The organism is Hwanghaeella sp. LZ110 (assembly GCF_048892525.1).
Lineage (GTDB): Bacteria > Pseudomonadota > Alphaproteobacteria > UBA8366 > Aestuariispiraceae > Pacificispira.
In genome coordinates, this window is sequence record NZ_JBLZHT010000005.1 from 114,464 (window position 1) to 228,506 (window position 114,043).

General features: G+C 55.0%; 112 protein-coding genes, 2 tRNA genes and 1 other RNA gene (2 of these 115 cut by a window edge). 68 read left to right on the forward strand and 47 right to left on the reverse strand.

What is annotated here, in order from left to right; translation table 11 throughout:
* Positions 1–232, reverse strand: the beginning of a protein-coding gene (locus ACOSDM_RS11715) for an aromatic ring-hydroxylating oxygenase subunit alpha (RefSeq protein ID WP_420724716.1). The gene continues 938 nt to the left of window position 1, outside the view; 232 of the gene's 1,170 nt are visible here — the first part of the coding sequence; its start codon is at positions 230–232; the stop codon falls past the left edge of the window.
* Between the two features lie 107 nt (positions 233–339).
* On the opposite strand from ACOSDM_RS11715, the gene ACOSDM_RS11720 reads away from it, so the two are divergent.
* Entirely contained in the window at positions 340–1,299 is a 960-nt protein-coding gene (locus ACOSDM_RS11720; RefSeq protein ID WP_420724717.1) for a GlxA family transcriptional regulator, read from the forward strand.
* A 350-nt stretch (positions 1,300–1,649) separates the two neighbouring features.
* Here the strand turns inward: ACOSDM_RS11720 and ACOSDM_RS11725 are convergent, their stop codons facing one another.
* Positions 1,650–3,302: an electron transfer flavoprotein-ubiquinone oxidoreductase gene (locus ACOSDM_RS11725; RefSeq protein WP_420724718.1), complete on the reverse strand. Its 1,653-nt coding sequence runs from the start codon at positions 3,300–3,302 to the stop codon at positions 1,650–1,652.
* 33 nt (positions 3,303–3,335) lie between these two features.
* Here ACOSDM_RS11725 and ACOSDM_RS11730 point away from each other — a divergent pair, with 33 nt between their 5' ends.
* Positions 3,336–4,256: a uracil-DNA glycosylase gene (locus ACOSDM_RS11730; RefSeq protein ID WP_420724719.1), complete on the forward strand. Its 921-nt coding sequence runs from the start codon at positions 3,336–3,338 to the stop codon at positions 4,254–4,256.
* A gap of 62 nt (positions 4,257–4,318) precedes the next feature.
* Here the strand turns inward: ACOSDM_RS11730 and ACOSDM_RS11735 are convergent, their stop codons facing one another.
* The gene (locus ACOSDM_RS11735; protein WP_420724720.1) at positions 4,319–5,959 is read right to left on the reverse strand and encodes a BCCT family transporter; all 1,641 of its coding nucleotides are present in this window, start codon (positions 5,957–5,959) and stop codon (positions 4,319–4,321) included.
* 563 nt (positions 5,960–6,522) lie between these two features.
* A complete protein-coding gene (locus ACOSDM_RS11740; RefSeq protein WP_420724721.1) occupies positions 6,523–8,193 on the reverse strand; it encodes an ArnT family glycosyltransferase in 1,671 nt (556 codons plus the stop codon).
* 231 nt (positions 8,194–8,424) lie between these two features.
* Here ACOSDM_RS11740 and ACOSDM_RS11745 point away from each other — a divergent pair, with 231 nt between their 5' ends.
* The 7 genes from ACOSDM_RS11745 (at position 8,425) to ACOSDM_RS11775 (ending at position 16,886) form a co-directional block, all read left to right on the forward strand.
* Complete coding sequence (locus tag ACOSDM_RS11745) at positions 8,425–9,351, forward strand: phosphatase PAP2 family protein (protein ID WP_420724722.1); 927 nt, start codon at positions 8,425–8,427, stop codon at positions 9,349–9,351.
* A gap of 106 nt (positions 9,352–9,457) precedes the next feature.
* Positions 9,458–10,891 (forward strand): dihydrolipoyl dehydrogenase family protein, encoded by a 1,434-nt coding sequence (locus tag ACOSDM_RS11750; protein WP_420724723.1) that lies wholly within the window; start codon positions 9,458–9,460, stop codon positions 10,889–10,891.
* 139 nt (positions 10,892–11,030) lie between these two features.
* A complete protein-coding gene (locus ACOSDM_RS11755; protein WP_420724724.1) occupies positions 11,031–11,393 on the forward strand; it encodes a helix-turn-helix domain-containing protein in 363 nt (120 codons plus the stop codon).
* Positions 11,390–12,700, forward strand: a complete 1,311-nt coding sequence (locus ACOSDM_RS11760; protein WP_420724725.1) for a type II toxin-antitoxin system HipA family toxin — start codon at positions 11,390–11,392, stop codon at positions 12,698–12,700. The genes ACOSDM_RS11755 and ACOSDM_RS11760 overlap by 4 nt, the downstream gene beginning before the upstream one ends.
* A 10-nt stretch (positions 12,701–12,710) precedes the next feature.
* On the forward strand, positions 12,711–13,016 hold the full coding sequence (locus ACOSDM_RS11765; protein WP_420724988.1) for a hypothetical protein: 306 nt from the start codon (positions 12,711–12,713) through the stop codon (positions 13,014–13,016).
* A 78-nt stretch (positions 13,017–13,094) separates the two neighbouring features.
* On the forward strand, positions 13,095–14,240 hold the full coding sequence (locus tag ACOSDM_RS11770) for a YecA family protein (protein ID WP_420724726.1): 1,146 nt from the start codon (positions 13,095–13,097) through the stop codon (positions 14,238–14,240).
* Between the two features lie 216 nt (positions 14,241–14,456).
* Complete coding sequence (locus ACOSDM_RS11775) at positions 14,457–16,886, forward strand: GcvT family protein (protein ID WP_420724727.1); 2,430 nt, start codon at positions 14,457–14,459, stop codon at positions 16,884–16,886.
* A 15-nt stretch (positions 16,887–16,901) separates the two neighbouring features.
* On the opposite strand, the gene ACOSDM_RS11780 is transcribed toward ACOSDM_RS11775, so the two are convergent.
* On the reverse strand, positions 16,902–17,840 hold the full coding sequence (locus ACOSDM_RS11780; RefSeq protein WP_420724728.1) for a DMT family transporter: 939 nt from the start codon (positions 17,838–17,840) through the stop codon (positions 16,902–16,904).
* Between the two features lie 81 nt (positions 17,841–17,921).
* Here ACOSDM_RS11780 and ACOSDM_RS11785 point away from each other — a divergent pair, with 81 nt between their 5' ends.
* Positions 17,922–18,713: a pyridoxine 5'-phosphate synthase gene (locus ACOSDM_RS11785; protein WP_420724729.1), complete on the forward strand. Its 792-nt coding sequence runs from the start codon at positions 17,922–17,924 to the stop codon at positions 18,711–18,713.
* Positions 18,714–18,933: 220 nt separating this feature from the next.
* Here the strand turns inward: ACOSDM_RS11785 and ACOSDM_RS11790 are convergent, their stop codons facing one another.
* From ACOSDM_RS11790 to ACOSDM_RS11800, 3 genes are all read right to left on the reverse strand, one after another.
* The gene (locus ACOSDM_RS11790; RefSeq protein ID WP_420724730.1) at positions 18,934–19,191 is read right to left on the reverse strand and encodes a hypothetical protein; all 258 of its coding nucleotides are present in this window, start codon (positions 19,189–19,191) and stop codon (positions 18,934–18,936) included.
* Between the two features lie 170 nt (positions 19,192–19,361).
* On the reverse strand, positions 19,362–20,528 hold the full coding sequence (locus ACOSDM_RS11795; protein WP_420724731.1) for an MFS transporter: 1,167 nt from the start codon (positions 20,526–20,528) through the stop codon (positions 19,362–19,364).
* Between the two features lie 95 nt (positions 20,529–20,623).
* Positions 20,624–21,172 carry a DUF924 family protein gene (locus tag ACOSDM_RS11800; protein WP_420724732.1) on the reverse strand — a complete coding sequence of 183 codons (549 nt, stop codon included), beginning with the start codon at positions 21,170–21,172 and terminating at the stop codon, positions 20,624–20,626.
* 166 nt (positions 21,173–21,338) lie between these two features.
* Here ACOSDM_RS11800 and ACOSDM_RS11805 point away from each other — a divergent pair.
* Positions 21,339–21,415: transfer RNA gene (locus ACOSDM_RS11805), tRNA-Pro, on the forward strand.
* Between the two features lie 152 nt (positions 21,416–21,567).
* Here the strand turns inward: ACOSDM_RS11805 and ACOSDM_RS11810 are convergent.
* Both ACOSDM_RS11810 and ACOSDM_RS11815 read right to left on the reverse strand, forming a co-directional pair.
* The gene (locus tag ACOSDM_RS11810; RefSeq protein WP_420724733.1) at positions 21,568–22,479 is read right to left on the reverse strand and encodes an Abi family protein; all 912 of its coding nucleotides are present in this window, start codon (positions 22,477–22,479) and stop codon (positions 21,568–21,570) included.
* A gap of 146 nt (positions 22,480–22,625) precedes the next feature.
* A complete protein-coding gene (locus ACOSDM_RS11815) occupies positions 22,626–23,555 on the reverse strand; it encodes a LysR family transcriptional regulator (protein ID WP_420724734.1) in 930 nt (309 codons plus the stop codon).
* A gap of 70 nt (positions 23,556–23,625) precedes the next feature.
* Here ACOSDM_RS11815 and ACOSDM_RS11820 point away from each other — a divergent pair, with 70 nt between their 5' ends.
* Positions 23,626–24,429: a phytanoyl-CoA dioxygenase family protein gene (locus tag ACOSDM_RS11820; RefSeq protein WP_420724735.1), complete on the forward strand. Its 804-nt coding sequence runs from the start codon at positions 23,626–23,628 to the stop codon at positions 24,427–24,429.
* 43 nt (positions 24,430–24,472) lie between these two features.
* Here the strand turns inward: ACOSDM_RS11820 and ACOSDM_RS11825 are convergent, their stop codons facing one another.
* The 3 genes from ACOSDM_RS11825 to pdxY all read right to left on the reverse strand — a co-directional run bounded on the left by ACOSDM_RS11825 (position 24,473) and on the right by pdxY (position 27,806).
* Positions 24,473–25,675, reverse strand: a complete 1,203-nt coding sequence (locus ACOSDM_RS11825; protein WP_420724736.1) for a permease — start codon at positions 25,673–25,675, stop codon at positions 24,473–24,475.
* A gap of 122 nt (positions 25,676–25,797) precedes the next feature.
* Entirely contained in the window at positions 25,798–26,826 is a 1,029-nt protein-coding gene (locus tag ACOSDM_RS11830; protein WP_420724737.1) for a hypothetical protein, read from the reverse strand.
* A gap of 122 nt (positions 26,827–26,948) precedes the next feature.
* Positions 26,949–27,806 carry a pyridoxal kinase PdxY gene (gene pdxY, locus ACOSDM_RS11835; RefSeq protein ID WP_420724738.1) on the reverse strand — a complete coding sequence of 286 codons (858 nt, stop codon included), beginning with the start codon at positions 27,804–27,806 and terminating at the stop codon, positions 26,949–26,951.
* Positions 27,807–27,946: 140 nt separating this feature from the next.
* Between pdxY and ACOSDM_RS11840 the strand changes: the two genes are divergently transcribed.
* The 5 genes from ACOSDM_RS11840 to ACOSDM_RS11860 all read left to right on the forward strand — a co-directional run bounded on the left by ACOSDM_RS11840 (position 27,947) and on the right by ACOSDM_RS11860 (position 33,023).
* Positions 27,947–28,879, forward strand: a complete 933-nt coding sequence (locus ACOSDM_RS11840) for a DMT family transporter (RefSeq protein ID WP_420724739.1) — start codon at positions 27,947–27,949, stop codon at positions 28,877–28,879.
* An 88-nt stretch (positions 28,880–28,967) separates the two neighbouring features.
* Positions 28,968–29,852, forward strand: a complete 885-nt coding sequence (locus tag ACOSDM_RS11845) for an HpcH/HpaI aldolase/citrate lyase family protein (RefSeq protein ID WP_420724740.1) — start codon at positions 28,968–28,970, stop codon at positions 29,850–29,852.
* Positions 29,853–29,972: 120 nt separating this feature from the next.
* Positions 29,973–31,043 carry a MaoC family dehydratase gene (locus ACOSDM_RS11850; RefSeq protein WP_420724741.1) on the forward strand — a complete coding sequence of 357 codons (1,071 nt, stop codon included), beginning with the start codon at positions 29,973–29,975 and terminating at the stop codon, positions 31,041–31,043.
* Positions 31,044–31,059: 16 nt separating this feature from the next.
* A complete protein-coding gene (locus tag ACOSDM_RS11855; RefSeq protein ID WP_420724742.1) occupies positions 31,060–31,575 on the forward strand; it encodes a molybdopterin-dependent oxidoreductase in 516 nt (171 codons plus the stop codon).
* Complete coding sequence (locus tag ACOSDM_RS11860; protein WP_420724743.1) at positions 31,572–33,023, forward strand: sensor histidine kinase; 1,452 nt, start codon at positions 31,572–31,574, stop codon at positions 33,021–33,023. The genes ACOSDM_RS11855 and ACOSDM_RS11860 overlap by 4 nt, the downstream gene beginning before the upstream one ends.
* Positions 33,024–33,026: 3 nt before the next feature.
* Here ACOSDM_RS11860 and ACOSDM_RS11865 read toward each other — a convergent pair whose 3' ends face one another.
* Positions 33,027–33,953: an alpha/beta fold hydrolase gene (locus ACOSDM_RS11865; protein WP_420724744.1), complete on the reverse strand. Its 927-nt coding sequence runs from the start codon at positions 33,951–33,953 to the stop codon at positions 33,027–33,029.
* Positions 33,954–34,244: 291 nt separating this feature from the next.
* Between ACOSDM_RS11865 and ACOSDM_RS11870 the strand changes: the two genes are divergently transcribed.
* A complete protein-coding gene (locus tag ACOSDM_RS11870) occupies positions 34,245–34,913 on the forward strand; it encodes a putative 2OG-Fe(II) oxygenase (RefSeq protein WP_420724745.1) in 669 nt (222 codons plus the stop codon).
* Here the strand turns inward: ACOSDM_RS11870 and parA are convergent.
* Entirely contained in the window at positions 34,910–35,545 is a 636-nt protein-coding gene (parA, locus tag ACOSDM_RS11875; RefSeq protein WP_420724746.1) for a ParA family partition ATPase, read from the reverse strand. The genes ACOSDM_RS11870 and parA overlap by 4 nt on opposite strands.
* Before the next feature lie 181 nt (positions 35,546–35,726).
* Here parA and ACOSDM_RS11880 point away from each other — a divergent pair, with 181 nt between their 5' ends.
* From ACOSDM_RS11880 to ACOSDM_RS11895, 4 genes are all read left to right on the forward strand, one after another.
* On the forward strand, positions 35,727–36,254 hold the full coding sequence (locus ACOSDM_RS11880; RefSeq protein WP_420724747.1) for an EF-hand domain-containing protein: 528 nt from the start codon (positions 35,727–35,729) through the stop codon (positions 36,252–36,254).
* Positions 36,255–36,379: 125 nt separating this feature from the next.
* Positions 36,380–36,991 (forward strand): sigma-70 family RNA polymerase sigma factor, encoded by a 612-nt coding sequence (locus ACOSDM_RS11885; RefSeq protein ID WP_420724748.1) that lies wholly within the window; start codon positions 36,380–36,382, stop codon positions 36,989–36,991.
* 23 nt (positions 36,992–37,014) lie between these two features.
* Entirely contained in the window at positions 37,015–37,476 is a 462-nt protein-coding gene (locus ACOSDM_RS11890; RefSeq protein WP_420724749.1) for a hypothetical protein, read from the forward strand.
* Positions 37,473–37,964 carry a periplasmic heavy metal sensor gene (locus ACOSDM_RS11895; protein WP_420724750.1) on the forward strand — a complete coding sequence of 164 codons (492 nt, stop codon included), beginning with the start codon at positions 37,473–37,475 and terminating at the stop codon, positions 37,962–37,964. Before ACOSDM_RS11890 ends, ACOSDM_RS11895 begins: the two co-directional genes overlap by 4 nt.
* Before the next feature lie 17 nt (positions 37,965–37,981).
* Here the strand turns inward: ACOSDM_RS11895 and ACOSDM_RS11900 are convergent, their stop codons facing one another.
* Positions 37,982–38,434, reverse strand: coding sequence for a GatB/YqeY domain-containing protein (locus ACOSDM_RS11900; RefSeq protein WP_420724751.1), 453 nt, complete (start codon positions 38,432–38,434; stop codon positions 37,982–37,984).
* Between the two features lie 266 nt (positions 38,435–38,700).
* Between ACOSDM_RS11900 and carA the strand changes: the two genes are divergently transcribed.
* Positions 38,701–39,909, forward strand: coding sequence for a glutamine-hydrolyzing carbamoyl-phosphate synthase small subunit (gene carA / locus ACOSDM_RS11905; RefSeq protein ID WP_420724752.1), 1,209 nt, complete (start codon positions 38,701–38,703; stop codon positions 39,907–39,909).
* Here the strand turns inward: carA and ltaE are convergent.
* Together ltaE and ACOSDM_RS11915 are read right to left on the reverse strand one after the other, a co-directional pair.
* Positions 39,904–40,968, reverse strand: coding sequence for a low-specificity L-threonine aldolase (ltaE, locus tag ACOSDM_RS11910; protein ID WP_420724753.1), 1,065 nt, complete (start codon positions 40,966–40,968; stop codon positions 39,904–39,906). The two genes, carA and ltaE, sit on opposite strands and share 6 nt — an antisense overlap.
* Positions 40,969–40,991: 23 nt before the next feature.
* Entirely contained in the window at positions 40,992–42,107 is a 1,116-nt protein-coding gene (locus tag ACOSDM_RS11915; protein ID WP_420724754.1) for an alpha/beta fold hydrolase, read from the reverse strand.
* A gap of 136 nt (positions 42,108–42,243) precedes the next feature.
* On the opposite strand from ACOSDM_RS11915, the gene ACOSDM_RS11920 reads away from it, so the two are divergent.
* The gene (locus ACOSDM_RS11920) at positions 42,244–43,518 is read left to right on the forward strand and encodes an O-antigen ligase family protein (protein ID WP_420724755.1); all 1,275 of its coding nucleotides are present in this window, start codon (positions 42,244–42,246) and stop codon (positions 43,516–43,518) included.
* 25 nt (positions 43,519–43,543) lie between these two features.
* On the opposite strand, the gene ACOSDM_RS11925 is transcribed toward ACOSDM_RS11920, so the two are convergent.
* A complete protein-coding gene (locus tag ACOSDM_RS11925; RefSeq protein WP_420724756.1) occupies positions 43,544–44,191 on the reverse strand; it encodes a TlpA family protein disulfide reductase in 648 nt (215 codons plus the stop codon).
* Positions 44,192–44,242: 51 nt separating this feature from the next.
* On the opposite strand from ACOSDM_RS11925, the gene argH reads away from it, so the two are divergent.
* From argH to ACOSDM_RS11945, 4 genes are read left to right on the forward strand one after another with little or no spacing between them, the layout of a single operon-like run.
* Positions 44,243–45,625, forward strand: coding sequence for an argininosuccinate lyase (argH, locus tag ACOSDM_RS11930; RefSeq protein ID WP_420724757.1), 1,383 nt, complete (start codon positions 44,243–44,245; stop codon positions 45,623–45,625).
* A gap of 24 nt (positions 45,626–45,649) precedes the next feature.
* A complete protein-coding gene (locus ACOSDM_RS11935; protein ID WP_420724758.1) occupies positions 45,650–45,823 on the forward strand; it encodes a hypothetical protein in 174 nt (57 codons plus the stop codon).
* Between the two features lie 45 nt (positions 45,824–45,868).
* Positions 45,869–47,161, forward strand: a complete 1,293-nt coding sequence (gene lysA / locus ACOSDM_RS11940) for a diaminopimelate decarboxylase (RefSeq protein WP_420724759.1) — start codon at positions 45,869–45,871, stop codon at positions 47,159–47,161.
* A 17-nt stretch (positions 47,162–47,178) separates the two neighbouring features.
* Entirely contained in the window at positions 47,179–49,797 is a 2,619-nt protein-coding gene (locus ACOSDM_RS11945; RefSeq protein ID WP_420724760.1) for a TIGR02302 family protein, read from the forward strand.
* Between the two features lie 6 nt (positions 49,798–49,803).
* On the opposite strand, the gene ACOSDM_RS11950 is transcribed toward ACOSDM_RS11945, so the two are convergent.
* Entirely contained in the window at positions 49,804–50,868 is a 1,065-nt protein-coding gene (locus ACOSDM_RS11950; protein ID WP_420724761.1) for a GlxA family transcriptional regulator, read from the reverse strand.
* A gap of 108 nt (positions 50,869–50,976) precedes the next feature.
* Between ACOSDM_RS11950 and rnpB the strand changes: the two genes are divergently transcribed.
* Both rnpB and ACOSDM_RS11960 read left to right on the forward strand, forming a co-directional pair.
* Positions 50,977–51,415: RNase P RNA component class A (gene rnpB, locus ACOSDM_RS11955), an RNA gene on the forward strand.
* A gap of 87 nt (positions 51,416–51,502) precedes the next feature.
* A complete protein-coding gene (locus ACOSDM_RS11960) occupies positions 51,503–52,327 on the forward strand; it encodes an alpha/beta hydrolase family protein (RefSeq protein ID WP_420724762.1) in 825 nt (274 codons plus the stop codon).
* Here the strand turns inward: ACOSDM_RS11960 and ACOSDM_RS11965 are convergent, their stop codons facing one another.
* Positions 52,328–53,566 (reverse strand): MFS transporter, encoded by a 1,239-nt coding sequence (locus ACOSDM_RS11965; protein WP_420724763.1) that lies wholly within the window; start codon positions 53,564–53,566, stop codon positions 52,328–52,330.
* A gap of 219 nt (positions 53,567–53,785) precedes the next feature.
* Between ACOSDM_RS11965 and ACOSDM_RS11970 the strand changes: the two genes are divergently transcribed.
* Positions 53,786–54,544: a phytanoyl-CoA dioxygenase family protein gene (locus ACOSDM_RS11970; RefSeq protein WP_420724764.1), complete on the forward strand. Its 759-nt coding sequence runs from the start codon at positions 53,786–53,788 to the stop codon at positions 54,542–54,544.
* Between the two features lie 10 nt (positions 54,545–54,554).
* Here ACOSDM_RS11970 and metZ read toward each other — a convergent pair whose 3' ends face one another.
* The 9 genes from metZ to ACOSDM_RS12015 all read right to left on the reverse strand — a co-directional run bounded on the left by metZ (position 54,555) and on the right by ACOSDM_RS12015 (position 63,677).
* The gene (gene metZ / locus ACOSDM_RS11975) at positions 54,555–55,757 is read right to left on the reverse strand and encodes an O-succinylhomoserine sulfhydrylase (RefSeq protein WP_420724765.1); all 1,203 of its coding nucleotides are present in this window, start codon (positions 55,755–55,757) and stop codon (positions 54,555–54,557) included.
* 22 nt (positions 55,758–55,779) lie between these two features.
* Positions 55,780–56,214 (reverse strand): rhodanese-like domain-containing protein, encoded by a 435-nt coding sequence (locus ACOSDM_RS11980; protein ID WP_420724766.1) that lies wholly within the window; start codon positions 56,212–56,214, stop codon positions 55,780–55,782.
* Positions 56,215–56,297: 83 nt separating this feature from the next.
* Complete coding sequence (gene pncA / locus ACOSDM_RS11985) at positions 56,298–56,924, reverse strand: bifunctional nicotinamidase/pyrazinamidase (RefSeq protein ID WP_420724767.1); 627 nt, start codon at positions 56,922–56,924, stop codon at positions 56,298–56,300.
* A 415-nt stretch (positions 56,925–57,339) separates the two neighbouring features.
* Positions 57,340–58,035, reverse strand: coding sequence for an ABC transporter ATP-binding protein (locus ACOSDM_RS11990; RefSeq protein WP_420724768.1), 696 nt, complete (start codon positions 58,033–58,035; stop codon positions 57,340–57,342).
* A gap of 3 nt (positions 58,036–58,038) precedes the next feature.
* Positions 58,039–58,776: an ABC transporter ATP-binding protein gene (locus ACOSDM_RS11995; protein WP_420724769.1), complete on the reverse strand. Its 738-nt coding sequence runs from the start codon at positions 58,774–58,776 to the stop codon at positions 58,039–58,041.
* The gene (locus ACOSDM_RS12000; RefSeq protein ID WP_420724770.1) at positions 58,773–59,720 is read right to left on the reverse strand and encodes a branched-chain amino acid ABC transporter permease; all 948 of its coding nucleotides are present in this window, start codon (positions 59,718–59,720) and stop codon (positions 58,773–58,775) included. The genes ACOSDM_RS11995 and ACOSDM_RS12000 overlap by 4 nt, the downstream gene beginning before the upstream one ends.
* Positions 59,717–60,598 (reverse strand): branched-chain amino acid ABC transporter permease, encoded by an 882-nt coding sequence (locus tag ACOSDM_RS12005; RefSeq protein WP_420724771.1) that lies wholly within the window; start codon positions 60,596–60,598, stop codon positions 59,717–59,719. Before ACOSDM_RS12005 ends, ACOSDM_RS12000 begins: the two co-directional genes overlap by 4 nt.
* 195 nt (positions 60,599–60,793) lie before the next feature.
* Entirely contained in the window at positions 60,794–62,110 is a 1,317-nt protein-coding gene (locus ACOSDM_RS12010) for an ABC transporter substrate-binding protein (protein WP_420724772.1), read from the reverse strand.
* A gap of 133 nt (positions 62,111–62,243) precedes the next feature.
* Positions 62,244–63,677: a hypothetical protein gene (locus ACOSDM_RS12015; protein WP_420724773.1), complete on the reverse strand. Its 1,434-nt coding sequence runs from the start codon at positions 63,675–63,677 to the stop codon at positions 62,244–62,246.
* 180 nt (positions 63,678–63,857) lie between these two features.
* Between ACOSDM_RS12015 and ACOSDM_RS12020 the strand changes: the two genes are divergently transcribed.
* The 5 genes from ACOSDM_RS12020 to ACOSDM_RS12040 all read left to right on the forward strand — a co-directional run bounded on the left by ACOSDM_RS12020 (position 63,858) and on the right by ACOSDM_RS12040 (position 67,089).
* Positions 63,858–65,168 carry a nucleoside recognition domain-containing protein gene (locus ACOSDM_RS12020; RefSeq protein WP_420724774.1) on the forward strand — a complete coding sequence of 437 codons (1,311 nt, stop codon included), beginning with the start codon at positions 63,858–63,860 and terminating at the stop codon, positions 65,166–65,168.
* Between the two features lie 88 nt (positions 65,169–65,256).
* Positions 65,257–65,703 carry a VOC family protein gene (locus tag ACOSDM_RS12025; RefSeq protein WP_420724775.1) on the forward strand — a complete coding sequence of 149 codons (447 nt, stop codon included), beginning with the start codon at positions 65,257–65,259 and terminating at the stop codon, positions 65,701–65,703.
* A 65-nt stretch (positions 65,704–65,768) separates the two neighbouring features.
* Positions 65,769–65,845 (forward strand) — tRNA-Arg (locus ACOSDM_RS12030).
* A gap of 192 nt (positions 65,846–66,037) precedes the next feature.
* A complete protein-coding gene (locus ACOSDM_RS12035) occupies positions 66,038–66,502 on the forward strand; it encodes a mobile mystery protein A (RefSeq protein WP_420724776.1) in 465 nt (154 codons plus the stop codon).
* Entirely contained in the window at positions 66,499–67,089 is a 591-nt protein-coding gene (locus ACOSDM_RS12040) for a mobile mystery protein B (protein ID WP_420724777.1), read from the forward strand. Before ACOSDM_RS12035 ends, ACOSDM_RS12040 begins: the two co-directional genes overlap by 4 nt.
* 32 nt (positions 67,090–67,121) lie before the next feature.
* Here the strand turns inward: ACOSDM_RS12040 and ACOSDM_RS12045 are convergent, their stop codons facing one another.
* The 5 genes from ACOSDM_RS12045 to ACOSDM_RS12065 form a co-directional block, all read right to left on the reverse strand.
* Positions 67,122–67,937 carry a carbohydrate ABC transporter permease gene (locus ACOSDM_RS12045; protein WP_420724778.1) on the reverse strand — a complete coding sequence of 272 codons (816 nt, stop codon included), beginning with the start codon at positions 67,935–67,937 and terminating at the stop codon, positions 67,122–67,124.
* Positions 67,934–68,809, reverse strand: coding sequence for a carbohydrate ABC transporter permease (locus tag ACOSDM_RS12050; RefSeq protein WP_420724779.1), 876 nt, complete (start codon positions 68,807–68,809; stop codon positions 67,934–67,936). The genes ACOSDM_RS12045 and ACOSDM_RS12050 overlap by 4 nt, the downstream gene beginning before the upstream one ends.
* Positions 68,810–68,871: 62 nt before the next feature.
* Positions 68,872–70,158, reverse strand: coding sequence for an ABC transporter substrate-binding protein (locus ACOSDM_RS12055; RefSeq protein WP_420724780.1), 1,287 nt, complete (start codon positions 70,156–70,158; stop codon positions 68,872–68,874).
* A gap of 73 nt (positions 70,159–70,231) precedes the next feature.
* Positions 70,232–71,356, reverse strand: coding sequence for an ABC transporter ATP-binding protein (locus ACOSDM_RS12060; RefSeq protein WP_420724781.1), 1,125 nt, complete (start codon positions 71,354–71,356; stop codon positions 70,232–70,234).
* Positions 71,353–72,132 carry a DeoR/GlpR family DNA-binding transcription regulator gene (locus ACOSDM_RS12065; RefSeq protein WP_420724782.1) on the reverse strand — a complete coding sequence of 260 codons (780 nt, stop codon included), beginning with the start codon at positions 72,130–72,132 and terminating at the stop codon, positions 71,353–71,355. Before ACOSDM_RS12065 ends, ACOSDM_RS12060 begins: the two co-directional genes overlap by 4 nt.
* 442 nt (positions 72,133–72,574) lie before the next feature.
* Here ACOSDM_RS12065 and ACOSDM_RS12070 point away from each other — a divergent pair, with 442 nt between their 5' ends.
* Genes ACOSDM_RS12070 through ACOSDM_RS12090 form a run of 5 tightly spaced genes read left to right on the forward strand, consistent with a single transcriptional unit; the run spans position 72,575 to position 77,798 of the window.
* Entirely contained in the window at positions 72,575–73,936 is a 1,362-nt protein-coding gene (locus ACOSDM_RS12070; protein ID WP_420724783.1) for a glycosyltransferase family 39 protein, read from the forward strand.
* Positions 73,937–73,945: 9 nt separating this feature from the next.
* A complete protein-coding gene (locus ACOSDM_RS12075; protein WP_420724784.1) occupies positions 73,946–74,968 on the forward strand; it encodes a glycosyltransferase family 2 protein in 1,023 nt (340 codons plus the stop codon).
* Positions 74,958–75,998 carry a lysylphosphatidylglycerol synthase transmembrane domain-containing protein gene (locus ACOSDM_RS12080; RefSeq protein ID WP_420724785.1) on the forward strand — a complete coding sequence of 347 codons (1,041 nt, stop codon included), beginning with the start codon at positions 74,958–74,960 and terminating at the stop codon, positions 75,996–75,998. Before ACOSDM_RS12075 ends, ACOSDM_RS12080 begins: the two co-directional genes overlap by 11 nt.
* Positions 75,999–76,002: 4 nt before the next feature.
* Complete coding sequence (locus ACOSDM_RS12085; protein ID WP_420724786.1) at positions 76,003–76,782, forward strand: class I SAM-dependent methyltransferase; 780 nt, start codon at positions 76,003–76,005, stop codon at positions 76,780–76,782.
* On the forward strand, positions 76,779–77,798 hold the full coding sequence (locus tag ACOSDM_RS12090; RefSeq protein WP_420724787.1) for a FemAB family XrtA/PEP-CTERM system-associated protein: 1,020 nt from the start codon (positions 76,779–76,781) through the stop codon (positions 77,796–77,798). Before ACOSDM_RS12085 ends, ACOSDM_RS12090 begins: the two co-directional genes overlap by 4 nt.
* On the opposite strand, the gene ACOSDM_RS12095 is transcribed toward ACOSDM_RS12090, so the two are convergent.
* From ACOSDM_RS12095 to ACOSDM_RS12105, 3 genes are all read right to left on the reverse strand, one after another.
* Entirely contained in the window at positions 77,781–78,662 is an 882-nt protein-coding gene (locus tag ACOSDM_RS12095) for a polysaccharide deacetylase family protein (protein ID WP_420724788.1), read from the reverse strand. The genes ACOSDM_RS12090 and ACOSDM_RS12095 overlap by 18 nt on opposite strands.
* Before the next feature lie 2 nt (positions 78,663–78,664).
* Positions 78,665–79,825, reverse strand: a complete 1,161-nt coding sequence (locus tag ACOSDM_RS12100) for an FAD-dependent monooxygenase (protein ID WP_420724789.1) — start codon at positions 79,823–79,825, stop codon at positions 78,665–78,667.
* A gap of 105 nt (positions 79,826–79,930) precedes the next feature.
* Positions 79,931–80,863, reverse strand: a complete 933-nt coding sequence (locus ACOSDM_RS12105; protein ID WP_420724790.1) for a LysR substrate-binding domain-containing protein — start codon at positions 80,861–80,863, stop codon at positions 79,931–79,933.
* A 105-nt stretch (positions 80,864–80,968) separates the two neighbouring features.
* On the opposite strand from ACOSDM_RS12105, the gene ACOSDM_RS12110 reads away from it, so the two are divergent.
* From ACOSDM_RS12110 to ACOSDM_RS12140, 7 genes are all read left to right on the forward strand, one after another.
* Positions 80,969–81,571: an amino acid synthesis family protein gene (locus ACOSDM_RS12110; protein WP_420724791.1), complete on the forward strand. Its 603-nt coding sequence runs from the start codon at positions 80,969–80,971 to the stop codon at positions 81,569–81,571.
* Positions 81,540–82,361: an alpha/beta fold hydrolase gene (locus ACOSDM_RS12115; protein ID WP_420724792.1), complete on the forward strand. Its 822-nt coding sequence runs from the start codon at positions 81,540–81,542 to the stop codon at positions 82,359–82,361. The genes ACOSDM_RS12110 and ACOSDM_RS12115 overlap by 32 nt, the downstream gene beginning before the upstream one ends.
* Positions 82,362–82,363: 2 nt before the next feature.
* Complete coding sequence (locus tag ACOSDM_RS12120; protein WP_420724793.1) at positions 82,364–83,296, forward strand: flavin reductase family protein; 933 nt, start codon at positions 82,364–82,366, stop codon at positions 83,294–83,296.
* 2 nt (positions 83,297–83,298) lie between these two features.
* Positions 83,299–84,333, forward strand: coding sequence for an LLM class flavin-dependent oxidoreductase (locus tag ACOSDM_RS12125; protein ID WP_420724794.1), 1,035 nt, complete (start codon positions 83,299–83,301; stop codon positions 84,331–84,333).
* 10 nt (positions 84,334–84,343) lie between these two features.
* Positions 84,344–85,825 carry an aldehyde dehydrogenase gene (locus ACOSDM_RS12130; protein WP_420724795.1) on the forward strand — a complete coding sequence of 494 codons (1,482 nt, stop codon included), beginning with the start codon at positions 84,344–84,346 and terminating at the stop codon, positions 85,823–85,825.
* Between the two features lie 106 nt (positions 85,826–85,931).
* Positions 85,932–86,936 (forward strand): rhodanese-related sulfurtransferase, encoded by a 1,005-nt coding sequence (locus tag ACOSDM_RS12135; protein ID WP_420724796.1) that lies wholly within the window; start codon positions 85,932–85,934, stop codon positions 86,934–86,936.
* A complete protein-coding gene (locus tag ACOSDM_RS12140) occupies positions 86,929–87,591 on the forward strand; it encodes a glutathione S-transferase (protein ID WP_420724797.1) in 663 nt (220 codons plus the stop codon). The genes ACOSDM_RS12135 and ACOSDM_RS12140 overlap by 8 nt, the downstream gene beginning before the upstream one ends.
* Here the strand turns inward: ACOSDM_RS12140 and ACOSDM_RS12145 are convergent, their stop codons facing one another.
* A complete protein-coding gene (locus tag ACOSDM_RS12145; protein WP_420724798.1) occupies positions 87,592–88,569 on the reverse strand; it encodes a D-2-hydroxyacid dehydrogenase in 978 nt (325 codons plus the stop codon).
* 407 nt (positions 88,570–88,976) lie between these two features.
* Here ACOSDM_RS12145 and ACOSDM_RS12150 point away from each other — a divergent pair, with 407 nt between their 5' ends.
* The 6 genes from ACOSDM_RS12150 to ACOSDM_RS12175 all read left to right on the forward strand — a co-directional run bounded on the left by ACOSDM_RS12150 (position 88,977) and on the right by ACOSDM_RS12175 (position 93,032).
* On the forward strand, positions 88,977–89,480 hold the full coding sequence (locus ACOSDM_RS12150; RefSeq protein WP_420724799.1) for a YbjN domain-containing protein: 504 nt from the start codon (positions 88,977–88,979) through the stop codon (positions 89,478–89,480).
* A 152-nt stretch (positions 89,481–89,632) separates the two neighbouring features.
* Entirely contained in the window at positions 89,633–90,043 is a 411-nt protein-coding gene (locus ACOSDM_RS12155) for a hypothetical protein (protein ID WP_420724800.1), read from the forward strand.
* Between the two features lie 31 nt (positions 90,044–90,074).
* Positions 90,075–90,908, forward strand: coding sequence for a pyrroline-5-carboxylate reductase (gene proC, locus ACOSDM_RS12160; RefSeq protein ID WP_420724801.1), 834 nt, complete (start codon positions 90,075–90,077; stop codon positions 90,906–90,908).
* Positions 90,905–91,837: a DMT family transporter gene (locus tag ACOSDM_RS12165; RefSeq protein ID WP_420724802.1), complete on the forward strand. Its 933-nt coding sequence runs from the start codon at positions 90,905–90,907 to the stop codon at positions 91,835–91,837. The genes proC and ACOSDM_RS12165 overlap by 4 nt, the downstream gene beginning before the upstream one ends.
* A gap of 115 nt (positions 91,838–91,952) precedes the next feature.
* Positions 91,953–92,567 carry a hypothetical protein gene (locus ACOSDM_RS12170; RefSeq protein ID WP_420724803.1) on the forward strand — a complete coding sequence of 205 codons (615 nt, stop codon included), beginning with the start codon at positions 91,953–91,955 and terminating at the stop codon, positions 92,565–92,567.
* Positions 92,568–92,636: 69 nt separating this feature from the next.
* On the forward strand, positions 92,637–93,032 hold the full coding sequence (locus ACOSDM_RS12175; RefSeq protein WP_420724804.1) for a hypothetical protein: 396 nt from the start codon (positions 92,637–92,639) through the stop codon (positions 93,030–93,032).
* Positions 93,033–93,275: 243 nt separating this feature from the next.
* Here ACOSDM_RS12175 and ACOSDM_RS12180 read toward each other — a convergent pair whose 3' ends face one another.
* Both ACOSDM_RS12180 and ACOSDM_RS12185 read right to left on the reverse strand, forming a co-directional pair.
* On the reverse strand, positions 93,276–94,493 hold the full coding sequence (locus ACOSDM_RS12180; protein WP_420724805.1) for a winged helix-turn-helix domain-containing protein: 1,218 nt from the start codon (positions 94,491–94,493) through the stop codon (positions 93,276–93,278).
* 7 nt (positions 94,494–94,500) lie between these two features.
* The gene (locus ACOSDM_RS12185; RefSeq protein ID WP_420724806.1) at positions 94,501–94,746 is read right to left on the reverse strand and encodes a DUF1289 domain-containing protein; all 246 of its coding nucleotides are present in this window, start codon (positions 94,744–94,746) and stop codon (positions 94,501–94,503) included.
* Positions 94,747–94,887: 141 nt separating this feature from the next.
* On the opposite strand from ACOSDM_RS12185, the gene ACOSDM_RS12190 reads away from it, so the two are divergent.
* Both ACOSDM_RS12190 and ACOSDM_RS12195 read left to right on the forward strand, forming a co-directional pair.
* Entirely contained in the window at positions 94,888–95,223 is a 336-nt protein-coding gene (locus ACOSDM_RS12190) for an ArsR/SmtB family transcription factor (protein ID WP_420724807.1), read from the forward strand.
* 21 nt (positions 95,224–95,244) lie between these two features.
* Positions 95,245–96,327 (forward strand): permease, encoded by a 1,083-nt coding sequence (locus tag ACOSDM_RS12195; protein WP_420724808.1) that lies wholly within the window; start codon positions 95,245–95,247, stop codon positions 96,325–96,327.
* A 19-nt stretch (positions 96,328–96,346) separates the two neighbouring features.
* On the opposite strand, the gene ACOSDM_RS12200 is transcribed toward ACOSDM_RS12195, so the two are convergent.
* A complete protein-coding gene (locus ACOSDM_RS12200) occupies positions 96,347–98,248 on the reverse strand; it encodes a propionyl-CoA synthetase (RefSeq protein WP_420724809.1) in 1,902 nt (633 codons plus the stop codon).
* Positions 98,249–98,462: 214 nt separating this feature from the next.
* Between ACOSDM_RS12200 and ACOSDM_RS12205 the strand changes: the two genes are divergently transcribed.
* The 6 genes from ACOSDM_RS12205 (at position 98,463) to greB (ending at position 104,646) form a co-directional block, all read left to right on the forward strand.
* Entirely contained in the window at positions 98,463–99,845 is a 1,383-nt protein-coding gene (locus tag ACOSDM_RS12205) for an aspartate aminotransferase family protein (RefSeq protein ID WP_420724810.1), read from the forward strand.
* Positions 99,846–100,020: 175 nt separating this feature from the next.
* Positions 100,021–101,115, forward strand: a complete 1,095-nt coding sequence (locus ACOSDM_RS12210; protein ID WP_420724811.1) for an ABC transporter substrate-binding protein — start codon at positions 100,021–100,023, stop codon at positions 101,113–101,115.
* 87 nt (positions 101,116–101,202) lie between these two features.
* A complete protein-coding gene (locus tag ACOSDM_RS12215) occupies positions 101,203–102,123 on the forward strand; it encodes an ABC transporter permease (RefSeq protein ID WP_420724812.1) in 921 nt (306 codons plus the stop codon).
* Between the two features lie 4 nt (positions 102,124–102,127).
* Positions 102,128–102,973 (forward strand): ABC transporter permease, encoded by an 846-nt coding sequence (locus tag ACOSDM_RS12220; RefSeq protein ID WP_420724813.1) that lies wholly within the window; start codon positions 102,128–102,130, stop codon positions 102,971–102,973.
* Entirely contained in the window at positions 102,970–104,067 is a 1,098-nt protein-coding gene (locus tag ACOSDM_RS12225; protein ID WP_420724814.1) for an ABC transporter ATP-binding protein, read from the forward strand. The genes ACOSDM_RS12220 and ACOSDM_RS12225 overlap by 4 nt, the downstream gene beginning before the upstream one ends.
* A gap of 12 nt (positions 104,068–104,079) precedes the next feature.
* On the forward strand, positions 104,080–104,646 hold the full coding sequence (gene greB, locus ACOSDM_RS12230) for a transcription elongation factor GreB (RefSeq protein WP_420724815.1): 567 nt from the start codon (positions 104,080–104,082) through the stop codon (positions 104,644–104,646).
* Here the strand turns inward: greB and ACOSDM_RS12235 are convergent, their stop codons facing one another.
* The 4 genes from ACOSDM_RS12235 to ACOSDM_RS12250 all read right to left on the reverse strand — a co-directional run bounded on the left by ACOSDM_RS12235 (position 104,647) and on the right by ACOSDM_RS12250 (position 108,343).
* A complete protein-coding gene (locus ACOSDM_RS12235) occupies positions 104,647–105,078 on the reverse strand; it encodes an acyl-CoA thioesterase (protein WP_420724816.1) in 432 nt (143 codons plus the stop codon).
* Entirely contained in the window at positions 105,075–105,881 is an 807-nt protein-coding gene (locus ACOSDM_RS12240; RefSeq protein ID WP_420724817.1) for an alpha/beta fold hydrolase, read from the reverse strand. Before ACOSDM_RS12240 ends, ACOSDM_RS12235 begins: the two co-directional genes overlap by 4 nt.
* 14 nt (positions 105,882–105,895) lie before the next feature.
* The gene (locus tag ACOSDM_RS12245) at positions 105,896–107,203 is read right to left on the reverse strand and encodes an O-acetylhomoserine aminocarboxypropyltransferase (protein WP_420724818.1); all 1,308 of its coding nucleotides are present in this window, start codon (positions 107,201–107,203) and stop codon (positions 105,896–105,898) included.
* A 357-nt stretch (positions 107,204–107,560) separates the two neighbouring features.
* Positions 107,561–108,343, reverse strand: coding sequence for a 3-hydroxybutyrate dehydrogenase (locus ACOSDM_RS12250; protein WP_420724819.1), 783 nt, complete (start codon positions 108,341–108,343; stop codon positions 107,561–107,563).
* Positions 108,344–109,481: 1,138 nt separating this feature from the next.
* Between ACOSDM_RS12250 and ACOSDM_RS12255 the strand changes: the two genes are divergently transcribed.
* The 3 genes from ACOSDM_RS12255 (at position 109,482) to ACOSDM_RS12265 (ending at position 111,618) form a co-directional block, all read left to right on the forward strand.
* Positions 109,482–110,750: a hypothetical protein gene (locus tag ACOSDM_RS12255; protein ID WP_420724820.1), complete on the forward strand. Its 1,269-nt coding sequence runs from the start codon at positions 109,482–109,484 to the stop codon at positions 110,748–110,750.
* Complete coding sequence (locus ACOSDM_RS12260; RefSeq protein ID WP_420724821.1) at positions 110,743–111,027, forward strand: DUF7660 family protein; 285 nt, start codon at positions 110,743–110,745, stop codon at positions 111,025–111,027. Before ACOSDM_RS12255 ends, ACOSDM_RS12260 begins: the two co-directional genes overlap by 8 nt.
* 309 nt (positions 111,028–111,336) lie before the next feature.
* Positions 111,337–111,618: a DUF7660 family protein gene (locus ACOSDM_RS12265; RefSeq protein WP_420724822.1), complete on the forward strand. Its 282-nt coding sequence runs from the start codon at positions 111,337–111,339 to the stop codon at positions 111,616–111,618.
* 160 nt (positions 111,619–111,778) lie between these two features.
* Here the strand turns inward: ACOSDM_RS12265 and ACOSDM_RS12270 are convergent, their stop codons facing one another.
* Positions 111,779–112,795: a hypothetical protein gene (locus ACOSDM_RS12270; RefSeq protein WP_420724823.1), complete on the reverse strand. Its 1,017-nt coding sequence runs from the start codon at positions 112,793–112,795 to the stop codon at positions 111,779–111,781.
* Positions 112,796–112,953: 158 nt separating this feature from the next.
* Here ACOSDM_RS12270 and ACOSDM_RS12275 point away from each other — a divergent pair, with 158 nt between their 5' ends.
* The 3 genes from ACOSDM_RS12275 to ACOSDM_RS12285 all read left to right on the forward strand — a co-directional run.
* Positions 112,954–113,196, forward strand: a complete 243-nt coding sequence (locus tag ACOSDM_RS12275) for a hypothetical protein (protein WP_420724824.1) — start codon at positions 112,954–112,956, stop codon at positions 113,194–113,196.
* Between the two features lie 17 nt (positions 113,197–113,213).
* Complete coding sequence (locus tag ACOSDM_RS12280) at positions 113,214–113,498, forward strand: DUF7660 family protein (RefSeq protein WP_420724825.1); 285 nt, start codon at positions 113,214–113,216, stop codon at positions 113,496–113,498.
* Positions 113,499–113,843: 345 nt separating this feature from the next.
* A protein-coding gene (locus ACOSDM_RS12285; RefSeq protein WP_420724826.1) for a DUF7660 family protein crosses the window boundary here: on the forward strand, positions 113,844–114,043 show its 5' portion. Its footprint extends 85 nt past the window's final position; 200 of the gene's 285 nt are visible here — the first part of the coding sequence; its start codon is at positions 113,844–113,846; the stop codon falls past the right edge of the window.

The window sequence follows — 114,043 nt, forward strand, 5'->3', positions numbered from 1 at the left end:
CCTGACCATCATCGCCGCGCACGACAATCACGCTTTGGGTCAGCAGATCAAATTTCACATAGTCCCCTGGTTCCGGGACTTCTGTGTCGTGACAGACGCAATGCCAGGACGGGTAAAAGATCGTCTCTGCCTCTCGCTGGAAGATATCCGCATCGTAATAATAACGCGCGGGCAGGGTCAGATCGGTCTCAGGCCGATTTGTTTCCCAGAGAGTTTTCTTGTCGGCAAACATCAAGTCGCACTCCTGCTGTAGGATAAGTGTCCCCGAAGCTATCTGGATTTAGGGCACAGTACAGACAAAGATCGACAGACAAGTGTCGAATAGTGTTAAGTGATTATATGACGAAACACTGCTGCTTCATCCTGCATGACGGGTTCAGCCTGATCACCTTGGCTGCGATTACAGATGCCTTCTTTGTGGCAAATTGGCAGGCGGGAAAATCGCTTTATGCCTGGGATACAGTCTCTGCCAATGGGGGTAAGGTTCTGGCCTTTGGCAACCATGCTATCAGCACCGATCCGCTGGAAACAGTATCCGCACGCAAGATGGATATCGTTTTCGCCGTGGCCAGCTTTGACCCCCACGGGCTTGCAAATGCGCCGGGCGTAGGGGGCTTTTTAAGAGCAGCCCATCGGTTTGGCGCGCGTGTGGTAGGGTTGGAAACGGGCGGCGTGGCAATGGCGCGGGCCGGCCTGCTGACCGGACGAGAAGCCGCGATCCATTGGGCCAATCGCGATGGATTTGAAGAAGACTTCCCCGATATCCGCCTCAGCGAAGCGTCCGTCAATCGAGCAGGCCGATGCCTGACCTGTGCCGGGGGCGCCAGCGCCATTGACCTGGCCCTGCAGTTGATTGAGGAAGATGCGGGCGCAGCCCTGGCCCGAACGGTCCAGATCCATCTGTTGTATCAGCAAGGACATCCCGAAACAGCGAACAGTTTGAAGCCGGGAGAAAGCGCCCTGGTCACCCAGGCAATCGCCCTCATGACCCGCCATATCAATGACCCCATTGCCCTCCCCGATCTGGTAGAACTGCTTGGAACCAGCCAACGGACGCTGGAGCGTCATTTTCAGAAAGGGACCGGACACAGCCCCCAGGCCCATTACCTGGCCCTGCGCCTAACCCGTGCGCAGAACCTGTTGCAGCAAACCACATTGGGCATCGGCGAAATCGCGGTCGAAACCGGATTCGACAGCCTCCCCGCTTTCTCCCGCGCCTATCGCAGGCAATTCCAGGTCTCTCCCAGCCAGGACCGAAAACAAACCACCACCGCCAGCGTGCCGCGGCTTTATTCGTGAGGGCAGGCAATGATTGGACGAAGAGCTTTGAGCATAATCCTTTAAACAGATTTCAATCGTAAAATTATAATTAAGGTAGTATGATATCAATCATACAATTAATAGATAGGATAGTCAGAATGAAACTTACCCTTTTATCTTTAGTCGTCTCAGGACTGGTTTTTTTTGCCACACAGTCCATAACGCATGCGACGGCCCTGCCCACGGTCACACAGAATGAGAGTATCGCGCATGGCGGCGGATGCCGGAAAAGCTCGCCTCCCGGTCAGTGCTGCCATATGGATAATAAGGCTGGGTCTGTTCACTGTCATTAAACCGAGAAGCAGACCTCCCCAGACACTATGACACCCCTACATATTCGGGTAAGTCGGCCCCTCGCCGCCCTGCGGGACGACCCAGTTGATGTTTTGGGTGGGGTCCTTGATATCGCAGGTTTTGCAGTGGACGCAGTTCTGATGGTTGATCTGCAGGCGCGGATTGCCACCGTCTGATTCCCGTACAATCTCGTACACACCGGCCGGGCAATATCGCTGCGCGGGCTCGTCATAGAGTGCCAGATTGATATCGACCGGGACCGAAGCATCCTTCAACTGCAGGTGAACCGGCTGGTCTTCCTCATGATTGGTGCCGGAAAAGGCAACATTGGTCAGGCGATCAAAGCTGATCACGCCATCGGGTTTCGGATAATCGATTTTCCGACAGTCCTTTGCCGCTTTCAGCGATTTATGGTCCGGCCCGTGATGGTGCAGAGTCCAGGGGGCCTTGCCCCGGAACAGGAAGGTATCCAGACCGGAATAGACAAGTGCTGCCCAAAAACCCCATTTGAAGGACGGGCGGATGTTGCGCACGGCATAGAGCTCGTCCCAGACCCAGCTTTTCTTCAATGCCTCTTCATAGGCGGTAATTTCGCGTGGGGCTTCGCCGTCGCCGGTCAGCGCGGCAAAGATCGCTTCCGCAGCAGTCATGCCCGATTTCATCGCGGTATGGGTGCCCTTGATCTTGGGCACGTTCAGGAACCCGGCCTCGCAACCGACCATGACACCGCCAGGGAAGGTCAGTTTCGGGATCGACTGATACCCGCCCTCATTCAGGGCACGGGCGCCATAGGAAATGCGCTTGCCGCCTTCCAGGATTTTCTTGATTTCCGGGTGATGCTTGAAGCGCTGGAATTCCATATAGGGGAACAGATTTGGATTCTCATAATCCAAACCAACCACATAGCCGATTGCGACCTGATTGCCATTCAAATGATACAGGAACGACCCGCCATAAGTCTTCGTATCCATCGGCCAGCCGGTGGTATGGATGATCTTACCTGGCTCTGACTTCGCCGGATCAATCTCCCACAACTCCTTCATGCCCAGGCCATAGGTCTGTGGTTCTGCATCCTTGCGCAGGTCGAACTTTTCCATCAGCACTTTACCCAGGCTGCCACGACAGCCTTCGGAAAAGACGGTCTGCTTGGCCCATAATTCCATACCGGGCTGGAACATCGGCCCTTCGCTGCCATCTTTCAGGCGGCCCATATCGCCGGTCGCGACGCCTTTCACACTGCCATCTTCGTGGTACAGGATTTCAGCAGCGGCAAAGCCCGGATAAATCTCAACACCCATCGCCTCAGCCTGTTCCGCCAGCCACCGGCAGAAGTTCCCCAGCGAGATGATATAGTTGCCGTGATTGTTCATCTGCGGCGGCGTTGGCATCTTGAATGCCTTAGTCTCGGTCAAAAACAGGAAATGATCGTCCTTCGCCGGCGTATCCAACGGCGCACCCTTATCCTGCCAATCGGGGATCAACTCGTTCAAGGCGCGTGGTTCCAGAACCGCACCAGACAGGATATGCGCGCCAACCTCTGCGCCCTTTTCGATAACGCAAACGGCGATTTCCTTACCGGTTTCCTGTTCCAACTGTTTCAAGCGGATGGCGGTGGACAGACCGGAGGGGCCAGCCCCCACAATCACCACATCATATTCCATGCTTTCACGAACCACAGCGTCGGACATATTGATCGATCCTTATCTTCTTCATCAGGCGACTTGGCGGAATGGGTTTCGGCGGGCACAATAGCCCAAAAGCCCGAAATAGCAATCATGGTTGGCGACGGTAACGTGTTGGATGGCGACGTAAAAGCCCTGATATCAGCGCTGGAATGGCAAACAGCCATGGGCGCGGATGAGGCATTGGCAGATCAGCCCTGTGATCGTTATGCCGAGGCAGAGGCACGCCTGGCCGCCAGACGGGCCGCGGCTGAAAGCGCGCTTTCGCAGGCAAAGGCATCCACCGCACCACCAGCGACAAACCGCGCCAAACCAAGCGCCGACGCCCCATTGGGCGCAGCTGAAGCGGTGGAACAGGCCAAGACGGCTGCACACGCCTGCACGACCCTGGAAGAGCTGTCCGCTGCGTTGGAGCGTTTTGAAGGCTGCGAATTGCGATTTCATGCGAAGAACATGGTTTTTGGCACAGGATCGGTGGGCGCGCCCTTAATGCTGATTGGCGATGCGCCCGATACGGAAGAAGATCGAGCCGGAGCCCCCTTTGTGGCGCAAACCGGGGCGCTGCTGGATAAGATGCTACAAGCGATTGGCTTGTCGCGGGGGGATGTTTATCTCTCAAGCCCCGTCTTTTGGCGACCGGCGGGTAATCGATCCCCCACGGATGGGGAAATGGCTATCTGTCGACCGTTTCTGGAAAAACAGATCTCATTGGTCGGCCCGAAGCTGTTGCTTCTGGCAGGCGGTCAGGCGGTCAATAGTCTGATCACGTCGGTTGGTCCGAAACAGGGAATCACCCGCAGCAGGGGTACCTGGTTCGATATTCAGGTCGGGGAAACCTCCCTCCCCGCACTTGCGACCTTTCACCCGGCCTATCTGCTGAAAACACCATCTGCGAAGCGTCAGGCCTGGCAGGACCTGCTTGCCCTTCAGCGCCGCATGGCGGAAATGGGCCTTGCCTGAAACGAAGAAGGGCGCTGAAGATTTCTCCTCAGCGCCCCTTTCCAAGTCACAGTGCAATAGACTTACTTGCGTGGTTCCGCCAGCAAGCCGCGGAAAATGGCATAGCACATCACCAACAATACCACGGTGAACGGCAGACCCGTTGAAATCACCATGGATTGCAGGGAAGACAAACCCCCTACGGACAACAGCAGGACGATGGCAACCGCGCCTTCAAAGACGCACCAGAAAACACGCTGGGGCACCGGGGCATCCACTTTACCGCCCGCCGTGATCGTATCGATCACCAGCGATCCGCTATCAGACGATGTCACGAAGAACACGATCACCAGAACAATCCCGATCACCGACGTGATGGTCGACAAAGGCAAGGCATCCAGCATCTTGAACAGTTTCAGTTCAAGGGGTGCATTCTGGGCCAATGTATAGCCGTCCTGAATGACCTGCTGGATGGCAACGCCACCGAATACAGTCATCCACAACACGCAGACCAGAGACGGGATCAACAGCACACAGACCAGAAATTCACGGACCGTGCGCCCCCGGCTGACGCGCGCAATGAACATGCCCACGAAAGGCGACCAGGAAATCCACCAGGCCCAATAGAAGGATGTCCAGCCCTGGCTGAAATTCACATCCTCCCGACCGAATGGATTGGCCAGGGCAGGAAGATATTCCAGATAGCTGCCCAGATTGGAGACAAAGCCCGTCAGAATTGCGACCGTGGGGCCGACAAACAACACGAACAACAACAGCAAGGCTGCAAGTCCCATGTTGATTTCTGACAGGACCTTCACGCCGCCTTCAAGCCCGCGCAGAACCGAAATCAACGCAATGGCGGTAATGCCCGAAATCAACAACACTTCAGTCGTATCACTGACCGGCACGCCAAACAGTTCATTCAGACCGGCATTGGCCTGCGTTGCCCCAAACCCAAGGGATGTGGCCAGACCAAACAGTGTTGCAAACACAGCCAGGATATCGATGACATGACCGGTCCAACCCCAGACGCGATCCCCAAAGATCGGATAGAAGGCAGAGCGGATCGTCAGCGGCAGCCCTTTGTTATAGCTGAACAAGGCCAGCGCCAAGGCCACCACGGCATAGATTGCCCAGGGATGCAGACCCCAATGGTAAATCGTCGCCGCCATACCCAAACGCAATGATTCCGCCTCATTACCTGCGGCTGCGCCCAATGGGGCCCAATCAGTACGGACCCCGTTTTCTACGCTGGTGCCGCCCATTGAACTGGCAAAGTGGCTCATCGGTTCAGACACGCCATAGAACATCAGCCCGATGCCCATGCCCGCAGCGAACAACATCGCAAACCAGCCGATATAGCTGAAATCCGGTGTTGCTTCCTTGCCGCCAAGCCGCACTTTTCCAAGGGGGCTGACAATCAGCGCCAGACAGAAGACAACAAAGATATCGCCCGCCAGCAGGAAGAACCAGTCAAAGCCCTTCGTTACGCTGGAAAACAAGAAGCTGAAAAGCGCGCCTGACTGTTCTGGCAAAGCCAGCGCATAAAATACGAAAGCGATAATCGACAATCCGGAAATCATGAAAACCGGATTATGAATGTCGAACCCAAACCGCCATAGCTCTCCTTCGATATTGTGTTGGCCGATTTCGTAATCCGTGTCGATCCGTTCGACCGCTCCTTCAGGTTCAGGTATTCCCTGATTACCCTCTTGGTCAGACATAATGTCCCCCTCTTTTTGGTGAGTGTTTTTCATAAGTCAGCGGCCGTGACGCACCCCGCGTACTCCGTCCACTTGTCTGTCAAAATCCATTCCAGAAATGGATACGCAATAGTGTTAGCTTTTTTCTGTGGAATGCGCCCGACACAGGATCTGATGGCCTAAACGCCGACCTGAATCACGCATACCCGATGAATGCCACAACATTGGCGAATCCCCTCCTTCTAACCGCGGTGGGCTTTTTATTTTGGTACAGCACCACACATTATTTTTCATTTTGCGAATTTCATTTGATACGATTCGCTTAGTAATTGAGAAGCATATCCATATCATAAATTGTCAAAAGGTCAAAAAGCGCACATTTTCTTTATAATACGCGCCATTTATGCCATACAGAAAGCACATATCTTAATACATTTATGATGTATTTCAGGCTTTGATTTCTAATATATTGCAGGAAAATCCTTATTGTTTATTTAATCTGAGAAACACATCTAATTAACATTATGTGTTGCATTATAATAACATGAAAAGGCGCAGAAAACTGGTTATCAATGGTGATCGGCCTATCGCTGACCCGAGTATATGGTCAAGCGTACCGACCGACCCCCATTGTAGTTGAAACCTTCAATTTGGGCGACGGCATGCGGGGCAACACCCGATGCCTCGACCCGTTGCTGAAAATCTGGCGCAGACGCTTCCGGGATGGCCACAATGGCGCAGGTTGGGTCAGCCAGGTAGGATGCCGCCGCCCCTTCTATCGACGTGAAATAAGTTGCTGTTCCTGCCAGGAAGACAAGGCTGGGCTCAGAATATCCAACAATAGAAAAGGGTGCATCCGGACAGGTTTGCCGCCGCTGCGACACCACGTCCGCAACAGATTTCGAAATCCAGAAATCCTGTGCGGCAGGAAGGACTCCCTGAAAAATCGATCCAATCAGGCATACACCCGCCAGAAAGATTGGAAGGATACCCCGTTCCAAGCGCGCGCCATCGTGCAATGGACCCCACAGAAATCCCAACATCGCTATTCCCGCCAGAAGCGCCGGAATAAGCCAGAATGATAAGGGGTTACCATACAGCACCAGGACCGCGCCGACGGCCACCATCAACACCACCGTTATCAGCGCCGTCATACCAAGCCCGAACACTTTCAAAATTTGAAACAGTCGATCCCGCGGCATTTCCTGTACCAGCGCCGCCGCGCATAACATCGCCAGCGCAGGGTACAGCGGTAATACATAATGCGGCAGTTTGGTTGCGATCAGTTCAAAGATGATCCAGTTGGGGGTCAGCCATGCCAACAAAAACCGGGCGCCTAAAGATGAAAAATTGCGCGCACCCCATAACAGGCCCAGCCCGGCAAACAGTCCAAATGGCCAGAATGCCAACCACAAGCTCAACAGATAATATCCGGGCGGCGCGCCATGAGATTCCTGCCCCGATAGAATTTTGCCCGCCAGATCCTGACCAACCGCCTCCTGAAAGAACGCCCCCCCGGTCGCAATCCCGATGGCAATGAACCAAGGGGCGATGATCAGGCAGGTCAGCCCCACTCCCGATAAAGGTTTCAGGGCGGTGAACCAATCCACCCGACGGTCCACGGCGATCAGACCAACAATCGTGACCCCTGTTATCAAAAGGATGATCGGCCCCTTGATCAAAATCCCAATGCCCAGCACAAACCAAAAGCAATAGGCAGTCTTGCGCCCGATCAGCGCCTCCCGGGATCGCGCCGTATAGGCCATTGCCAGACACAATTGCGCCGCCAGGATGCAGGCTAACAGAACGGCATCGGTCTTGGCCTGTCGCGCCTCAAACCCCAACAACACGCTGCCCATCAGGAACAGGGCTGCCAGAAACGCAACGCGTCTGCCAAACAGGACCCGACCCAATCCCCATGTCAGCAGCACCGACACAATTGCCCCGACCAAGGAAGGCACACGGTAGGCCCATATCTTCGGCGCATCAGGGGTATCAAATAGAAGTGCCGATGCCGCTTGCAGCCAGTAAATGCCAATCGGTTTCTTATGACGAGGTGTCTCTTGAAAGCGAATGTCCAGAAAATCGCCGCTTTCCACCATCTGCCGGGACGCCTGGGCAAAGCGGGACTCATCGCGATCCATGGCCGGAAGACTGAAAAACCCCGGCAAAAAGACCAACAGGCTCAACAGCGCAAGCACTGGAAGAGCGACGGGACCCGGAAGGGCAAAACGGGCGAAAGCGCTGCGTATCATATCAAAAAATCAATCCGATCAACCGACATATTTTTGGTCACCCTAGCCCGTGCTTGTGACCGATCTGTGATGGTCTTTGTGATTTTCCTTAAAAAACAGTCTCCATCCCCGCCTCTGCCATAAATATGCCGCACGGCCTTCATGCAGATGACACCCATCATTCACATCAAAACTGTAGAAAGAAAAGGATGCCCGCTGGCGACTCACTGTCCCTGTGATTGGAACAATCAAATGCCGTCGAAGGATGTCACGCTCACAACCAATTCCCGTCAGTCTTTTGCCGTCGCGGGGGGAACCGTAATTGCGGCAACAGGGCTTTTGGCCCTGGCAATGCTGATTTGGATCATCGCCTTCCTGACCGGGTTCCTGTTCCTGGGCCTAACGATTCTGGCGGTAATCACAATTGCCGCGGTGCTGTTGCAACAACGATTTCACGCCACAATCGACCCAGACCATCAGGCAACCTGGATTGCAGGCCTGCAGGCGGCGACGACATCCCTTCCTCTGTTCATCATATTGCTGGATGCGCCGCTTGCCCGGGCTTTGGCCCAGATCAACCCCTCGGAAAGACTGATGTTTCATCAGTTGGGGGATTTTGGGGATTCCGCCTATTATCTCTATCCCCTTGGCATAGTGGGATTAGTCCTGACCGGGCTTGGCCTGTGGGATAAAACACGATCCATGCGGCCGCTGTGCAAACAAGTCGGGGTCTATATCGGCTTTGCCTTCAGCGCCATCGCGCTCAGCGGCATTGCGGCAATACTGTTTAAAATGCTGATCGGACGTGCCAGACCAAGGGTCTTGATGGCTGAAGACTGGTATGGCATCGACCCTATCGGTTTCACGTCCTCTTACCAATCCTTCCCGTCTGGCCACGCCACAACCGCCTTCACGGTTGCTTTTGTCATCGCCTTTCTGTGGCCGCGCCTGATCTATCCAGCCATGGTTATCGCCGCCAGTGTCGCCCTGTGCCGGGTCGTGGTGAATGCCCATTTCCTCAGCGATGTGATCGCAGGCGGCATTCTGGCAGCGGTTGTAACATCCCTGCTGCGGGCTGAATTCGCCAGGCGGGGGTGGCTGTTCAAATCAAATGCAATCACACCCCGCCGCCCGACCCAGATCGGCAATCGGACATTAGAGATTTTCCCAAAGTCGTGATATCGAGTCTCGTCACGGCAACGTGAGATGATGTGTATCGCAAAACGGGGCGCTCTATCGCCACCTTGTTTCACATCAACACGAACGCCTTTGCGGGGAACAGACTATGGCTGGCACGATCAAGACCGATATCTGCATCATCGGCGCAGGCTCTGGCGGGTTAAGCGTCGCAGCTGGTGCCGCCCAGATGGGTGCCCGCGTGGTTCTGATCGAAAAGGGGCTGATGGGCGGCGATTGCCTGAATTTTGGCTGTGTTCCATCCAAGGCATTGCTGGCCGCCGGTCATGCCGCCCATGTCCAGCGCCATTCTGACATTTTCGGGATCGAGCCCGTCCCCCCCAAGGTCGACTGGAAAAAAGTCCGCGCGCATGTCAAAGGCGTGATCGCCGCAATCGAACCCAATGATTCCGTTGAGCGCTTCGAAAGCCTGGGCGTCGCCGTGATCCAGCAACATGCCCGCTTCCTCAGCCCAGCAGAAGTCCAGGCAGGTGATACAAAAATCCAGGCGAAATACTTTGTCATAGCCACCGGCTCCACCCCCTTTGTTCCCCCAATCGACGGGCTGGACAAGACGCCTTATTGGACCAATGAAACCGTCTTCGACAATGACCAGCCCATCGACCACCTGCTGGTCATCGGCGGCGGGCCCATCGGCATGGAAATGGCCCAGGCCCATCGCCGTCTGGGCTGTAAGGTCACCGTCATCGAAATGGCAAAGGCCCTGGCCAAGGATGATCCCGAAGCCACCGCCCTGGTTTTGGACCGCCTGCGCGCCGAAGGCCTGGACATCCGCGAGGAGACTGCGCTGAAAAGCGTCGCCCTCACCGATACCGGCATTTCCGCCACGGTGGAAAAAGACGGTAAGCAGGAGGTTATTACCGGCAGTCATCTGCTGGTCGCCGTAGGACGCCGCGCCAATATCGCCGGTCTGGACCTGGACAAGGCAGGCGTTAAGACAGAGCGCGGTGCGGTCACCGTCGATGACCATCTGAAAACCAGCAACCGCCGCATCTTTGCGATTGGCGACGTGACGGGCGGCCTGCAATTTACCCATATGGCGGGCTATGACGCGGGCATCGTCATCCGCCAGATGCTGTTTAAGATGTTCTGGACCAAGGTTGACCATCGGGCCGTCCCCTGGGTCACCTATACCGACCCCGAACTCGCCCAGATCGGCCTGACCGAAGCGCAGGCGGAGAAGGAATTGGGGGCCGGAAACTATCAGGTCCTGCGCTGGCATTTCGACGAAAACGACCGCGCACAGGCCGAACGCCGCACCGACGGGCTGATGAAAGCAATCGTTGACAAAAAAGGCCGCGCCTTGGGCTGCACCCTCGTCGGCGCCCATGCCGGGGACCTGCTGCTGCCCTGGATCATGGCCGTGCAAAACCGCCAGAAAATGAGCACCCTCGCCAGCTTGATCGCCCCCTATCCCACCCTATCCGAAGTCACCAAACGCACAGCCGGCAGCTATTTCACACCCAGCCTGTTTTCGGAGCGCACGCGGAAAGTGGTACGGTTTTTGATGAAATTAATATAACACGCGAAATGTTACTTTTTATATCATATTAGCGCTATAAAACGCGATATTTTGCGTGTTATATTTTTTAGTATTGTATAACCTTATTATACGCTATAATTCGCGTGTTATCTCTTAATACGTCTATAAAGCGCGAAAAATGACGCAAAAAATTGACTTAAAAATCGCCTCAAGTGCAGAGATTGAAACCTATCTCTGCGCCCGACTGGAAGCGGTTCGGCTCAGCCAGAATATGAACCAATCCGAACTGGCGAAACGGGCCAGCATTTCCTTGCGCACGCTAACCCGCCTTGCAACAGGCGAAGGCGGGGTTTCCTTCGATACCATCATTCGCGTGATGTTGGCCCTGAATCTTCACCATCATTTAGAGAACTTCATTCCTGATCCGACAGTGCGCCCCATCGAAAGAGTCCAATTCAAAGGGAAACAGCGCCAGCGGGCGCGCCGAAAGCCAACCGAGGCTGAGCCCTGGACCTGGGCGGATGACGGGTCGACAAAATGACCGACGCACGGGTTTTACTATGGGGATCAGAGATCGGCGCTGTCTCCTGGTTGGAGGATCGTCAGATCGGCGTTTTCCAGTATTCAGGGGCTTTTGCCAAAAGTGGGATTGAGGTCGCGCCCCTGACCATGCCCTTGCGCGACGCCCCCTATGAGTTCCCCAACCTGAACCAACAAACCTTCAAAGGCCTGCCTGGATTGCTGGCGGACAGCTTGCCGGATAAATTCGGGAACGCCCTGATCGATGCCTGGCTGGCGCGCGAGAACCGAACTGCCGCCAGTTTCAATCCCGTTGATCGCTTGTGCTACACCGGGTCCAGGGGCATGGGCGCGTTAGAATTTCAGCCAAGCCGAGGCTCCGTCTCGAATACCAGCAGAACAGTCCAAATCGAAGCACTGGTTGAGTTAGCCAATCAGGCCCTAGACACGCGCCAAACCCTGAACGGCCGGTTCGACGGCATTGATGACCAATCCGCCATTGAAGACATCCTGCGTGTAGGCACGTCCGCAGGCGGAGCCCGGGCGAAAGCAATACTCGCCTGGAATGAAAAGACTGGTGAATTCCGATCCGGTCAGATCCCCAACGATTCAGAATTCGGTTACTGGATTATGAAATTCGACGGTATCGACGGCAATCGTGATAAGGAAATCGCGGATCCGCAAGGTTTTGGACGTATTGAATATGCCTATTTCCGGATGGCCCGCCAGGCAGGAATCGAAATGACGCCATGCCGCCTGCATGAGGAAGGTGGGCGGGCGCATTTCATGACCAAACGATTTGACCGAACCACATCAGGTGAAAAAATTCACATGCAGAGCCTATGCGCCCTGCAACATTTCGATTTCAATATGGCCGGTGCCTACTCTTACGAACAAGCAATCCAAACTCTAAAATTACTCAGTATTCCGATGCCCAGCATTGAAGAACAATATCGCCGCGCCCTCTTTAACGTCATCACCCGAAACCAAGACGATCACGTCAAGAACATCGCCTTCCTGATGGATCGCGCGGGGACATGGCGCCTAGCGCCCGCCTTTGACATCGCTTATTCCTATAACCCGGATGGCGCGTGGACCAGTCAACATCAGATGAGCCTGAATGGGAAACGCGATGATTTCACACCCGAAGACTTTCTGGCATTCGCAAAAATGGCCGGAATAAAAATAACAAAAGTAAAACGAATCCTGGCAGAAATTGCCGCTGCGGTAAGCGCATGGCCCCAACATGCAAAAATTGCGGGCGTCCCTTCAGGGGATGCATCCAGGCTGCAAAATACTTTCAGAACTCAATTGATCCGCTTGGGATAATCTTGCTGCTATTTTTCCTGACAGCGACCGCGCCCAAGCCGAACGCCGCACCGACGGGCTGGTCAAAGCAATCGTCGACACAAAGGGCCGGGCCCTGGGCTGCACCCTCGCCGGTGCCCATGCAGGAGATCTGCTGCTGCCCTGGATCAGGGCCGTGCAAAACCGCCAGAAAATGAGCACCCTCGCCAGCCTGATCGCCCCCTACCCCACCCTATCCGAAGTCACCAAACGCACCGCCGGCAGCTATTTCACGCCAAGTTTGTTGTCGGAAAAAGTGAGGAACCTTGTTCGTATTATGTTAAAGTGTCCTTTTTAAATTGCACATAGATAAATAAACTCTGCATAGTAGATTCTATTCAAATGTTTCACCCAAGTAAAATAAAGAGATCAGTTTATGCCTCTGTATTCTATTCCAATCGTTCATCCGAGAAAAAAAATGGGCCGTAACGAAAAATGTTGGTGTGGTTCTGGGAAAAAGTACAAACATTGTCACCTAGATAAAGAAGCTCAAAAAACAATAAACCCGTATCAATTTTGGAACGATTCCCGAAAGAGTTTTGCTAGACAATATTGTTCGCATCCAGAGGCATCACCGTCTACTTGTGACAAAATCATTAAATCCCACACCATATCTAAAAGCACATGCTTGAAATCAATTTCAGAAAAAGGCCATGTTTACAATTTCTCAGGAGATTTTAACACTTTTGAAAAAAACAATGGAATTACAGCACCAAAAAAAATTGGCCTAAACAATGCTTCAACTTTCACTGGTTTTTGTGGCCATCATGACAATAAAATATTTCGTATAGTAGATACTAACGAAATAAGTGCATCAGATGATTTTATATTTTTCCTATCCTATAGAGTAGTTTGCTTTGAGTTGTTTCAAAAAGAATCTGAATTAAACTTTAACGAACTATGTAAAAATCTGGATTCTGGAAAAAGTTTAACAGAACAAGTGGATATTCAAACTATGATAAAAGAAAGAATCCGATACAATAGAATCGCATTGAATGAAGCAAGAGCAATAAAAGAAAATTTTGATAATATGCTAATAAATAATGATTACAAAAAATTAAATTATATTTCCTTAAAAATTGATAGTGTTCTACCTGTTGTGGTGGCCGGAGGCCGATTTCCTGATTACGACTTCTCAGGAAACGAATTGTTTTCACTTGAACTGTCCTACGATGACCCTCCAGTCATCCAACTAAATATCATTAATGATGGAAAGAGTTCATTGATAACATTGACGTGGACTAGTCAATCCGAGAGAAATATTGATTTTGCAGAAGATTTTATTGATAAAATAAAGAGCAAGGGACTTGGGTTTGCTGTGCATGTAGCGCTAGCTACTTGCGAGAATGCATACTGTAAAATTTCTTGGTGGGACTCCCTTCCGCAAAAAACAAAAACGGGATTACTGAATGATATTGTAAGTGATGTGTCACCAATGGTGCCTAGATGGTATAAGGCGATACAAATGGAACGAGAGATTTTACTTGCTGGAACTATCACCGAAATCAAACGAGAATACTAGTATTTAGTTTTGATATTAAACGTATGTATCTTCATAAAATATTGGACGAATTTTTGGATAGGCCTAACTTTTTAAATTGTAGATAGAGTAAGTTTTTTATGCCGCTTCTCCGACAATAGACGACGGTTCTACTTCTTTTCATTCTCCCTAAAGCGATGCAGTGTGTGGGTCTGAACGGGTCTGTTCAAAAATTCAATTTTGCTAGGAGCGCAGTGCATGAAGTCGCATGTCCGGGTTGTCGTTATTGGTGGGGGTGTTGTTGGGTGTTCGGTGCTGTATCACTTAACCAAACTGGGCTGGACGGACCTGTTGCTGATTGAGCGGTCTGAACTGACTTCCGGGTCGACCTGGCATGCGGCGGGCGGGTTTCATACGCTGAATGCCGATACGAATATGGCCGCCCTGCAGGGATACACGATCCGCCTGTATAAGGAATTGGAAGAGATCACGGGCATGTCCTGTGGCCTGCACCATGTCGGCGGGGTCACGATTGCCACGACCCGCGACCGGCTGGATTACCTGAAGGCGGAGCGTGCCAAGCATCGCTATATGGGTCTGGACACCGAAGTCGTCGGGCCGGAGGAAATCCAGAAACTGTCGCCGATTACCAATGTCGAGGGCGTGTTGGGCGGGCTGTATGATCCGCTGGACGGACATCTGGACCCGTCGGGCACGACCCATGCCTATGCCAAGGCGGCGCGCATGGCCGGTGCAGAGATCGTGCTGCGCAACCGCGTGCTGGAAACCAATCCCCGCGCCGATGGCGGCTGGGATGTGGTCACCGAACAGGGCACGGTCACCTGCGAACACCTGATCAACGCGGCGGGCCTGTGGGCGCGCGAGGTCGGGCAGATGGCGGGCGTCTTCCTGCCGCTACACCCGATGGAACATCAATATCTGGTCACCGACGACATTCCTGAAGTTTATAACCACCCGACCGAATTGCCCCATGTCATGGACCCGGCGGGGGAGACCTATCTGCGCCAGGAAGGCCGCGGGCTGGTGATCGGGATCTATGAGCAGGACTGTGACCCCTGGGCCGTCAATGGCACGCCGTGGGATTTCGGCCATGAATTGCTGAACAACAATCTAGACCGCATTTCAGAGCCACTGGATGCAGCGTTCAAGCGCTATCCCGTGCTGGGCACGGCGGGGATCAAGACCGTGATCAATGGTCCCTTCACCTTTGCGCCAGACGGCAACCCACTGGTCGGTCCAGTGCCGGGCCTGCGCAATTACTGGTCCGCTTGTGCCGTGATGGCAGGCTTCAGCCAGGGCGGCGGCGTCGGCCTGACGCTGGCGGAATGGATGGTAGAGGGCGAGCCCAGCCGCAACGTCTATGCCATGGATGTCGCGCGCTTTGGCGATTACTGCACCCGGCCCTATACCCGCATGAAAGTGACGGAAAATTATCAGCGGCGCTTCTCCATCTCCTACCCCAATGAAGAACTGCCGGTCGGTCGCCCGCTACAAACCACACCCGCCTATGGCCTGTGGAAGGCAGAACGCGCGGTCTTCGGCTCTGGCTATGGCATGGAGCATGTGAACTATTTCGCACCCGAAGGCGAACCGCTGTTTGAAACGCCAAGCTTCCGCCGTTCCAGTGCCTTTGACGCCATCGGGGCCGAATGCCGCGCCGTGCGGGAAGCGGTGGGCATCAATGAGATCCACAATTTCGGGAAATATCTGGTCACCGGCACGGGCGCCGTGGCCTGGCTGAACCATATCATGACCAATCGCGTGCCTGCCGTCGGCAAGATCGCCCTGACCGCGATGCTGTCGCCCAAGGGCAAGATCATCGGCGACTTTACCATGGCGCGCCTGGGGGAAGAAGAGGTGCAATTGACCGCCTCCTTCTCTGCCCAGTCCTTCCATATGCGCTGGTTCCAACAGCACCTGCCGGAAGACGGTTCGGTCAGCCTGCGCAATGTCTCACTGGAGCGGATCGGCTTCCAGATCGCCGGGCCCAACGCCCGGGACTTGCTGTCCCGCGTCACCGACAGCGACACGTCCAATACTGCCATGCCCTTCCTGAGCTGCACGGCCATCGAGATCGGGCCGATCCCGGCCCTGGTCAACCGCGTCACCTATACCGGTGATCTGGGCTATGAAATCTATGTCCATCGCGATCATCAGGTTGCGCTGTATGAAGCCTTAAAGAGTGCCGGGGACGATCTGGGCCTGAAACCCTTTGGCATGCGGGCCATGATGTCGCTGCGGCTGGAAAAGAGCTTCGGCTCCTGGCTGCGGGAATTCCGTCCGGACTTCACCCCGGCAGAAACCGGCCTGGACCGCTTCTGCAATTTCAAGAAGAATGACTTCATTGGTCGGGATGTTGCCGTTGCAGAGCGCGAGAATCCGCCCGCCAACCATCTGGCGACCTTCATCGTGGATGTGCCAGACAGCCCGGAATCCGCTGATTGTGTCGCAGACGAGCCGATCTGGCAGGACGGCAAGGTCATCGGCTATGTCACATCAGGCGGCTACGCCCATTGGGCCCGCAAATCGGTCGCCATCGGCATGATCCCCAAGGAACGCATCATCGAGGGTGGCAAATTCGAGATCGAAATCTTAGGGGTGCCCCATACGGCCACCCTGATCACCGAAACCCTGTTCGACCCGAAGGCGGAGCGGATGCGGGGGTAACCCCGCCCGCCGGCCTTACGGATTGCGCGGTGCGACTTTGGCGGCCAGGATACGGCGTTTGCGTTCGCGGTAGAAGGAATAGACGCCGGTGCCAACGATGATGGCGGCACCGATCAGGGTCCATTGGCTGGGGTAATCGTTGAAGACGAAGATCCCCAGCAGGATGGCCCAGATCATGATCGTATAGCGGAACGGGGCCACAAAGGCGATTTCACCGACGCGCATGGCCTTCACACTGAAGATATAGCCGAAAATCACACAGACGGCCGCCGTGCCTAACAAGGCGAGCGCATGTCCGCTTAAGGGGCGCCATTCCATCGTCGGGGCCATGACTGCTGCCAGAACCGTGACCGCGACGGAGGTCAGCAGGGACACGAAGATTGAGGGTATCTGGGCATTCAACCGCCGGGTCGAGATATCGCGCAGCACAACAAAGAGGACCGCGACCAACGCCAGCAGGGAAAAGCTGTTGAAGCCTTCAGATCCCGGCCGCACGATCAGCAAGACACCACAGAATCCAACCGCAATCGCCGACCAGCGCCGCCAGCCCAAGGGCTCTTTCAGGAATACCGCCGCCGCCAGAGTCACGGCCAAGGGCATGGTCTGCATGATGGCTGTCAGATTGGCCAGCGGCATATGCAACAGGGCCGTCAGAAAGGCGGTGGTGGACCCGACCTCCCCCAATACACGCAGGGCCAGAATGCCCCGCTCCCGCTTTGGAACGGAGACTTTCAACTCGCGTCGCCAGGCTGCAATCACCACGATCATTGCGGTCGCGGCCAATCCCCGGAGCAACATCGCCTGATACATGGAAACGAAATCATAAGCGAGTTTCATCAATGTATCATTGACGATAAACGCCGCCATGCTGGCCGCCATCAAGGACGCGCCTTTTATATTATCGGACAAAACCATCTGCGGCTTATCAACCAATCCCTGCGAAAGGTCCAGCACGATTTCATCAAAATGGCCCTATCAAAGTGCTGTGAACATCCTATATCTAAAGCCAATTAAGCAAAGTTCGGGATTTCTGGTATGAAACGCGTTGAAACAAAACTGTCTGTGAACCTGAACAAGGTGGCCCTGCTGCGCAACCAGCGTCATGTCGGCTATCCCGATCCCATTGAGGCGGGCCGTACCGTGCTGCGGGCGGGTGCCCATGGCTTGACCGTGCATCCGCGCCCGGATGAGCGTCATATCCGAAAGAGCGATGTGATGAACATCGCCGCGATGATCCGCGATGAAGGATGGGCCGCGCGCGGGGTGGAATTTAATGTGGAAGGCAATCCCTTCGATGATTTCCTGGCCATCATCAACAAGGTCCGCCCGGATCAGGCAACGCTGGTCCCGGACTCCCCCGATGCTGCCACGTCTGACAGTGGCTGGGATGTGTTTGGGGAGGCTGACCGGCTGAAGCAGACAATCGCCACCTTAAAAGGTCTTGGCTGTCGCGTGGCGCTGTTCATGGATGCGACCGACGATCCGGCCCCGGCGATGCGGAAAGCCGCCGCCCTGGGGGCCGACCGCGTCGAACTCTATACGGGTCCCTATGCTGATGCCTTTGGTACGGCGAACGAGGCCGCGTTATTGGCCCGCTATGCCAGATCGGCCCAGGCGGCGCTGGATGCCGGCATGTTGATCAATGCCGGACATGACCTGACAACAGAGAATCTGCCGAACCTGATCCGCGCCCTGCCCCGGCTGGACGAAGTTTCCATCGGTCATGCCTTCACAGCAGATGCGTTGTGGATGGGCTTCGATGCCACCGTGAAGGCTTATTTGACGGCCTTGCAGTTTAAGGGCGACCAGAAGACGGCAGCAGCCTAGACTCTCCCGATGAAAGCACGCGGCATTGCCGTCCCTCACAGGAGGGTGGTGATATCTGCAAACAATGCCGTCACTCCCGCGCAGGCGGCAGCCCAGGGACACCCACGCCCATCGTGCCTGCCGCCCTGGACCCCGGATCAAGTCCGGGGTGACGACGACATAGGCACCCTCTCCCTGAGGAGCGTTTCGTCTTGAAGGGCGGGCCCGCTGTAAATATCGCTCAGCGCAGCAGTTTCTTTGCTTCTTCCAGTGCCTTCAAAAGACCACGATCATTATTGTCCTTCATCGCGGCATCGGCGATGGCGTATTGGCGCAGGGCGGCATCTTTTTTCATACCCGACGGGGCACGGTCCAATTCCGCCTTAAATGTCTTCAATTGCGCAACGGCCGTGGGCTTACCCGAAGGCACGCGAGGGGCGGCCGTCAGGGGAGTATTTGAAACAACCGTCTGCGTTTTCTTAGGTTTTGCTTTTGCCATGCGACTCTCCGAGTAAAGCGGGGGTAGGCCCCAAACGGGGTCCCGCGCAAATGGCGACACAGTATCGCCCATTCATGAAGGGGAGGGCCGGTGGTCCGGTCCATTCAGCGCAGTATAGCCTATATCCAACGCTTAAGCATCCGCTGATAATTGACGGCGGGTTCAGCGGCTCAAACTGCGGTTTTGGGAAACCGTCGCGCCAGATAATAGGCGAAAATGGTGGCCCCGACGAAGATCACCGCGCCAATGATAAAAGGGGAGTCCGGCCCAAAGGCGCTGAAAACTGCCGCCCCCCAGGCAGGCCCTAAGATTCGCGCGAAGGACTGGGCGCTTTGGGCATTGCCCAATGTGCCGCCACGCATTGCCTTGGGGGCAATCTGGCTCAACAGGCTTTGCATGGCGGGATTGTGCAACCCCATCCCGATCGCCAGCAGGCCCATGGGCAGCAGGATCATTATTGGGGCGTCCACGATCAGGATCGCCAGCATCGTTGCCGTTAGTGTTCCAGCCGCAAAGATGATCACCCGCGCCTCCCCGAATATGGGCACAACACGGCGCACCAATCCCCCCTGAACCAGCACAGTGATCAATCCGGAAAAGGCCAGATAATACCCGACCTCCCGCGCGCCCAGCCCAAATTCTGCGGCCGCCCAAATGGCAAATACCCCTTCCATCGCAGTGAAGACCAGATGGATTGTGAAATGCAGCACCAATAACAGGGAGATATTGTTGTTGCGCAGCACATTGGTGGCAAAGCGAACGATTTGGTCGTCACTGTGTCGCGCGGGTTCTTTAACGAACAGCACCGCGATCAACAGGCCCAGCGCCGCACAGCCTGCCGCCGCATAGGCGGGCAGCGCATAATTTGGCGCATCGCCCCCAACCGCCCAGGCACCCAGGCCTGGCCCGATGCAAAAGCCGACCCCGAAAGCAGCCCCCAGCATCCCCATACCCTTTGCCCGGTCTGCATCCGATGTCACATCCGACACATAGGCCGCCGCCGCTGTGAACCATCCCGCCGCCAGCCCCGCCATGACCCGGCTGGCATAAACTTCAGCCAGTCCCTCAACATTCGCCAGCCAAAGATAAGACAGCACCGTCGCCAAAGCAGAGGCAAGCAGCACCGGCTTGCGCCCGATCCGGTCAGACAACCAGCCCCAAACCGGTGCACTGATCACAGCAGCCATGGAGAATGCAGAAAAAATCAGCGGCGCCGCGCCCTTCTCTCCCCCTAACGCGGTCACCTGAAACGGCAGAACCGGCACGATGATGCCAAGGCCGATGATACTGAACACAGTGGCCAGAATAAGCGGCAGGATGGGGCGGAGACTGGACATCACAACTCAAAGAGAAGAAGGGGCGGGATTATCTGTTGACGTGCGAAAGTCATACTGGACCCGCCGCGTCAGGAAAAGGCATTTGGCCCCGATGCCTAGAAAGAAGAGCCTGGCTGGGTCAGAAAGTCGCGCTCTGCATCGGTGCTGATCCGACCAAGCGCCGCATTGCGATGGGGAAAGCGCCCGAACTTAACGATAATGTCGCGATGCTGCCTGGCATATTCGTCATAGGTTTCATCCCCCATACTGGCGATCAGCGCACAGGACCAGTCCTGGTCTGCCAGGGATTCACTGTGTTCAAATGGCAGATAGAAGAAGAGCTCCGACAGGGTAGGCAGACCGGGATCGGTATGAAATCCGCGCGCAATGGCATAGCGGGCAATGTCCCGGGCCAATGGATCCATCGCGAAGGCTTTTGCCGAGTCGCGATACAAATTGCGGGAAAACTGATCCAGCACGATCACCACCGCCAGCGCGCCCAGCGGCGTATCCGACACCGCCCAGGCCGCATCGCTGCTATCGCAAAATGACTGATGCAGATCAGAAAACTGCTGATGGATCGCCGCATCCAAAGCGTCGGACCGCGCAAACCAATCCTTGGGTCCATGCTGTGTGCACCAAAAATCCAGAACATCCGTAATCACTGAAGAAACACCCTCTTGCTGTCTATTTCCGCAAGCCTATCGCACTCCCGCCGGTTTTGAAAATTCCAGGACCCGATGCAATCCACATCTTGCACCGCCTGAGCCGGAGCGCTATAAGCCGTTCCGCTTTATGGTGATGGTTCGCCATCATCCGATCGCACCCTATCGGAGTGTAGCGCAGCCTGGTAGCGCACCTGCTTCGGGAGCAGGGGGTCGCAGGTTCGAATCCTGCCTCTCCGACCAATCTTTCCAATGACTTAGGGCACATGCTTGCCCTAAGTCATTGATTGAAAGTATTAATCTCCGAGCGTTAAATTGGCGTTATCCATCGGGTGTCACGTGACACCAGTCTATTAAATAAATTCCGTCAATCATAAAATCAGAGAAGTATTAGACTACATTGATTCTTCTATGTTCCACAAAGATGTCGTGCGCCACTGAGGCGGGAACCCCATAGCGGTTGGATCAATAAATGAAGATTCATCAAGTAGATTTGCCAGATCGTGCGCCCATTTTGGATGCCCTGCTACACTATCAAGTAATGATTTTATCACCACCGCTTGCGCATAAAATCGATCATATACTTTAAAGTGCTCTTCAATCGGTTTGTATTTTTTAGGCCGTACACCAAAGTTTCTGTTCCATAGGCGAGAATGGTGCGCACACAAATTTCTTAGCGATGAAAGAGTGTGCAGCCAAGATTCAAGCACTCTATGAGATACATCAAATTTCTCTGCAATTTGTTTTCTTGGTTCTGGAGCCAATCTAGAATACGTTTTAGAAACATACCCAAAGGGTAGCACTTCGAATATCATCCAACTTGGTGGTAAGTCTGGCTCACAATACTGCTCGTAGTAGCTTGCAATGAAAGAATCTCGGTGCCTGCTTCCTTCTTCTCTACTACCAATCTCATTTCGAATATCGCTAATATACTTATCGTGGTCAAACCGTCGAAAATAACGGCTTTCCAAATACCAATGAGGTCCATATTGAACACTCATTTCATTGGATATCACAGTGCGACTGGCAACTTCTATGCGTTCCATCGCGTCCATTACTAAAAGTCTCAACTTCCGATCAAATATGTAAACCTGAACAATTTCTGTAAATGTTGTACCCAATTTAAAGTTGCCCCGAACTCCGTTGGCATCCTGCTCTCTAAATGGCAAAAAATATCCTCGCATTCTAAAAAACCCAACAAACCGCAATACTTTTTGTGCGAAATCATCGTCTGGTATAATGAGTCCGCGCTGTCGAAGCATCGTTATTTGTTGGATCAAGGTAAGTGCGGGTTCATCGTATCGCATTTATGTCCCCAAAAAAGAAAAACCCGCCGGGTGCGCATCGTAGAGAGGCGTGGCGGGTGTGTTGATACTTAAATAGATTATTACCAGGTAAATTTCAAGGAAAATTACATTGTCATTTCCTCGATCTCCCCCTTACCCAAACATAGTTACACCGTAACATAATTTACAAAACTCGCAACGATTTCCGCTTGGGCGGCCTTGAGGACGGGGCGGATTTGGGTTTGGGGCATATAGGCCAGCAGGATCCGCTGTTCCGCCAGATCATCGGCGATGGGGATGGAACAGATGGGGCGGCCATCATAGGTGACGGCGGTTTTGGGATGAGTGTGGGTAACAGCAATGCCAAACCCATTGGCGACCAGTGACCGCAGCAGTTCAAAGCCACGGACCTGTGCCGTGATGATGGGATCAACCTTGCTGGCCCTCAAAAGCCCCAGGACATATTGGGCGCTTAACGGTTGATCCAACAGGACCAGTTTCTGATTATGTAATTCAGACAGAAACACACTCTTTCTGTCGGCAAATTCATGATCGACCGGACAGATCACATGGGGCTGTAAGCTATAGATCGTCTGGGTCAGCATATCGCTTTCCAGACCCAGATCATAGGTGATGGCCAGATCCGCCGCGCCCCGTTTCAGGGTGTTGGCCACCCCTTCCATATCCGCCTCCGTATAGCGGACGATGACGTCGGGCAGCTTTTCCCGAAGGCGCATTAGCAGCCGGGGCAGGATGTAAGGCGCAATCGCCTCGTAACAGCACAGGCCGATTTCACCGCTTAATCCTGCATTGGGGCCCGCCAGAGCGGCAACTGTTTGCGCCTGATCGCATAACAGGCGGGCCTCCGCCATGACCTTCACACCAAACCGTGTCAGCGAGACGCCGTGGGCCGGATGCCGCGTGAACAGCTTCAGACCATAATGCTGTTCCAAGGCCGCAATGGCGGTAGAAATCGATGGCTGTGACACATGCAGATTATGCGCCGCCGCCGTCACGCTGCCCGCATCCGCAGCCGCCAGCGCATAAACGATTTGTTTCAGAGTTATAGATTTGATTTTTTGATATTGAGTATACATTAATATTATTATCTTTGATGACTAATGTTTTGTAAAGATGCCCTCAGCCCTTTCAACGCGCGGAGTAGACATGACACAGCATCTTGATGAACAGACCGTTTCAGAGTTCCGCAACAATGGCGTGACTGTAATGCGGGGCGTGTTTAAGGACTGGGTTGAAACGCTGCGCGACGGCGTTGCCCTGAACATGCGCGAACCAGATCCGACGGCCCGTATCTATACCGGGGAGAATGGCGGTGGCCGCTTCTTCGTCGACTATTGCAATTGGCAGCGTATCCCCCAGTACAAGGACTTTATCTTTAACTCTCCCGCCGCAGAAATCGGGGCAGAGTTAATGGACAGCAAGATGGTGCAGTTGTTTCACGAACATGTACTGGTCAAAGAGGCTCAGGCTGGGGTGCCAACGCCCTGGCACCAGGATATGCCCTATTACTGTGTGGATGGCCCCAAGACGGCCAGCCTTTGGATTCCCCTGGATGAGGTTCCGCATGAACGGGGCGTCGAATTCATCGCAGGGTCTCATCTATGGGGCAAATTCTATCGCCCGCAGCGGTTTAACGGTCAGCCGTTGAACGAAAATGATATCCTGGAAGATATTCCCAATGTGAATGAGAACAGGGGCGACTATGACATTGTCTCCTGGGACGTATCCCCGGGCGATGCCATTGCCTTTGATTATCGGACCATCCATGGGGCACCGGCAAACAACAGCCCCAGCGAACAGCGCCGCGCCTTTTCCCTGCGCCTGGTCGGCGATGGGGTACGGTTCGCCCGGCGCGAGGGTATTGTCACCTCCCCGCCCTTCAACCAGGTGACATTGCAAGATGGCGACCCGCTGCAGGCGGATGAATTTCCGGTCCTTATCCCCGCTTGATAAGAGCGACGTTAAAGGACGACCTGTTGCAATACGATAACCATCAGACAAAGGCCCAAACCAGAACCCCTCCGCCTAAGACCGCTATCGCCCCTGCGGTAGCAACACGTTTGATCGGGCCATCGCCTTCCATATTATGGCCATGACCGTCATGTTTGTGTTTGGAGGCTAAGAAGAGAAGACTGGCTGTCACGGCCATAAAGGCCAGGTTCAGCCAGAATGTGTAGTCAATCTGGAACTGAACGATATCAGTGACCGTGCGCGCACTTTCCGGGGAAATTCCCAGCAGGGCAAAGCTGCCGGACAGGATCAGCGCGGTGGCGACGATACTGATATACATGATACCAGCGATATACAGGGCGACGCGATACCCATAGTATTTTGCATTCACGGCAACCAGCGGAGGCACCATCAGGTCGGAATAGATGAACCCCATCAAACCGGCAAACATCACCCCATTGGAGGCGAGCACTGTTGCCAGTGGGATGTTACCCATTGATCCGATGAAGGTGGCTGCCGCAACGAAGGGTGCTACCAGCGCATTTTCAACAGCGATCACCCAAGCTGGCAGTGTCGATGTCATATCGATCAAGAATATCTGGCCCCAGACTGCTGGTGGAACGAGGACAGAGACAAAGCCCGCAACGACAAAGCCAATCAGCACCTCTTTCCAGACCATCAGCCAATCCATCACGAAGGTATGGCCGACCATTTGCCAGCCTTCCCGGCTAACCAACCGCTGGCGCCAATCGAAATCGTCCGTGCCGGATTCGGCTTCTCCTTCCACCTTCTCGCGGGCGCGCTGCATCCAAGATTTGGGATAGGTCAGGCGGATTAAAACGCTGCTGATCGCAATAAGGATCAAGCCACCGATAATCTCGGCGGCCAAATACTGCCAGCCCAGAAAGATATAAATCAGAATTCCCAGTTCGATAACCAAATTGGTTGAGGCAAACATAAACGCGACCGCCGCAATGAAATGCGCTCCCTTGCTGAGCAGAGCCCTAGCGGCTGCCAAGGCAGCGAAGGAGCAAGAGGAAGATACGGCGCCAAAGCCTGTTGCAAAAAGGATAGATTGAGGCGAAGCCTTGCCCATAACACGGGTTAAATTCCGTTTGGGCACGAAGGTCTGAATCATTGCACTGATAAAATACCCCAGGACAAAAGCCCACCCGGCCTTCCAGAAAAAGCCAAGAGCGGTCTTTGTCGCCTCCGCATAAATATTCCAAAATTCAGAACTAAACATAGCGTGTACGGCAACCGATCATGGCGAAGAAGCAGGTTAAACAGCCCAATCCGTGCCCATTTGTTATTAAAAGACTGATTTTCACGTAGGCTAAGCAACCAGTATTTCAATCACAAAAGCCGCTACTTCAGATCAATTGCAGAGCGTTCCAGTTTCTTGATCGTATCCAGGCCAGGTAGGATTTCACCATTCAAAAACTCTAAACGAGCCTGGGGTCCACCCGGGTTTTTGTTTGGAAACCGGGTCTTCCAGGAATCCATTTTCATGGTCAGACCACACAGGACGCCGCCAACAGAGGTATGGTGGCTGGTAATATATTGCCGAACGGCCTTGAAATGCTCCGCAGAGGCATTATCCCAGAAATCATGGGTTTTGCGGTCGAATGTGTCGAAACGCAAATTGATAAGGCGGACAATTTCCTTCATATCCGCTTCGACCTGATCGATCATTCGCTCTTTGGGTCGATCATTGCGAATGGTCCAGGCCCCCTTCATTTCCTGAAGCCAGACAATGAATCGCTCTACGGTCGGCGCAATCTTATCCAGGCAGTCCCGGAAATAGGCCAGCGACAGGAAGATATCCCCATAATCTTCAACGAACCGGGGAATATCCATCACCTTCACATCAAGCTCTCGCGCTAATTTCGCAAGATTAGAGCGTGTATCCTCCTGATGCGGGTTACGCAACATCGCGATCAGATCGATGCTTTCATCCAGCCCGTCCACATCCGTGCCAAAAACCTGCGCGATCAATGGTCTGGTGAATTCCCGCATTCGATCCGCCAGGATTGCCTGACGCTCCGAAGAGAGCTTGAGGTATTCTTCATCATTCACGGCGATGCCCAGCGCGCGCAAGGAGATCCGACAGGAATAAACGTCGAAGCTGGGCATCTTGTCCAAGCCTCGGATTTTTACCATATCGTCGGGCAGACTTTCAGCGTCCGTTTCTTCAAAAAAATCCGGCAGGTCCTGCACATACAGCTGACCGCTGACCCCCGCCTTGTCCCTGAACAATTCAACGGCTGTTTCCAGCCGGCTGTTTTTGACCAGGCAGGCGCGGCGCAAAGCCGGTGTTTTTATCGGAATCATACATAATGGCAGGATATGCAGGCTATCCTGTTGCTCGGTTGTCGGCTTCAGCGCCTCATCCACTGTTCACTGTCCTTTGTCCGCGCCCATCGCCCCATCCAGCGCACGACATTATTTGCCCGAGATATTTCGCATATTAGCGCAATTTTGCAATGCCTCGTATTAAATAAGGTTAACAAAATTTATTACGAAACAATTCTCGCCTGAAACAGCTGTCTCGGGTGCAGGATATCATCCTGGGCATCCAACAACGCCAATTCCCGCGTCCCAGCCGCCTGGGTTGCGCCAAAAACTGCGTGCACGGCCGCGGCGGTTCGCGCCAAAGCCGCATCCGCCTGTCGATTTTCCAAATAAAATGCCAGGAACAGGGCCGCCGTTAAATCCCCCGCTCCATTCGGCGCAGGATTCAGATCCAGCTTGGGTGTGGAAACCAGCCACGCGGCCTGCTGTGTCACAACCAGCATTTCTATATGCCCCTGTGGGGTCTGATCCCCCTCTAAACTGGTCAGCAATATCAGCTTGGGGCCTAGCGCCAGAAGGGCCCGACACCCAGCCAGAGCGGAAGCGATATCCGTTACCGCGATACCGGTCAGCAGGGTCAATTCAAACACATTCGGGGTCGCAATATCAGCGGCGGGTATTGCACGTTCTTTCATAAAGGCTGGAATGTTATCGCGCACATAAATGCCAGGCGCAACATCCCCCATAACAGGGTCACAACAATATAGAGCCGACGGGTTAGCTTGCTTGACTGTTGCCACAGCATCCAGAACAGCCGCGCCCAAATCCGCATCTCCCAAATAGCCGCTGAGGATTGCCTTGCATCGGGGAAGCACCTGCATCTGCTCCAGCCCGGAAACAACATCCCGTATGGTTTGCGCAGAAAACACCGGTCCCTTTGGGGGACCATAGCCGGCATGGGCCGCAAACATGACAGTGTGAACCGCCCAGACTTCGCGCCCCAAACGTTGCAACGGAAAGGTTATCGCGGCATTTCCCACATGACCGTAAGCAACATGCGATTGGATGGATAAAATGGCCATGGTACCTCGTGCGCCTAACATTGTGCGGGATATCAGCGATGCGCTTGTTTAAAGGGTTACTCCCGACATTGCCAATCGGGAAACCCATTCCTATCATTGCGCTGCAATCCTATCCTCTGTTCTAGAGAGTGTTCCTTTCGGTGCCAAGCCAGTCCTATACCTTCAAAGCGCCCGCCCCCAACAATGTGCAGGGCGCCGCCTATATCGTTATGTGTTGCGTCCTGGTGGCGATGACAACATTGATCGCGCGGGCCTTAGGGCCGCAAATTGCGGGAGAAGCAGCCCTGCATCCGGTTCAGGTTTCCTGGGCCCGGTTCTTTTTCGCGGCCTGCACGATCCTACCCATCGCAATGATGCGAGGCGTCACGCTGAACGATACACCCTGGCTATTGCATCTGGGGCGAATTCTCTTGGGGCTTGGCGGGGTGATCGGAATGTTCGCCGCCGCCGGGTTGATGGTTTTGACCGATGCGACGGCTATCAGCTTTCTAAGCCCGCTGTTCAGCATGATTTTTGCCATCTTTTTCTTGCGGGAAACCATCGGCCCCTGGCGTTGGCTGGCCGCAGGCATTGCCTTTTTGGGTGCCATGGTCCTGACCAGACCAGGTTTGGATACGTTCCAACCCGCTGCATTGATCGCGCTGTCCGCAGCCGCCTTTTTGGGGGTAGAACTGATTTTCATCAAACTGCTGAGCGGGCGCGAAAGACCGTTGAAGATTCTGGCAATCAATAATGGCGTCGCGGCCCTGATTATCAGCATTGCCGTGATTTTCTTCTGGAAACCACCAACTCCCATACAATGGGTCATGCTGGTCGCCTTGGGCGTTATCATGGTATCTGCACAGTCCCTATTCCTGAAAGGCATCGCCATGGCAGAAGCGAATGTCGCCGCCCCATTCTTCTATACAACACTGATTTTTGCCAGCGTTTACGGCTGGATCGTATTCAATGAAATACCGGGTCTATACAGCCTGGTGGGGGCAGGTCTGATTGTATGCGGCGCATTATTGCTGACCTGGCGAGAGAATCTGGCACGGAAGAAAATGCCCGGCGACACACCAGCGACACAGTAAAACTGTGCAGACGCGAGAAAAGAATTTAACCCCCTAAAAAAATGAAATACATTCCAACTAGTGGAAAATCCCTTACAGGAGACTGTGAATGCCTGCATCTGCCCGCCCCCGTCGCTCCGTTCTTTATATGCCAGGATCCAATCCCCGCGCCTTGGAGAAAGGTCGCACTCTGTCAGCAGACGTGCTGATTCTGGATCTGGAAGACGCCGTTGCACCGGATGCCAAGGCCGCTGCCCGTACCAACATCGCTGCGGCTTTAGCGGAGGGCGGATATGGAAAGCGCGAGATTCTGGTGCGCGTAAACGCGTTGGACGCCCCCTGGGGGCGTGAGGATTTGTCCGACCTGGCATCCTGCGGCGCGGATGGAATTTTGCTGCCAAAGGTCGAAAGCGCGGATGCGGTGCGCAAGGCGCTGTCGATCCTGGATGCGGCGGGCGGTCCCGCCGATCTGGCCATCTGGTGCATGATTGAAACGCCCATGGGTGTGCTACACGCCGAAGAAATCGCCGCCGCGTCACCGCGCATGGCTGGTTTCGTGATGGGGACGTCCGATTTGGCGAAAGAACTGCATTGCCTGCATACACCCCAGCGCTTGCCGTTCATGACCAGCCTGAACCACGTTGTTCTGGTGGCCCGCGCCTATGGATTGGCGGCATTAGATGGCGTGCATCTGGACCTGTCTGATGATCAGGGATTCACGGAAAGTTGTCAGCAAGGGCTGGAATTGGGGTTTGACGGTAAAACACTGATCCATCCAAAAACCATCGATCAGGCCAATCAGACCTTTGGACCCAACGCGCAGGAAGTGGAAAGCAGCAAAGAGATTATTGCGGCCTTTGAGGAAGCCCAGTCTGCCGGAAAAGGGGTCGTGGTGCTGAATGGAAAACTTGTTGAAAATTTGCACGTTGAGAACGCACGGCGCATCCTGACCCTGGCGCAAATGATTGAAGACCTCTCAACGGAAAAGGAGTAAATATAGTCGAACCGGATGATGAGTACCTTGGTAATGGCAGGTCCATATGTCTGATTTCACAGGATTATACCCTGTATAGTCTTTTCGCCGCTTCTCTCATCCGTTCAGGAGAATGCTCGAATGTCACCTTTGGCTTCCTCTCAAGGCCCCATTGGCACAAAGGGATCCAAATCCTCCAATGGGCGGTTTTTTGAAGATTTCACACTTGATGAAGTTATCATCCATGGTGCCCCCAGGACGATTTCCGATGGCGATGTAGCCCTGTATCATGCCCTGACCGGCAATCGTTTCACGCTTCAGACGTCTAATCAGTTTGCGCGGGATGTCGGCTACAGCACGGCACCCATTGATGATATTTTCCTGTTCAATGCGGTATTTGGCCTATCGGTCACTGATATCTCCCGCAACGCTAAAGCCAATCTGGGCTATGCCGGATGCGATTTTCTGGCGCAGGTTTTTACAGGTGAAACGCTTTCCGCCCGGTCAAAGGTTATTGGCCTGCGCGAAACTTCATCCGGGGACAGTGGTATTGTCTATGTTCTAACCGAAGGATTGGACCATCGTGACGTCCCTATACTTCGATTCATCCGCTGGGTTCTGATCCCCAAACGAGACCCAAACAGCCCCCCGCGAGACTCTCATGTTCCGGATCTACCTGACCATGTCTACCCGATTACCGTCCCGCCGCACAGGTTGAACCGCAACTGGAATGACCTGCGCACAGGATCCCCCTATCGATGGGAAGATTTTCAGGCCGGTGAAAAAATCGATCATATTGATGGCGTCACGGTAGAAGGCGCAGAACATATGACCGCAACCAGGCTGTACCGAAATGCGGCGCGCGTTCATTTCGACGGTTTGAAGATGAAGAACAGTGCCGACGGCCAACGCCTGGTTTACGGCGGGCATGTCATTGCCCTTGCCCGGGCGCTATCTTATAACGGTTTAGCAAATGCATGCATTCTGTCCGCCATCAATGCAGGACGTCACTCAGCACCCGTTTATGCCGGTGACACGCTTTATGCCTGGACCGAGGTCAAGGAATGTATCGCCCTGCAAAACCGGTCTGACATTGGAGCCTTACGAGTGGTAACAAGGGCAATCAAAAACGAGCCTTGCACAGAGTTTCAGGAGTCGGGGGATAACCTTATCCTGTCTTTAGATTACACCGTAATCCTGCCCAGACGGTAACATTTGGGAGATTTCAATGAAGTACATCGTGTGTTTTCTCTCTGTCATCATGCTCTTCAACCTGATGTCCCTGCAGCGACTTCATGCCGACACCCCCTTGCCAAAACCCAAGGGCAAAATCATCCTGACCATAGAAGGAAAGATCACCAATAAGAACCATGGTGAAAGGGCCGTATTCGATCACGCCATGTTGGCGAACCTGGACACGTTCACTATAACGACATCCACCCCCTGGGATGTGGGTGTTTCAGAATTCACCGGATGCCGGCTATCGAAACTGATGGAGGCAACCGGTGCCGATGGGACAATCATGTTTGTAACAGCCCTGGATGGGTATGAGGTGACAGTGCCCACCAGTGATATCAAAGAATTTGATCCAATCCTGGCCTGGGCACGAAATGGTAAGGTTATGACGATCCGGGAAAAAGGCCCATTGTGGCTGATCTATCCATTTGATAGTGCCTCTGAACTCAGAGGAATGGAGTATTCCGCCCGTTCTGTCTGGCAGATTGAACGGATTGCATTTCAATGAGCCAAACCCCAACGGGCCGGATCGTCTCCACACGGACTTTTGTAATCGCAATGGCGATCTGTGTTTTTTTTCTGTTAGGTCTGTTCATTATCCTGATTTCCCAACGCATCTTCCTTCAACAAATCAATTATGAAAGTGCGCCAATCGCAGCCTATCAGCTGCGCACCCATTATACGAAAATTCGATTGGGCCTGACTGAGCTGGCACATTCTGACGCCGATGCGAATGTTGAAGAAACCATCCTGTCTTATGACATTCTTTATGAACGAATCAGCAGTCTGCCCATGCGCCCGCCCTATCGTGGGCATGTTGATGGAGAATTTGCTGAAAAACTGTCCCTGATTCAGGACGCGACCCGAAACGCGGACCCAATCATTAACAAGCTGAGGAACGCGCAGCCCGAGGACGTGCCTGCCCTGGCGTCACAAGCATTAAGATATCTAAATGGATATGACGCCGTATTTGCGTCCTTCGCATCGCGCATCAATCAGGACATGGCGGAACGGCGACAAGACTCCCAGAATCGTATTCTGATTGGTCTTCGGTTCCTGATACTTCTGGTGGTCGCGGTCTTGGTCGCGTCTGGATTTATCGTATGGAGACATATGCGCCAGCTGGATAAGTTGGCAGAGGCGAATGTATCCTTGTTGGACACTTCCAAAAAACTCCTCCAGGCGCGCGTTGCCGCAGAGCGGGCCAGTCAGGCAAAATCAAACTTCCTGGCGGGGATGAGCCACGAGTTGCGCACGCCCTTGAACGCCATAATCGGCTTTTCGGATATGATCCGACTGAATTATGCGGGCGACGTCAGCGATCGTGCCAAGAATTATGCTGAAGATATTTATATGAGCGGCATGCATCTTTTATCGCTGGTGAATTCGATCCTGGATACGTCCCGAATTGAACTGGGAGAATCCGAGTTGCGTGAAAGTGAGTTTCCGATTGGGCCGATATTGGATGAAGTGTCGGACATGATGTCGCTGGGTCTGCCCCAGAAGCATCTTAAATTGCTGCAGCCTGACAGGGATGCCCCCTTGCGGGATGCAGTCCTGTTCGCGGATCGGAACGCCACCAAGCAGATGATGATCAATCTGGTCACCAACGCCATTAAGTTCACCCAACGCGGCGGATTTATCGAGCTGCAATTGACGGAAGGTCCTCAGGGCAGTTTGGATGTTATCGTACGCGACACTGGCATTGGCATTCCCAAAGAGGATCTGCCCCGCATTCAGAACGCCTTCGAACGCGGCAGCAATCATGGCAGCATGGGCAGTGATGGGGGCGTCATTGATGGTGTCGGCCTGGGCCTGTCGATCACAAAGGCCCTGATGGATCACCATGATGGAACAATCCTGATTGAAAGCACCGTTGGTGAAGGCACAATGGTTACACTAAGTTTCCCCGCCGCACGCCGCCGCGACACGCCGTCTAAGGCCACCCCCGAATAGTTACTATTTGCGCTCAAGAAAGGCGCGAACCGGGGGCAGTGTTAATGCTGGTGCTTCTTCCTGCGGCACATGGCCCAACCCTTCAAGCCGAACCAGGGTGCTGTCGTGTAGTACCCGCTGATAGTCTGCTGCATTGGATATCGGGATCATCGCATCCTTTTCGCCCCATACCAGCAGAACGGGCACCTGTATTGTGGCCAACAGAGGATCCGGGTCGACCAGCACCGTTTGTTCCATGCGATGGATCAAGGCCTGTCGCGATCCAGGGGCCAGCATCAAATCATAATACCGATCAACCGTGTCTGTGTCCAAACGACTGGGATCGCCATAGGCCGGCAGCAGGCTCATTTTCAACAGGAATTTCGGCAGGAAATACCGCATCAGAGTGATCGATATCGGAACATCCGGGGCCTTACCATAGTCAAATCCATGACTGGCATATCCATCCGGGGAGACAAGAACCAGCTTCGTAACCCGTTCCGGAAATTTGGCCGCCATTTGCCAGGCCAATCGCCCCCCAATGGAATTGCCGATCATTGCTGCTTTTTCGATGCCCAACTGATCCATTAAGATGTTTAGAATGTCCAATGTCCGGGCATCAGAATAGTCTCCTGTCGGGTCCGGCATGGACAATCCACTGCCAGGCAGATCAAAGCGAATGACGCGAAAGCGGTCTGCCAATTCATCTGCCCATCCGTCCCATGTATGCAAACTGGACCCAAATCCATGCATCATAATAAGGACGGGCCCGTCGCGCGGGCCGCGGTCTCTTACATGCAGGGATATCCCCAACACGTCGACAAGGTCGGACGGCCGTTCCAGATACCGCGCCTGTAATTCAGTGCGCGGCTTGTCCGATGTCCAAAACCAAACGCCTACAACAAACAGAATAATCCCCAGACCAATAATCCCGATCAACAAGATTTTCATACACCCCCCGGTTCAAAGAAAAATAGCGATGAAATATCTCCTCAGGACGCCCTACTAGGTAATCTATTCTGGACGAAATATTAGCATACTACATACAATGCCTTAACATGGTTCAGCACACTATTCCATGGGTAGTATTGAAAACATTTACACAACGATTTTTTAAATAATATATCCAAGTAATGGTCGTTTTGATTGGGTTTTTTCTTGATTTTTACACAGAGCGGTTGCCCCGGTCACGAATTCGTGAAATTGTAATAAAAATTCGGATTACCCGGGGGGGAATTCCTGATGACGGATGAGCATATCCAGATTGGGCCGATATCGGTGCCAATTTGGCCAAAGGGTGTTCGCATCCAAAACATGGACCCGATGGTCTATTTCGCGGTTTTTCCAGACAATGATTTGATCCGGTCTGTCGCCGGGCCAAAACTGCTGGCGGGCGAAGAAGCCTTTCGGAAAGCGGAAGGGGATCGCTGGGTCGGTGCCGGAGGTGCTAAGGTCCGCGATATCGGGTCCTGGCCCTGTCCTGCGATGAGACTGCTGCATGAACGGGCAAAACTGGCCTTTAAGATGATTACCCAGGCAAAAACAGCAGAGATCGATGATTGTTGGGCCAGCGTATATCGTAAAGGCGAATTCATTGGTCCCCATGCGCATCGTCGCACGGAAATGAGCCTTGTCTATCATCTGGAGCCGCCTGATCCTAAGGACCGCGCGGAATTCAATGGAGCGTTGGGAATAACAGACCCGCGCGTGGCAAAATGCTGCCCGACATCGCCTGGATGCGTCACATCACAAATCTATCCACCGCTGGATCCTGGCACTTTGGTGATGTTCCCAAGTTTTGTTGTGCATTACGTCACGCCCTATCTGGGCGATGGGCATCGCATCAGCATCGCCTGGAACATTGCCCGCGAGAAGCTGGCAGGCAAGGTCGCCGATCAGCCCTTGCTCTAAAGTGCTTTTGACAGCTCATTGGCCAGGGCGCGCAGTTCTTTTGCAGCAACCGACGACGCCTTTGTTTCCAAGGCAGTTCGGCCAGAAACCATGGCATCGGCAAAGGCGACACGATTCCCGATCGTCGATTTGGCGACAGTAACCTTGTACCCGCCCAGTTTGGTGATCATCTGGGCCGTCAGATTAGCCCGCGGCGGTACCCTGTTGAGCACCAGCAGCACCGCTGACTTTTCCTTCACTGCCATTTCCAAAGTGGGTAATGTGGCCCAGACATCCAACGGGCTGGGCTGTACCGGGACCAGCACAAGATCCGCCGCCCGAACCGCGACACGCGCGTCGGTGTCAGCATGGGGGGGACTGTCGATCAGAACATAGTCATGGGTTTTCGCCAATTTCTCAACGACGCCAGCGGCACGCCAACCGGTTGCGGATGCAAAGGTGATTTGGGTCTGATCCGCACCCAAAGTGATTTCCCGTTGGTCGTACCATGCCGCCAGACTTTGCTGGGGATCGATATCAACCAGGGCGACGGATTTCCTTTTCAGGGCCCAGGCCAGGGCTAAATGAGCCGCCAGTGTTGACTTACCGGCACCGCCCTTCTGCTGGGCAATAGTCAGTATTTTTCCAGTCATAGCACGGCTCTCCTCCAATCAGGACAGGGCATCTTGCTTAAATTCGCATGCCTGCCCGATACCCGCAATGCTATTTCGCATATGCAAAATAATCGCGACGGAAAACACAATACCCAGCGTCCTTGAGACATGACAGCGGGACAACCCCTCTGAGACGTAACAGTAAATGAAGGATCGCAACATGGCACTATCGAACAAAAAACTTGCCCTTTTGATTGGCGCTGGTCTGATTGGCGCAGCATTGGGTGGCACCACGGTCATGGCGAATGGATGGCAGGGCGGCCCGCACAAAATGGCGGGGCCCCATATGGAACGCATGATCGCTGAAATGGACACCAATGGCGACGGATCCGTTACCAAAGCGGAAGCCCAGGCCTTTCGGGACGCAAAATTCGCCGATGCAGACACCAATGGCGATGGCGCCATCACACCAAAAGAAATGGCGACGGCAGCCCGATTGATGAAATTCAAGATGCTGGACAAAAATGGCGATGGCACCGTCACACAGGAAGAATTCCTGACGTCTGACATGGGCCCTCATCGCGGTGGCAAGCGCTTCTGGCGTATGGACAAGGATGGCAGTGGCCGTATTGAAGCCGCCGAAATGGCTGAAATGTCAGATCATATGTTCGAACATATGGATCGCGACAATGACGACACCATCAGTGTGGAAGAGTTGCAACCCATGCATGATCAGCCTAAGGATTAAGCACGGACATGAGACGTGTTGGGCGGCGCAGGATGGCGGTTTTGCTTTCAGAAGCCACCGTTACTGGCGCCGCCCCCTCTTGTCTGCAACCGCGACCAGCAAAACCATCAGCACTAGGATACGGTATGACAGCCCCGCCATCGGGCGCAAACCAGAACCAGGCTCCCTCTTATGGCCAATCAGGGGATGGCGACCTGTTATCCGCAGCCGCAAAAGGCGACGGAACGGCATTTCGGCACTTGCTGGACCGCTATATGACACGGGTGTTCGCCAATTGTTACCGCGTCCTGGGTGAATCCAGTGAGGCCGAAGACGCTACGCAGGAAAGTTTTTCCAGGCTGTGGAAAGCATTAAGCAACAATACCGGCGCACAGGCCCCAGACCGCGATGCTGGCGGATGGCTGATGCGCACATCCCGCAATCTTTGCATCGACAAGCTGCGACGGCGCAAACGCTGGATTACCGATGACGAAACGATGAACGCGCAACCAGACGATACGCCCAATGCTGAGGCGCTACATCAGACACAAGACATCAGCATTCGGGTTCAAGCTGCCTTGGCAGGTCTGCCAGATCGACAACGCGCAGCCCTGGCGCTGGTTCATTTTGAAGGCATTTCACAGAGCGAGGCCGCGACTTCGATGGGAATCTCTGTTGATGCTCTCGAATCACTTTTAGCCCGCGGGCGACGCACTTTGCGCAGCCAGTTGTTGGACGAAAAGCAGGATTTGCTATGATGATGGGAAGAAAGGGTTCGGACATGCTCTCTGAAATATCAGAAGACCGATTGCTTGTGCTGATCGCCGCCTATGGCGCGGATCCGCTGCACTGGCCGGAATCGGAGCGCACGGCAGCGCAACAAAGGGCCGCGACGGATACACCGGCAATCCGCCAGGCGCTGGCGCAGGCGCGAATACTGGACCAGATGCTGGCAACGGCAGCAGTCCCCGCCCTTTCGGAATCAGCGATTACCGCGATGCAGGCGAAGGCCCAGCCTGGCCTGATGATACGGCTGCGTGCTCTGTTTGATTGGTGGGGTCCTGTCTGGCAACCCACTGGCGCATTGGCTGCGGCCTTGTTGCTGGGGGTTATGCTGGGCCTTGCCAATCCGGATACATCAGCCGCATTGGCCGACATGACCGGACAATATGTCTCAACAGATACTACGGATACGTCATCGCCCTTTGATGCATTCCTGCTGGGATCGGAGGATTCATTATGATCACCCCTGCAGTGACAACGCGGCGTTGGGTGTTGATTGGGTCACTGGCGCTCAATCTGTTCCTGATTGGCTTTTTGGCGATAGGGTTTTTCCGGCATCATGAAGACCATGACCGACCGCCCCGTCCGTTTTACGAAATGATGCGGTTCATGCAGACCGATGCGCCGGGTGAAGAGGGGCGGTCCGCACATTTCCTCAAGCACATGCCTGATCAGGATCGTGACGCCCTGATCACGTTGAGGGAGAAACACGGCCCTGCCCTGTCCCGGGCAAAAGCGGAAACATGGGCGACACGCGCCCGCCTGCGGGATTTGATGCAGAATGGCGTTCGGGACCCGGAACAGTTGACCGCAGCGCTGCGACAGACGCGCGATGCCCAGACGCGTTACTTTGATGAGACCAATGCCCTGCTATTGGATATTGCAGGCAGTCTATCGGACGAAGGATACAAGATGCTGGCTGAGAAACGGCGCCCCGAGCCGAAATAGGGGGCACATCGGTCCGATTAAGCCAGCTTTTGCTTAACAATGGGGGAAGCCTTGGCAAAGTCCATCTGGCCCGCATAGCGATCCCGCAACTCCCCCATCACGGCACCCATCTGCTTCAGACCGGAAGCATTCATCTCTTCAATCAAATCCTGCACGGCCTGTTCAATTTCGTCTTCCGTCATCTGCTTTGGCAGATACCGCTGAATGACATCGATTTCCTGTTGCTCGCGTTCAGCAAGTTCCAGACGCCCGCCCTGTTCGTACATCGCAATCGAATCCCGCCGCTGTTTGACCATGCTTTGCAGCATTTGCAGGACTTCATCATCCGTAATGCCCGTCGTGTTCCCTTTGGAACGCGCCGCAATATCCCGGTCCTTCAAAGCCGCCAGGATCAGGCGCAACGTGGATACCGCGCGCTCATCCTTCGCGCGCATGGATTCCTTAAGCGCCTGGGTTAAAGCATCGCGCATTGGGTCTCTCCCATCCCGGTTTCACAATAGTGCAAGAACGCTCTTGCTGTAAGTGGCGGACATTAACCGATCAACCCGCCGCCCGCAACTCAGACGAAAAACTCTAAGCTATTGAAAAACATATGTTTTACGAATCAAATCTGGGTTGACCTTTTCGTGTGGGTCGCGTATCCATCCGCTGGTCTTCAGCAGGCATCCCGCAGAAGCCCAGTCTTTGAAACCGTCAGGTTCGACTTAACCCTCTGACAGACTGGAAGAATGACACCATGCCCACCGACAGCGCGCCAACCAACAACACGGTCTCAAGCAGCCTTGGCCCGACTTTTCCGCCTCAGCCCGAGGGGGCAACGGCTGTCCTGGTTCTGGCAGATGGCACCGTATTGTGGGGACGCGGCGCAGGCGCGGAAGTTACCAGGGTTGGCGAGGTCTGTTTCAACACGGCAATGACCGGCTATCAGGAAATCATGACTGACCCATCCTATGCCGGACAGATGGTGACTTTCACCTTCCCTCATATCGGCAATGTCGGCGCAAATCTGGAAGACCTGGAAACAACAACCCCCTCTGCCTGCGGCTGCATTCTGCGCGCGGACATCACCGAACCATCAAATTTTCGCGCAGTCAGCCATTTAGACGGCTGGTTGAAGGCACAGGGCCTGCCAGCCCTGACTGGGGTGGATACGCGCCAGTTGAGCCGCCGCATTCGCAATGCTGGTGCACCTAATGCCGTCCTGTCCCACCGCGCCGATGGTCAATTCGACCTGCACGCCCTGTGGGAACAGGCCCGCGACTGGCCCGGACTGGAAGGCATGGACCTGGCGAAAGATGTATCCTGCACCCAGGCCTATGATTGGTCCCAGTCGGACTGGAGCCTGAAGGACGGATACGGCACCCTGAAAGATCCGAAATACAAGGTTGTCGCCATTGATTTCGGGATCAAAAGAAACATTCTGCGCCGGTTGGCGACACTGGGCTGTGAAATCACGGTCCTGCCAGCGACCGCTACGGCCGACGAAGTCCTGGCCCATAAGCCAGATGGTATCTTTCTGTCCAATGGTCCGGGCGACCCGGCGGCGACCGGCACCTATGCGGTGCCAATGATCCAAGGCATCCTGAAGACCGACACGCCGGTTTTCGGAATTTGCCTGGGCCACCAGATGCTGGCTTTAGCGCTGGGCGCGAAGACCGCAAAGATGCATTTGGGCCATCATGGTGCCAATCATCCGATCAAGGACCTGACCACCAATAAGGTTGAAATCACCAGCCAGAACCATGGTTTCGTGGTCGATAAAGACAGCCTGCCCAAAGGTGTGGAGGGGACCCATTTTTCCCTGTTCGACGGCTCTTTGGCGGGCCTGCAAGTCACCGGGCGTCCTGTCTTTTCGGTGCAATACCACCCGGAAGCCTCCCCCGGACCGCAGGACAGTCATTACCTGTTCAATCGGTTTGTCGACTTGATGGCGGCGCGCCTATAGACTTGCCCTGAATCCTGCGATCACCCGGTCGATTCCATCATCATTGATATCGCGGTGAACGACCAGGCGCATATTTTTCCCTGAGCCGCTGGCGATTACCCCTTGTGCCTTTAAGGCAACGACCAGCGACGCCGCATCAACATCGCGTGTTTGCAGCAGAACCATATTGGTTTGCAGCGGCGACAGATCGACAGAAAGGCCAGGAATCTCACTTAAGGCGAGCCGCAGTTTTTCTGCGCGCTGGTGATCCTGCGCCAGATTCGGGGCATGGTGTTCCAACGCATACAGCCCCGCTGCGGCCAGAATCCCGACTTGACGCATGCCACCACCCAACATTTTGCGATATCGGTGTGCCTTCTGGATAAGAGATTTGGAACCACACAGGACCGACCCGGCCGGTGTTCCCAGTCCTTTTGACAAACACACCGAAACGGAATCCGCACAGCGCGCCAATGTTTTGGGATCAATGCCCAGGGCAATCGCAGCATTAAAGGCCCGCGCACCATCCAGATGCACAGACAGGCCGACATCGCGCGCAGCTGCCGCCGCCGCCTCCTGCCGCGCCAGGGGAACGGCCTTGCCGCTGACCGTATTTTCCAGGGACAAAAGGCGCGTGATGGGCAAATGCGGGTCATTGCCCTTGACTGCCTTCGCGACAATTTCAGGTTCCAGCCCGTTATCTGCCGCAACATCCAATGGCTCCAGCCCTATACCGCCCAAAACAGAGGCCCCTTTGGCTTCATAGGAATAGACGTGATAGGCCCGCCCCACCAAGACTTCCTCCCCGCGCCCGCAATGGGCCAATAGGGCGCAGAAATTGCTCTGGGTTCCGGTGGGCAGGAACAGCCCGGCCTCTTTGCCAAAGGTTTCCGCTACTTTCTGTTCCAAGGCAATGGCGGTTGGATCATCGCCATAGACATCATCCCCAACCTCAGCCCCCGCCATGGCAGCCAGCATGCCAGGTGTCGGACGCGTCACGGTATCGCTGCGCAAATCAACAAAGTCTGCGTGATTGTGCCCCACAGCAGCGCCAGAAGCCCCGGCATAAACATTGGTCATTCTAAATCCTCCTTGAAAAGGGACTATTCCTGAAGCCCCATAAGCTCAAAGATCATGGCAATCCCCCATTTCGAAATACCATGATGGGCGTGACTTTCGTCGATGCGTATCTGGAACTGACCGCCCAGGTCCAGTTCCTTCAGGCGATCAGAAATCACCGGTTCGTACAACAACCCTTTCACATTCCGAAAGCAACATCGGTCATATCGGTTGAAAAGATGCGTTTGCACCCGTCCTTCTCCCGATGCCCCCAGGATATACAGATCCATCAAACTCATCGCATCCCGCAAGGGGGCATAATCCGCAACCCCAATCGGGGCGTCCTGCCCTTCACGCAGGTAATAGGGCAAGGTTCCCGCCACCGCGATGGATGTTCGTATTCTTTCATCCAAAGCAGCGGTCAGAACGATTGTTCCTGACCCTGCGGAGAAGCCCACTACGGTCACATCGCTGATACCCCGCTGGTTCAAAAGATCAATTGCGACACGTACGGGTTCAACATGTATCGCCAGGGGGTTCTTCAATTTGGTCAGATCAAATTGCAAATTTGCGTGGCAAGTACCATCAGCAGGAAAATCACAGGGGGCCTGCCCGACATTCTCCCCATAGGCCAATTGGTCCATGACGATAACCGTCAGCCCCTTTTTCAGGGCGGCCTCAATCAAATCCTGGCGCTGGGGAAAACTGCCTGCAAAGCCATGATGATAGATCAATCCACGTTGCGGCATCGGACGCGCTGGGACCATAAGATAAATATAGGAAAAAAGGCCGGGTCGGACCTCCAATGCAAAACGATGTGCCTCCGCAACCCCTGAAAACTGTCGGACGACGTTCAGAATTGAACTGTCTTCATCGGCCGGGATCGGGATTTCTGCCCGGCGTAGACCATCCGCGCCATAGACCAAGTGCGTCAACGTATCGCGATACGCCATAACATCCGCAGATGTCTTGATTGATAAAAAAGTAGCGGGATCCTGTGTCAGAAGACTGGGCCGGACCTCTTCATAGACATACTGATCTTTCGCCTTAAGGCGTTTGTACACTGTAAAGGCCGCATCATTGGTGCGGACGAACGCTACCAGCAGCCCCAGTGCTGCAATAGTGGCGAGGATCGCCCAAATCCATCTAAATCTTGCCATAAAATCTGCCAATTGCGCTGCTGATATCGGCGTGCTAAACGCTTTGTGTCATAGAACTAATAGACTTTTTCTTACAAACCAAGCGTTTAGAAACCGTTGCCAGAAATCCCTCTGGCCGGTCACTGAGGGCGTGAACGTGGCCACCGTACTTAATCCCCAGCAGTTCACCTACAGTCGTGGATATGCCTGGGCTTTGGGGTTACTGATCGGTATAGCCGTACCTGTCACATATATGGGTAATCTGGCCCTTGCCATCGCCTTTGGCTTTGCGGCGCTTCTGGCGGCTGTCGCCATGGCAAACCCATCCGCGAGGCAACAGGCCAAGGCGCTGGCCAAAACCCGGGTTGGAACGGCTGCGTTGCTGACATTGCTGTGGTGGGTCGGCGTTGCCATCACCTCTATTGATCCTGTCAGTTCGATACAGGTTGTCAGCCGCATGGCGGTTTACATCATGGCCTTCATCTGGGTGATAGTTGCTTTGGCGGAACGTCCAAAGGCCCGCCAGATCGCTGAATCCAGCATTATGATTGGCTCTGCCGTTCTGGGTACCCTGGCCGTTATTGCAGTTATTGTCGAACCCTCCCTGTTGCATGTTTTCAAGCCGTTGCATGAAGGCCCAATTATGGCTGAGAACATGTTTAAATCCTTACAATCTGTTCTGGCCCTGACCGTACCGGTTCTGCTGTATCTGGCGTGGCAACGGCGCGGTGTCTGGATCGGCGTGGTCTCCGTTGCCCTGATTTGTGATATCGCGCTGTTCGCAGGCATCACGGGTCAGACTGCGGAATCGGCGATTGGTGGCATGATGGGGGCCAGCCTGATCCTGTTTTTACTGTTTGTCGCGCGCCATTTGTCCCGGCCTGGCCGTGTCCTTTTGATTATCGCCACTCTTGGCCTGTGTGTGGCACTTGGTGTCTCTGTCTTTCAGGTGTTGCCCCATCCCCCGACCACGGAAAACGATGTATCGTCCCCCCCGCTACCCGTTATCGATTTTCACCGGCAAGCAATCTGGGGCTTCGTTTATCAGAAGGCACTGGATGCGCCTGTGACGGGGTATGGCATCAACACGATCAATAAAACCAAAGGCGCCCTTGAAATGGTTCCCGGTCTTCAGCATGCGGAATATGTGCCAGGGCATCCACATAACTGGATTCTGGAAATTTGGTCGGAAACCGGCATCGTGGGGCTGGTTCTATTTTGCATCACGCAATTGCTGTTGGTGATCGCGGTCGCCCGTAAAGCATTGCGCGGCAATGGCAGTGCCTGGATTGCCTGCGCCGTGATGGCGTCGTTCTGGACCAGTTCCCTGGCCAATTTCTCTATCTGGGCGTCCTGGTGGCAGGTTTCCTTCCTGTGCGTCCTGGCGCTTCCTGTCTCTCAACTATTGGCAGACAGGCACAAGACACAGTGACACAACGGACGGAAATTCTGACACACTAAGTGCTGGAATTATCTTCCGTCTTTTGCATGTCACCGCCTTGCAGCATGACAAATTTGATCATTTCAATAGCCTCTGGACTGTCCCATTCCGCAGCACCCGCAAGGCCGCCAACCAAATGCCCCTGCTGATCGATCAAATAAGTACTGGGCAGGCCGCGCAGACCCAGTTCCCGACCCAGCTTCAATTTGGGGTCATAGAACAGCTCCAGATCTGACAGTCCCAACCGATCGCGCAGAAAGGGCTCTGCGACGGCCTTACCACCCCGATCCTGGCTGATCGTCAACAGGCGAAAATTCGGCCCGGCCAAGACATCGTTCAAACGGGCCAGGCTGGGCATTTCCTTGATACAGGGGGCACACCACGTCGCCCAGAAATTGACCAGCAACACTTTCCCGGTAAAATCAGTGAAATGATGTTCAACGCCATCACCATCAAAAAATGGTGTAACGGGGGCAGGCGCGCGTTCCTTTAACAGAACGAATTCTTGCATCTCCCCATTTGTCGGAGGATAGTCCGCCGCCGCCTGAACCGGGCGTGTATGCAGTATGGATGGCGCAAGGGCAGTCAGGCCAATCGCGCAGGCACCAAGGCCAAAGTCGCGGCGTGTCGGCGCCAAAGGGGATGTTTTTACGGGATTGGTCACGGGCTGAACCTCCAATTCATCATAGAGTAACGATAACAAGGGTGAGACAGTATGTCTAAGAACGATATGTGGGGCGGTCGGTTCTCTGGCGGTCCGGCGGAAATCATGGAAAAGATCAACGCCTCCATCGGTTTCGACAAAAACCTCTATAAACAGGACATCCAAGGGTCCCTGGCACATTCCGACATGCTGGCCGCCCAGGGCATCATCACGAACGAAGACCGCGATGCGATCCATCAGGGCCTTGCTGAGATACAACAGGAAATCGAGGCGGGAACCTTCGATTTCAAGACTGAATTGGAAGATATCCACATGAATGTGGAAGCCCGGCTGCGCGAAAAGATCGGCGATCCCGGTGCGCGCCTGCATACCGGACGCAGCCGCAACGACCAGGTTATCACCGATGTGCGCCTGTGGACTCGTGACGCCCTGGACGGTCTGGACGCGCTGATGGCAGATCTTCAGCGCGCCCTGATCGACAAGGCCGAAGCCCATGCCGATGTCCTTATGCCAGGCTATACCCATTTGCAAAGCGCCCAGCCGGTGACGTTCGGTCACCACCTTATGGCCTATGTCGAAATGGTCGGGCGGGACCGCGGACGATTGGCGGATTGCCGTCGGCGCTTGAATGAATGCCCGTTGGGCGCAGCCGCGCTGGCCGGTACTTCCTTCCCCATTGATCGCCAGATGACCGCGAAAGCCTTGGGTTTTGACCGACCCACCGCCAATTCCATGGACAGCGTCGGCAGCCGTGATTTCATTCTGGAATTCCTGGCCGCAGGGTCCATTCATGCGATCCATCTCAGCCGCCTGGCCGAAGAAATCGTAATGTGGATGTCGGACCGTTTCGCGTTCATCACGCTCAGCGACGCCTTCACCACCGGGTCTTCCATCATGCCGCAAAAGAAAAACCCCGATGCCGCAGAATTGGTGCGCGCAAAACCCGGGCGGTTGCTGGGTGCCTTTATCAGCGTATCGACGATGATGAAGGGGCTGCCCATGACTTTCTGTAAGGATATGCAGGAAGATAAGGAACCTTTGTTTGATGCTGTAGAATCCCTGACCCTGGCCGTCGCAGCGACCGCTGGCATGGTCGATGATATGCAGCCCCGCCCTGACCGTATGCTGGCCGGGCTGGAAAAGGGTTTCCCCACTGCAACCGATCTGGCCGACTGGTGCGTGCGGGTCCTCAATCTGCCCTTCCGCGATGCCCATCATGTGACCGGCGCACTGGTTGCAAAGGCAGAAGCGCGCGGCGTTGATCTGGCGGAACTGTCCCTGGAAGAGATGCAATCGGTGGAAAAGCGCATTACATCTGATATATATTCTGTGCTAAGTCCTGCGGCATCAGTCGCCAGCCGGACCAGTTTTGGCGGAACTGCGCCCAGCCGCGTGCGGGAAGCAGCGGCGGCAGCCAGAAAACAGTATCTGTAAGTATTTGGCAGGGAGTAACTGGATATGGAAGAAACGACACGTCGCGCACTATTGCGCCGGGCCGGAACAGCCTTGCTGTTAACCGTTGTGGTCAGTCTTCCCCTGGCGGCTTGTGGCAAAAAATCGCAACCCGAGCCACCCTCAGGCGAGGATGCGCCCTATCCGCGGACCTATCCGTCCGGGGCGGCCCCTTCCTGACATCGTGATTTTGTAATTGCATCCATATAGATTGGCACCTGTGAAATGAACCATTTTGAGTATCACAATGGGGTTTTATGCGCTGAAAATGTGCCCCTGACGCAGATCGCGCAAGAGGTCGGGACCCCCGTCTATGTCTATTCCCGGGCAACATTGACCCGCCACTATACGGTCTTTGCCGACGCCTTTCGCTCCGCCGGCCTGGATGCCAAGATCTGTTATGCCGTCAAGGCGAACAGCAATCTGGCGGTAATCGCCTTATTGGGTCAATTGGGTGCGGGGGCGGATGTCGTATCCGAAGGGGAATTGCGCCGTGCCCTGGCTGCTGGAATCCCCCCGGACCGCATCGTCTTTTCCGGCGTTGGCAAAAGCGAAAGTGAGCTTCGGTTTGCCCTGGAAACCGGAATCCATGAAATAAATGTGGAATCCGAAAGTGAAATCAGGCTGTTATCGCGGATCGCCGCCAGCATGAATGTGACGGCGGAAATCGCTGTTCGGGTCAATCCGGACGTTGACGCCAGAACCCATGAGAAGATTTCGACCGGCCGGAAGGAAAACAAATTCGGCATAGATATTGACCGTGCCGAGGAAATCTATGCACTGGCTGCCTCACTTCCAGGCCTTGCCCCAGTCACGGTTGCTGTCCATATCGGCAGCCAGTTGACCGATCTGGGTCCCTATCGTCAGGCGTTTCGCCGGGTCGCTCAATTGGTTGAGCGGCTGCGAAGCCTGGGTCACAAAATCACCCGCGTTGATCTGGGGGGCGGCCTTGGCATCCCTTACGACGCGGAAAACCCGCCCCTGCCGGATGCCTATGCCAAAATGGCCGCAGAAGAAATCGCGCATTTGAACTGTCAGGTCATGCTGGAACCAGGGCGTATGATCGTGGGGAATGCCGGGATATTGCTGTCTAGGGCCCTGGTCGTGAAACCGGGTGAGGCGAAGCGCTTCCTGATCCTGGATGCGGCCATGAATGACCTGATCCGCCCTGCCCTCTACAATGGTCACCATGGTTTGCGCCCCGTCAAACAACCAGGTGCGGATGCGCCGCTGATGCCGGTTGACGTTGTAGGACCAGTTTGCGAATCCGGCGATACCTTTGCCAAGGACCGCATGCTGCCCTTGATAGAAGAAGGGGATCTGGTCGCATTCGGGACGGCAGGGGCCTATGGTGCCGTGATGGCATCGACCTATAATACAAGGTTGCTGGTCCCAGAGGTTTTGGTCGATGGCGATCACTATGCTGTGATCCGGCCTCGGCAGACCTATGAAGAGTTGATCGGCATGGACAGAATTCCAGATTGGTTACAGACTGGTTCAAAGGATCACGCCGCTTAAAGGATTGGAGCGACAGGATGACAGATCACTCGGCTCGGGGGGGCCAAAACGACGCGACGGGTATGGAAATGCCCATCGGTCTCTCCCGCGCGGTTTTGATCTGGGAGGCGCTGGAAGTTGCCTTCTGGAAACCTGTCAGCGTCCTGATCCTGTTTCTTGCCATCGCAATCACCGGACTTCTGCCAGACCTTGCTCCCTGGCTGCATGCGACCGTCCTGGCAGTATCGGCCATCCTTTTCGCTGGCCTGATGGTTCAGGGCTATCGACGGTTTCACCTGCCCCGCTATGAAGCCGCGCGTCGTCGGGTCGAACGGGTCAACAAACTGGATCACCGCCCACTGGAAAGTCTGGCGGATCGCCCCAGCAGCGATAATCCGATTCAACTGGCCCTGTGGCAGGCGCATCAGGCGCGCCTGCGTCAACGGATCGGCAGCTTGTCGGTGGGCGCCCCGGATCCCCAATTGGCACGGCGCGATCCCCGCGCCCTGCGCCTGATTGCGCCTTTCTTCCTGATCATCGCGCTGATCGCTGCGGGCGGGGAGAGTATTCAGCGCCTGCGGACTGCACTGGTCCCCAATATCGGCACCAGCGGACCGACCTTGACGGTTGGCATTGATGCCTGGCTGACGCCGCCGGACTATACTGGTCTGCCCCCGCTTTTTATGTCCAGCAGCGAGAAACAATCGCCTGACACGAGCGATACGATCCCAACAGCAATGCAGGGCGATGAACACAGCACCCCGGTCGGGTCCCGCCTGGTGGTTCAGGTCAGCGGCGTCCCGGACGGGGCGACCCTGATAACGCCGCAGGGTCCAAAACCAATGGCGCAATTTGCCCAGAATGCCGTGGCGCTGGAGCATGAAATTCTAAAGTCCGGCACATTTTCCATTCAGTCTGAGGGTGAAACCGTTGCCTCCTGGGAAATTCGCGCCGTGCCGGATGCGCCCCCCGTTGTCACCCTGCCAGAACCCCCGATTGCCAGTGTTCAGCGCGCCCTGACCATCACCCATACGGTCGGCGATGACTTTGGCGTTCTCTCCTTAAGGGCGGAGATAGAGCGCGCGGACAGGCTTGCGGGCTCTGCGCAAAGCAGTGCTCAGGGGGATGAGGAAATGAAGATCATCACCCAACTGCCCGTCCCGGACCCCAGCAAATACGGCACCAAACGCCGCGCCTACCGGGACTATACCGCCCATCCCTGGGCCGGCGGAGAAGTGCGCCTGACCCTGGTGGCAACCGACGCCCTGGGCCAGGAGGGTCGATCCGAGCCCGTGACCTTGATCCTGCCCGCGCGGGAGTTCAACCACCCCGTGGCAAAGATCATTATCGACTTGCGGCGTGAACTGGCCTGGAATCCGATACAAAATTATCGAGCCGTTTCAGACGCGCTGGATGCCTTGTCGTGGGAACATAACACATTTGATGACAAGGTTACGGTTTTCATGGCGCTGCGTCAGGCAGTGCGCGCCCTGACGCCCCATCGCCGCACCGGTGCCGCCCCTGAGCCACAGGCCATTGCGTCTGTGATCGATTTATTATGGAAAACGGCGCTGTATCTGGAAGATGGTGGCGTATCCCTGGCCCTGCAGCGCTTGCGTGAGGCACAACAGGCCCTGATGGACGCCCTCCAGAATGGCGCCGATGCGGCCGAACTGGACCAATTGATGGATGAACTGCAGCAGGCCATGCAGGATTACATGCAGGCCATGGCAGACCAGATGCGCCAGAACCTTGCCGAGGGTGAACAGCCCCCCGAAATGGCCCCCGGCGAAAATGTCATTTCTCAGCGCGACCTTGAAGACATGATGCAGCAATTGCGCGACATGATGCAGAATGGCATGACCGAAAGCGCCCAGCAAATGCTGGAACAGCTGCGTAATATGATGGAAAACATGCAAGCAGGGATGCAGCAGCAAATGTCCCCGCAGAATCAGCAAGCCATGGAAATGCTGAATTCCATGAAAGATATCATGGAAAGCCAGCGCGAATTGATGGACAGAACCCATCGCCGCGACCTGGAACGCCGGGGCGAAAGCAACCCGGAACAGGGTCAGGCCGGACAGCAAAACCAGGCCCAGCGCAATCAGCAAAGCCAGGGCCAGGCTGAACAGGGCCAGCGGGGAGAATCCGGCGACCAACAGCGTGCGCAGGATAGTGCAGATGCCGTCCTGCAGGATGCCCTGCGCCGACAATTGGGTGAAGTGATGCGCAAATTTGGTGAAATGATGGGGGAAATTCCTGAACCCTTTGGCCGAGCCGACGAAGGCATGGGCGATGCGACACAGCAATTGGGCGACGGCAAGCCCGGTGAAGCCGTGGACTCCCAAGGCAAGGCGCTGGATGCGATGCAAGAAGCCGCTGATGCGGCGCGAAACGCCTTTATTGAACGGTTTGAGCAACAAATGGGAATGGGTCAGCAAGTGCCCGGTCAATCTGGCGAACAGACAATGGATCCGTTTGGGCGCGAAGCCAGTGATACCTTCCGCGGCAGCATGCAGGGTCAGGTGAAAGTGCCGGACAAGGGCGGGCTGGAAAAAGCCCGGGAAATTCGGGACGAATTACGCCGACGTGCCGGAGAACGCGCCCGTCCGCCAGAAGAACTGGACTATATCGACCGGCTGCTGGATCAGTTTTAGGCCAGTTTATTGCGTCCAGTGGGTCTTTCGTGAATCGTTTGCGGCTCTGGGGCGAAACCGAAGCTTTGACTGCATCAGCGCATCCCGGTCCAACAAGGGTAAACCGCGCGCCTCCGTCGGGGTCAGGCCATAGGCCTTGCGAAACAAGGTCGCAAAATGGGACTGACCGTTAAACCCGCATTCCAGCGTGATATCCAGAATGGATCTATCCGTTGTCAGGACCAGCCACAGGCCATGATCCAACCGTAATGCCCTGGAAAACTCCCCAAAGCTCATACCCAATTCATCCCGGAAACCGCGTTCCAACTGTCGCCTGGAAATGCCGATGGTGCGCGCCAATTGATCAATGCGCGGCGGATCGGACAGTTTTTCTTCCAACAGCAGGATCGCGCGGGCCACACGGGGATCGCGCACCGACTGGGCCACTGGGGGTTGGGGTTGCGGCGTCGCCGTCGCACGGCTGTTTTCGACCATCATGATGCTCAGGGCCTTTTGCGCCAGATCCCGTCCCAGATGTTGTTCAATCATCCAGGCCGCCAAACGCGCCGCCCCGACCCCCCCTGCGCAGGTAATCCGCTTACCATCTGCAACGAACAGGCGGCTGGCATCGGGTTCCACACTGTCGAACCGATCAATCATATCCTGATAGTGCAACCAACTGACACAGGCCTTGCGCCCATCCAGTAGTCCCGCCCGCGCCATCGCAAAAACACCGGTACAAATTCCCACCAAGGCAACACCTCCGCTGGCCGCCTGGCGCAAATAGTCCAGGACGGGATCTTCTTTATCCTCATCATGCCCCAGCAATCCGCCAATCACGACCACATAGTCAAAGCGTCCCGGGGACAGAAATGTGCTGCTTGCAGTAATACTGACACCACAGCTTGCCGGGATCATGCGCCCATCATGGGACATCACCTCCCAGCGGCATCGGATCGGGCGCGACCGGTCCCGTTCATCCGCGGCCAACCGCAAGGCATCAATAAAGGACGCAAACGCATTCAGGGTGAAGTTCGGTAAGGGCACAATGCCGACATTTAGGGCCGCAGGCGCGGTTCCGCCTGTGGCCATTCCTGATCCCTTGCCCGATATTCGATCGTCCCTGTTCATGGCTTTTAGTCTATGCGGATGTCACCAGCGTTGAAAGCATCCACAATAGGGCGTATCTCCTCCCCTGGGCCAGACGGTTGGACGGTCGCGCCCAGGCAATGGGGAAACCCGTCTGGGTGAGGAAAGTCCGGGCTCCACGGAAACACGGTGCCGGTTAACGACCGGCGGGGGCGACCCTAGGGAAAGTGCCACAGAAAGCAAACCGCCTCGATTTCAATCGGGGTAAGGGTGAAAGGGTGCGGTAAGAGCGCACCGCTCGTCCGGCAACGGAAGAGGCATGGTAAACCCCACCGGGAGCAAAACCGAGTAGGGATGGTAGCCGCACTGGGGTTGATCTCTTATGAGATATCGCCCCTGGAAGACGGCAGGCGGGTTTCCGCGCCCCATCCGGGTAGGTTGCGAGAGGCACACGGCAACGGGTGTCCCAGAGGAATGGCCGTCCATCGCCCCAATGATCCTTGGGTCAGCGGGGGGAGGACAGAACCCGGCTTACAGACCGTCTGGCCCATTTTGATTATTGCCTATCTCTCTCATTCCCTTACCATATCCTCAGAAAAGCCACATGCATTGCGACAGTTCATAGGGAGATCGACCCATGCGTTTCTGGATTTTCGTATTCGGCATTCTGGTCCTGCCCACCCTATCAATTGTCGCGCCGGCACAGGCATCGGATGATGATTGCCGACCCGCAGATAACCTAACCTATGTTCAGGGTGGGGATGAATGTTTGGCGATCCAGACCTACCTGCCCGGCACGCCTGCCCACACCAAGACGCTGGTTGTGGTTCTGCATGGCGATCTCAGCAGCGGCAGCCCCGCTGACTATATCTTCCCCGTCGCCGAAACAGCCGCCGAAATGGGGGCAGTCGGTGTTGCAATGATGCGCATCGGATATAGCGGCGGTGGTCGATCCTCCACCGGGCGGGCCAGTCGATCTGAAAACCGGTCAGAAATCTATACACCCGACGAGATGGACGCCATCGCCGATGCGACCACGCGCCTGAAAGCCCATCATGGGGCCGATACCGTTGTGATGATCGGCCATAGCGGCGGGGCCGTGATGACCGGCGTGATTTTGGGGCGTCATCCTGGCCTGGTGCAGCGTGCGATGTTGTTAAGCTGCCCCTGCGATGTGCCAACCTGGCGACAGATCAACAACCGCAAGCCCTTGTCGCGCGCGGAAAACCCGCTTGATTATATCGACCGCATTCCGGCTGGAACCATGATCCGGCTGGTGACGGGGTCGCGGGACACCAATACCTGGTCACGGCTGTCGCGCGACTATGCAGCCGACGCATCAGCCAAAGGCATTGATGCCACCTTTGCCGAAGTTTCTGGGGCCCCGCATAACCTGACGGCAGAAATGGCAGACAGCGCCGAATTCAAGGACGCTGTCCGCCAGGTCGTCACCGGGCAGTGATTAGGCCACAGCCGCCTTTGGGCCTTTAGGGCGACGGATATACAGCAGCCAGAAGGCAATCGACATGTTCAGCAGGTTAAATGCGATGCCATTCAGGAAGGCCGCCTGATAGCTGCCGGTCAGATCATAGATTTCACCCGACATCCATCCGCCCAATGCCATGCCCAGAACCGTTGCCATCAGGACGATCCCGACCCGGGACCCCGCCTGACGGGCCGGGAAATATTCCCGCACGATCAAGGCATAGCTGGGCACGATCCCCCCCTGTGACAGGCCAAACAAGGCAGAGACCAGATATAGGGAGACCAATCCATCAAAGGGCAGATAAAAAAGCAGGGCCAGGCATTGCAGGGTCGAGCCCAGGATCAACGTACCGACGCCCCCGATCTTATCTGCAATTACCCCTGATGCCAGCCGACTGACCACGCCCAACCCCAGCATAAGGGACAGCATCTCCGCCCCCACCGCGGGGCCATATCCCAGATCCCCGCAATAGGCGACGATATGGACCTGGGGCATGGACATCGCCACACAGCATCCAACCCCGGCAACGACCAAAAGCATCAGAACGACATTGGGCGATACTGGCGCGGATGCGGTCGCAGCCTTTGCCGCCACGGGGACAGAGCCCTGATCAATATCAGGGCGGCGCCGCAACAACAGGGCCAGGGGAATCATGGTGCAGAAGCAAAACACACCCACCCAGAAATAGGCACCCCGCCAACCAATCGATACAATCGCTTCCTGCAGGATCGGTGGCCAAATCGCCCCGGCCAAATAATTGCCACTGGCGACAATCGCAATAGCAAGGCCCCGGCGCTTCAGAAACCAATGAGATACATCAGCCACCATGGGCCCGAAGGTCGCGGAACTGCCCAACATCCCGATCAGCACGGCCTGACAGGCCAGGAAAGTCCAGAAATTCGGGGCAAAGGAGGACAGGACATAGCCCGCGCAGATCATCGTAGCCGCCATGATAACCGGTATGGCGATCCCAAAGCGATCCACCAACCGACCCATCAGCACGCCCCCCAGGGCAAAGCCAATCATCGTTGCGGTATAGGGAAACGACGCCCCGCCACGATCCAGACCAAATTCCAGCTCAATGGACGGCAGAACGACCACGGAAGACCACAACCCAACACCACCGATCGTGCTCAAGATCAGACATACCCCCAGCCGAAACCAGGAATAGGGAGTGTCCGTTGCATCGGGATGGTCAGCAGAAACCTGTGACATAGAAAAATCCAACTTCAAAAGACGCGCGGTACGATATCCGTATCCCAGCTTTTGAAGGGGGGCAAATACAGAGTGTAGTAGATCAAGTGTTTTGCCTGTCAGGCATACAACAATTGCAAGACCGCCTGAAAATCATCATCAGATTGTCAGTGGTACAGGATGTTCGGGTCAGCTATATTGAATTGTAAATCGTATCATTCAATAATCATTTGATAATCCATGCAAGATGCACATCAAGTACCGCCGTCCTATACACGGCTTTCCATCGACACGCGCGACTTTCGCTCGGCAAGCGCTGCGGCGCTGTTTCAAGGACTTGGCGTACTGCATGTTCAAAACGCAATCCCACTGGAAACGCTTGCGGCCATCAAGGCGGAGATATTAGACGGGCTTGCCTGGCTGGAAAATCAGGTCGGCGAGCGCGTGCCCTACATCACCGTCATGCGCAGTGAATTTGATCCCGCCATGCGCACCACCTATGAACGACTGGTGATGCTGCTCAACGAGGTATTGTCACCACAATTCCCCTATCGTGACAGCATCGCCGCCGCAGCCGGGTGCAGTGAAATACAATATATCATGGCCTATGCCAGAGAGGCGCGGAATGACGGCGGTGCGTCCGCTCATGTCGGCTTTCATCAAGATTATCCGACTTTTAACAAGGTTTCTAACATTCAGGACCACTTCAAACCCAAGCGGACGGTGACATGTTGGATTCCACTGGACGATATTGACGATGAAACGCCGTCTATCGAATATCTGCCCGCCTGGCTTAACCAGGAATTGCCGTCCAATGCTCAAGGCACGCTTGATCTGGAAGTATTTGGCGAAACGTTGGATCGCTTGCCCCATTGGGTGCCGCCAGTGCAATTGGGCGATTTTATAATTCATGATCAATTCACGCTGCACCGCAGTCATGTCACCCCTAAGCGGACGAAACAGCGGCGCAGCTTCGAATTACGGTTTGTGATGCGCTGAAACAGCGGGGTCACGCAAGCGCCTGATCCAGGTCCTCGATCAGATCATCGACATCTTCCAGACCGATGGAAAGGCGGATTGTGCCATCATCGATGCCAAGGGCCTGTCGTTCCTCGGGCTTCAGTTTCTGGTGGGTCGTGGTTGCGGGATGGGTTGCCAGGCTTTTTGCATCTCCCAGATTGTTGGATATATCAAACAGCCGCATACCGTTCAGAAATTTGAACGCCTGAGCCTTCCCGCCGGGCAGCGCAAAGGTGACCAGGGTGCCAAAACCCGTCATCTGGCGCTTGGCCAGGTTATGCTGGGGATGGCTTTCCAAACCAGGATACCGCACCAATGTCACGGCGGAAAGGGCCTCCAGGAAGCGGGCGACCTTGTCGGCATTCTGACACATTCTTTCGACGCGCAGCGGCAGTGTCTCCAGCCCTTTCAGCATGACCCAGGCGTTAAACGGGCTCATCGACGGGCCGGTATGACGATACAGGGGTTCAAACACATCCTTCAGGAAGGCATTGGTGCTCAATACTGCGCCCCCCATTGTGCGGCCCTGGCCATCGATATGCTTGGTCGCTGAATAGGTGACGATATCCGCCCCCAATGCCAGCGGACGCTGGAGCATCGGGGTGGCGAATACGTTATCAACAACAACACGGGCGCCCGCCTTTTTGGCAAGTTTACACACTGCCTCGATATCCACCAAATCCAGCATCGGGTTGGAGGGGCTTTCCAGAAACACCGCATCGGTCGGCTGTTTCAGGGCATCTTCCCACTGGTTCAGGTCATGCCCATCGACAAAAGTTGTCTGCACGCCAAAGCGCGGCAGGATGTCATTACAAATGTTATAGCAGGAACTGAACAATGCGCGGGACGCGACCAGCCGCTTGCCCTGGCCCAGAAAGCAGGCCAGCGCATGAAAGACAGCAGCCATCCCACTGGACGTCGCGCGGCATCCTTCTGCGCCTTCCAGCAGCGCCAGGCGCTCTTCAAACATGCCAACGGTGGGATTAGCATAGCGGGAATACATGAAATTGGTGGTTTCGCCCTTAAACGAGGCTTCTGCCTGTTCCGCATTATCATAGATATAGCCAGAGGTCAGAAACAGGCCTTCACTGGTTTCCCGAAAATCCGTGCGCTCCAGGCCGCCCCGCACCAATTCCGTCTGTTGGCGATACCGCCGTCCCGCACCGATTTCAGGTTTACCGCTATCCATCATGATCTCTTTCTAATTAAATAAATCAACCCTGGGCCCAGGGCAGTCCAGCCACTTTCCAGCCACCGGCTTTGCCGCGCTGACCATCAGCATTCTTATCGCCTTCAAACCCTTCAAGGATATTGTAACAGCGGCTGAACCCTTCTTGAGTCAGGGCTGCGGCAGCGCCTTGGCTGCGCTGACCGGATCGACACAGAAACACAATTGCCGGATCCGCATTGCCCGCACTTTCAGAGACGGCCTCTTTCACTTGTGCAACAAATTCCGGATTTGGGGCACCGCCGGGAAACCGAATCCATTCGACCAGAACCGGCTGCTTGGACAAACTGTTCAGGACAGGGACACCCACAAACTGCCATTCCGCCGCTGTGCGTACATCCACCAAGACCGCATCAGGCTCTTCGCTCAACAGTTTCCACGCCTCTTTCGGCGTTATATCCCCAGCATATCCAGCGCCCATCACATCATCCCTTTTGCCGTAAAATCATCGCCCCATCAGGGTTGATGGGCTTTAGCAGTATTTCACACAAGAGAAAAGGGGAATTACACCGCGTAATCGGCGCTGGGAACAACTGCCACATTATGCTCTGCCATTTCCGCCATGGCTGCCGCCAAGGATCCATCCATATCAATCGCGCGACAGCCATCTTCCAGGACCGTCACGTCAAATCCCAGCTTCGCTGCATCGACGGCAGAAAACCGCACACAGAAGTCTGTCGCCAGCCCCGCCATGACAACAGACTGCACGCCCCGGTCCCGCAAGTATCCCTCCAGCCCGGTCGGCGTTGTATGGTCATTCTCAAAAAAGGCGGAATAGGAATCGATATGACTGCGATAGCCTTTGCGGATGATCAGATCAGCGCACTCGATCTGTAATTTGGGATGAAAGGCCGCCCCCGCACTGCCTTGAACGCAATGGATCGGCCACATTACCTGCGGCCCATAGGGCGCATCGATCAGGCTGAAAGCCTCTGCCCCCGGATTGTTGGCTGCAAAAGAAAAATGATCCGCCGGATGCCAGTCCTGGGTCAGCACCTTGACTGGAAAGCGCGGCATCATGCGGTTGATCACGGGAACGACCTGGTCGCCTTCTGCAACAGCCAGGGCACCGCCCGGACAAAAGTCATTCTGCACATCAATCGCCACAAAGGCCGTATCCGCTGATATCATCGGAAACCTCTTTTCTTTGGAACCAGCCATCAGTTTTCCACATCCCAATAGACCTTCGCAAGAACCGGATGTCGTGAATAAAACGGCTACACTCTTCTGTCAGGTGGAAGTCATTGCACCCTCATCCTGAGGAGCGCAGCGTCTCGAAGGATGAGCCCCCTGAAAGCACCTGACTTACAATCCCTCCTTCGAGACGCGGCGTCGCCGCTCCTCAGGATGAGAAATGTGCGAGTTGTCAAACCCCTCCGTCACGGGCGCAGACAAATACATGCCCCTTCAAACACCGACACAACGGATCAAACATTCAAGGTCACCCCGGACTTGATCCGGGGTCCAGAGCGGCACTCATCATTCTTGCCTATGTCTCTGGATTTCCGCCTGCGCGGAAATGACAATATTCATACAGACTGCCCGTTCAAACACCGACATAACGGTGCAGCAGGCTTGGGTCGTCGCGCAATTGCTGCACCGGAACGACGTCTCGGTTAACACCGTTTTCGATGAAGGCGACGTAGTCAGCGACCGGTAGGACGGCATCAACGCGCTGTTCCACCAGAACGACGGCAACGCCTGTTTGTTTCAGGGACAGGACGACCTCTCGAATCTTGGAAATCATGGAAGGCTGTAATCCTTCCGTCGGTTCGTCCATCAACAGAACCTTGGGTTCCGTGCACAAGGCGCGGGCCATGGCCAGCATTTGCTGTTCCCCCCCGCTTAACTTGCCAGACACCTGGGACAGCCGTTCACGCAAGACTGGGAACAGATCCAGCACCCGATCGCGGGTCGGCTTTCCCTGCCCGGTCGCCATCAGGCCAATGTCAATATTCTCCGAAACCGTCAGCTCCGAAAACAAGCGTCGCCCCTGGGGGACATAGCCCAATCCGTATTTCGGGGCGGCATGGGCCGGTAGTTTTGTCAGATCAACATCATCGACAAGCACTGTGCCCAAACGCGGCGGCACCAGACCCATGATTGCTTTCAGCGCCGTCGTCTTCCCCGCGCCATTGCGCCCAAGCAAACACAGGATTTCCCCAGAGGCCGCTGACAGTGAAAATTTCCGCAACACCTGCACATCGCCATAGAAACAATCGATATCCGTGACTGTCAGCATCGCCTATCCCCCCAGATACGCGGTTTGAACAGCATGATTGGCGCGAATCTCTTCTGGCGTGCCTTCCGCCAGCACCTCGCCAAAATTCATCACCGTGATGCGCTGGGCCAGATCCATCACGACCGTCATATTATGTTCAATCAACAGGATTGTCGTATCCTTGGAAACCGCACGGATCAGATCAATAAAATTGGCAATTTCGGAATCCGCCAGGCCCTGTGTCGGCTCATCCAGAATCAATAATTTCGCGTCCAGCGCCAAGCCCATGCCAACCTCCAGCAAACGCTGATGCCCATAGGCCATCTCTTTTGCCTTGGTATCGGCCTGATCACGCAGTCCGACCCGGGCCAATACCTCATCCGCGCGGGTGATCAGGGCTGCCTCGTCCACGCGCCCGAACACTCCAGATGCCGCCACCGCCGCGCGCTGGGCAGGCAACAGGATGTTTTCGCGACATGTCAGATTGGCAAAAATGCTGGTGATCTGGAATGTATAGGCAATTCCCCGCGCAACACGGGCATGGGCAGGCAATCTGGTAATGGATTGCCCCTGAAAGGCGATGGTTCCAGCACTGGGCGCAATACGTCCGCTGATCAACCCAACCAGGGTGGATTTCCCCGCCCCATTCGGCCCGATAATGGCCCGGATTTCACCCTGCTGCAGATCAAAATCAACGGACTGAACCGCCGCGAGGCCGCCAAAATTCTTCGACAGGTTTCTGGTTTGCAACAATGTCGTCATGGCAGCCACGGTACCCACCGTTCCCGCACAGTTCCCAACAGGCCCTTTGGGGCGACCAGGATCAACAATACCAGGGCAAGCCCCACAAAAAACAGATAGGCAGAGGTCATCCCGCTGGCGATATCAATCAGATAGAACATTGCAATCGTCCCCAATAGGGGCCCCAACACCACACCAGCCCCGCCCATCAGAACATATAACAGGGGCAGAATAGAATACTGGATGGACGCGAAACTGGCCCCGACATAACCAAACAGAATCCCATAGGCTGCCCCAGCGGCCCCCGCAAAAGCGCCGGAAATCACCATCGCCATCAACTTGTACTGGAACGGGTCATAACCCAGCATCCGGGTGCGTTCCTCATTTTCTCGAATAGCGATCAGGATACGCCCGGTTGGAGAGCGCACCAGCGCCAGCTTGATTAAGATCGCCGCCGCCAATAAGGCCAAGGCCACCAGATAGCGCGTATCTTCCGCCGACAGATCAAGGGGGCCTAAGACCCGCAATTCCCGCAGGATCACGAAGCCTTCATCGCCCCTTGTGTATTCGTTGTAATACAGGATCAACAGATACCCGACCTGGGCGAACATCATGGTCACAATCATGAACGACACGCCCACCGTGCGCAGGGCCAGCATACCGATCAGCGTCGCCACCGCGATGGCACAGAACAGGCCGAAAACGAAACCCGGCCCCGCCGTCCATTGGAAGAACTGCATCGACAGGCCTGCGCCATACAGACCCGCTGCGAAGAACAGTGCATGGCCCAGGCTGAGCAACCCGGTATAGCCAAAGAGCAGATTGAACCCCAGCGCATAGACAGCCAACACCATGATGCGTGCCAGGCTGACATGGTGATAGGCCGGCAGAATGAAATGCAGCGCCAGCAGTACGACGATCAGGCCCAAATGCACCATCAATGCCTTGTTAAAGACCCCGCTCATCGCGTTGCCGTCCCGAACAGGCCCGTTGGTCGGAAGACCAGAATCATCGCGACCAGAATTGTGGAGAGGATCTTCGCCAATGTCGGGTCAAAAAAGATTGTTATGATCCCATCGCTTAACCCGATCACAACGGCGGCCAGCACGGTCCCTTTCAAACTGCCCAACCCGCCGATAATGACCACAATAAAGGACAGCAACAGCGGATCCAGGCCCATCAGGTAATAGGCCTGCTGTGTCGGCACGATCAACACGGCCGCCACGGCGGCCAGCATCGCCCCAAAGGCAAAAACACCCGTATAGACCCGCGCAACAGGGATGCCGAAAGCCTGGGCGGTCTCTCTGTCATATTGGGTCGCCCGCATGATCAGGCCGATGCGGGTTCGGGTCAGCAACGCCCAGACACCCAAAAGCATCACCATACAGGTCAGGATCACCGAAATCTTATACCCGGAATAGCCAAACCACGGGAAGCTGACACGAAAATCAAACGGGGCTGCGACCGGGCGTGCATCGGGCCCATACAGCGTCAGGGCCCCCTGCTGGATAATATACAGCAACCCTATCGTGGCGACGATTGTCGCCTCCGGATCATACTTCAGGCGCTTCAAGATCAGGCGATCTGCGACAGCCGCCAGCCCCCCGACGATCAGGGGGGCAAAAATCAGCGCCGCCAGAAACCCAAACAGCGGCGTGCCGGTCAACAGACTGGAAATCCACCAGGCCAGCACAGCGCCTAACATAAAGAACTCGCCATGGGCGACATTCACCACGCGCATGACACCAAACACCAGCGACAGACCCAGGGCTGTCAGTGCCAAAACCGCTGCCTGAACAGCCCCTTCCAGCGAGGCGAGAAGCAAATAGGGTCCAAAATCCATGGAATCAAATTGTCCTTGCCGGATAGAATTCCGGAGCTTCATCTCTGAAGTTCCTCTCTCCCACGGTGGGAGAGAGGAAATCGCACCATGTCCCGTCATTCCGCGCAGTCAGGACTCCAGAGCAACCCGGACATTTCCTGCCATTCGCACTGGACCCCGGATCACGTCCGGGGTGACGGGGTCTTTCCAAGGTCCCTAGAATGCCATCTTCGTATAGTCGACTTCCGGCTCATACAGGCTGTCTTCGATGGAGGTACGGTGTACCACCTTTAATTTCCCATCGGTGACCTGACTGATATTCTGAATGCCGAAGACTTGGTGGGTCTGACCATTAAACATCTTCGCACCTTGCGGATGTTCCGGACCTTCTGGGAAGTCCGTGAAGCTCTCAACCGCTTCGATCAATTTGGCGCGATCCGCCGGACCTTTATAGTCTGCCGCTTCCATACCCTGCTTAATGATATACAGGGTCTCCCAGCACCCAAACATATGGGCATAGGTGGAAATATCCTTCGGATCGCTCAGGCTGGCCCCATTTGCATCAACGCCGACCTTTTCCCGATAGAAGGCATCATGCGGATTAGCCCCGTCATTCTGGGCATAGCGCGGGAAGCCTTCCCAGAAATAGGTGCCTTCCAGTGCTTCCAGACCCGGATTGGCCAGATCAACCGCTTCCAGACTGTCGATAAAGCCGAAGATTTGCGGACGGTCGCTGCCAAAGAATTCACCCAATTCCTTCACAAAGGTCAAAACGCCCGGCCCGACCATGACATGGTACAGGACTTCGGTTTCCTTGGGGATGCGGGGGAAGTATTTGAAGAAGGACTGCTCCGTCGGTGGAATTGCAATTTTCTCAATCACCTCACCACCCTGCGCTGCAATGGCCGCAGAGAAATAGTCGCGGTGGTCATGGCCAAAGGCGAAGTCCGGGAAGATCATCGTGACTTTCTTACCCAGATTGCTGCCAACCCAGGGTGCCATGGATTGAACCTGGCTTTTCACATCCGTAATGCCGGGCTGCAGGACATAGCGGTTCAGCTTGCCACTGGCGACATGGTGTCCCTCGCTGACCACAAAATACGGGATCTTCAATTCGCCTGCGCGCGGGGCGGACCCGATCACGACATGGCTGAACAAGGTGCCAAACACGATATCGGTCTTGTGCTGAATGGCAAATTTTTCGACCACTTCCGCGCCGCGCTTGGGATCCGTGCCATCATCTTCTGTCACGATTTCAATAGGGCGACCATTGATCCCGCCCGCGTCATTGATCAACTGCGCCGCCGCCATTGTGGTGCGCTCGTACCAGCGGCCATAGGATGCCCCAATGCCGGTGCGGTGGGCCTGGAACCCGATCTTGATCGGCTCGCTGCTCTGTGCCTGGGCATATCGACCCGACAGCGGCATCAGTTGAGACCCGGCGGCCAAGCCAGCCGCAGCCCCTAGTGTTTTCAGCGTGTCCCGACGCGTAAAGTGCTTGGTCTTGGTGCTGTTTGTCTTCTGTTCAGTCATCGCGAAGTCTCCTGTTCAGACTTGATGTTTGTAGACTCGTCTACCGGATTTACCCAAGCATGCGACGGTCTTTGGAAAAATCGTACGCATACAAATGAATTTGTGTCTAGTGTCTGTGATCGATTTTGCCACTTTATCCCCCTGTGGGAGAGGATAGAAGCCACAATCCAAACAAAGTATACCCCACCATCAGCATACCAAGAGGGATTTGCCCGATCAGATGCCTTGACGCCCGACCACCGGCCAGACGATGGCTCAGCCCATGAGCCAGGATGACCGCCCAGATATGACCAATGGTAATTGCGGCAACTTGAGCCTGCCAGATTCTCTCTACGGTATCTGGCATGTTCAGAAAGGATGTCGTCACCCGAAAGCCCTGTAAGCCAAACAGGTTCGCGCCAGTGGCAAGCGGATCATTCAGCGCGATCAGCACCCATTGCCCGTTTACCAGAAAATAGGTCAGGTAGTGAGAGAAATGGTATGCTAAAGAGATCGGCAGGATCGACAACACCATCAGGCCCAATGCAGGTCTTGCATCCTGGACACCGCGCAGCCTCTCACCCGTCCAGACTGCCGCACAATACAGACAGGCAAGTCCAGTCCAGGCCAATACCAATCCAACCGTGTTGATCCCTGTCACCGCAGAACGCCCGGGAAATTCAAGCGGATTGATATCATTCAGGCCCAACCACCAGAATGTCATACTAAGGCCATCAAAACTGACCGTTGCCAGACTGAGCAGCAGAAACAGCATGAAGGGCACGGTCGGAGGCTCTGCCTCAAGCACCCGCCTGCCCGGTTTAGACAAGAGCAGGACCCGCTGCCCCCCCTCCTTCGTCTCCACAGAGAATGGTGCCAACAGCGATAGATAGCGAAACAGGACAGAAAGCGGTTCGCCTGAACGCAACCAGACGGCCTCTCCAAAGATCAGACAGCCGATGAATCCAATGACCCAATAGACCGAAACCCAAAAGGCCAGAAGGTCGGGATCCTCTGGTGATAAAGACACCAATTCATACCAGGCGATCCCCATCAACAGTACTATAGCGGGCCATCCCTTAACCCAATCAGGCAGGGCGACTGGTCCCTTTCCTTCTGCCGCAGCGCCTGCAAGTCGACGCAGCACCCGGACCGGAAATCGCCAGGGGTTCAACACCGACCAGAAATTTCCAAACACCGCATGGGCAACCGTCACACCGACCCAACCCACAGACCATATCACCATGGGCAATGGATTTGTCAGGGGATCGCGCGCGCCCTCAACACCGCAATACAACAATCCGGCAAACAGAAAGAACCCGACCGCCGATAACACGGTGTCGAACACCCCCGCTGGAATCCAAGGCAGCGACAGGTGGCCCAGATACCCCGCAACCACGGCTTTCGGGGCTGTCAGGGACAGGATCAGAAAAGACAAGGCAACCGACAAAGTGCCACCCAACAGGTAATATTCGGTGGGCAATAGCAGGATATATCCGCTTTCTGACGTATGGGCGAAAGCCGATGGGACGAACCCCAGAATGGCGATACAGGGCAGAACTGCCCAGAGAATCGTCCTGATCCGCATACAACGCCCCCAATACCCAACCGATAGAATCCCAAAGACACCGGATTTGAGCGTGAACCGACGCAGTCATGCAAGGGGAAATCCCCCGGCACTGGGGCGGACCCGGATGAAACTGATGTGACCTGCTCGACAAATTCATCGAATCACGCGCTGCTGATGTAAACAGAGGATGGGGCGTCAATGAACTATATATTCTTCGCCATGGTCGCTATCTCATTCGTGGTCGCGGCCTATAAACAGGTGACCTGGGTGACCCCGATTGTGGCCGCAGGCGAAGAAGCCGCCAAGGCCCCGATGGAGCATCTGGGCCTGTCGATGATCAGCACGGCGGAATCGTCCGTCACCCTGGCTTTGGGCCTGATCGGCGTCATGGCGCTGTTCCTGGGATTGATGAAGGTGGCGGAGGCTGGTGGCCTGTTGCGCATCATCGCGAAACTGCTGCGCCCCTTGATGGTGCGCCTGTTCCCCGACGTTCCCGCCGACCATCCAGCCATGGGTGCGATGATCATGAACATCTCTGCCAATGCCCTGGGCCTGGGCAATGCAGCCACCCCGTTTGGCATTCGCGCAATGCAGGAACTGGACCGCCTGAACCCCCATAAGGGCACCGCCACCAATGCCATGGCGCTGTTCCTGGCGATCAACACATCCTCCGTCACGCTGCTGCCGACAGGGGTAATCGCGATCCGTGCCGCCTCTGGCTCCAACGATCCGGCCGGTATCGTCTCCACCACCCTGATTGCAACAATCTGTTCCACCACAATTGCCATTGTCACCGCAAAACTGCTGCAGGGTCGTTTCAAAACCCCCGCACACGATGCGCTGACTGAGCCAGAAGACCCGACCGAGCCACAAGAAGCCCTGCCCGCCGATGCCAGTGCTGCCTATCCGCTTTGGGCCTCTGCCCTGGCGTTGGGGGCCTTGATCGGTTTCGTCCCCCTGACGATCTTCTATGGTCCCGCCATTGCCCCCTGGATTATTCCCGGCCTGATGATCGCCTTTCTCAGCTTCGGCATGCTGCGCGGCGTGCCGATCTATGAAAGCTTTGTGGAGGGCGCAAAAGACGGCTTTGGCGTTGCGATCAAGATCATCCCCTATCTGGTCGCCATCCTGGTGGCGGTTGGCATGTTCCGGGCGTCTGGCGCGATGGCGCTGCTGATCGAACCTATTGGCCTGATCACGGCTCCGTTTGGTCTGCCTGCAGAAGCCTTGCCCATGGCCCTAATGCGCCCGCTCAGCGGCTCTGGCGCCTATGGCATCATGGTCGCCATAATCACTGACCCGACGGTCGGGCCCGACAGCTATACAGGCTATCTGGTCACGACATTGCAGGGATCGACCGAAACGACATTCTATGTCCTGGCAGTCTATTTCGGGGCGGTTCAGATTCGTCGCGTCCGGCACGCCCTGTTTGCCGCGCTCGCCGCAGATGCCGCCGGAATTGCAGCTGCTGTCGGGGCCTGCCTGTTGTTGTTTGGTCACTTGCAGTAGGATTTACCTGCCATGGGGTTGCCCTGAAGGGGTCGCACCGCTACCTAATGGCCCAGACATTCACGCTGGTAAGAGGAGCTTCTGGCTCATGGGACTTCAATATCTCCACACGATGGTGCGCGTCTCCAACCTGGAGGAAAGCCTGGATTTCTATTGCAACAAGCTGGGCATGCAGGAACACAGCCGCACGGAAAGCGAAAAGGGCCGCTTTACCCTGGTCATGCTGTGTGCGCCCGATGACAAGGCCAATGCCGATGCCCAGCGCGCGCCCTTGCTGGAACTGACCTATAACTGGGATCCGGAAGACTATCAGGGCGGCCGCAATTTCGGCCATCTGGCCTTCCGCGTCGATAACATCTATGAGACCTGCCAAAGCCTGATGCATCAGGGTGTCACCATTAACCGCCCGCCCCGCGACGGCTATATGGCCTTCATCCGCTCCCCCGACGGCATCTCCATCGAATTGCTGCAACGGGGCGAGAAACTGGCCGTCGAAGAACCCTGGGGCTCCATGCCCAATACGGGATCCTGGTAAGACCGGGCCGGCAAAAACTGACTCTTGGTAAGCCAATCCGACCTGTGCTATAGCCCCGGTCGCGTGTCCTCGTAGCTCAGTAGGATAGAGCGTAGGATTCCTAATCCTAAGGCCACAGGTTCGATTCCTGTCGGGGACACCATTTTTTCTTAATTTCCCACTATTGCGAGAACACCTGAGAAATTCAGTGTGATATGTGGCGTTGCGCGCGTTTTTGCATATTCATATATATGCAAAATTAGATAGTTATAATATTTATAAGTTGGCAAAAAATTTATTTTGCATGTATATAAATATGCAAAATTCTCATACACAACCAATGGAACCCTTTTCAATGGATGTAAAATCGACAGCAAGACGGCAGTATATCCGCGCTGCAGACGCCGCAGCGGCAGGCGCCAGTGGGATCAAGCAGCCATCAGAGGGGTGGTTGACCACGATCCGGAAAGCACTTGGGATGTCCGGTGCGGATGTTGCCGCACGCCTGGGCCAGGGCCGCAATACGGTCTACCAAGCTGAACGCAATGAACGCAATAATGTCATCACCCTTGCCCAGATGGAGAAGCTTGCCACGGCAATGGGGTGTCACTTTGTCTATGCCATCGTCCCAGACGGGCGCATTGAGGATGTGATCCGTAAACAGGCGCGACAGAAAGCAGAGGCACGGATCAGGCGGGTCAGCGCCCATATGGCCCTGGAGCAACAATCCTTGCCCGAACCCCAAATTCAGGCGCGAATTGAGGACCTGGCAGAGGAGTTGGTCCGAACAATGCCTCCTGATTTTTGGGACCCACAATGAACCTCACTGAGCCAGAGGGGGCGACGCCGCTGGACCCGGACGAATGCGAGGGGCTGAAATTCCGGCATATCACCACCCGTGAAGAACTGGATGAGTTGGAACAAGCCAATATCGAACAGGGACTCGCCTGGCTGTCCAGGCGTCGAAAAATCAATGTTTTCGATGACATGTTCATTCGAACCCTACACAAACAACTGTTTGGTGACGTTTGGCGATGGGCTGGGCAATACCGGCTGACAGAAAAGAATATTGGTATTGATCCCATTCAAATTTCTATGCAATTGCGCATGTTTCTGGGGGATGCCCAACTTTGGGCAGAACAAGATATCTTCCCCCCATTAGAGGCCGCCGCGCGTTTCCACCATCGTATGGTTCTGATACATCCTTTCCCAAACGGAAATGGACGCCATGCGCGTATTGCCACAGATATCCTGCTGGATGTGGCCTATAAGCACCCACCCGTTGCCTGGGCCAGCGGGTACAATCTTCAGGCCGATAACGCGCGCCGAAGGGATTATATAGCCGCATTGCGCGCGGCAGATGCGGGTGATTTTGACCCGCTTTTTATATTTGTTGGTGCCAGATAGGGAGAGGAACCACTGGATAAAAATCGCTCCCCCTACCGTATTCCCGCACGCATGAAGCTTTGGACAAATTGGCGTTGGAACAATAGGAAGGCGATCAACAGGGGGCCGGAGGTCATCAGGGTGGCGGCGTTGATGATGGACCAGTCTACGCCCTGATCGACCGACGAGAAGATCGACAGGCCCACGGTTACCGGGCGTGTTTCTACCGAATTGGTGACGATTAGCGGCCAGAGGAAATTGTTCCAATGGTGGCTGACCGAAACCAGGCCATAGGCCAGATAGGTTGGTTTCGCCAGTGGCACATAGACCCGCCACAGAACCGTCAGCGGGCCGGCCCCTTCGATCCGGGCAGCTTCTTCCAATTCCTTGGGCACGGTCTTGAAGGTCTGGCGCAGCAGGAAAATGCCAAAGCCCGACGCGATATAGGGCAGGCCAATGGCAGCTATCGTATCGACCAGCCCCAGCTTCCGCATGGTCGCATAATTCTCCACAATCAGAATATCGGGCATGACCAGAAGCTGCAGCAGGACCAGCGCGAACAGAATCCCCCGCCCCGGAAAGGTGAAGCGCACAAAGGCATAGGCCGCCAGCGTGCACAGCACGAATTGCCCAATCAGGATGAAGGTCACCAGCAGAAAGCTGTTCAGGAAATACCGCGCAAACGGGGCCGCGTTCCAGGCATTGGAGAAATTCTCCAATGTCAACGGCGCGAGAAGCTCAAATCGGGTTGCATAGGCACCGGGATGAATGGCTGTCCAGACCGCATAGATCAAAGGCAGAAACCATATCAGCGCCAAGGTCCAGGCACCCAGCGTATTCAACCAGCGATCAAACCGTGTCGCCATCATCGGTAATGCACCCGCTTGTCGAGGAGGAGAAACTGACCCAGCGCAATGACCGACAACAGAACCAGCAACACAACGGTCAGGGTCGAAGCATAGGCGGTATCCCAGAACTTAAAGGCTGTTTCGTATATATAGAACAGCAACAGCGAACTGGCGTTATTCGGCCCGCCTTCGGTCATGACAAACACATGATCCACCATACGGAACGAATTGATCACGGCATTTACCGAAACAAACAGCGTTGTTGGCATCAACAAGGGAAAGGTGACGCGCCGGAAAAAGGTCCAGCGGCTGGCCCCTTCTATGGCGGCGGCTTCGCGCAGGACCGGCGGGATGGATTGCAGGGCGGCCAGGTAAAAGATCATAAAGAACCCCGCCTCCTTCCAGATCGACACCACCATGATGGAGCCCAGCGCGAGCTCTGGATTGCCCAGCCAGTTGACGCTGGGATACCCCAAAGCCCCACTGATCTGATCGATCAGGCCAAAGCCCGGCGTGTAGAAGAACATCCAGATATTGGCGACCGCAATCAGCGGCAGGACGGTGGGTGCAAAATAGGCGAGCCGCACAAAGCTGCGGCCCGACAGTTTTCCATCGACCCATATCGCCATCAGCAAGGCCAGGGCGACCGAAACGGGGATGGTGACAACCGCATACCAGATACTGTTGGAAAGAACCTGCCAGAAAGTCTCATCCATCAGCAGCTTTTCGTAATTCCCCAGGCCGACAAATTTGGACGGGCGAATGCCGCGCGGGGTAGAAAAGAAACTGTCCCATATTGTGGAAATCGCGGGGATATGGGTAAACGCGAACAGCAATACCAGCGCAGGGCTGAGCAGCAGCCAGGCATAGATCCATTCGCGTCTGTGGGTCATGATCGATATCCAGCAAAAAAGGGCTGCCGGTCAGCCCTGGGACCGACCGGCAGCGGGTATGCTTAGCGATAGTCTTTCAGGATTGCCTCAGCCTGAGCCTGAGCTTCCTTCAAGGCATCCGCCGGGGTCTTCGTCCCGGTGATGGCTGCTTCCAGGGCATCGTTGAAGATCGTCGTGATGCGCTGGTTCTGGTAGGTCGCCAATTCAGCAACCGCGTATTCCAACTGATCCCGGGCAACAAGCGCCTGGGGGAAACCAGCGACATAGTCTTTCATCGCAGGTGTTTCCCAGGTATCGGCACGGGGGGCAACATAGCCCGTTGCAATCGTCCATTTAGCCGATTGTTCCGGGGCCGTAATCCATTTGATGAAATCAAAGGACGCAGCCTTTTGTTCGTCGGTGGAGTCCTTGAAGATATAGAAGTTACCGCCACCGGTCGGGGCACCCCGACGCTTGTTGGCAGGCAGCATGGCGACACCAAAATCAAACGGTGCGTTATCGCGAACATTGGTCAGGTTGCCCGTCGTGGTCCAGATCATCGCGGCCTGACCTTCAAAGAAGGCCTTGGGCGTGCTGCCCCATTCAACGATACCGGGCTGCATGACCTTGTGTTTCACCGACAGATCGACCAGGAACTGCAGGGCCTCGACCACTTTCGGATCATCGAAATTGGTCTTGTTACCGGCATCATTGGCCAGGATCACATCATTCTGAGTCGTCAGACCCTGGAACAGCCAATAGGGGAAACCGGAGCTTGGGATCCGCACACCCCACTGGGTAACATTGCCATTACTGTCGGTCTTGGTCAGCTTCTTACCGAATTCGACCATTTCTTCCCAGGTGGCCGGCGGCGTATTGGGGTCCAGACCGGCTTCCTTAAAAGCTTCCTTGTTCCAATACAACACAGGGGTGGAGCGCTGGAACGGAATGCCATAGGTCTTGCCACCGGTCATGCTGTTATCCATGAAAGCCGGATAGAAAGAGGTCAACCAGGCCTTGTCTTCATCGGTCTTTGCCAGACCATCGAAGGGGATGATCGCGTCTTCTTCGATCAGGGTGAACATATCCACCGACAGAATCACGGAAAGCTGGGGCGGGGTGCCGCCCTTTGCCGCCGTCAGGGTCTTGGTGATCGTGTCCTGATAGCTGCCGGCATAAACCGCGTCGATTTTAACATCGGGATGGGCGGCGGCATATTCGTCGGTCAAGGCCTGAATCGTGTCAGCGGCTTTACCCCCGACGGCGACGGGAAAGAAAAACTGAAGATCAACCGCCAGGGCTGATCCCGCCGTCGACGCCAACAGTGCGGCGGCACTTAACGTCGTTGTCATTGTCTTAAGAAAGGTCATGTCAACTTACTCCTGGTTAGAGAACTTGAATGGAGGAAGGGGCCTTGTGCCCATATGGCGTGGCCCTCTTGTGTCACGGATCGGAAACTCCGGTTTCCGTGGATGTTGATAGGGAAATGCCCTCATGCGCGTCGATGCGCGCACTGGTATCCCCGTTGAACAGGTGTTGGCGCTGTTTTGGCCAGGTGAGGTGCACCGACTCTCCCGGTCGCACCGCATCCTGGGTTGAGGCACGCATCACCAACGGCTGCCCGGCGATACGACAATCGACCAGCAGGTCAGACCCCAAATATTCGACCTGTTCTACCGTTGCCGACACGCCGCCGGTTTCAGAAATGGAAATGTCTTCCGGGCGGACGCCCAATTGGTAAAAAGACGCCCCCTTCACATCACTCGTGACCAGGGCGGTTGCATCCCCGGCGATCGCCAAGCCGCCCGGACAAGGCGCAAGGGTCAGAATATTCATCGGGGGCGTGCCAATGAAACGCGCAACGAAAACACTAGCTGGGCAATCATAAAGGCTGCGAGGATCGGCACATTGTTCTATCCGCCCCCCGTTCAAGACCACGATGCGATCCGCCATTGCGATGGCTTCCACCTGATCATGGGTGACATAAACCATCGTGATACCCAGCTTACGTTGAAGCGATTTCAACTCGATCCGCATTTCATGGCGAAGTTTGGCGTCCAGATTGGACAGCGGTTCGTCCATCAGGCAGATTGGTTTTTCTGCAATGATCGCGCGCCCCAGGGCCACACGCTGTTGCTGGCCACCCGATATCTGACTGGGGCGGCGGTCCAATAATGTGTCCAATCCCAACAGGGCCGCCGTGCGCTGCAATCGTTCCGCCCGTTCTGCGGCAGGAACGCGGCGCACTTTCAGGCCAAAAAGGATGTTTTCAGCGACATTCAGATGGGGAAACAGGGCATAGGACTGGAACACCATCGCGATCTGGCGTTCATTCGGGGCTTTATTCGTGACCGTTTCGCCGCCAATCATCACAGTGCCGGATGTCGCATCTTCCAGCCCTGCAATCAGCCGCAATGTGGTTGATTTCCCACAGCCAGAGGGTCCCAACAGCACCGTGAATTCCCCGGCTGGCGCGGTAAAGCTGATATCATCAACCGCCGCCTGATCGCCCCAGGCCTTGCGTAAGTCCCGCACTTCAATCGCGGCATTTTGGGTTATGGCGGTCATGGCGCGCCGCCCTCTGAACACAGCACCACTTCATGGCCGGCCGCCTCTATCGCCTGGCGAATTTGTGCGGGGGGATCCCGATCACAAAACACAACATCGGCATCGCTGATCCAGCCACCCCGAACATGGGCGGCACGACCGAATTTGCTGGCATCCAGGACCAGAAAAGACCGACGGCAATTGCGGCGAATGATTTCGCGTACCTGAACTTCATCCCGGCTGAAGTCCAGAAGCTCGCCCTGATCATCAACGCCTCCGACACCATAAAGGCCGATATCCACCTTGAAGCTTTCAAAAAAAGCCTCGACTTCCGGCCCCAGAATATCGCGTGCTTCCGGGCGCACGGCACCGCCTGGAACATGAACCTCAACAGCGGGCAAGGAGCACGCATTCAGGGCCGCCATCAGATTGTTGGTGACGATGGTCAGACCGCGCAAATCTGACAGTTGATGCACCGTTAATGCGGGCGTGGTGCCAATGCTGATCGCGATACTGGCCCCATGCGAAATATGGGATTTAACGACGCGCGCAATCTGCTGTTTGGCCGCGAAGTTCAGGGTCTGGCGTTCTTCAAAGCCGATATTATCTGTCGGAATGGGCAATTCCACGCCGCCGTGGCGTCGACGCAATGCACCGGCTTCACTCAGTTCATTGATATCCCGACGGATGGTCTGGGTTGTGACACCAAAATGCTGGGCAAGGTCCGTGACGGACTGAAAACCACTCTGGCGAACCCGCTCCGCAATCTCCGCCTGACGCTCCGTCGTCACATACATACACACCCCCGCCAGCCGTCATTGGCATCGTCAATGACTGTTCAATGCGAGAAGAGGTACCCGACAGGTATGACAACCACGTCATGATTGTGTGACGTTCAAATGAACATTCATTCGAACATTCGTATTATCTGCAAAAAAGCAGGTATGCGGAAAAACTTTTAAGGATGATCCTGATCGCCATATCCCAGAGCGTCCACCAGGGGGCAAATGGTCTTATTGATACATGCATTCACATAATTCATAAGATTCTTTATTAATCGAAATATCGTATACAAAATTCATGAATTGTTGCGGCACATTTTTTATCGCAATCAGTTAGGTGCGTTCATATTCATCTGTTAAAAAGAATCAGGGTATTATCGTGATATCGATTACGCTATGGACCAAACTTTAATTTTTGATTCCATCCAACTGGGCCCCGTCTTTTTATAGGGTATTAATGAAAAACCTGTTTCCCCCAGTCACGATAGCGGCTTTTTTGTGTTTTGGGATTATTGCGATTCAATTGCTGTGGCAGAAGCCTGAACCCCGCCAGGTAGATGAGCGATTTTATCTGGTTCTGGCCCATGATCTGTATGAATTTGGCGTTTTCACCTCCGCCACAGCACGGGGGACGGGGCAGTCTGGCGAAGTGCCGCAACCTGATAACTATATCGTCCCTGCCTATCCAGCTTTGTTGGCGGCGATTGCTGTTTTTGATCCTGAAATGCGCAAACAAATGCGGTGTGCCGTCGGTCCGATCGGTGATTGCATGGCCACCATCCCACTGAGTTTGATTTTAATTCAGGCTGTTTTGCTGGCCGGTGCAACGCTATTTACGTTTAATGCGTATCGCCATCTAAATCCACGCCCGGCTTTTGCCTATACCGCGCTGGTCTGCCTGCTGGCCGTCGGGCTGCAGGCGCGGCTGGCAACCAGTATTCTGCCCGATGGCCTGTCCCTTGCCGCCTTTATGGTCCTTGCGGGTTGCCTGGTCACCGCATTGCGATCAAAGGGCGCACAATCGTGGTTGGCCGTTGGGGCTGTGATTGGGCTGGGGGCTCTGATCCGACCCAGCACTTTCTATCTGGTCTTCATGATGATTCCGGTTGTGCTGTTCGCAACGCGCAGTGTGCGGGGGTCGATTGCCATGCTGATCGGTTTCACTATCGTGCTTACGCTCTGGATCCTGCGCAATGTTCTGATTGTGGACAGCTTATCCTTCACGGGCAGTTACGGGGGTATTACCCTGGCTCAGCGCGTTGCCTATAACGCCATGACGCCTGTGGAATGGGGCGCGGCTTTGATCTATTGGCTGCCGGATTTTGGGGACAGCCTAGCGGCATCCCTATTTCCAATTGAAGCCTATCAACGCCTTGATTTTTCTACACAGAACGGATTTTACCAGATCGGGAACACCGCCCTGATGGCCGAAGCACTGTCCCGCGCAGGTGGGCCACAGGGGCTGACCGGGGTCCTGATCAAGGATTGGATTCTGGCCCATCCCCTGACCCATATTGCAACCACAATACCGATCTTCTTGCGTGGCCTATGGGTGGCGAAATATGTTGGGTTGGCGGCGATATTGTTACTCATCCCCGTTGTGACCGGGCTGTGGCGACAGGGGCGCGCCAAAAACTTCTTGATATTAGCATCACCTTTTTTCCTGATGGCCGGCTTCCATGCCGGCATTTCGATAAACATTCCCCGCTATAATTACAGTCTCGTCATCATTTATGCTGCACTTTTCGCCTATGCAGGGTTTTATATCTGGGATCGAGTAAACCGTGCGCCTACTTCAACGGCAATCAACCAGGACTGAAGGAGACCGATGGCACCAAAATCCGGGACAGCACAAGATATTAACAGTGCAAAGGGAAACGCCGACAAAATTGCCGTTGTTATCCCCTGTTATCGGGAAACAAGGTTGATTGCCGATGTCCTATCGGCAGTGCCAGCCTGTGTTGATCAGATCTATTGCATTGATGACGGCTGTCCGGACAAGACCGGTGAATATGTGGAACGCACTGCGACGGACCCACGGATTACAGTACTGCGTCACGAAGACAACCAGGGCGTTGGGGCAGCGACCCTTACCGGGTATCGGCAGGCTATGGCAGATGGGGCAAGAATTATCGTCAAGATTGACGGCGACGGACAAATGGATCCGACCCTGATTCCCCGCTTTATAGAACCAATTCAACTGGGGCTGGCGGACTACACCAAAGGGAACCGATTCTTCCAACCCGACTCCGTTCGCGCCATGCCCGCAGGGCGCCTTATCGGGAATGCCGTGCTTTCCTTTCTGAACAAGTTTTCATCTGGATATTGGCATATTTTTGACCCGACCAACGGATATTGCGCAATTCACAGTTCCCTATTGCAATTGATGCCGATGGAAAAACTGGACAGATCCTATCTGTTTGAAACAGAGATGCTATATCGCTTGGGCACCCTGAGGGCCGTCGTGGTCGATATTCCCCACATGTCAATTTATGGCGATGAACAAAGCCATCTTGTCCCAAGCAGAATGATCTGGCCCCTATTGTCGCGTCATACCAGCAACTTTTTCAGACGCATTTTCTACAATTACTTTCTGCGTGATTTTTCAGTGGCCTCCCTGGAATGGGTTCTGGGACCGATTTTAATGCTTTTTGGCGTTATTTTCGGTGTTCTCAGTTGGGTAAATGCCACCAGCCAGGGCGTTGCCGCAACCGCAGGGACCGTCATGATCGCGGCACTCCCCATCGTTATTGGACTGAACCTGCTCTTATCCGCCCTGAATTTCGATATTGCCAGCCAACCCCGAACCGCCCTGCACCCCAAACTTCCGAAAGCGCCCGATGCGCCCTGATTTCCAGGTAGGTTTGCGCCAGAACCGCGGGGCCTGGATCCTGGCCACACTGGGCAGCGCATTCCTGCTGGCGCTGGTTCTTCGACAGGTCGACCTGGATGTGCTGCAAGATACGCTGGCGCAATGCAGCACGACACTGATCGCCCTGAGTATCGCACTTCTATGCTTGGAAGGGGTCTTTGCCAGTCTTCGATTGCATCTGTTTGCCTCCATTCCAAGGCGCGTCATGCCCCCTATCGAGGCCGCATTTCGCGTGAATGCTTGGTATGTGCTGGCGATTGCCCTGTTACCCGCACGATTGGGTGAAGTTGCCGGTGCTATCCTGATGCACCGCATTCTGAACATGCGCGGTGGACATGCGGCAATGGCGATATTCTCTCAACGACTGTTTGATCTGGCCGTCCTCGCAGGTCTGGTGCTGCCGGTCGCTGGCATTGCCGTGCTGTATTCTACGCTGGGATCAATGATAGTATCTGCTTTCGGGGCCGCGCTGATCGGGGGCGCATTGCTGGTCCTGGCCCTTTCCTGGATCCTGTTGATGCGCCCTGACGTCCTGCTGACACCGATCCTTGCCTTTGCTCACAGGGCGTGCCTGTTCCGGGGGCGATTGCAGCGCGTTTTTCAGATGTTACTGCAAGCCAGATCCTGGTCACGCCATCATTACCCACAGATGAACCAGCGCGGCGCGGTGCTGACAACACTTGGGAAATGGTTAGCGAATATTCTTGGTCTATGGGCCCTGATCGCTGCCTTTGGCATTGAACGGGACGCCCCGGTTCTGTGGGTGGTCGCGGTGTTCTATAATTTCCTGTTGGCGGTCCCCATCCCCACCCTTGGCAGTATTGGGTTGAGCGAAATTGGCCTGGCCGCCTTGCTGACATTAATTGGTGTTCCAGTGGCATCTGCTGCTGCCATAAGCGTGGTTGCCCGGGTGGTTTTACTGCTGTTACCTGTGCTTTATGGTGGCCTGACCTGGGTCGGTCTGGTCGTGCTGCGCAAGGTTCCCCCAACATCCTTACCCCGAAGTTAGCCCCATGACGTCACACCCTTCCAACGATAAGCCCTCCTTTCACGCGGACCGGGACGTAGATGGCCTGTATCAATCCATGCGGGCCCGGTTCGGGGGACAAAATCCGGGGGCGAATGGATATCGCAGCACAGGCTTTTTCCGCCGGGAACAACTGATCGTCTTTCAGGCCTTGTCCCAGGATATCATGACTCTGCCGTCAGATCTGACACGGGCACCCGTGATCGACATCGCCTGCGGATCCGGCCTGATGCTGACCCCATGGCCCGGCGCATCGGAAAGGCTGGTATTTGGCGTGGACTATAATCAGCAGGCCTGTGACGACGCCCGCCAGAATGGCGTTGCGATACTGCGAGGGGATGCCTTTAACCTGCCCTTCGCCAATGACAGTGTGTTCCAGATGGTCAACTGTCAGTTCCTGAATCAACAACAGGAAAGTGCCCGCCGTCCCTTCCTGATGGAAATACATCGGTGCCTGAAGCCGGGCGGTCGGTTTGTGTTGTTATGGCGTCATGCAGACAGCCTGTTGCATAAAACAGCCCATGCAATCCTGTCTCGATTGGATCATCTGCGCGGCCTGCCGCAATTTCCGCAGATACGCCACCCCCTGGCCCAGATCATTGACCAGGCAGAACGGGTGGGATTTGACGTCAAACGGTCGGGCGTGACGCTTCCCTTTTCTCTTGGAACACAACAGCGTCCGAAAATCCTGAAATCAGAAAATCCACTATCGGATATCCTTGGCGCATCCAATTTTCTGTTGTTGGAAAAACGGAGGGGGGTGTGAAGATTGAAGCAATCGAAACCTGTCCCACTGACGCCTGGGATGCCTTTGTCAGGGATCACCCAGACAGCACCCCCTTTCACACAAGCGCCTGGCATCGCGTGCTGCGTCATGGATACGGCTTTCCAAACAAAAGTCTGATCGCCACACAGGATGGAGACATCGCCGGTATTCTGCCCTTGTATCTGGTTCGTCAGCCACTGGGCGGGCGCGTCCTGATTTCAGCACCACAAGCCGTTTACGGGGGCGCTTTGGCCAAGGATGTAATGGTGCAATCGGCTTTGGAGGAACAAGCCCGCGCCATTGCCGCGCAAGCAGGGGTCGCCTATCTGGAAATTCGGGGAGCCGGTAGTGTTGGTGAGTGGCACAGCCTGTCCCACTATGCCACCTTCCGAAAGACGCTGCCGCGTCAGACCTGCGAGGTTCTGGGCAGCATCCCCCGCAAACAACGCGCTGAGGTTCGGAAAGGCGAGAAGCTGGGCCTGACCGTTGAGGTTGATACAACACTAGATCGTTTCTATCCGATTTACGCGACAAGCGTCCATCGCCTGGGCAGCCCCGTTTTCCCGAGGCGCTATGCAGAAGGGCTGATGCGGGAATTTGGTGAGGATTGCGAAATCCTGACTGTCACACAAAATGATGAGGCAATCGCCAGTCTTCTGTCCTTGCGCCATAAGGGTTGGGCCATGCCCTATCACGCGGGTGGCACCAACAAGGCAATGGCGCTGTCCGCCTTTCCAGTCCTGTATGCCGCAGCCATGGAACGCGCAGTGCAGCGCGAGGATCATGGATTTGATTTTGGCCGCAGCATCACAGGAACCGGGGCCTTCGATTTCAAAAGGAACTTCGGGTTTGAGCCGACCCCCCTGACCTACCGCGTAGCCTTGATCCGCGCCACCCAGCCGCCCGATATGCGCCCGGACAATCCCCGCCTGAAACCCATTGTCGCCGCATGGAAAATGCTGCCCGCCCTGATTGCCAATCGATTGGGTCCCTGGGTATCAAGACAGGTGGTTTGATACAGGCTGTTCCGTGCAAGGATTAAGCGGCAGAGGCGGGGCCGCTTCAAACTCACCCGCCGCCAATCGCACCCCTAAAGGGTTGCCAACGGGCAGGCCAGCGCCTCCTTCCAAAAGCCATTCCAGCTTCGCCAATGCGGGCCGACGGTTGGCCCATAACAATATGCTCATCCATAGGGGCGCACCATGCGGGCGACAGAACGGTTCCGCAGCGTCGATGTCATAGGGGTGCAGATAGCTCCACAAAGCCGTTTGATCCTGCCTATCGCGCAAGGCACGCCGAATTAGAGATCGTGGCAGATATCGAAAATAAATGCCCCCCAGAAAGGGCACAGTCAGCGGCCCCACTTTCGTGATCGGGGATGGCAGTTCCAGCAAACCCGACGGCCATCTAAACGGTGTCTTTGGCAGGCCCGGATAGCCATAAAGCGGGCTTCCGGCAGGCAATGTGCTGGACGAATACCCAAACCCCAATTGGGGCAGAATATCGGTCACCCAGTGTGTCTGGGCTGTCAGCGAAAAACTGGGCGCGCGATACCCAATGACCGCAGCAGAAATACAATCCTCCAGCCGGGCCTTTGCGCGGTGGGTCTGCTCCTGAAACTCCGTCAGAGTATGAGCCCTTAACGGTTTGTGATTGAAGGAGTGCAGGCCAATTTCATGACCAGCTTCTGAGATTTGCCGCAACAAGTCCGCATCGGTCTCAATCAAATCTCCGACTACGAAAAACGTTCCCTGCACTCTATACCGTGCCAGCAGGTCCAGCAGCTCACGCGTGCAGACCGCATGACGCTTTGGACCAGGGGCATCGCCACGATGATCTTCAATATCCAGCGTGATGGTTAGGCAAGAATCTTTCGACATCCCTAAACCGTCGTGTACTTGGCTTGAAAATAATTTTCAAAAACGAGCCGGGGAAGCCAACGCATGGCATTATTGCGGGCGAACTCAATCGTCCCCCTTTGCGGCACATACCATTTCACGGCATCCCGCGTAGCCTTTTGCATCGCATCTATTTTCGACTTCTGAGCCCCCTGATAGGAGGCGAAGGCTTGCATTGGATCATGGATATGAATAACCAATTCCTTTGCCAAATGAGCGGCACCAACCATCGCCGCCGCCGCCCCCCGACCAGAAAACAGGGTCAGGCAATGGGCTGCATCCCCAACCAGGGAAACCCTGCCCTGATACCAATTTGTCAATTCGATCTGGCTGAGCCGATCCATATAAAAGGCGCGATCCTGTGGGCAGTGTTCCAAGGCGGCCTGCGATTGCGGCGAACTGTCCTGGAACGCATTTTTTAACAGAGATGCCCGGCCCGGCCCGTCGGCAGGCGGGGCCTGAGCCCTTTCCGCCCAAACGAAGACACATCCGATCTGATCTGGTGCGGTGGAAAACGTCGCCATATACCGGTGGCGCTCCATATATGTGCGGAATTCTCTATTTAGATTCAGACGATTGTCACAGCGATAGGCAGCGCAGAACAGACCCAGATCGTGATTGCGAATATCCGAAGGCGCAAAGGCCAGTTTGCGTGTAATGGAGTGCACCCCATCCGCACCGATGACCGCCGTAAAGCGATCCTGACGGCCATCGCTGAAAGTGACATCAACCCCCTCGCCGTCTTGAGACAGGGCCACAATAGATGCGTTCAATTGGATGTCAGCATGGGCCGTCGCTATATCTGACAGGCACTGCGCGACATCATTGCGCATGGGCTGAATGACCGCGACCTGCCCGAAAAGCCTATCATATTCCAATGCCAATAACCGCGTACCGGTTCGATCATGATAACTGGACCGTTCGATCCGGTGCACCATTTGCTGAAGCGGTGTCAGAATGCCCAGCTCTTGGGCGACCTGATAGGCGGCATCGGACAAGGATACCAGAAATCCACCGCCACGCATTTCCGCATCACGCTCTACCACCGTCACGGCGATTCCAGATTTCCCCAAAATGATCGCAGCGGTAAGCCCCGCGATTCCCGCACCCACGATCAGAATTTTTGCATTTTTTCTATCGGACAAAGAATTTCCAATTCCCAAAGCAGCTTATTGCACAAGACATATCACGAAAAATCCCCTCCCGCACAGTAACGCGATCGATATCTGGATCAAACGGGAAAGCCTGGTTTATGATCCGAAATGCTGTCTTTTTGCGTCAGCCATTGCCGTTGCACGGCTCGTTTCCAACTGCAACCAGGTTGTGAACAGGTCAACATCTGACGGATTGGCCCGTGGATTTATTGCCAGAAAATAACCGTCTTTGGTGGGGGCCGTCATCGCGTGGGCCTGCACCAAATCCCCGGCGGCCAGGCTGGGGGCAGCCAACAGCGCGCTGGTCACGCCAACACCCAGGCCAGCACGGGCAAAATCAATAACCAGACCGTGGGAATCGGCCATCAAATCCGGCTCCGGCAGGGTGGATATACGACAATGCTGGGCCCAGCGCTTCCAGTTATCGCTGGTCCCAACAGCCTGTATCAATCGCTGCTGGCGCAACGCCTCTGTGGACATAACAGGACGGCCCGTGCGGGCGACCAGATGCGGCGCAGCGACAACGATCAATTCATCCGGTCCCAACCGTTCAGCCCCCTTCCCCATATGGGACTCGGTTCCAAAACGCACTTCCACATCCGCTGAAGACCGACTGAACTCATCAGGCCACACGGTAGTGATCACACGCAGGGACAGGGTAGGATTGGGGTCCATTAGGCGCGCCAGTCCGGGCACGAAATACCATTGCGCGAAGCTGACACTGGCCGCGACAGTCAACAGACCGGACTCCGATGCGCCCTCAAATATACCCGCGGCATTGCTCAGGCTGCCCATGGCGGCCGTCACATCGGGCAACAGCCTGCGCCCGGCATCGGTCAGCGCCAATCCACGGGGTTTGCGTTCAAACAGGATTGTGGAGAACCGAACTTCCAAAGACCGCACATTCTGACTGATGGCCGATTGGGTCAGCCCCAATTCCTCCGCAGCCGCCGTGAAGCTCAAATGGCGGGCGGCACTTTCAAAAGCCCTGAACCAAGCCACAGGCGGCAATGCGCGTGCCATCAGCATAAACCTAACCATTAATGATACTAATGTCTATGACGTCAAAAGCATCATTTGTCAAATTCAGCCCAGGGTCGGACACTCGCCGATAACAATAAAGGGATAGACAGAATGAAGCCGGAAATTCGCAAAATAGTGACCTTCGAGGAAGAAACACTGATCGAAGGGTTCAAGGCCACCGAGACGCCCTGGCGGCTGTATGCGGTTGCAGCCGTTGTGCGCAACCCCTGGGCTGGTCGATATGTTGAGGACCTGAAACCGGAAATACAGGCCTATGGGCCGATCCTGGGGACCATGCTGACCGAACGCATTCTGGCCATGGCAGGCGGCGGCGACGCTGTTGAAGCCTATGGCAAGGCCGCCGTCGTGGGGCTGGATGGAGAGATCGAACACGCATCGGGCCTTATCCACACATTGCGATTTGGCAATCATTACCGAGAGGCGGTCGGGGCGAAATCCTACCTGTCCTTCACCAATACGCGCGGCGGTGCGAATGCCCCAATCAGTGTGCCCTTGATGGACAAGAATGATGCGGGCCGCCGGTCCCATTATCTGACAATCCAATTCGCCATTCCCGATGCGCCCCGTGCCGATGAGATTGTCGTCGTGCTGGGCGGTGCCAGCGGGGGACGGCCCCATCATCGCATTGGGGATCGCTATCAGGACTTAAAGGATCTGGGACATGACCTGGACAACCCTGCCGCGGTCAAATAGCGCCACTGGCCTGGCCTGGCACCAGCGCGGATCGGGACCTGCCGTTATCCTGATCCACGGGGTTGGCCTGCGCGCCGAAAGCTGGGGCGGTATTCTGCCGGGCCTGGCAACACAACACACTGTCTATGCCCTGGATTTACCGGGACATGGCGACAGCCCTATGATCGATAAGGCTGATCCAACAGTTTCAGACTATACCGATCAAATCGCTTCCAGCCTGCAGGAGCTTCCTGGGCCCGTTTGTGTTGCAGGGCATTCCTTGGGGGCACTGATATCGCTGGACCTGGCTACGCGGTATCCCGAAGCTGTAAAGGCAGTCGCAGCCCTGAACAGCATCTATCGACGCAGTCCGGCTTCTGCGCAGGCGGTCCGCGCCCGCGCGACATCCCTGGCCCAGGCACAGTCCGGTCAGGATGCGGACCCACAGCCGACGCTGACACGCTGGTTCGGCAATCCACCAGCCCCGGCCAATCAAGCCGCAAATGATGCCTGCCGGGACTGGCTAATCCATGGGTCCCTGCCTGGATATGCGGCGGCCTATCATGCCTTTGCCTTTTCGGATGGGCCAGATGATACGGCTTTGGAGCAGATTGCCTGTCCAGCGCTGCTGTTGACCGCATCCGGTGACCCGAATTCCACCCCGGCAATGTCTGAGGCTCTGGCCCGGATCATCCCAAATGGTCGCGCCCATATCATTAGCGGGGCTGCCCATATGGCCCCGATGACCCATGCCGCGATGATCGCAAAAATCCTGGCAGAGTATTTCGCAATGGCCGGAGGGGATGCGTGACCATGACCCTGGACCCGATTTCCCTGCGCACTGCCTTTGGCAGCTATATGACAGGCGTCACCGTTGTCACAGCGATGAGCCCCGACAGCGTTCCCGTCGGCTTCACGGCAAATTCCTTCACCTCGGTCTCCCTGGATCCACCCTTGTTGCTGGTGTGTCCTGCAAAGCGTTTGAGCAGCTATGACCTGTTTCACACCTGCACCCGATTTGCCGTGAACATACTGGCCGATGATCAAGCCGCAATTTCCACCCTGTTTGCCAGTCGCACAGAAGATCGCTTTGGCCAGGTGAATTGGGCGCAAGACGCATGGGGCAGCCCGTTGATTGAGGGTGCAACCGCACAGTTTTCCTGCCGCGTCCATAATCGCGTGGAGGCGGGCGACCACGATATTCTGATCGGGGAGGTTCTGGATTTCGATAGCAATGACAAGCCGGGACTGGGCTATGCCAGTGGTGGATATTTCAGCCGCAGCCTGGAGCACAAGGCCCAAACCGGCGTCGCAACGGAAATGGAGAAACGCTTTGTCGGTGGTATCATTTCTTACGGGGACCAGCTTCTGCTGACCCCCACAGAAACCGGGCTGCGTTTACCCCATTTCCGGGTGCCCGCCCGCACAAGTGCCCTGGATACCCTGACCCATGCGCTTGATGGAACAGGCATCGAAATCGGTGCTGTCTATTCAATCTATACCGATACCAAAGCGGATCGCAGCTACACCTTCTATCGTGGCACCGCCCCTTCTGTAGAAGTCGCCAATCTGGGCAGATTCCTGCCTTTGGGCAGCGTACCACAGGCGCTGACCGGCCCCATGGCAGAGCGGACCATCATCGAGAGATACATTCTGGAAAGTCAGAACCAGCAATTCGGGCTGTATGTCGGGGATGATGAATATGGCGACCTGCATCCCGTCCATCCCGTTCAAAAAGGAAGTTGAGTATGGAATTTTCATTATTTGCCCATATGGAACGGCTGACCGCAGACCAACCCCATGATGTTCTGTATCAGGAATTCCTGGATTTATGCCAGATGGCCGATGACGGCGGGATGCGCGCGATCTGGACCGGGGAGCATCACGGGATGGAATTCACCATTGCCCCCAACCCCTTCATCACGCTGACCGATGTCGCGCGCCACACGAAAAACCTGCGCCTTGGAACCGGCACCGTTGTGGCGCCATTCTGGCACCCGATCAAACTGGCGGGAGAGGCCGCGATGACCGATCTGGTCACCGGTGGACGCCTGGAGCTGGGGATCGCGCGCGGGGCCTATAGTTATGAATATGAACGCCTGCATCCTGGCCTGGATGCCTGGCAGGCGGGCCAGCGACTCAGGGAAATCGCCCCCCTGCTGCCGAAACTATGGGCCGGGGATTGCGCCCATGAGGGGGAGTTTTTTCAATTCCCCAGTACGACCGCTTCACCCAAACCTTTACAGCCAAAGGGACCGCCCATCTGGGTTGCGGCCCGCGATCCTAACAGCCATGAATTCGCCGTGCATAATGGCTTTAATGTTCAGGTCACGCCGCTGTGGCAGGGGTCAGAGGAAATCGAAAGCCTGATGCAGCGCTTCAATGCTGCCTGTGCCACCCATTCCGGTCCCAGACCCAAGGTCATGTTGCTGCACCATACCTATGTTGCGGCGGATGAAGACGACGCCCAAGAGGCCGCCAATATCTTCAGCCGTTTCTATTGCTATTTTGGGGCCTGGTTCCAGAATAAAAAGCCGGTCTCCCAAGGCTTGATCGAAACGCTGGACGAGTCAGAAATTGCGGGCAATGCCATGATGGCCCCGGAAAATATGCGTCGCGACCTGACCATGGGAACGGCACAGGAGGTGATTGATCGCCTGAAACGCATCGAGGATCTGGGCTATGACGAATTCTCCTTCTGGATCGACAGCGGCATGACGACAGAGCGGAAACGCGCCTCCCTGTCCCGTTTCATTGATGAAGTAATGCCCGCCTTCAGCTAAAGGAATTGCCATGACCAACCTCCCCCACTTTCAAATGTTCATCGACGGCACCTGGTGCGAGGGCGCATCCGGGCAAGTGATGGACAGCCACAACCCTGCAACGGGGCAGGTCTGGTCCACCTTCGCCTGCGCCGCGCCGCAGGATATCGATCGCGCCATCGCCGCCGCAGTCCGGGTTCTGGATGATCCCGCCTGGCGGGACATGACCCAGACCCAGCGGGGCAAGCTGCTGTACCGTCTGGCGACCTTGATTGAAGAAAACGCGGAAGAGCTGGGCCGGTTGGAGACCACCGACAGCGGGAAGCTGGCGACGGAAACCGTCGGGCAGACCCGCTATGTCGCCGATTACTACCGCTACTTTGCAGGCCTGGCCAACAAGATCGAAGGCGCGGTTCTGCCCATCGATAAGCCAGATATGCATGTCTATACCCAGCGCGCGCCCATCGGCGTCGTCGCGGCCATCGTCCCCTGGAATGCGCAGATGTTCCTGACGGCAACAAAGCTGGGCCCCGCTTTGGCGGCAGGGTGTGCCATCGTGTTGAAGGCATCAGAAATCGCCCCAGCCCCCATGCTGCATTTTGCCAAATTGATCGAACAGGCAGGCTTCCCCGCAGGGGTCGTTTCCGTCGTCACCGGGGATGCACAAGGTTGTGCCATCCCCTTGACCCGGCATCCAAAGGTGGACCGCATCGCCTTTACTGGCGGCCCTGAAACCGCGCGCCATGTGGTGCGCAATTCCGCAGAGAATTTCGCGGTCACAACCCTGGAACTGGGCGGGAAATCCCCTATCCTGGTCTTTGAAGATGCAGACCCCGACAGCGCCGCCAATGGCTTAATCGCAGGCAATTTCGGGGCCTCAGGACAATCCTGTGTGGCCGGATCACGGGGCTATGTTCACCGCTCGCTCTATGAAAAAGTCGCTGCCCTGGTGCAGCAGAAGTGCCAGGACCTGATTGTGGGCGACCCGCAGGACCCCAAGACACATATTGGCCCCTTATGCACCACGACCCAGATCACCCGCATTGAGGAAACCCTTCAAAAGGTCACGGACCAGGGAGGGAAAATTCGGTTTGGCGGCATGCGCAAGGCCGGGACCGACGGCAATTATTTTATGCCCACACTGGTCACCCATGACCAGCCCGACCTGGAAACCCTGACGGTGGAAATGTTCGGGCCTGTCATGACCCTGATCCCCTTCGATACGGAAGAAGAGGCCATCGCCTTGGCAAACGATAGTGATTATGGCCTGGGGTCTGGTATTTTCACGCATTCCCTGGCCCGCGCGCACCGGGTGTCATCGCGCCTGCGGGCCGGGATCTGCTGGGTCAACACCTACCGCGCCATATCCCCCATCGCACCGTTTGGCGGCTTCAACCAATCCGGCTATGGTCGAGAGGCCGGTAGGGAGTCCATCCTGGATTATACCCGTACGCGTACAACCTGGATCAACATCTCCGACGCGCCCATGTCCAACCCGTTTGTCATGCGGTGATTTGAATAGGGCCCAAGGGGCGCTTGACTCTCGAAATTATCGCCAGGGCATGGTACAGCACGTCGCAATGCAGAATAATATTAGCTAATTTCGGAGTTAATGCGTCGTGACCCCTGTCACCGAGTCCCGTACCCAAATAGACACAACCCCCATCATCGTGGCGGCGTTGTATAAGTTCATGGCCTTACCGAACTTTGACGCGCTGCGCCAGCCCATTCTTCAGGCCTGCCAATCGGTGGATGTCTGCGGCACCTTGCTACTGGCGCCAGAAGGGATCAATGGAACCATCGCGGGCAGCCGTGCAGGTATCGATGCCGCCCTGAACAGCATTCGGGAATTGCTGAACTGCACCGATCTGGAGCACAAAGAATCGCACGCCGTGGAAACCCCATTCTATCGTATGAAGGTGAAGCTGAAGAAGGAAATCGTCACCATGGGTGTGCCGGGCATCGACCCGACGCAGACGGTTGGTACCTATGTCGCGCCCGAAGATTGGAATGCGCTGATCAGTGATCCCGATGTCATCGTCATCGATACCCGCAATGATTACGAAGTTGGAATCGGCACGTTCCAGGGCGCAATTGATCCAAAGACGGAGACATTCCGTGATTTCCCGACCTGGTTCGCGTCACAACCAGACCTGACACCAGACGCCCTGGCGGGCAAAAAGGTGGCGATGTTCTGTACCGGGGGCATTCGGTGTGAAAAGGCAACTGCCTTTGTCAAACAACAGGGGATCTCCGACGTCTTTCACCTGAAAGGCGGCATTCTGAAATATCTGGAGACTGTGCCTGCTGAAGACTCCCTGTGGCAGGGAGAATGTTTCGTATTCGACCAGCGTGTGTCGGTAAAACATAATCTGGAATTGGGCAGTTATCAGGTTTGCCATGCCTGTCGCCAACCCGTCGATTCAGTCGCGATTCAGTCCTGGAAATATGTGATCGGCGTCAGTTGCCCCGCCTGTTATGACGCCCATGACGAGGATCGCAAAGAACGCTTTCGGGAGAGACAGCGCCAGATCGAACTGGCCCAGGCAAAGGGCAGAATGCATATTGGCGATCAGTCCCGCGCGCCTGGCACCAAACCAGCCGCCAAGAAAAGCCATGCCTGATACTCTGCCTGTCCTCTACAGCTTCCGGCGCTGCCCCTATGCCATGCGGGCGCGCCTTGCGCTCAGCATCAGTCGCCAGCCCTGTGCCTTGCGCGAAGTCGTGCTGCGCGACAAGCCCGCGGAGATGATTGAGATTTCCCCCAAGGCAACGGTCCCAGTGCTGCAACTGCCCCAGGGGGATGTGTTGGAAGAAAGCCTGGACATCATGCTGTGGGCGCTGAACCAGAACGACCCCGATCAATGGCTATCCCCGCCACAGGGGGATATGGCCTCAATGCGGGACATAATCGCCCAGAACGATGGCCCCTTCAAATATCACCTGGATCGATACAAGTATCCGCACCGATACGAGGACGTGACCGATTCGACCGAACACCGACAGGCGGGATTCGATATCCTGACCGAACTGAATGACCTATTGGCGCAGACGGATCAGCTCTTTGGTGACAGAATCAGCCTGGCGGATGCGGCCCTGTTCCCCTTCATCCGTCAATTCGCCAATACCGACCGGGACTGGTTTGATACGCAGTCCTTGGCGCATCTGCAACGCTGGCTGGCGGGTCACCTTGCCTCCCCCTTGTTTGAGGGGATCATGGCAAAGTACCCCGCCTGGCAAGCGGGCGATGAGGAACCCGTTTTCCCCGCGCCGGTCTGATCAGTATCCTTTCTTCGGATCGACGATGTTTTGCAGTTGGTCACCGGCCAACCACCGATCCAGATTGTCGCAAAAGGCGCGCGCATTGTTGACGTGCCAGTCTTTGACCGAATCGGCCATATGCGGCGTTACAATCACACTTTCATGCTCCCATAAGGGATGATCCTTGGGCAGGGGTTCCTGCTGGAACACATCCAGAATGGCGGTTTTCACCTTTCCACTGTCCAGCGCCCGCAACAGGGCGTCTTCATCCACCACTGCACCGCGTGAGGCATTCAGGAAGATCGCCCCATCTGCCATCGCCGCGAAGGCATCGTCGCTGATCATGCCTTTGGTTTCCGGTGTCAGCGCCGTATGGACCGACACGAATTCAGCCCCCGTCAATGCCCGCATGATATTGTCTGAATCATACACCTCATCAACATTGGGTGTTGGGCGGGCGATGCCGCGGGTACCGACAACGCGCAGATTCAGCGCTTTTGCATACCCGGCAACGGCCTGTCCGATATTGCCCAGCCCGATGATACAGAATCGCCGGTCATCAAACGGTTGCCATTCTTCCATGCGCCACAGCTTCTGGCGCTGTTGCCGCGCATAAAGGGGCATGCCGATATTCGCCGACATATGGGCCGCAATGGCATATTGCGCCAAGAATGGTGCATTCACGCCCGATGCGTTGGTGACAATTTTCTCTTTGGAGTTCCATTGCCCCATATGTTCAACACCGGCACCACTGTTGGAAATCCATTGCACGGAAGGATGATTGATCATGACCGGAAACTTGGATTTTGGAACCGGTTCCCCTGGATAGGCAAAAATCACCGTCGGGTTGAATTCTGCCAGAGTTGCGTCCAGCGTATCTGCATCGCTGAGGAATCGTATTGTTAAATCCGGGAACCGCTCTTTGAAAAGGGGCGCCAGAGCCTCGGGCTTGTCATTGGTGATCAGCACTCTGTGGTCATGTTCCATTGTTTTCATTTTCTCCCATGCAACAATTTTATCCTGGAACGCTAGCCTACTGATCCGAATTCTAAAAGCATGTATCGACAGGAAAAAAGCGGAACAGAGGTTACAAGACTTTCCCAAACCCGCGAGTCGCCCCATAAGCCTGATCAAGCGCCACAAAACTTTCTTTTAAAAAGTCTTTGCGCCGCGAAACCCCCTATGGCAATCTAGGTCTTGTGTGGTGAAGCGTTGATCTCACCAGATATCGCATACATATCTATATATAGATGCGATGCCTGGAACACTCTGGAGAGAGGTGGAGAGATGCGTGGATCGCGGCACGGTGGATGGTGAATCCGTCCGGTTTTGATCGTTATGCCCATGCATACGGTGCAAGATCGGCACCCGCCCCCGCCGGGCCTTCGAAGGGGAGAGAACCCATGACCAGCTTGCAGGTCGATCATTCCAGTCAGCTCGCCAACCCGCTCGATATCCTTGAAGCAATGTTTCAAGCCAACGAATGGCCATTTGAACGTTCAGACGATGAAGAATTGATCGTTGAGACGACCGGTGGCTGGTGCGATTACCGCATGCTGTTCGTTTGGCGCGAAGACATGCACGCCTTTTACTACACCTGCACCTTTGATTTGAAGATCCCGGGGGACCGTCGCAAGGGCGTGGTCGAACTGTTGGCCTTGATCAATGAAAAAATGTGGATGGGTCATTTCGATCTGTGTTCAGAAAGCGGATCTCCCACCTATCGCCATACCATCCCGACGCGCGGCATGGGCGGTTTTTCGGTCGAGCAATTGGAAGATTTAATGGACATCGCCTTAGCAGAGTGCGAGCGCTTTTATCCAGCGTTTCAATTCCTGCTGTGGGGTGGATACAAACCAGAAGAAGCCGTGCAGGCGGCCTTGCTGGATTGTCAGGGGGAGGCATAACGCGGGATCATACCCATCACCATCATGGGATATTCCGTCCTGGAAGAAATGTTTTCCTGTGATCAGGTTTGACATCCCTTAAGTGCTGTGGCGAATACCCTTTAGCGTGGGCCTGACATGCCAAGACGGCCCGACTGCATAGAGGGTCGACCATGATTGTTTTTGATAAACTGAGCTTGAGACAAAAGACCGTCCTGTTGGCGCTGGCCAAACGGATGATGATCGCTGATTCAAAAGTTGTCATCGAAGAAGATGCCTTATTTGGCATGCTGCATGCTGAATTGGGCACGAATATTTCGACACCGACTCAAGACGTCTTCGGCGAAATTGATGTTTCTGTCTTTGACGATGCGCATTCTCAGGTCGTCTTAATCCTCACCCTGGCGACCATGGCCTTCGTTGACGACAACTTCCATCCCAATGAATCCTCCGTGCTGATGAAAGTAACTGAGCAGGTGAATTTCTCGGCCTCTGATATTGCCGCCGTTATGGACCTGGCCGAACGCCAGGGACGGTTGATAAAAGACACAGAAAGCCTGTTCACGCGCATGAGCACCCGTTAAGCCAAAATCCACTGGAAACAAGAGGACCAAAATGACCGACACACTATCAAGACCGCTACTCCTCATTGGATGCGGGAAAATGGGTGGCGCGATGCTGGACGGATGGTTGAAGTCCGGGATTGTGGCTGGGGGGGTCACTGTTGTGGATCCGGTTGGCGGCGACGCCTTTAAGAATCGCGCAGGCGTCACTGTTGTTGCCGGGGCCAGTGATGTCCCAGACGACCTGAACCCTGAAGTCATTGTCTTGGCGGTCAAACCCCAGCAGATGGATGCATTGCTGGCGGATTATCGGCGCTTTGCCGGACCCGATTGTCTGTTCCTGTCGATCGCGGCGGGCAAGACGATATCCTATTTTGAAACGCATCTGGGCGACCGGGCTGCAATCATTCGCGCCATGCCCAACACACCCGCCGCCATCGGTCAGGGCATCACGGTAGCCTGCCCGAATACGATTGCCAGCGATGCCCAGTCGTCGCAGGCAGAAGCCCTGCTGCGTGCGGTGGGAGAGGCCGCAACGGTTCAGGACGAAGCGCTGATCGATGCCGTAACCGCTCTGAGCGGCGGCGGGCCTGCCTACACCTTCCTGTTGATGGAATGCATGGCGAAAGCGGGCATTGCCGCCGGTTTACCAGAAGACCTGTCTGCCCGATTGGCCCTGGTCACCGTCGCTGGTGCCGGACAATTGGCCCTGGCCAGCGGCGATACGCCCCCATCGACCCTGCGAGAAAATGTGACCAGTCCAGGCGGAACAACCCTGGAAGCATTGAAAGTCCTGATGCGTGAGGAAGATGGTATGGGGCCATTGATGGTTGAGGCCATTGCCGCCGCCACCCGTCGATCCAAGGAATTGGGCGCGACGTCGTGACCTCCTCACACGCTGCGGTCCCTCACATTCCCCAGCGGGGGCTGGGCATCGCATCGATGTGCTTGGCCGTATTCCTGTTCGCCATTATGGACACGACTGTAAAATGGCTGGGTGATGGATACCCGACCTCTCAAATCGTCTTTTTCCGCTGTGCCCTGGCAATGCCGGTCCTCATGGTCGTGGTCGCGATGAGGGGGGGATTGCCGGCCCTGAAAACATCACAGCCGATGGTGCATCTTATGCGATCCGTCATTGGTTTGAGTGCGATGAGCCTATGCTTCTGGGCCTATAGCCAGATGCGGTTGGCCGATGCCGTTGCAATTCTCTTTGCCGCGCCGATCATCATGACCGCACTATCAGTCCCCCTGTTGAAGGAACGGGTAGGCATTCGGCGTTGGGCCGCCGTTTTGATAGGATTCAGTGGCGTATTAATCGTAGTAAACCCCAGCGGGGGCGTATTCGATTGGGCCGCCACGGCCGCCCTTGCCGCCGCCGCCTGCATGGCGCTTGCTATGATTCTGATCCGTAAACTCTCCGCAACCGAACAGACAATCAGCATCACATTTTGGTTCACCACAGCCGGCACCATATTTGGCAGCATCTGGGTTTATATTGATGGCTGGGTGATGCCTGTAGCCTCCCTTGATTGGGCCCTACTTATCAGCGTCGGGCTGGTTGGCGCTGCTGCTCAGTTCATGATGACACTCTCTTTTCGCCATGCGGAGGTCGCCATCCTGGCACCATTGGACTATCTGGCAATATTCTGGACCACCCTGACGGCCTATTGGATCTGGGGTGAAATCCCTGAACTGCGTGTCTTCATTGGCGCTGCCATCGTTATTGCCAGCGGGATCTATATTGTCCACCGCGAAACCCGCGTGGCGAAAGTCCGCCCCGTGAAAACGCCAAAACTGCGTGGGCGGGTATAATCTCCCTCAAAACTGAGACATCGAGGACAATGACTTTTTCAGTTTTCTGGACAAGTTTCAGGAAATACTTTTTACTCGTCTAAATCGCATTTTGCACAGCCGCAGGGCAATTGTCATGCTACAACTTGATTTGAACATGTCCTTAGTGAATGCCAGCCAGTCGTATTATCGACGGTTGGATACAATCGGGGAATTCAGGCGCAACGAGATATGCCGGAACATTATGGCATTGCGACGTATGCATCATGCGAATATCAAAAGGTTTAACGAGTACCAACAAAAATATTCCAACTTGAAACTTGACTTTGGTGTTCAGAATGGACGCATTGAAACGCTGCGCTCTGCAATCCCGATCCCATTTGTCTATAACCCCAATACTCCCCCAAGAGGCGCGGCTATTCTGCATGGGCTGCAATTACCTCAAGCAGGAATATTACCCAATAGTCCCTGCCAAGAAAATGGCGTTAGTCTAAAAATACTGGACCCCAATACCTATTTGGCAGTGTTGAATCAAGGTCCCCCCAATGAAGATGAGTTTCCAGATCTGGCGAGCCTCGTTGTCTATATGGATTTGGTCAATGTCATGATGATTGTTTGGATTGGCCTTAGAACAGACCTGTTGGAAGCTCAGGAAATATTCGCGATTCAGACACAGAACTGGCATGATTGGTCTGGAATATACGCCCGCTATCATGCACGACTCAGAGAGGCCTGCATCACGGCATCTTAGATTTTTGTTGTATAATTACACAACAAACTTTATATTATTCACTCTACGTTTTAATAAGGACAGCTTACTATGGATAAAGCGATGATGACACAGTTACTTGCAGATGCGACGGGGGTCGGCCCGACTGCTGCGTTCGGTGTGCCCGAAGATGCGCGCGCGCGCACGTTAGCACCGTTGGACAGGTTGGACCTAAATTCTGTGGAATCCCTGCGCCAGGCTGCACGCGGCGTCGCGCGAATTGAAGTAACCAATGCTGTACAGGACGCGCTTTACGCTTACAAAACGGAGCAAATCAAAATGGGCCGAAAGGGGTCCATGCGGGCACTGGCCGAAGACAGCGGTCTAGACGTGTCCTTCATTTCGAACTTGGCGAATGGGGCAGTCAACAAGCAAGGCGCAACAGTTGCTTCCCTGGCACAATTGGCATTGGCAATGAATAAGACGCTAAAAATTACGATCGAATAATGCAATCAATTAGAATGAGGCTGTGATTGATTATCTACCTGAACACATTCTCAGATTTTTGTTTTATCATCGCCGCCGTTTACGTCGCGCGGTTAAGTCTCTTGGGCTGGTGGGAAGAGCGCCAAGGGAATCTGGAAGATTCAAAAACATATCTTTCAGCTGCGGCCTTAGGGAGCCCTTTTATCTTCATTACGGTGTTCTTAGGTGCGATTATAAAGGTTGGTCTCTTTCTTTACGATCTCGTCAATTAGCTACAATTGGTTCCCGCAGCCAGCCGTCTTCGAAACGAAGGGTCGACAGGCCACCGAAGTTTTTTTGTCGGTCCAATTCCCCTTCCAGGCGCCTCATGCGGCCCTTTCCAAAACTGATCCCGGGTTCCGGCCAGACGGCTGTGATTTGCAAGGAGTCAGCGGGTCGATCCGCCTTCATATCAATGCGGCCGATCAGGCGATCCCCTTCCAATATGGGAAAGACATAATAGCCATAGGTCCGCTGAGGGGCTGGCACAAAAACTTCGATGCGATAGGAAAATCCAAACAGGCCCTGCAGCCGTTTGCGATCCCGCAAGACAGGATCAAAAGGGTTTAGAATGCGCAGGCCCGGCGGCGGCGATTCAACTTGGTTCAAAGCAGCTTCCAAGTCTGGTCTGGCATAGAGCAACCGGGGTCGTCCCGTCGTCTGATCCACACTGGCCTGAATAACAGCCCTGCCCAGATTCGCCTCACACCAGGCCTTCGCCTCATCCGCCGTGATATGATCCCAGAAACCAGCGATCTCTCCGGGTGTCCCGAACCCTAACCTCTCCAGCGCACTGCGACAGGACCAGTCGACCAGATCCGCATGCTCCGCCGGGGTTTCCCGGTGTGGTTCAGGAATGACACGGTGGGTCAGGTCATAGACCTTCTGAAATCCTTCCCGTCTCGCCACCGCCAAGGCCCCCGTCCGCCAGAGATACTCCAGGGCTGTCTTTGAGGGATGCCAATTCCACCAGGCACCCGGACCTTTGCGTTCATCGGGTGACAGATCACGCGACAGAATTGGGCCATTCGCTTCGATATGGGCAATGACACTTTCCGTCTCGTTCAGGAATTCCGGGCCATGCCAACGGCTGTATCGATCCGCCAAAGCCGCACGGCGATTCTCAAATCGTTGCATCCAATAGGGAAAGAAGTCAGACGGGATAATTGCGGCATCATGGGTCCAGTTCTCAAACAAAGCCCGCTGTTTTTCCAACAGACGCTGTAATTGTTTGGGTCGATACCCCGTCGCACGCGACGACAGGATCATCTGATGCGCCCGCTCCAGCATATTGATGCTGTCGACCTGAACAAATCCCATCTGTCGGATCAGGTCCATCAAGTCCCCATCTGACAAGCGTCTGCGATGGGATTGCCCCAGACCTTGCAAGTTCAGGATAAGCGCGCGCGCATCCTTGGTGGTGACAGGAAGAGGCAGGCCCATGGATGGTCTATCCAGTGCTGCTCGACGGGGGCGCGCGACGCCGCCGGGGGCGCAGATCACTTTCCGAAACACGACCAGACGCGATGCGCCGCTGCTTCAAGTCCAAAACGATCTCATAGCGACGCTCATTCGAGGCGCGGGACCATTCCGCAATCTCCCCAATTGTGCGCATGCAGCCCTGACACAGGCTGGTGGTCGGATGCATCACGCAAACACCGACACAGGGTGATGGAATATTCGGCAATTGCGCCATGGTTATACCTGGTCCCCAAAAGATCGCACAGTCATCCTTTGAGCTAAGACGGCACGAATGGGAATGCAAGTATGATTCATTAATTCGATAATTCTAGAAATATGGTTGACTCCTTCTTGAATTCATCGTATGGGTACGCTCATGAGCGATCTTGATGAGACAGCAGCCTGTTTAGAGGCATTGGGAAACCCGACCCGCCTGGCGATGTTCCGCCTATTGGTTCGCGCCGGGGATGCTGGCAAAAGTGTCGGCGAAATTCAGGCCAGCCTGTCTATCCCCGCCTCTACCCTGTCGCATCACCTAAAGCATCTGGAATTGGTCGGCCTGGTTTCACGTCATCGCGAAGGGACGACCCATACATGTCGTGCCGACTATGGCACCATGAATTGGCTGTTGACCTTCCTGACAGAAGAATGCTGTGCGGACAGTAGCACCGCACCAACCGTCCCACACCGCGCCCATAAGCTAAGCGCCTAACCTTCGAAAAGGATATCAGAAATGGTCGATCAAAGCCTGGACCCGATTTCCCCTAAATTCGATATTTCTAGTAATATCGTTTCATGGTTAAAATCCCTGCCTAAGGACCGCGTCCTTTGGACCATCCTGGTCCTGTTGCTGACAACTGCGCTGCTTACGGGGACTGGCCAAGCTCTGGATTTTGCCGCAACGATGGGGGGCAGCCTGGTTCAAACCGGGATATTCATCATCATCAGCGTTTTGATCGCCGCCTATATCAAGGCCAGTGGGGCGGACCAGTTGATTGCGCGTGCTCTGTCGGGCCGCCAGGAAAAAGCCGTCCTGACCGCCGCTGTCTTTGGTGCCCTATCGCCCTTCTGCTCCTGCGGCGTTGTGCCGTTGATTGCGGCCCTGTTGGCAGCAGGCGTTCCTTTGGCCCCGGTCATGGCGTTCTGGCTCGCCTCCCCCGTGATTGATCCCGAAATGATGGTTCTGACCTGGGGGGTATTGGGATTGGAAATGGCCGTCGCCAAGACAATCTCAGCCATTGCCATCGGCCTGTTGGGCGGGGGCGCGGTGATGCTGTTACAGCGCGCTGGATATCTGAAAGATGTCTTGCTGGCCCGGGCAAAGCCAGCATGTGGCACATCCTCCTGTGGGCCATCAAAACTGCCTGAAACCAAACCTGTATGGGCCTTCTGGCAGGAGTCGCAGCGCCGCGGGACCTTTATGGGCGAGATTGGCACCATGGGCTGGTTCTTGACCCGTTGGCTCAGCCTCGCCTTCCTGCTGGAGGCGATGATGGTATCCTGGGTGCCGCTGGATCAAGTTGCCGCGCAATTGTCCACCTTGGGCCCCTGGTCCGTGCCCGCCGCCGCCGCAGTCGGTGTGCCTGCCTATCTGAATGGCTATGCTGCCATCCCGCTGGTGCGTGGCCTGATGGATATCGGGCTGCAACCGGGCGCCGCCTTGGCCTTTATGGTGGCAGGCGGTGTGACCTGCATCCCCGCCGCGATTGCAGTCAAGGCGCTGGTCAACACCCAGACCTTCCTGCTGTATCTGACCATCGCGATGGTAGGGTCGATCAGCGTTGGCTTGCTGTATGCCGGTTATGTCACCCTATAGCCTCACCCTATAACCAGACCTATCCTTTGGATGGATATCCGATCTTGCTGAGACTTTCGGATATTTCATCCAGGATCGCCGGATCATCAATCGTTGCGGGCGCTTTCGTCTCCAGCCCATCGGCCAAAGAGGACATGGATCGACGCAAAATCTTGCCGGATCGGGTCTTAGGCAGACGCTTCACAACGGTTGCCGTCTTAAAGGCGGCAACCGGTCCGATCTGATCCCGAACCATCGCAATGACGTCTTTGATGATCTCGTCCTCGCTGCGGGTCACGCCGGATTTCAAAACCAGGAAACCAACCGGCAACTGACCCTTCAGGGCATCAGCCGCACCGATAACGGCACATTCGGCAACGTCTGGATGACAGGATAAAATCTCCTCCATAGCCCCCGTGGACAGGCGGTGCCCCGCGACATTGATGACATCATCAATGCGCGACATGATGTACAGATACCCGTCCTCATCCATATATCCTGCATCGCCGGTCTTATAGAATCCGGGGTAATCAACCAGATAACTGTCCAGATAGCGCTGATCCGCATTCCACAGCGTCGGCAGGCAGCCCGGTGGCAGCGGCAGCTTGATGCAAATCGCCCCCATCTCTCCGCGTGGAAGTTCTTTCAGCGTATCATCAATGACCTGGACATTATAACCAGCCACGGCGCGAGTCGGCGATCCTGGCTTGACCGGCAACGGGGTCAGACCCATGCAGTTTGCCGCAACAGGCCAGCCTGTTTCTGTCTGCCACCAATGGTCAATCACAGGCACTTTCAGTTTTTCCTGCGCCCAGGCCAGCGTATCGGTATCGCACCGCTCCCCCGCCAAAAACAATGTGCGGAATTTGGACAGGTCATACTTGCCGATCAATTCCCCTTTCGGATCTTCCTTCTTGATCGCACGGAAGGCGGTCGGGGCGGTGAAAAAGGTTGTCACCCCATGGTCTGCAATCACCCGCCAGAAGGTTCCTGCATCGGGCGTGCCCACGGGCTTTCCTTCAAACAGAACCGTGGTGCAACCATGCAACAGCGGTGCATAGACAATATAGGAATGCCCCACGACCCAGCCGACATCGGACCCGGCCCAGAACACTTCCCCCGGATCAACACCATAAATGGCCTTCATCGACCATTTCAGGGCGACCATGTGACCACCGTTATCGCGCACGACCCCCTTGGGCTGACCCGTCGTCCCGGAAGTATAGAGAATATACAGCGGATCGGTTGCCTCAACGGGCACACAGTCTGCCGGTGTCGACGCCGCAAGGGCTTCGTCCCAGTCATGATCGCGACCGCTCTTCAGATCCCAGGGGGCCTCTTCCCGCCTAAAGACCAGGACTGATTCCACAATATCGGGCGCCAGGGCCAAAGCCCCTTCAATCAGCTTCTGATAGGCCACGATCCGACCCGGCTCCAGGCCGCAACTGGCGGTCAGAATAGCCTTTGGGCGACAATCCTTGATACGGGTCGCAAGCTCATTGGACGCAAACCCGCCAAATACCACCGAATGCACCGCGCCAATCCGGGCGCAGGCCAGCATCGCCACCACGGCCTCAACAATCATCGGCATATAGATGATGACCCGGTCGCCCTTTGTGACGCCCAAGGCGGTCATAGCCCCGGCGCATCGCGCGACCTGTTCCTTTAATTCAGAATAGGTAACCGTCTTCTTACGGCCGGTGATGGGACTGTCATAGATAATCGCCGCCTGATTCCCACGCCCGCCATCGGCGTGACGATCCACGGCATTGTAACACGTGTTGCATTGGGCCCCCGCAAACCATCGATAAAAATTCGGTGCGCGGCTGCGATCCAGAACACTGGACCACGGCTTTATCCAATCAATGTCCGACGCAACCTCCGCCCAGAAGGCTTCAGGTTCCTCTAGACTGCGGCGATAAATTTCGTCCAATTGGCTCATGATGCGTTTCCCTGTGCATTTTTCTCATATCTTTCAACAAAGTTTCTTGGAAACAAGGCCACAGGACAAGGAACATTTTACCGCAGTGTCACGCGGGTCCGCAAAAAGTTGTGGGCTGTGGGCAATCCTATGCTTTCAAAATGTGATCACATTTGGTAATTTGAGTCGAAACACATACCAAAGCCTCTCGCCGCCTTCAGAAGGATTCCTGTAAATGACTGAGATCAGACGTAATTTAGATGTAGATGAATTGGTTCGGCTGGATACGGCCCATCATCTGCACCCGTTCACCGACCATAAATCCCTGGCGGCCGAAGGGGGATCGCGGATCATTTCGCGGGCGGAAGGCGTCTATCTTTATGATTCCAGCAACAACAAGATTCTAGACGGCATGGCGGGCCTGTGGTGCGTGAATGTTGGCTATGGGCGCGATGAACTGGCCGATGTCGCCTATCGCCAAATGAAGGAACTGCCATTCTACAACACATTCTTTAAAACCGCCCATGCCCCTTCTATCGAATTGGCGACCAAGGTCGCGTCGATCCTGCCACAGGGTTTCAATCATGTAACCTTTGCCAATTCCGGATCAGAAGCGAACGATACCCAATTGCGGATGGTCCATCATTACTGGCAATGCGCAGGTCGGCCTGATAAGCGCTTTGTAATTGCGCGCGACAATGCCTATCACGGATCCACTGTTGCCGGGGCCGGTCTGGGCGGCATGGGTCCGATGCACAAACAGGGTGGCAAGCTGATCCCGACAATTCACCATGTCATGCAACCCTACTGGTATAAGCTGGGCGGGGAAATGACGCGTGAAGAATTTGGTCTGGCTGCAGCAAAATCGCTGGAAGATAAAATCCTGGAACTGGGGCCGGATAATGTTGCCGCCTTTATCGGGGAACCGATCCAGGGCGCAGGCGGGGTGATCATTCCCCCATCAACCTATTGGCCGGAAATCAATCGGATTTGTAAACAGTACGACATTCTGTTGATCGCCGACGAGGTGATCTGTGGCTTTGGTCGTACCGGGGAATGGTTCGGCACCAATACCTTTGGCATCGAACCGGACCTGATCACCATGGCGAAAGGCCTGTCATCGGGCTATCTGCCCATCGCCGCAACCGGGGTTTCGGATCGCGTCGCCAATATGATTATCGACAATGGCGGTGAATTCTACCACGGCTATACCTATTCCGGCCATCCGGTCGCCGCCGCAGTGGCCCTGCGCAACATAGAAATCATCGAGCGTGAAAACCTGGTGCAGAAAACGAAGACGGAAACCGGACCGTATCTGGCCAAAAAACTGGAAGAAATTAAAGATCACCCCCTGGTAGGTGAAGTTCGCTGTATCGGTCTGATCGGTGGTATTGAATTGACCAAGAACAAACAGACCCGTGAAGGGTTTGCCCCTGCAGGACGCGTCGGCACCATGTGTCGTGATCATTTTTTCAAACGCAATGCGATCATGCGCGCCTGTGGGGACACGATGGTCCTGTCCCCGCCATTGATCATCCAGCCGGCTGAAATAGATGAACTTGTCGGTGTTTTGCGACAATGCCTGGATGCAACCGCAAAAGACCTGGGAATTCTGTAACTTTAGATTCCACAATGCGTGAACCAGATTGACAGACCGCATTGGAAAATGTCCTGATTTGGGGAGGAAGACATTGTCGCCTGAAAATGGCAGTGCGGGACACAAATAGCTCGACAGATAAGGCTGAGAACAGTCACTGTTCGGGTTAAAGTCGATCAAACAAGGAGAACAGGGAATGACAGATCAAAAACGTAAGGGCCTGACCCGTCGCAGCATGCTGCAATCAACAATTGCCGGCGCAGGTGCTGCCTGGGCTGGCATCAGCTTTGGTCCAAAAGCCTTTGCCGCTGCGCATGGGGAAGAACCAAAGGTCAATTTCTACAATTGGGACACCTATATCGGCGAAACCACGCTCAGCGACTTTAATGACCTGACTGGCATTGAAGCCAATATGTCCTTGTTTGCGGATAATGATGAATTGTTCGCCAAACTGCGCGAAGGCAATCCGGGATTTGACGTGATTGTGCCGTCCGATACCTATGTTGCCCGTATGATTGCGGCCGACATGCTGGAGCCGCTGGATTACGCGCTGCTGCCCAATTCAAAGAATATCGCGCCCGCCTTCCGGGATGCCGCCTATGACCCCGGTCATAAGCATTCTGTGAATTATATGTGGGGCACGATGGGCCTGGGCGTTCGGAAAAGCAAAACCCCGGATGGCGTCACCAGCTGGGGCGATATTTTCGAAAGCGACAAATATGCCGGGCGTATTGCGATCCTGTCGGAAAGCTCAGCCATGATCGGCATGGCATCGATGTATCTGGGCACCGGCATGAACCCCGATACATCGGAAAAGATCAATGCCGCCGTCGATCTGTTGATTAAACAGAAATCCGCCTTCAAAACCATCGCTGAAGATAACGGTCAGGATTTGCTGTTGTCGGGTGAAGTTGACATCACCATTGAATGGTCCGGCGATATCGGTCAGGTCATGCTTGAAGATGACGACATCGACTATGTCATCCCCAAGGAAGGCTCCCTGATCTGGGCGGATAACCTGTGCATTCCAAAGGATGCGCCGCATCCGATGAATGCGCATAAATTTATCAACTATATTCTGGACCCACAGGTTGGGGCCCTGATCGCCGACTATATTCAATACGCAACGCCAAACCAGGCGGCTCGGGCCTTGTTGAATGACAGCTACAACAAGAACCCCTCCGTCTTCCCGCCGGAAGAAGTTCTCGCCAAATGTGAATGGCAACGCTATCCCGGTGAAGAAATCGCCCGCATTCGCGACGAAGCCTGGACCCGTTTCCTGGCTGCCTGATCGCATGCAGTAAGTGCCTACCCGTCGCGCCGAGTCCCATTTGGGTTGGCGCGGCGGGATTAGGGTTTCTGATGGGGGGCATCCGGCATGGAATCGTGGCGCAAATTTAAGCAGGTTTTCTGGGCTGTTGGCATTCCGCCGACTTTCTGGCTCGTCTTATTTTTTCTTATTCCTTTAGCCTTGATTTGGGTGTTCAGCTTTGGCGAAAAGCAGGGGGTTGTCGGCATCGACATCACCTGGACCTTGGACAATTACATACGTGTTTTTAACCCCGATATCTTAAAAATCTTCTGGAAGTCTTTGGGTGTTGCAGGTCTGGCGACGATAATCTGTCTGTTCGTCGGATTGCCGGTCGCACTGGGCATTGTTTATGCTCCAAACCGGTATAAGGGCCTGTTGTTGCTGTTGATCATGCTGCCCTTCTGGACAAATTTGCTGATCCGGACCTACGCCTTGATCGCGGTTTTGCGTCAGCGGGGATTTCTGAATTTCACACTGGAATGGTTCGATCAAAAAATCCGGTTTATGTTCGATCTGGTCGGACTGGGTGGGCTTGGCGCAGCCGTTCTGGGCGAACAATTCCAGGCTTTGGAACTGTTGTATAATGATAAGGCTGTCATTCTGGGGCTGGTTTATGTGCATCTGCCCTTCATGATCCTGCCCCTGTATGCCGCATTAGAGCGGTTGGACCGATCCTATCTGGAGGCCAGTCTGGACCTGGGGGCGGGGCATTTGCGCACCATATGGAATGTCGTTGTGCCGCTGGCCCTGCCCGGCATCATTTCCGGCATTATTATTACCTTCATCCCGGCCCTTGGCAGCTTCCTGACGCCAGATCTGTTGGGTGGGCCCGACAGTGCGATGATCGCCAATATCATCGAACGGCAGTTTAAATCTGCCAATGACTGGCCCTTTGGCTCCGCCCTGTCATTCCTGTTGATGTATATCACCTTCGGGGCCTTGGCTTTACGGGCGGTCCTGGCGCGCAACAGCAAGGATGGGATCTGACACGATGGCAAAGAAATCTCTCTTTGGGTTAGAACCCGCCGGTCCTTTGGACTATCTGCGCAAATGGCCGTTGCTGACGATCATGGCGTTGACCTTTATCTTCCTGTATGTGCCGCTGCTGACCTTGATGGCATTCAGCTTCAACAACAGTCGGCGCAACATCGTCTGGAACGGTTTCTCGCTGAAATATTATGAAAAGCTGTTCCAAAATGACGATTTGATGATCGCGTTCGGGAATTCGCTGACCATCGCATTTGTGTCCACCATCATATCGCTGATCCTGGGCGCAATGGTTGCGATCCTGTTGTGGCGGTTTCGCTTCAGCTTCAAGCCGGTGTATGAAGGCGCCATGGCCCTGCCCATCGTCATCCCCGAAATCTGCATGGGGGTCGCGATGCTGGCGTTTTTCGCGCGGATTGGCTGGCCCAATGATCTGCCCTGGCCGCTCAGCCTGGCCAATATCACGATTGCCCATATCAGCTTCACCTTCCCCTTCGTCGCGGTCATCGTGCGCGCCCGTCTGGCTGGGTTCAATATGGAGGAGGAGGAAGCCGCCCGCGATCTGGGGGCTGGCGATTGGCAGGTCTATCGCGATGTCATCATTCCGCATATGAAGCCTGGATTGGTGGCAGGCGCCTTGCTTGCCTTCACCCTGTCGCTGGACGACTTTGTCATCACCTTCTTCACATCCGGACCGGAGACCGTAACCTTCCCGGTGAAAGTTTATTCCATGGTGCGCTTCTCTGTGACACCAGAGGTCAACGCGGCCTCTACAGTTTTGATTGTGATCACTGTGTTTTTGACGGCAACGGCCATGTGGCTGCAGAACAAAGGGGCCAAAAAGAAATGACCGATACCAGAAAAACCATCATCGGCATTAACGGTATCACCAAGAGATTTGGGTCCGATGTGATAGCCGTCGATAATGTTTCAATCGACATCAAAGAGGGCGAATTCTTTGCCCTGCTGGGTCCCAGCGGCTGTGGCAAGACCACGCTGCTGCGCATGATTGCGGGCTTTGAAATGCCCAGCGAGGGTCAATTGCTGGTCGATGGGCAGGATATGGAAGGCGTGTCCCCGAACAAGCGCCCGGTTAACATGGTGTTCCAGTCCTATGCCGTATTCCCACATATGTCTGTTGCCGACAATGTCGCCTATGGCCTGAAAATGGAAGGTGTCGCCAGCAAAGAGATTGCCGGGCGGGTGGAGGAAGCCCTGGGTCTGGTGCAATTGCCTGGCTATGGTGCGCGTATGCCAGACCAACTCTCCGGCGGTCAGCGTCAGCGTGTCGCCCTGGCCCGTGCCCTGGTGAAGCGTCCAAAGGTACTATTGCTGGACGAGCCGCTATCAGCCCTGGACGCCAAACTGCGCGAAGCCATGCAGCTGGAACTGCGCAACCTGCAGGCCAGTGTTGGTATCACCTTTGTCATGGTGACCCATGATCAGGATGAGGCGCTGAGCATGGCCGACCGGGTTGCCGTAATGGAATCCGGCTGCGTCCGGCAACTGGCTGCACCGCGCGATCTGTACGAATACCCGACCAGCCGTTTCGTGGCAGACTTTATCGGAAAAATGAACCTGTTCCAGGCCCAGGTGAAGTCCTGTAGCGGCGGCGAGGTTTCTGTTTCTGTGGAAGGGATCGGTGACCTGCGCCTGCCCCATGAAGGCGAGGCCAGCGGCGAGATTGGCATAGCTGTACGTCCGGAAAAAACCACGGTCAGCGCAGACAAACCAACCGATACGGAATGTGTCGCCCTGGAAGGAACCGTCTTACAGGTTGCGTATCATGGGGACGAGAACCATGTTCATGTGAAGACAGATGGAGGGCTGACACTTTCAGTCACCCTTCCCAACCACGAACGGACCCTGGTCGCCCCGGCAAAGCCCGGCGACCGGCGCTGGATCAGCTGGCGTCAAAAGGACACGCTGGTTCTGGCAGATTGATGACGGGACACAATGAGTAAAGCCTTCACAAAGGAATCGGAGTCCGAGGACGACGAGGACCTGCCCGACGACGCCCCCGCCCTGCCGCGTGGTGCGAAGAACTATATGACACCCGCAGGCCATAAGCGCCTGCAGGCGGAGCAGCGCCACCTGATCCGCGATGAACGCCCGAAGATTGTCGACATTGTCTCCTGGGCGGCGGGCAATGGGGATCGTTCGGAAAATGGCGATTACATTTATGGCAAAAAGCGCCTGCGGGAAATTGATCGCCGGCTGCGGTTTTTGGGCAAGCGTCTGGAAATCGCCGAAGTCGTCGATCAGCGATTGCAGACCAATCGCGACCAGATCTTCTTTGGGGCCACCGTCACCTATGTGAACCAGCGGGATGAGGAAATCACAATACGCATTGTCGGCGTTGATGAGGCGCGGCTGGAACTGGGCGAAATCAGTTGGATATCCCCCGTCGCCCGTGCCCTGCTGAAGGCCTATGAGGGCGATGTCGTGAAGGTCCAGACCCCCAATGGTGTCGACGAATTGGAAGTCATCAAGATCGCCTATCTGGGCGACACAGAAGACTGATCACGCGATAAAATCTACCAACGCGTCGCGAACCTGATCTGGCACGCGCACTGTTGCCCGCGTCTTGCGATCCACATAGACATGCACGAAATGCCCGATGGCGGCGGGACTGTCTTCGTCATCCCGGAAAAGGGCGATCTGATAGGTGACAGAGGAATTGCCCAGTTTCACCACCCGCATGCCCGCATGAACGGTCTGGGGGAAGGAGATTTCCTTCATGAACTGGCATTTACTTTCAACGACCAGCCCGATGACCGGCGTGTTGACGACATCCAGGCCAGCCTTGCGGATCAGATGGTCATTCACCACCGTATCGAAATAGGAATAATATTCGACATTGTTCACATGACCATAAGGGTCCTGATCCATCCACCGGGTGGGAATCGCCAATAGTGTGGAGAAATCAGCACGGCTGGGCAGGCTGTCTGTCATGCGGCCTGCACCCGTTCTAACAAGGCCATCAGCGCCGAACAGCTATCGGTCGGTGATTCTACCGTCATCATATGACCAATCGCGGGCAGCACCGTCACTTGAGCATCTGCAACCGCATTAATCAGGGGTTGGGCCGCCTTCAAGGGGGTCATTTTATCACTCTGACCCAGCAAGAACTGCGTTGGGCAGGATACTTTGGCGGCGGCATCCATCGCCCCCTTATACTCATTACAAGCCTTCAGATCGGTATACAGCACGCCCGGACCCGTGCGATTAATCAGGGTCACCGCCTGGCTGAGCATCCATACGCCATGGGTGGGATTGCCCCCCCGATGCGCACGGCTGCCATGGCCCCAACTGGCGATAAACTGGGCGGCGGTTAATTCGTTCCGCTGGGCCGCCCCCAACAGGTCAGGATGCACCGGCATTTGCCCCGCAACACCGCACAGCCCTAAACCCGCACAATCCTTGCCCAAGCGCGCGGCCGCTTCCAGCGAGGCCAATGCCCCCATGGAATGACCAATCAGGATGGGGGTTTCAACCTTTGCCGCCGCGATAAAGGCGATCAGAAAGTCGGCCAGGCCTGAGATGCTATCGATCGCCTTACCACCGCTGCGCCCGTGGGCGGGTAGATCAATTGCCAGAACGGATGCGCCGTGGTGGGCCAGATATCGGTTCTGGCCGCCCCAGATGGAATGATCCCCCCCGGCCCCATGGACCAGAATGGCCGTTGGTTTGGATGGGTCAAATGTTGCCCCACCGGTATTGGCGAAAACCGGACCATGGTCCATATCGATAATCATAACGCGTGCCCCCTTTATTCCGCAGCGGCGACTTTATAGGCCCGCCGAAGGGCTTGTTTAAGATCTGCCAGCAAATCGCTTGGGTCTTCCAGGCCGACAGAAACGCGGATCAGATCATCCCCGATCCCAGCGGCGGCCAGTTGTTCCTTCGTCATCTGTTGATGCGTTGTCGATGCCGGATGGAGGACCAAAGATTTGGCGTCCCCAACATTGGCCAGATGGCTGAACAATTCCACTGATTCTATGAATTTCGCACCGGCAACCCGACCGCCCTTAACACCAAATGCCAGCATGCTGCCCGGCCCTTTTGGCAGATATTTCTGGGCGATCTTGTGATCTGGATGGCTTTCCAGGCCTGGATAATTCACCCATTCGACCGCTTCATGTTCAGCCAGGAAATCTGCCACAATACGAGCATTGGCGACATGCTTCTCCATACGCAACGGCAGCGTTTCAATCCCTTGCAACAGATAGAACGCACTGGAGGGACTCAACACCGCGCCGAAGTCTCGCAACCCTTCCGCCCTGGCGCGGGTAATGAATCCAGCCGGGCCATATTCTTCCGCAAAGACAATGCCGTGATAGGCGGCGTAAGGCTCGGTCAGGGTCGGAAATTTCTCCGCCTGGGCGAACCAATCGAAGCGCCCGGCATCAACCAGGGCACCCCCCATGGCAACACCATGCCCCCCCAGCCATTTCGTTGCCGAATGCATGATGATATCCGCACCATGATCAATAGCACGGCACAGATAGGGCGTGTTGAACGTGCCATCGATCATCAGTGGCAGGCCATGGCGATGGGCGACATCGGCCACGGCCTCAATATCCAGAACCTCTAGATTGGGATTGCCCAGAATTTCTGCAAAAACCAACCGAGTTTCAGGCCGGATTGCGGCTTCAAATTCCTCCGGCTTGCGCGGATCGACAAGGGTCGCCGTGATCCCGAACCGGGGCAATGTGTGCAGGAACATGTTGATCGATCCGCCATACAGCGATTTCGATGCAACGATGTGACCGCCCTGGCCCATCAGGGTTGATATTGCCAGAAACAGAGCCGCATGACCGCTGGCCGTTGCAACCGCGCCAACACCACCGTCCAGGGCTGCGATTCGCTCCTCCAGCACCGCAACGGTGGGATTGGATATGCGCGAATAAATGTGCCCAGGGCGCTCCAGATTGAACAAAGCTGCGGCATGATCGGTGCTGTCAAAGACATAAGATGTCGTCTGATAGATCGGCACCGCCCGCGCGCCGGTCACCGGGTCGGGCTGTTGCCCAGCATGCAGGCTCAACGTGTCAAATTTCAGGAAATCCGGTTTCATCCGTATTCCTCCCCCATTGATGGACTGTTGTTACATGCCACAGTAATGCGTTCAGCAAAGACTGGAAAGCATAGGCTGATCGCTCAGATATCACCCCTGATACAGGCAGCAGTAGCCAATACAAAAGAAGGCTGCCGGTGCCCCGACAGCCTTCTTTTGAAATCCCAGCACCCGTGTCGGATTGTTCCGATCTCCCGGTGCCCCCTGTTCAACTTGCCTCACTGGGAAAGGACGGTAGCGGTCCTATTCCATCTGGTCAACAGTCTTATGCGTCAAACGAGGGACAGCGTTTAATTTTTTATACCAAACCGAGAAGAATTCGGGAAAACACCCTTTCAAGGCCCTGGAAAGACTATCTTATCGTGCCGTCCAACCGCCATCGACCGACAGGGAAATCCCGGTGATCTGATCCGCGGAAGGGGAACACAGGAAAACCAGCACACCGCCCAGTTGCTCTGGCGTCACGAAATCCATGGAGGGCTGTTTTTCCGCCAACATATCCGCGGCCGCCTGTTCAACAGTGCAGCCCTTGTCTTTTGCCGTAGCCTCGATCTGGCGTTCAACCAGTTCTGTGCGCACCCAACCCGGATTGATCGCGTTGCAGGTGATCCCTGCCCCCGCCGTCTCCAGCGCGGTTACCTTGGTAAAGCCTACAATGCCATGCTTGGCCGCTACATAGGCGGATTTGAAGGGACTGGCGACCAGACCATGGGCCGACGCCGTGTTGATAATGCGGCCCCAACCGGATTTCCGCATATGCGGCAAGGCCGCCTTGGTGGAATGAAAGGCCGATGTCAGATTGATCGCAATGATCGCATCCCATTTCGCGGTCGGGAAATCCTCAATCTTGCTGACATGCTGGATACCGGCATTGTTGACCAGGATATCGATGCTGCCAAACTTTTTGACCGTCTGTTCAACGGCATCGACGATTTCATCTTCCTTCAGCATATTGGCACCGTGATAGCCGATCTCCTGACCTGTTTCCTTCGCCAAGTCAGCGCGGGTCTTCTCGATCTCATCCGCGTCGCCCAGCCCGTTCAGCATCACATTGGCCCCGGACTGAGCCAACGCCCTGGCCATTGCCAAGCCGATACCACTGGTAGACCCCGTCACAAACGCCGCTTTACCCTTCAGCATAATAGAAACCCTTTCATCAGAGAAAAATTAGTCTGAACGAAACCTAATCATTCCCGGACGGATAACAAGGAAGCAGCCCCTGACGAAACGCCACAGGCTTTAAATGCCAGCATCCAATTAATTTCCTAATGTGTTCTTTTTATAGTTGACATTAAGTTTAGTCTTATTCTATAAGAGAAACAATTAAGGGTTATGTTGCTGGGACAACCTTTATCAAAAGTTAGGATTGGCAGCAGGCACATTGAGGCATAGCAGAATTATACAACCTGGAAGTTAGGATACAGCGTTGAAACACATTTGGTGGGGCGCAGTTGAACCGGACATCACTGTCCGGTTTTATAAACCCCAACAAAAGAACAAAAGTGGGGCAAACACAATGACTGGATTTCCATATGACCCGTTTGAACCACTTGGGTCACAGCTTTTTAACCAGCGCCGGTCGCTGGAAGACGCCGCGAGCAGAATGGGGCCTGCCCGCACCGCGCTCGCGACCGGCGCGCATGGGGGACCTTCCCAACAAGGTGGGGCACAGAGAGATAATCTCCCGCAGCCCTTCACATTGAACGCCCAAATGCGCGCCCGGATTGAGGCTCGCCGTAAGGCGGCGGCTGCGTTGAAGACGCCCATCACCTCACAGTCAAACGCCCCGGATTCAGGTGGATCAGAGAGAGACCGCGTCGATGGCTACATCAAATCACTGATGCAGCGCGACGACTATTGGCAGACAGGCCCCGCCGCAACCACCTTGAAAGACACAGTCCAAAAACTCTGGCAAACCGCCTATCCAAACCCGGCCCGAACAGACGCGACCGGACGCCCCATTCAGGATGAGGAGCCAGCATTATCCTTGGAGCATCTGCTCACCAAGGTTCAAGTTCCTGATACCCAATCCAGCCTGAAACACATGCAAAAGCGCCCAACGGGCAATCGCATTTTAGATCTTCTCATCTCCCCACAGTATCCAGGCGCCCAAAGCCGCAGACCTGGACAGCCGCCGGACTGGGAGCATATTTTCGGACGGCATGAGCCGAATGCACGCGATGGAAAGGCATGGTCTGATTCCAATCAGGAGATTAGAAGCCCACGCGACATTGATCCTGGTATGTACGTTGATCCTGGCCCGTCGACAGCCGTTCCCATGCCAGACGCATCGAATGGCAAGCCGGGCACAGGAGTCTCTCTTGCTCCTCGCTGGCCTTATCGATTTGGCCGATCAGTCATCAACACCAGCGACCCCTCTGCTTCTGAGGGGAGCATGCCCGGCATTGGACACAATTCTGGCGACCAACCTACGCCTACCGGGGCACCCGAAGGCGGTGGAGGTGATTTACCCGAACGATCCGACCAGGAGGACCGATCAGACAAAGGGGCTCAGGGTAGAACCCCGAATCCACACCCTGACGATACATCAATCTCTCCGCCAAAAGCAGATCAATCCGGCGTGCATAGGCAAGATGGCGAAAGTGACGAGGCCTATCGAACGCGCCTGTATGAACAAATATTGGAAAATCTGGAAGACCCTAATGCCGTCAAACAGATCGCAGATGCCTATCAGAATGACTTCTACTCAGACAAAAACTGGTTTCTGAAATTACAGAATATCGGTGCGGATCAAATCTCCAATCTCAAGCCACTGGCAGATCCTGGAGCAGCCGAGAACATCCGCAATGAATTACGCATGCCAAATGGCGAATACCAAACGCCCGACAGCGGTTCGGGTATTGCGCGGAACTATGTGATCAACCAGGACGGCACCATATATCACAGACCGCCCCCAGATACGAAAGCGCATGCTGATGCAGCAGCCCTGAATGCTTTTCAACAATTCGGCCTCGCAGCAGAAAACAATAGCGGCGATTTCCGAAAAGCAACCGAAATGGCAATCGCCGCAGGCGCGGGCTTTGGTGGTATCGGTAACAAAAAAGGGCGGCAGAAATCAGGGAGCCCAAATCAGACTCAACCGGTCGTTAAGGGTAAGACAAGACCCCAGATCCCATCGGTATCCAAAACAGAAAATCCAATGGAAAAAAGAGAGTACGATTCCCTACCGGAAAATGGCAAAGTCGATCCCAAACGTATTCGAACAACGCAGGATACAATTTCAAGGAGATTCCGGGATGGGAAATCATTAGAAGAAACACGCGACGACTTTGCGGCTGGAAAGGCGGATGATATCCCACCAATACGGATATATGAGCGAGATGGCAAAATCTCGACCCTGGACCACCGCCGCCTGATCGCCGCCCGAGAAGCTGGAACAGACATTCGATACCGAAAGGCTACGCCCAGCGAAGTATCAGAAGACTTTCCAACTAAAAATACGACACTTGATGACGGGCGATCTGTGCAAATCATCAACAACAATTACATCTACCGACGCAACAAGCGGAGTTCAAAAAATGAATGAAGAAGATCGTTTGGCATTAAGTTCCAAATTCCAAAAGCAGCAAGAAGCCGTATCCAATCATGAGGAACTCTCAGACTTCCTTGCGGATCTTTTAGAAGCCTATGATGAAGGGTTTTTTGAAGAGCAGAGCGTAACGGACTATCTGGGTGGGATGGTCGCGCTATTGGCGGCGATGAACAGCTGGGCTAGGAATGTAGGTTACGGACCTGGGGCTCCAGAGCAGCCCGATTGGCGTTGGATGGCCCGTCTCTTAAGAGCCGCATTTCACCACAGTTGAGGTGAGCCGATAGGTACTGCGAAAAATTGAGAAATGATAAAACCTGAAGAAGATATATTTTATTCAAAATAGAGACTTCGGGCAATTCATTCTAGCGCGCCTCTCTCCACATTAGAATAAATTGGCGGTTTCATAAATGAAGGCCCTGGCTCATCGCCGCCCGAGAAGCTGGAAAAGACCTACGATACCGAAAGGCAACTGCAGCGGAGGTAGAGGACAATCGTTGGAAAACACGAACAAAAAATCACGGTATGAATATTCGGATCAGGGCAAACGACCCTTTAGATTATTAATAGAAAGGAGCATCTTATGAGCAACACAGATGCGACCCCTAATCAAAAAATCGCAAGGGATGCTGAGTTGGTTACTTCACATGAAGATTTGGCGGATTGTATTAATAAGCTGTTAGATGCTTATAACCGCGGCCTTTTTGAAGAGCAGGGCGTCATTGATTATCTGGAGGGAATGGAGGGAGTGACCCGCGCCTTAGACAGTTGGGCGCGTAACGTTGGGTACGGTTCAGGTGCGCCCGAACAGCCCGACTGGCGATGGGTCGCGCGTCTGCTCCATGCTGCGTTCTATAATAGCTAAGATGAAATAGCGGGCATCAGCCAGAATCGGGAAATCATGATACCAGCAAACAGTATTTTTCATACCCAAAACAGGGACTTTGGGTGCTCGTGCATAAAGATGATGAAATTGTTGATACCAGTAAAACCAGCGATAATTTCCGGTTAATTCACTAAAGTGTTCAACAGCTAGAGCCTTTGTCCATCCAAATATCAATTCTGTTTTCTAGATGGAGGTCATTCCCGTACAGATCCAAAGGGGATAGATTCATTTTCGCTGTCCTTAACTGGCTCTCTACATCGATCCCCAATGCCTCTGCGACCCTGTACCAAATATAAGCGTTTTCCCATCCACCAGGAACGCCGTCTAGGCCTTCTTTAAAACTGATTTCAGCCATGGTCATGACTGCTGGCAGAAAGTGGCATCTTGCTGGCCGCATAAGCATATAATCGGCATCCCTGCGCGCCTCTTCCCCAAAACGCCCAGCGTATAGCAAAATTCCATATCGATACTGTATCTCATAATTTTTGACCGATAGTACTGAAAACCATTTTGACGCAATCTTTGGTCGGGACCCCAGCAAGCGACCGTCTGGCAGGATCAAAGCCCCGTCCAGCAAATGGTATGCAAACAGGACTTTCTTCTCTTCTGTATCAACCTGCCGGGCAAACCAACCATCCCACTCGCGCACATAGTCTGGTACTTGGCGGCCGTTCAGAAACTGCGTCCATGCCGTGGTCACACTGGTTTGGTAGGGCGTGAAGGCCAGCATTGCCTCATCAATGAGGTCTTTGGCTCGTTCGATATCAGCGTCAACGCCATAGCCAAACCAATATCGCCACCCCAACAGCAGCGTTGCACGTGGGTCTTTCTGATCGTGACCGGCCTCAATCAACCGAAGGGAAAGTTCGGGATTAAAAGGCAGGCACAGCCCCCGCTCCAGCAACTCTATCGCCAACCGCCGCTTCTTGGGATCCATTGTCACAGAAATAGAGTCTTCTGGGACGGCGTCGAGTAAGGGACCGCAATCCCCCCAATAGGCCTTTTGCAGCGCAATGACATCTTCGATGGAACCAGCAATGTCTTTCGTGTGTTCCGACTGTTCTGGAAGACGCGGCATTTCATCCGCCAAGATCGGGGTCGCGATCGCACTTAGAATGAAAACACTCAAGGCGATAAATGTATTTAAACCCGGCATATTCATCACATCCACCCCTCAAGCACCACCACAACCATAGTATGTGTACCCATGGCGTTTTCACAACAGTTTCGTAAGATGGACTCAAAAAATCAGCGTTGCTGAATCAAGAGTATGACTTAGACACATTTTCGAGGCGATCTCGGGACGGGAAATCATTGGAAGAAACACGCGACGACTTTGCGGCTGGCAAGGCCGATGATATCCCACCAATTCGGATATATGAGCGAGATGGCAAAATCTCGACCCTGGACCACCGCCGCCTGATCGCCGCCCGAGAAGCCGGAACAGACATTCGCTACCGAAAGGCTACGCCGGAGGAGATTCGAAATGGTCTACGCAGAAAAAAGACAACTCTCAGTGATGGTGAGAGTATTGCTATTAAGAAACCAAGAAAATAACTGAAAGATAGAAAGTCATGACACCGGAAGAAAGAAACAAAATACAATCTAAATTAGACTCTATGGAGTTATCAGTAAGCAATCATCATCAATTGGCTGAATTTATAGAAGAGCTCCTGGAGGCTTATGAAGACGGTTATTTTGAAGAGCAGGAAATCACCGAGTATTTAGGTGGATTATGGGGCCTGACACGGGCGTTGGATAGCTGGCTTCGAAATACAGGAGTCGCGGATGGCGCACCCGAGCAGCCAAACTGGAGCCTGATCGCAAATCTTCTGCACTCTGCCTTCTACCACAGCTAGGAAATGCACTCGACTTAGAACTTGGCCTGTACCGGGCGGACCATTGATTCATTGATATATGAGGCGTGGACACCCTCAATTTAGAACGTCTCTTCTAGTAAACCTCTGTTGCGAACTCCAAGATTCAGGCCTCGCCTATATACCGTTTTGTTGGAAGGACGGCAAAATCTCGACCCTGGACCACCGCCGCCTGATCGCCGCCCGAGAAGCCGGAACAGAAATACGCTACCGAAAGGCTACGCCGGAGGAAATCCGTGGAAGTATTGGATGGAAACGAACAAGACTGAATGACGGAACTTCAATTTCCATCAAAAATGACAATCATGATAAATAAGGAAATAGATCATGACACCAGACGAAGAAGAATTCATTAAGGAAAAACTGAAACGATTGACAGAGTCAGTCCAGACCCATCACGACCTTGCGAACTTCATTGCTGAGCTATTGCACGCTTATGAGAACGGATATTTTGAAGAACAAGATGTAGTAGAATATCTTAATGGTTTTTGGGGCCTGACTCGTGCCCTGGACAGTTGGTCGCGCAA

What these genes read in the sequence shown, in the direction of transcription:
- proC (WP_420724801.1), top strand. Translation starts at nt 90,075, where the DNA reads ATGACCGACACACTATCAAGACCGCTACTCCTCATTGGATGCGGGAAA.
- ACOSDM_RS12015 (WP_420724773.1), bottom strand. Translation starts at nt 63,677, where the DNA reads ATGCGGATCAGGACGATTCTCTGGGCAGTTCTGCCCTGTATCGCCATT.
- ACOSDM_RS11890 (WP_420724749.1), top strand. Translation starts at nt 37,015, where the DNA reads ATGCTCTCTGAAATATCAGAAGACCGATTGCTTGTGCTGATCGCCGCC.
- ACOSDM_RS11895 (WP_420724750.1), top strand. Translation starts at nt 37,473, where the DNA reads ATGATCACCCCTGCAGTGACAACGCGGCGTTGGGTGTTGATTGGGTCA.
- ACOSDM_RS11755 (WP_420724724.1), top strand. Translation starts at nt 11,031, where the DNA reads ATGACGCAAAAAATTGACTTAAAAATCGCCTCAAGTGCAGAGATTGAA.
- ACOSDM_RS12145 (WP_420724798.1), bottom strand. Translation starts at nt 88,569, where the DNA reads ATGAAAACAATGGAACATGACCACAGAGTGCTGATCACCAATGACAAG.
- ACOSDM_RS11740 (WP_420724721.1), bottom strand. Translation starts at nt 8,193, where the DNA reads ATGATACGCAGCGCTTTCGCCCGTTTTGCCCTTCCGGGTCCCGTCGCT.
- metZ (WP_420724765.1), bottom strand. Translation starts at nt 55,757, where the DNA reads ATGATGGATAGCGGTAAACCTGAAATCGGTGCGGGACGGCGGTATCGC.
- ACOSDM_RS12115 (WP_420724792.1), top strand. Translation starts at nt 81,540, where the DNA reads ATGACCTGGACAACCCTGCCGCGGTCAAATAGCGCCACTGGCCTGGCC.
- ACOSDM_RS11750 (WP_420724723.1), top strand. Translation starts at nt 9,458, where the DNA reads ATGGCTGGCACGATCAAGACCGATATCTGCATCATCGGCGCAGGCTCT.
- ACOSDM_RS11820 (WP_420724735.1), top strand. Translation starts at nt 23,626, where the DNA reads ATGACACAGCATCTTGATGAACAGACCGTTTCAGAGTTCCGCAACAAT.
- ACOSDM_RS12025 (WP_420724775.1), top strand. Translation starts at nt 65,257, where the DNA reads ATGGGACTTCAATATCTCCACACGATGGTGCGCGTCTCCAACCTGGAG.
- ACOSDM_RS11770 (WP_420724726.1), top strand. Translation starts at nt 13,095, where the DNA reads ATGCCTCTGTATTCTATTCCAATCGTTCATCCGAGAAAAAAAATGGGC.
- ACOSDM_RS11815 (WP_420724734.1), bottom strand. Translation starts at nt 23,555, where the DNA reads ATGTATACTCAATATCAAAAAATCAAATCTATAACTCTGAAACAAATC.
- ACOSDM_RS12000 (WP_420724770.1), bottom strand. Translation starts at nt 59,720, where the DNA reads ATGAGCGGGGTCTTTAACAAGGCATTGATGGTGCATTTGGGCCTGATC.
- ACOSDM_RS11760 (WP_420724725.1), top strand. Translation starts at nt 11,390, where the DNA reads ATGACCGACGCACGGGTTTTACTATGGGGATCAGAGATCGGCGCTGTC.
- ACOSDM_RS12180 (WP_420724805.1), bottom strand. Translation starts at nt 94,493, where the DNA reads ATGGGCCTGCCTCTTCCTGTCACCACCAAGGATGCGCGCGCGCTTATC.
- parA (WP_420724746.1), bottom strand. Translation starts at nt 35,545, where the DNA reads ATGACTGGAAAAATACTGACTATTGCCCAGCAGAAGGGCGGTGCCGGT.
- ACOSDM_RS12110 (WP_420724791.1), top strand. Translation starts at nt 80,969, where the DNA reads ATGAAGCCGGAAATTCGCAAAATAGTGACCTTCGAGGAAGAAACACTG.
- ACOSDM_RS12050 (WP_420724779.1), bottom strand. Translation starts at nt 68,809, where the DNA reads ATGACCCACAGACGCGAATGGATCTATGCCTGGCTGCTGCTCAGCCCT.
- ACOSDM_RS12150 (WP_420724799.1), top strand. Translation starts at nt 88,977, where the DNA reads ATGACCAGCTTGCAGGTCGATCATTCCAGTCAGCTCGCCAACCCGCTC.
- ACOSDM_RS11725 (WP_420724718.1), bottom strand. Translation starts at nt 3,302, where the DNA reads ATGTCCGACGCTGTGGTTCGTGAAAGCATGGAATATGATGTGGTGATT.
- ACOSDM_RS12190 (WP_420724807.1), top strand. Translation starts at nt 94,888, where the DNA reads ATGAGCGATCTTGATGAGACAGCAGCCTGTTTAGAGGCATTGGGAAAC.
- ACOSDM_RS12175 (WP_420724804.1), top strand. Translation starts at nt 92,637, where the DNA reads ATGGATAAAGCGATGATGACACAGTTACTTGCAGATGCGACGGGGGTC.
- ACOSDM_RS11795 (WP_420724731.1), bottom strand. Translation starts at nt 20,528, where the DNA reads ATGTCCAGTCTCCGCCCCATCCTGCCGCTTATTCTGGCCACTGTGTTC.
- ACOSDM_RS11885 (WP_420724748.1), top strand. Translation starts at nt 36,380, where the DNA reads ATGACAGCCCCGCCATCGGGCGCAAACCAGAACCAGGCTCCCTCTTAT.
- ACOSDM_RS11960 (WP_420724762.1), top strand. Translation starts at nt 51,503, where the DNA reads ATGCGTTTCTGGATTTTCGTATTCGGCATTCTGGTCCTGCCCACCCTA.
- ACOSDM_RS11990 (WP_420724768.1), bottom strand. Translation starts at nt 58,035, where the DNA reads ATGCTGACAGTCACGGATATCGATTGTTTCTATGGCGATGTGCAGGTG.
- ltaE (WP_420724753.1), bottom strand. Translation starts at nt 40,968, where the DNA reads ATGACCAATGTTTATGCCGGGGCTTCTGGCGCTGCTGTGGGGCACAAT.
- ACOSDM_RS11945 (WP_420724760.1), top strand. Translation starts at nt 47,179, where the DNA reads ATGACAGATCACTCGGCTCGGGGGGGCCAAAACGACGCGACGGGTATG.
- ACOSDM_RS11995 (WP_420724769.1), bottom strand. Translation starts at nt 58,776, where the DNA reads ATGACGACATTGTTGCAAACCAGAAACCTGTCGAAGAATTTTGGCGGC.
- ACOSDM_RS12005 (WP_420724771.1), bottom strand. Translation starts at nt 60,598, where the DNA reads ATGGATTTTGGACCCTATTTGCTTCTCGCCTCGCTGGAAGGGGCTGTT.
- ACOSDM_RS12210 (WP_420724811.1), top strand. Translation starts at nt 100,021, where the DNA reads ATGACAGATCAAAAACGTAAGGGCCTGACCCGTCGCAGCATGCTGCAA.
- ACOSDM_RS12270 (WP_420724823.1), bottom strand. Translation starts at nt 112,795, where the DNA reads ATGCCGGGTTTAAATACATTTATCGCCTTGAGTGTTTTCATTCTAAGT.
- ACOSDM_RS12120 (WP_420724793.1), top strand. Translation starts at nt 82,364, where the DNA reads ATGACCCTGGACCCGATTTCCCTGCGCACTGCCTTTGGCAGCTATATG.
- ACOSDM_RS11775 (WP_420724727.1), top strand. Translation starts at nt 14,457, where the DNA reads ATGAAGTCGCATGTCCGGGTTGTCGTTATTGGTGGGGGTGTTGTTGGG.
- ACOSDM_RS11720 (WP_420724717.1), top strand. Translation starts at nt 340, where the DNA reads ATGACGAAACACTGCTGCTTCATCCTGCATGACGGGTTCAGCCTGATC.
- ACOSDM_RS12130 (WP_420724795.1), top strand. Translation starts at nt 84,344, where the DNA reads ATGACCAACCTCCCCCACTTTCAAATGTTCATCGACGGCACCTGGTGC.
- ACOSDM_RS12055 (WP_420724780.1), bottom strand. Translation starts at nt 70,158, where the DNA reads ATGACCTTTCTTAAGACAATGACAACGACGTTAAGTGCCGCCGCACTG.
- ACOSDM_RS12070 (WP_420724783.1), top strand. Translation starts at nt 72,575, where the DNA reads ATGAAAAACCTGTTTCCCCCAGTCACGATAGCGGCTTTTTTGTGTTTT.
- ACOSDM_RS12045 (WP_420724778.1), bottom strand. Translation starts at nt 67,937, where the DNA reads ATGATGGCGACACGGTTTGATCGCTGGTTGAATACGCTGGGTGCCTGG.
- argH (WP_420724757.1), top strand. Translation starts at nt 44,243, where the DNA reads ATGTCTAAGAACGATATGTGGGGCGGTCGGTTCTCTGGCGGTCCGGCG.
- ACOSDM_RS12125 (WP_420724794.1), top strand. Translation starts at nt 83,299, where the DNA reads ATGGAATTTTCATTATTTGCCCATATGGAACGGCTGACCGCAGACCAA.
- ACOSDM_RS11880 (WP_420724747.1), top strand. Translation starts at nt 35,727, where the DNA reads ATGGCACTATCGAACAAAAAACTTGCCCTTTTGATTGGCGCTGGTCTG.
- ACOSDM_RS12105 (WP_420724790.1), bottom strand. Translation starts at nt 80,863, where the DNA reads ATGCTGATGGCACGCGCATTGCCGCCTGTGGCTTGGTTCAGGGCTTTT.
- ACOSDM_RS12235 (WP_420724816.1), bottom strand. Translation starts at nt 105,078, where the DNA reads ATGACAGACAGCCTGCCCAGCCGTGCTGATTTCTCCACACTATTGGCG.
- lysA (WP_420724759.1), top strand. Translation starts at nt 45,869, where the DNA reads ATGAACCATTTTGAGTATCACAATGGGGTTTTATGCGCTGAAAATGTG.
- ACOSDM_RS12220 (WP_420724813.1), top strand. Translation starts at nt 102,128, where the DNA reads ATGGCAAAGAAATCTCTCTTTGGGTTAGAACCCGCCGGTCCTTTGGAC.
- ACOSDM_RS11845 (WP_420724740.1), top strand. Translation starts at nt 28,968, where the DNA reads ATGCCTGCATCTGCCCGCCCCCGTCGCTCCGTTCTTTATATGCCAGGA.
- ACOSDM_RS12035 (WP_420724776.1), top strand. Translation starts at nt 66,038, where the DNA reads ATGGATGTAAAATCGACAGCAAGACGGCAGTATATCCGCGCTGCAGAC.
- ACOSDM_RS12060 (WP_420724781.1), bottom strand. Translation starts at nt 71,356, where the DNA reads ATGACCGCCATAACCCAAAATGCCGCGATTGAAGTGCGGGACTTACGC.
- ACOSDM_RS11735 (WP_420724720.1), bottom strand. Translation starts at nt 5,959, where the DNA reads ATGTCTGACCAAGAGGGTAATCAGGGAATACCTGAACCTGAAGGAGCG.
- ACOSDM_RS11860 (WP_420724743.1), top strand. Translation starts at nt 31,572, where the DNA reads ATGAGCCAAACCCCAACGGGCCGGATCGTCTCCACACGGACTTTTGTA.
- ACOSDM_RS11865 (WP_420724744.1), bottom strand. Translation starts at nt 33,953, where the DNA reads ATGAAAATCTTGTTGATCGGGATTATTGGTCTGGGGATTATTCTGTTT.
- ACOSDM_RS12010 (WP_420724772.1), bottom strand. Translation starts at nt 62,110, where the DNA reads ATGACTGAACAGAAGACAAACAGCACCAAGACCAAGCACTTTACGCGT.
- ACOSDM_RS12265 (WP_420724822.1), top strand. Translation starts at nt 111,337, where the DNA reads ATGAGCAACACAGATGCGACCCCTAATCAAAAAATCGCAAGGGATGCT.
- ACOSDM_RS12170 (WP_420724803.1), top strand. Translation starts at nt 91,953, where the DNA reads ATGCTACAACTTGATTTGAACATGTCCTTAGTGAATGCCAGCCAGTCG.
- ACOSDM_RS11915 (WP_420724754.1), bottom strand. Translation starts at nt 42,107, where the DNA reads ATGGCAAGATTTAGATGGATTTGGGCGATCCTCGCCACTATTGCAGCA.
- ACOSDM_RS12200 (WP_420724809.1), bottom strand. Translation starts at nt 98,248, where the DNA reads ATGAGCCAATTGGACGAAATTTATCGCCGCAGTCTAGAGGAACCTGAA.
- carA (WP_420724752.1), top strand. Translation starts at nt 38,701, where the DNA reads ATGCCCACCGACAGCGCGCCAACCAACAACACGGTCTCAAGCAGCCTT.
- ACOSDM_RS12020 (WP_420724774.1), top strand. Translation starts at nt 63,858, where the DNA reads ATGAACTATATATTCTTCGCCATGGTCGCTATCTCATTCGTGGTCGCG.
- ACOSDM_RS12250 (WP_420724819.1), bottom strand. Translation starts at nt 108,343, where the DNA reads ATGCTGAAGGGTAAAGCGGCGTTTGTGACGGGGTCTACCAGTGGTATC.
- ACOSDM_RS12225 (WP_420724814.1), top strand. Translation starts at nt 102,970, where the DNA reads ATGACCGATACCAGAAAAACCATCATCGGCATTAACGGTATCACCAAG.
- ACOSDM_RS11935 (WP_420724758.1), top strand. Translation starts at nt 45,650, where the DNA reads ATGGAAGAAACGACACGTCGCGCACTATTGCGCCGGGCCGGAACAGCC.
- greB (WP_420724815.1), top strand. Translation starts at nt 104,080, where the DNA reads ATGAGTAAAGCCTTCACAAAGGAATCGGAGTCCGAGGACGACGAGGAC.
- ACOSDM_RS11870 (WP_420724745.1), top strand. Translation starts at nt 34,245, where the DNA reads ATGACGGATGAGCATATCCAGATTGGGCCGATATCGGTGCCAATTTGG.
- ACOSDM_RS12155 (WP_420724800.1), top strand. Translation starts at nt 89,633, where the DNA reads ATGATTGTTTTTGATAAACTGAGCTTGAGACAAAAGACCGTCCTGTTG.
- ACOSDM_RS12040 (WP_420724777.1), top strand. Translation starts at nt 66,499, where the DNA reads ATGAACCTCACTGAGCCAGAGGGGGCGACGCCGCTGGACCCGGACGAA.
- ACOSDM_RS11980 (WP_420724766.1), bottom strand. Translation starts at nt 56,214, where the DNA reads ATGGGCGCTGGATATGCTGGGGATATAACGCCGAAAGAGGCGTGGAAA.
- ACOSDM_RS11785 (WP_420724729.1), top strand. Translation starts at nt 17,922, where the DNA reads ATGAAACGCGTTGAAACAAAACTGTCTGTGAACCTGAACAAGGTGGCC.
- ACOSDM_RS11965 (WP_420724763.1), bottom strand. Translation starts at nt 53,566, where the DNA reads ATGTCACAGGTTTCTGCTGACCATCCCGATGCAACGGACACTCCCTAT.
- ACOSDM_RS12140 (WP_420724797.1), top strand. Translation starts at nt 86,929, where the DNA reads ATGCCTGATACTCTGCCTGTCCTCTACAGCTTCCGGCGCTGCCCCTAT.
- ACOSDM_RS11970 (WP_420724764.1), top strand. Translation starts at nt 53,786, where the DNA reads ATGCAAGATGCACATCAAGTACCGCCGTCCTATACACGGCTTTCCATC.
- pncA (WP_420724767.1), bottom strand. Translation starts at nt 56,924, where the DNA reads ATGATATCAGCGGATACGGCCTTTGTGGCGATTGATGTGCAGAATGAC.
- ACOSDM_RS12245 (WP_420724818.1), bottom strand. Translation starts at nt 107,203, where the DNA reads ATGAAACCGGATTTCCTGAAATTTGACACGTTGAGCCTGCATGCTGGG.
- ACOSDM_RS12080 (WP_420724785.1), top strand. Translation starts at nt 74,958, where the DNA reads ATGCGCCCTGATTTCCAGGTAGGTTTGCGCCAGAACCGCGGGGCCTGG.
- ACOSDM_RS11850 (WP_420724741.1), top strand. Translation starts at nt 29,973, where the DNA reads ATGTCACCTTTGGCTTCCTCTCAAGGCCCCATTGGCACAAAGGGATCC.
- ACOSDM_RS12095 (WP_420724788.1), bottom strand. Translation starts at nt 78,662, where the DNA reads ATGTCGAAAGATTCTTGCCTAACCATCACGCTGGATATTGAAGATCAT.
- ACOSDM_RS12085 (WP_420724786.1), top strand. Translation starts at nt 76,003, where the DNA reads ATGACGTCACACCCTTCCAACGATAAGCCCTCCTTTCACGCGGACCGG.
- ACOSDM_RS11950 (WP_420724761.1), bottom strand. Translation starts at nt 50,868, where the DNA reads ATGGCCACAGGCGGAACCGCGCCTGCGGCCCTAAATGTCGGCATTGTG.
- ACOSDM_RS12185 (WP_420724806.1), bottom strand. Translation starts at nt 94,746, where the DNA reads ATGGCGCAATTGCCGAATATTCCATCACCCTGTGTCGGTGTTTGCGTG.
- ACOSDM_RS11900 (WP_420724751.1), bottom strand. Translation starts at nt 38,434, where the DNA reads ATGCGCGATGCTTTAACCCAGGCGCTTAAGGAATCCATGCGCGCGAAG.
- ACOSDM_RS11855 (WP_420724742.1), top strand. Translation starts at nt 31,060, where the DNA reads ATGAAGTACATCGTGTGTTTTCTCTCTGTCATCATGCTCTTCAACCTG.
- pdxY (WP_420724738.1), bottom strand. Translation starts at nt 27,806, where the DNA reads ATGGCCATTTTATCCATCCAATCGCATGTTGCTTACGGTCATGTGGGA.
- ACOSDM_RS12195 (WP_420724808.1), top strand. Translation starts at nt 95,245, where the DNA reads ATGGTCGATCAAAGCCTGGACCCGATTTCCCCTAAATTCGATATTTCT.
- ACOSDM_RS11790 (WP_420724730.1), bottom strand. Translation starts at nt 19,191, where the DNA reads ATGGCAAAAGCAAAACCTAAGAAAACGCAGACGGTTGTTTCAAATACT.
- ACOSDM_RS11810 (WP_420724733.1), bottom strand. Translation starts at nt 22,479, where the DNA reads ATGCGATACGATGAACCCGCACTTACCTTGATCCAACAAATAACGATG.
- ACOSDM_RS12065 (WP_420724782.1), bottom strand. Translation starts at nt 72,132, where the DNA reads ATGTATGTGACGACGGAGCGTCAGGCGGAGATTGCGGAGCGGGTTCGC.
- ACOSDM_RS12260 (WP_420724821.1), top strand. Translation starts at nt 110,743, where the DNA reads ATGAATGAAGAAGATCGTTTGGCATTAAGTTCCAAATTCCAAAAGCAG.
- ACOSDM_RS12215 (WP_420724812.1), top strand. Translation starts at nt 101,203, where the DNA reads ATGGAATCGTGGCGCAAATTTAAGCAGGTTTTCTGGGCTGTTGGCATT.
- ACOSDM_RS12240 (WP_420724817.1), bottom strand. Translation starts at nt 105,881, where the DNA reads ATGATTATCGATATGGACCATGGTCCGGTTTTCGCCAATACCGGTGGG.
- ACOSDM_RS12205 (WP_420724810.1), top strand. Translation starts at nt 98,463, where the DNA reads ATGACTGAGATCAGACGTAATTTAGATGTAGATGAATTGGTTCGGCTG.
- ACOSDM_RS12280 (WP_420724825.1), top strand. Translation starts at nt 113,214, where the DNA reads ATGACACCGGAAGAAAGAAACAAAATACAATCTAAATTAGACTCTATG.
- ACOSDM_RS11745 (WP_420724722.1), top strand. Translation starts at nt 8,425, where the DNA reads ATGCCGTCGAAGGATGTCACGCTCACAACCAATTCCCGTCAGTCTTTT.
- ACOSDM_RS11825 (WP_420724736.1), bottom strand. Translation starts at nt 25,675, where the DNA reads ATGTTTAGTTCTGAATTTTGGAATATTTATGCGGAGGCGACAAAGACC.
- ACOSDM_RS12255 (WP_420724820.1), top strand. Translation starts at nt 109,482, where the DNA reads ATGCCAGACGCATCGAATGGCAAGCCGGGCACAGGAGTCTCTCTTGCT.
- ACOSDM_RS12075 (WP_420724784.1), top strand. Translation starts at nt 73,946, where the DNA reads ATGGCACCAAAATCCGGGACAGCACAAGATATTAACAGTGCAAAGGGA.